The organism is Paenibacillus sp. E222, from assembly GCF_013401555.1.
Classification (GTDB): Bacteria; Bacillota; Bacilli; order Paenibacillales; family Paenibacillaceae; genus Paenibacillus.
Map to the genome: position 1 here is coordinate 749,727 of NZ_CP058552.1, position 115,343 is coordinate 865,069.

Consider the following 115,343-nt stretch of genomic DNA (forward strand, 5'->3'; position numbering starts at 1 on the left):
GTAATAATCAGGAACGCTGCGATCCAGCGAAGCACTTCCCTCCGTGCCCCGATATGCGATTACCGCCTGTTTGGTCTCGGGATTGTAGAAGGTCACCGCATCAAAGCCGGATTTTTTGTTTCCATGCGTGTCCTCAAGAACTTGCCATCCAGGAAGATTCTCAAACTCCATACCTGCTTTCAGATTCTCATATGCTAATTCAGACATCTTGTTGTATGTTTCGTCATCAATTTTAGGTGAGTTACTCACAGCCGTCGCACCTCCAAGAAAATCAATCCTGAATTATGATTTATTTGTTAAACGGATCATATCCCTTAGCTATAATGGCTTCCTTAATTGCTGGACTCATGCCAAAGTTTTTAATTTTTTTATCCTCATAGTCATACGAGATCGTAAATTCTTGCTCTTCATGTTCAACCACATGTCCTTCCATAGCAATAGAATCAAGCGCCATCTCAGGTAACAACTCTTTGTTCGTGATCACCACATCCAGTTCATATTTATTTTTCAAATATTTTACGGCTTCCGCTTCCGCTTCTTTAAAATAAGCCTGTTTTTCACTTTCCTTCATGTTCTGACACCCTCCCAAAATGAAAGTGGATAGTATGGTCAAAAAAAATACACACGCGAATTGCCGCTTCAACCTCATATCAATCACCTTTTCTTTTTCATTAAATATATTCGTATATCCACTCTTTTCTTCTGTTATGTGCATCATAGTACAAAATCAACATGATCACATCGGCTGTTGGCATCGTTTTTATGTAACTTTGTTCCTACATGATTCCAATCGGTCATTTGGGTGTACATTACCCCATTTTCTGGATTATGCATCAGTTCGCCATTTATAATTGCCCAGACGAAAAAGAGCCACTCCAGTGAGCGGCCCTAATCTTGCCATTATCAATGAGTTACTCCAATACCATCCGCAGGGCGGTCAACACAATCCCGATTATAAATCCGGTAACAGCCCCGTTAATCCGAATCCATTGCAAATCCTGTCCAACCTTATCCTCAATCAAGGAGATCAATGAGGCATTGTCCATTTTGTTGACATTTTCGCGCACGAGATTGCCGATCTTGGAATGGTTTTTCTCCAGCAGTGTCGTTACACCTTGCACAATCTTCGCATTCAACCCTGCCAATAAAGTATCGTCTGACCGCAAATCGGACAATACCCGCTCAATCGCAGGCAGAGCAAACGTATCCACATACTGACCATCTTCCATTGCAGTGAGCGCCTTATCCCTCAATTCAATGAGCTTGTTCAGTACGGTTTCCTCTGCGTTCCATCCATCCAGCATGTTGTTTTTCCAGCCGTTGACTCCATCCTGAACACTTTCACTCATCGCCAGCCGGATAGCCTGGGTTCGCAACAGATCGAGCACTTTGTAACGAAGAGCACTGCCCTCTCGCTTCATATCCTCCACCCGGTCAAACAGATACCCTTGCAAAATGCTGCCCAGACGCTCTTCATTCAGATAACCCATGAACGCATTCATCGCAAATTGCATTAATCCGTTCATCTGGATGCCACTGATCGCCTTTAAGCCACTTTCACCCAAAAACATAATGGTCTCCGGCTTCACCAGCCATTCCTCTGCCTGCTTCAGACCATAGTCCAGTGCTTTGGCATCATATCCACGCTCACTCATCTGGATCGAAGCCCGTTCCAGAATCGGACCCAGATCGAAGGCCCCCGCTTGTGATTTGATCTCGCCCGCAACCAATGGAGCAATCTGCTCGAGCGGCAGGCCTGCAAGGATTCGTTTGCAGAGCGTATCAATCATGGTTTTGACTCCATCGTTGTGAAGTTCCCGTGTCATCGTATCCAGAACGATTTCTGCCGCCTTGAAACCCGCAATTTTCTCGGTGATGCTATCCTTGTTCAGCAAGTTGTTTTCCACTGCGGAAACAAGGCCTTCGGTCAATTTGTCCCGATTCTTGGGCAGCAATGCCGTATGGGGAATCGGAATACCCAGTGGATGACGGAACAACGCTGTTACGGCAAACCAGTCCGCTAGTCCACCTACCAAGCCCGCTTCAAATGAACCTACCAGCAGTTTGCCTACTACGCCGCCCTGAAACGGCAATGATGCGGCAAATCCCGCTCCCATAACAACAAGAGACCAAGCTGCTGCTTTTTTGGTTTGTTTAGGTTTAGCCATTGTATTCTTACTCCTTTATCGTTAATCACACGGGTTCAATGACACCCAACTTTCCCGTGCTCCTCTGTTCTTCATGTGATCCCTTCCATAGGAAAGCTTCTGTTTCCATATTTCGTATACTTCATCTTATCACCCGCACGCGTCAAAACCAAACCTCTGGCTGGCGAAAAAGGATAAAAGAGGGGTTTTTCCTATCGAAATGCTCGTATTCTTTCCCATTACCAAAAAGGTTTTAGTATAATCAATACAGACAGTCATCCATTTACGATTGGCTGCCGATCATCAGGGTAATTACATAATGAAATAATGAATGAATCAGAGGAGGAATTTCGGACCATGAAACATGTGCAGGACACAACGACACTTTATAACGGAGTCAAAATGCCTTGGCTGGGTTTTGGCGTATTCAAAGTTAAAGATGGAGAAGAAGTGGTTGAAGCCGTCAAAACGGCTATCCAGGCTGGTTATCGCAGTATTGATACAGCAAAAGCGTATAACAACGAAACGGGTGTAGCTCAAGGTATTCGTGAATCCGGAATCGCCCGCGAGGATCTGTTCATTACGACCAAAGTGTGGAACGGGGATCAAGGTTACGAATCCACACTGGCCGCTTTTGAAGCAAGTATGGAACGACTCGAACTGGAATATCTGGATCTCTATCTGATCCACTGGCCTGTCAAGGGCAAGTATAAGGATACCTGGAGAGCGCTGGAGAAGCTGCATAAGGAAGGACGCATCCGCGCCATTGGGGTGAGTAACTTCCAGATTCACCATCTGGAGGACCTGATGACCGATGCAACCATTAAACCTGCTGTGAATCAGGTGGAACTGCATCCGCTGTTGATCCAAACGGAGCTAAGGGAGTATTGCAACAAACATCAGATCCAGATTGAAGCATGGTCTCCACTGGGTCAGGGACATCTGCTGGAGCATCCGCTACTTCTGGAGATCGCTGCCAAGTACAGCAAGTCACCGGCACAGGTCATTCTACGTTGGGATCTGCAAAATGGTATTGTGACCATACCTAAATCCGTTACACCACAGCGCATTCGCGATAATGCGGACCTGTATGATTTTGAGTTGACCACGGAAGAAATCGAACGCATTAACCAATTGAACGAGAATAAACGCTTTGGTTCCGATCCGGACAACTTTAACTTCTAATTTCAATATATAATCACAGCTAGAAAACATCAAAAAATCCCGATCCGGATGCACACGCACCTGAATCGGGATTTTGCTTGTTAATTTATGGTTATATTAGCCTTTGGAAACCAGTTTGAAATCATCAAAATGGAAACCTGGTGCTACAACGCACGTTACCAGTACAGGCTCATCACCCAGCGGGCGTGCGGTTTGCCATACTCCGGCTGGAACGAGTACCTGCGGCGATTGACCCGCAGCAATATCCATACCCAGTACGAGCACTTCTTCATTTTCCGGGTTTTCTCCGTTGCCGCCCAATTTCAATTCAATCGGACTGCCGCTATGCCATAACCAAAGCTCATCAGACAAAACAGTATGCCATTCCGAGACTTCGTGCGAGTGCAGCAGGAAGTATGTCGAACTTGCCGAGAATCGAGGGCCTGAGTATGTATCCGGCAGTACGGATTGTGGAATTTGATACGATGCCTTCCATTCTTCCTTATACCAACCGCCTTCAACGTGTGGCTGCATATTCAATGCAGCAACGAGTGGCGATAATTCATGCGTCGTCATATTCTGTTTCCTTCCTTCCAAATCGAATTGGAGACACCCCTATCCAGAGGTTAGCCTCACTCCCCCTACTGTAAAACATGAATAGACTTTTGTCACCTTTACAGCCTATATTAGCTTTCCGAAAATCATTCCGCCCACATTCTATTCATTACGTCTGGTCGGACCCTCATTTAAATGATAGCGTTTACAACAAACTGGATTTTCCGTTATGATATGGATATTAACCGTAAATCAGCTGGCGCAGAGGAGAGACGTGTTATGAGTGTTATAGAGAATCGGATTGGTCCCAAATATCGAATTGGCGAGAGTTCATTCACCATTGAACACATGAGCAGACACAACGGGAACGCCATGCCACAGCCTCACGCACACCCTTTTTACGAACTGTATTATCTGCTTGAAGGAGAACGTGTCTATTCCATGAATGGTCAGCTTCTTACCGCCCGCAAAGGTGATTTGATCCTGATCAATCCCCATGATGTACATACGACGTCCAAAGGAAGCATTCCCGGCTTTGAACGAATTCTGATCGGGTTCTCGCCTTCTTTTGCCACCGGGATGGAGTTTGGAATATGCGGTCTGCTTCCCTTCGATCGTTCAAGGCTGCTGCACTTTCCTGATGCGGAGCAGCCTGAGATCGAACGAATGCTGTGGCAGATGCTGAAAGAATGCAAGGAGCGCCGACCTCATTATGAAATCGTGGTGAGAAGCCTGCTCGCCCAGATCCTGATTCAGATCCACCGGGTGCAAGAGAATACTCGGCAAACCTCTCCGGCTCCGCATCATCCCATGCAGGATAAGATCAGTGAGATCGTCACTTATGTGAACAATCATTATAATGAGCCCCTTACATTGGAAGAGGCCGCAGCGAGATTTTATATCAGTCCATCTTATCTTAGCCGAATGTTCAGCCGTTTTACGGGATTTCGCTTCAGCGAATATTTGCGTGTTACCCGGGTTCGGGAGGCACAGAGACGTTTATTGTCCACCCAAGAACGGGTGCAGCTGATTGCGGAGAAGGTAGGATTTGAGCATACAGCCCATTTTAATAAAACGTTTAAACAGGTGACCGGGACTACGCCGCTTCGCTATCGCAAAGAACATCGATAGATCTTCAAAGCGACTGGCGAAGCCGGACGTCTGTCATACGACAATCTGCCATGACATCGCGCGCCAGGATATGCCCGCGGTGATAAGATAAACCTATGCAACGTCGAACCCTTCTTACCTGCGGATGATTACACCACTTCTTACTTCAGGACCAACGGAGATTTGGCGCCCCTCTGTATCTGCATCACTTTCCCGGCATACGATCCCTGCCGATTCATGTCCTGTCACCATTAGGAGCCGACCGTCTGCGCCCACACCCTCAATCGATTCCAGCTCCGCACCCTTACACTGATGCAAATGAATTAACGATCCTTCGGTAATATGTGCGTTCATTTCGGCGATTCGCAGGTGCTTCGCATGAGCGCATTGCACCCCGTTACGAGCCGTCACCGTATATCCCTGAATGACCAGACCGTCCAGCGGCATTTCCGGCAGTCCACTCACCAATAACGCGGTTTCCGCTCCTGCACAGACTACATCCGATATCCGAATATCCCGGAACACCGGAGTCTCCTCACTAATCTCCTGAGTCAAGTCGCTACCGCGAGCTGATCCCTCCTGATTGGCATAGAAAAAGGAAAACGAGATAGCTTCCATTATGATATCTTTCATATAGATTCGCTCCACCTGAATATCTTCAACGACCCCGCCGCGCCCACGCGCACTTTTGAAGCGAAGCCCAATATCTGTTCCAATAAACGTACAGTCCGAGACACGCACATGCCGCACGCCACCGGACATTTCACTGCCAATGACAAAACCGCCATGACCGTGATACACGGTGCAATTGCGGATCGTAATATATTCCGAGGGCAGACCGAGTTCACGACCTTCTGCATCCTTGCCGGATTTCAGGCAGATCGCATCATCACCAACATCGAATACACTCTGCTCCACAACGACATGACGGCAGGATTCGATGTCCAGCCCATCCCCATTCTGGGAAAACCATGGATTCCGCACACTCACTTTACGAATCGTGACATGCTCGGATGCCCAGGGGTGCAGGTTCCATGCCGGCGAATTCTGGAACGTTGGGCCGTCCAAAAGCACTCGTTTACATTGACGCAAGCTGACCATGTTAGGACGCAAAAAGTCTCTGACTTCCTCATAAGCAGCCACGTCACACACTTGCTCCAGATGCAGACGATTCGCAATCGCACCGCCTTCAAGGGCAGAAGTCGATGGCCACCAAATGGCTTCATCTCCGTCAGCCTGCTCCACCACACCGCCCGAAGAAACCAGTCGATTCCACTGCGATGCAGTCATTTTGGATCGTTTCACCGGACGCCATGCCTCTCCACCGCCATCCCAAATCCCCTCACCCGTGATCGCAATATCCTCCAGCTGCTCACCATCAATGGGCGACTGACACCGCACTGCCTGCCAACCCTCGAAGCTGGACGCAATCAGGGGATATTGATCGAAATTACGGCTGAACGTAACCAGAGCACCCGCCTGAACATGAAGCTCAATTCGACTGCGAAGCACAATCGGCCCCGTTAACCAAACACCCTCCGGAATGACAATTCGACCTCCGCCCGCTTCTGCACAAGCTGCTATAGCCAGCCGGAACATCTCGGTATTATCCGTCAAGCCATCCCCTACCGCACCATAATCCGTAATCTGAAAATCCCGTGCCGGGATGACAGGTAAACTCACTTCATAAGCCTTCGTATCAAATTCTGTACCTTCTCCTGTGTCCAGTGGGGAGTAATATGTATTCATCGTTCAGAACATCCTCTCTACCTATAATTGGATCGGACTGTTTATACTATTGCATCACTTACTGGAAAGCGCATTCTCGCTCCATCATATCAATGCCATAGGGCATAGGGTTGAGCTTTTTTGCCATGTACGATTCAGAATTTGATGTTATTTGTTTTTATGATCAGAGTCATAAAGTAAACACCTCTTCCAGTATACTCTATACATCTATTCCAATGGTTGTAAAACAACTAGGAGAATGGATGCATTTTTCTGTCAGGATTCGTCATAAATAGGTTAGTAATATAACAAATATATAACATAATTACTGGCTATAGCCCTATAAAACCCATTACTTATGTCATGTTTTATCACAAACCAATTGCCTTTAGCAGGATGAGTATGTATGATTAAATAACTAGTTTCAATTTATTCCTTATAATTCCTTTTACACACAGACGCTGCAGAAAGGATGGGGTCTCTTGATTGAATTTAGGGGTGTCCAGAAACATTTTGGCCATTTTCATGTCCTCAAAGATATTCATCTTCACATTGAAGAAGGAGAAGTCGTTGTCATTATCGGCCCTTCCGGCTCAGGCAAAAGTACATTGCTCCGCTGCATCAATCGTCTGGAGACGATTACCGAAGGTGAACTTGTCGTCAGTGGTGTCCCTTTACATCAGAAAAAGGTGGACATCAACCTCTTCCGCCGTGATATCGGCATGGTATTTCAACACTTCAATCTCTACCCTCACAAAAAAGTCATCGATAACATTACTCTTGCACCCATGAAGGTGCGTAAACAACCCAAAGCACAGGCAGCCTCTACGGCGATGAAGTATTTGACCCGGGTAGGCATTGCCGACAAGGCAGACAGTTATCCTTCCCAGTTGTCCGGTGGACAGCAGCAGCGTGTAGCCATTGCAAGAGGTCTTGCCATGGAGCCCAAAATCATGCTTTTTGACGAACCCACCTCTGCACTGGACCCCGAAATGATCGGGGAAGTTCTGGATGTTATGAGGTCTCTTGCCCACAACGGGATGACGATGGTTGTCGTTACCCATGAGATGGGATTTGCGCGCGAGGTCGCAGACCGAGTCATATTTATGGATGAAGGCCGAATTGTGGAAGAAGCCTCCGCCGCTGAATTTTTCGACAACCCGAGAGAAGAACGGGCCAAGCAATTCCTGAGTCGTCTGATTCACCACTGAGAATAATCCATTTTGAAAGGGGTCTTTACCAAATGAAAAATGTATTAAAGTGGCCGTCGTTTATGCTTGTTTTGATTCTATCCCTTGTATTGTCCGGTTGTAGCACTGGAGAGGAAAGCAGCAGCGGTTCTGGTGGGAGTACCGAAGCCAAAGGCACCATTGAACAGATTAAAGAGCGCGGCAAGCTCATTGCCGGCGTGAAATATGATACCAAATTGTTCGGTTTGAAAGACCCCGCAAGCGGCGAAGTCGAAGGATTCGATATTGATATCGCCAAAGCACTTGCCAAACAGATTCTTGGAGACGAAACGAAGGTAGAACTGAAGGAAGTAACGTCCAAAACGCGCATTCCGATGCTGCAAAACGGCGACATTGATATCATCATCGCCACGATGACGATTACGGATGAACGTAAGGAACAAGTGGATTTCAGTGATGTCTATTTTGAAGCCGGGCAATCCCTGCTTGTGAAAAACGACAGCCCGATTACCGGTCTCGAAAGTCTCGGCGGTGTGAAGGTACTTGCCGTCAAAGGCTCGACTTCTGCGCAAAATATTCGGGAAAAAGCCCCGGATGCCGAGGTCCTCGAATACGACAATTATCAGGATGCCTTCACAGCCCTCAAAGCGGGTAAAGGCGAAGCATTGACGACCGATAACATTATCCTGATCGGCATGCAGCAGACCGATAACAACTTCAAGCTGGTTGGTGGCAATTTCACGAGCGAACCTTACGGCATGGCGATTCGCAAAGGCGACACTGCCTTCGTTGAAGAAGTAAACAGCCTGCTCAAAAGCATGAAGGACAGCGGAGAATATGATACGTTGCACGAGAAATGGCTGGGCAGCAAGCCCGAGTAACCCCGATTAATGATGGTTAAGCGGCGACCTCGCCTATGCTGTGCCATGCATGGATAGGACGCAATCGCCGCTTCTACCTCTGGAGAACGGAGGCTTCGCCTACATGGGCAAATTGGACTTCAGTATACTGATTAAACACTCGGATCGATTCCTGGAAGGGTTCCTCAACACCATCCAGGTGAGCATCATGGCCTTGATTGGCAGCTTTATTCTTGGTGCAATTATGGCTATCTTTCGGATATCCCCCATTAAACCGCTCAACTGGATCGGCACGGCTTTTGTGGAGTTTATCCGCAACATCCCGCTGCTGCTCGTCGTATTTTTCTTCTACCTTGGCTTGCCGGCACTCGGCATTTCATTGGATGGCTTCATCTCGGGTACACTCGGTCTGACCATCTATACGGCCGCTTTCATTGCCGAAGCAATCCGGGCGGGCATTCAGACAGTCCCCCGCGGGCAGTTAGAGGCGGCGAGATCTTCCGGTCTGTCCTACGTACAGGCCATGAACCTGATCATTTTGCCACAAGCGATCAAGATTGTATTGCCGTCCATTGGCAACCAGTTTATCAATTTGGTCAAAAACTCATCCATCCTCGCGGTCGTAGCGGGTATGGATCTGATGTATTTTGCCGATCTGATCAACTCGGATACATTCCTACCACTGAGCGTCTACACCATTGTTGCGCTATTCTACCTGGTGTTGACTTTACCGCTCAGCTTCCTGGTTCACTATATGGAGCGCCGTTTCGGACAAAGCGATGCTGACGCCAGCCGAACCAAAGGCAAACCAAAAAAGAACAAACCAACGGGTCAGGTCACCATGTAAAATTCGAACGATATTCTCTCTGTGTTTAGTACACCAGTTTAAGGTGCAACTCTACTATCTACTATGCTATGCAGCTAATTTTTCCAAATTATTTCATTTTCTGTCCGCACACAGAAGGAGGCCGATGATCCATGGACTTTAGCGGGGCCTACGCCTGGCCCAACCTTCGTTTCCTGCTGCACGGATTCCTGATCACTCTGCAAGTGGCAGGTTTGTCGATTGTATTCAGCTTTGTACTCGGCACCGTGCTTGGTACCGTTCGATACACCCGAATTCCGGTCCTGTCACAGATTGTGGCCGTCATCGTGGATACGATTCGGAATCTGCCGCTGCTGCTGATCATTTTCTTCATTCATATCGTACTTCCCCAGCTCGGGATCAAAATGTCTGTCTTCTGGTCCACGGTTGTTGGACTAAGTCTGTTCGAAGGCGCCATGATCGCAGAGATTGTCCGCAGCGGACTCAAATCGATAGAACGTGGTCAGGTGGAAGCCGCCCGTTCCTCGGGACTGAGCTACATGCAGACACTTGGCGGCATCATTATGCCTCAGGCTTTGCGGCGCATGTCGCCACCGATGGTGAGCCAGTTCATCTCCTTGCTGAAGGACACTTCACTGGCGATCATCATCTCCCTGCCAGAACTGATGCACAATGTGCAGATCCTTGGTGGGCAGAGCTTCGATTACGTCATCCCTGCCTTGCTGCTCGCAGCCGTATTATACTTCGTCATCAACTACACGTTGTCCATTGTGGCACGGCGGCTTGAAGCACGAATGACTTGATGCATGGAAGGAATAAGGCAAGAAGGAATATGAAACATGAAGTAACATGAAGTAACTTGAAGTAACTTGAAGCAACCTAGGCTTCATGGTTGATTAGATACGATGGAAATAGATATGAAGGAAAGAACCGAATTTGATAAAAAGAAGGAAAGCGTCCCAAAGACTCTAAATCCACGTATGCAGTGGACTTAGAGTTTTTTTGGGACCTACAGTTATGCTCATAAATTCACTAGGACTTCCCACCAATTTCTAACGAACTGAGGGAAGCTTATTTAGCCATTTGTGAGACTGTTTCTAATCTAACGAATCGTAGACGCTCTATTCCTCTGATTCACCCGCTTTTACCCGCTATTTCAGTGTTTTGAGGTGAAATAACTTCACTGAGATTCGTTACATTTTTCATATCAGCTGATATCCCCAAATTAGACGTCTCAGGTTCGTTAAAATTTACGCCCCAGTGATTCAATTAAAACTCACTCCCACTATTAATTCGCCCACAACCAGCTCATCCCCTAGATCGCTGCTCCGTTACGGCGTAGTTCCTTTTGCAGCACCGCTACCGACAGCTCCAACGGATCTAGCTTCATCTGAACAGCTAAAGCGGCTGCTGTTCCCGCAGCCTGCCCCGTAGCCATACAGCTTGGAGTCAGCCTTGTCGTTGCGTGAGCCTCATGTGTGGTGGAGATACAGCGTCCTGCCGCCAGCAGATTGCGAATATTGCGGGAAATCAGAGAGCGGTACGGAATATCGTATGCTCCGTCTCCTTCTATAAAAGCGGCTACGACGCCTTGACCGGAAGGATCATGAATATCAATCGGATAGCCACTTCTGGCGATTACATCGTCAAACTTTCGCCCTGCAACCACATCGTCCTTGGTCAACGCATAATGCCCGATGATTCGTCTGGATTCACGGATACCGATCTGCGGTGCTACCGCTGAGATGGAAGCCCTTTCGAAGCCAGGCACGTCGCGCTGCAGAAACTCAGCGATCATCAGCACCTGCTTCCGACCTTCCTGTTCCGCAGAAGTCAGATCCTCTGCATCTGTAGCATCCAGCCCCTGCACCCGGGTGCAGTTAATCAATACTTCATCTTCAGCCGGTCCGGTAAAAAATAATACCTGATCCCGATTAATCGGCACACCTGCTTTTTTCCATTGGGAATAGAAGCCGCTCACCCCGGTTAACGGAATACTGTCCAGTTCGGAGAAAGGGGTCTTGGCATAGAAATCCTCCGGGTGCTCCTGCATGTATTGTTTTACTCGTCCAAGGTCCACACCACGCATTCGGAATTTCATGGTCATCGGCTGTGATTGGTGATCGCCGTCTCGCCCCTTTGCAACAGAAGCGCCCGCAAGATAAGCCGCATCCGCATCACCGCTGGCATCCACGAATACGTTCGCTCTTAGCTCCATTCGCCCAGATTTATTCGTCAGACGTACCGCCTCTACCCGATCATCCACCATAACCACTTCATCCACGAAGCTGTGCAATAACAACCGGACACCCGCCTCCTGCAGCATTTCTGCCGCTACCACCTGATAGATCGCCGGATGGTAAGGCGTAACCGTATGAACAAATCCAACCGTATCCCGAAGATGCCCCGGAGAGCCGCCACGTGCCTGCAGTCGGTCAACGATTTCCTGGGCGATGCCTCGAATCACCTGCTCACCACTCTCCGTATGGAAGGTCATCCAAGGGTAGACCATGGCGGCAGTCGACATTCCACCAACGAACCCGTACCGCTCCACCAGTACTACTCGAACACCTTGTCGTCCAGCAGCAATGGCTGCCGCTATACCCGCCGGACCCCCTCCCACAACAACCACATCCGCTTCTTCCCTTTTCAACCTCATCCTTATCCGTTCACTCAAGTTATCACTCCTTCCGTTCTATTGCATGGACTACTCTTTCAGTCCTGTCATGGCAACTCCCTCAATGAAGCGCCGTTGTGCCAGGAAAAAAACAATCAGCAGCGGCAGGGTCGCCATAACAGTGGCACTCATCAGATATTGCCAGGCTGTTCCCACTTCATCCGTGAACAAGGATAACCCAAGCGGCAGCGTCATCAGTTCTCGCGAGTTAATGAAAATCAACGGATCGAAAAACTCATTCCAGATCGTCACAAACGTAAAGATTGTCAGCGTAGCCATACCGGGCTTGGCAATCGGAAGCATAATACGTGCATAGATCTTGAATCGGTTGCAGCCGTCAATCATCGCCGCTTCCTCCAGCTCGGTGGGTACTGTAATGAAGAACTGCCGCATCACAAAGATGCCAAACACGCCGCCCGCCCCAAAGATCGGCAGTAAAATCAGCGGAAGATGTGTATCAATCCATCCCAGCTGCCGCATGAACAGAAACATGGGAATTGCCGTCACCTCATGGGGAATCATCATCGCACTCAGCAGGATGAGAAATACCACATTACGTCCCTTGAACGGAATTTTGGCAAATGCATACCCGGCGAGTGATGCAAAGAACACCGTACCCAACACAACCACAGCAGCAATATATACACTGTTAAAATAAAAACGATGAAACGGAATCAATCGAAAGACATCGATGTAGTTCTGAAATCGGAAGGTATCCGGTATCCACTGTGGTGGATAGGTAAATATGCTCTGGGGCTCCTTGAATGACGTCGATATCATCCAGATAAATGGAACAAGCATGATCAGCGAGATCAGAGTCAGCAGCAAATACGTCCCAAGGGCACTGCCTGTCTTGCGAATCGAAGAATTAGGCATCGCCTTCATTGAATACCCACCTCTTTCGAAGCTGCCATTGCAGCAGTGTCAAAATCAGCACGATAAAGAACAGCACATACGCAAGCGAAGAAGCGTAGCCGAACTGAAATAATTTGAATGCTTTTTCCCAGATATAATAGACCAATACCTTTGTGCTGTTGCTCGGCCCTCCCTGTGTCATGACGTAGATCTGTCCAAACACCTTGAGCGAGCCAATCACAGTCATGACCATGGTTAGAAACACCGTTGGCGTAATCATGGGCAGCGTGACGTTAAAGAAAGTTCCCCTTCTGCCCGCGCCATCCAGTGTTGCCGCTTCGTAAAGCGAACGCGGCACCTGCTGAATGGCTGCAATGAACAACACCATATTCAGACCCACATTTTTCAGTACACTCGTCACAATAACCGCAGGCATCGCCAGATCCTGATTGTAGAGCCAGGCCGGACCCTTGATGCCTATCATTAACAGAAGCTGATTGATCAGTCCCGACTCTGTGGCATACATCAGCTTCCATACGATGGACCATACAATCAGCGAGGTCATGACCGGAACGAAGATGGCTGTTCGAAAAATCCCGATGCCGCGCAAACTTCTGGATAGCAGCAATGCGAGCAGCAAAGCAAGCACAATGTTAAGCGGCACAAGCCCCGCAGTGAAATAAACCGTATTGGCGAGCACTTTCCAGAACATGGCGTCTGTCATCACATTCCGGTAATTCTCCAGTCCAATAAAATGATGATCCCCCAGCAGCGGCCAGTCGGTCAGGCTCATGTATAGCGCGAGACCCATGGGAAACAGCAGCAGCAGGGTAAACCCGAGCACCATCGGTGATACAAACAGCCATCCCGCGATCTGGGCCTCTCTGGCGAGCGGACCTCTTCCTGTACGCTTGCGTGAATGGGTCACAGTCAGGCCCTCCCCTTTATCAATTTTCTTCCTCTAGTCTGGACGGTTCAGATTGTCCACCGCATTACGGAAGGCGTTAACAGCCCTTCGCAGCTGCTCCTCTGCTCTGCCTGTTACGACCGCTCCAAGCATGATCGCCTTGACTCCGGTATCGTGCAGCACCCGAACATCCTCCGGCACCAGCTTACGCTGAGAAGGAACCAATACCGGAATTTGCGCCTGCAAGACCAGACGGCGATACTTGAGCACGTCCGCAAAGCTTAGCGGTGTACCATATTCATTTCCAGGCACAATAGATGCCTCCAGGGCGGTGAAGCCGTAATGGGCCGCAGACGTGACGAGAGAAGGTTCATATTCGTCGTTGATTGCAAACGTGGGTTCCAGCCCCAGATTATCCAGCATGAAGGAAGGCAAGTGATGTGCATAGATCGAATAGAAGTCAAAACCCAGCCCGGAAAGCCGCTCCACATCCTCTCGCCTTGCTCCATCAATACTGCCGGATGGCACGACCCCAAGCGGACCGTCAAACTCGCTACGAATCGCCTGAAAAACTTCGGCATAGTTGTCCAGTGGACCAAAATGATTCCCGCTGGCGCGATGACCGACATTATAATGCACCTTCAGTGCATCAGCGCCCTCTTCAATTGCTGCCCGGGCCAAAGATAGATCGTTCTCGGGGAGGCTGACCACAAGTGACAGCGATTTCCGATCAAGCAATTCCTTGAATTTGCCCATTATGCTCACCTCCTGTTTCTATAAAATGATTTATTGTTGCAGTACGCTTTGGATCTCTTCCTGCATTTGCTTCAGATTATCCTCGGGTGTCGCTGAACGAGCGAACAATCGATCAAATCCCTGCAATACCGCATTGTCGATATCCTGCCAACGGATATGACCGGGAATCAAGCGCGCTTTTGGCATTTCATTAATCACCGCCTGCACAATATGCTCCTTGCTCGGATTATTCGGCTGATTAATGAACGCATCGGAGTTCAGCACAGAGGTACGCGGAGGCACAAAATAGGTGGCCGTCGCCTGAATACCCTGCTCACTGGCAAAATACTTCAACAGCTTCTTGGTTTCCTCCGGATGCTTGCTGTCGTTGAACATGGCATATCCAGCCTGCCCCAGCATCGGTACGCTGCCCTGTGAGCCGGAAGGCATAGGAGCGATACTCCATTCAAAATCCGTAATCTCTCTTGCCTTGGAAACATAGCTGTAGTTATCGAAGAACATGCCCACATTGCCAGCATCGAAGCTGACCTGCTCGCCTGCTTTTGGATGCGATTCATCGGTGAACATCATGCGCTCCAGCAGTTCAAAGGTCTGTACGCCATAAGCATCGTTCCAGGTGAACTTCGTCATGCCTTCGTCGAACGGGCCGCTGCCATTGGACCAGGAATATGAGGAGAGCACAGCCCATGTCTTCCAATCGCGAAAAAAGTTGGCGCCATAGATCCGGTTGGTCGCCTCCTTGCTGGTAATCGCCTTGGCGGACTTCTCGAACTGTTCCCATGTCCATTGCCCTTGGCTGGCAAGTGTATTCGGGTCGGTCAGGCTGGCCTTGTCGAACAGCGTTTTATTGTAGAACATAACCACCGGAGGTGTGGAAAAAGGCAGCCCCAGCAGCTGATCGCCATCACGGAACAAATCCAGTGTACTTGGTATATAATCATCCAGTTTGAACTGGACATCATCCTTGAACTCGGATACATCAGCCAGGATGTGATTGGATTTGAATTGTGGCACCATCCGCTCTGATACCCATGCGATATCCGGGAGAGAGCCTCCAGCGGCAAGCACCGAAATTTTTTGCTGGTATTCTGCGAAAGGAACGGATTCCATCGTCACCTTGATGCCTGGATTTTCCTGCGTGAAGCCATCGATCAGCTTGTTGTATACATCCATATGTGCCTGATTGCCCCACATCATGAATTTCAGCTCAACCTCTCCATTCTCCCCGGCTGCTTGCCCAGGATCACTTCCGGAATTGGAGCTTGTGCACCCGATTGAAGCAACCATCATGAGTAAGAGTAGCAATATCAGTCCTGCTTTTTTCATGAAAATCCCCCTTATGGACGTAGTGGTATACATGTGCAACCAAAGTATAACGAAGGCATCGCCCGCTCATAAATCACGTCAATTACAGAAATGGTATGGTATTTCAAGAAATGCTGAATCGGTCACGATATTCCCCTGCTGTCCATCCCACCTGCTGCTTGAATACCAGCATGAAGTGCTTGGGACTCTGATGCCCGGATAACCTTGCAACATCATAGATTTTGAGCCCTGTGTTAACCAGCAGCCACTTGGCCCGTTCCATACGAGCCTCAGCAACGTATTCGGAGTAATTGGTTCCTGTTTCGTTCTTGAACAACTGGCTTAGATAGGTGGGGTTCAGATGAACCAGAGCTGCTATGGTCTGAAGTCGCAGGTCCCCATCGGGGTGCTGCTTGATGTGCTCCTTCACATCTCGGATAATCTTTCGCGCATCTCCGCCGGAGTGCTCTGCTTTCCCAGATGGCTCCGTGACTGGAAGGGTTGAAATGCCGTACCTGCGATCCAGCAGCAACTGAATTTTTTGGATGCATAACGCCAGTTCATGACGTTCAATCGGCTTCAGCAGATAGTTCAACACCCCGTACTCCATCGCCCTGCGTGCATATTCAAACTCCCCGTACCCGCTTATGATGATCATCAGCAGTTCAGGGTACATATCTCTTGCTTTGGATACCAGTGTCAATCCGTCCATTCCACGCATGCGAATATCCGTGATCAACACATCCGGTACTTCACATCTCAGAAAATCCAGTGCCTCGACTCCGCTAGAAGCTTCACCTGTTACCTCGAACTGAGGAGCCGCCTGTACAATCAGCTCTCTCAGTCCCTGACGGATGACCGTCTCATCCTCCACAAGCAATACTTTATACATGCGCTTCATTCCCCTTTCGGTTGAAGTTGAATGGATATCGTCACCGCCAGGCCCTGCCCGGGACTGCCATCGACGCTCAGGCTGCCGCCTTCTCCATACATGAGTCGGAGCCTTTGGGCGATATTGTTAAGTCCCAGCCTGTCCCCCGCATGACAGCGCAATGCCTCATTGGAGGGCTGCCGAGCAATGGATTCATTTAATTCATCAATCTCCGCCTGAGCCATGCCTTTGCCATTGTCACGTACAATAATCAGCAGCTCATCATCAAATTTCAATGCAGATACCCAGATCACCCCGCCATCCGCCTGCCCTTCAATGCCATGGTAGACCGCGTTCTCCACCAGCGGTTGCAATACCAGCTTGGGAATCAGACAATCTGTAGCAGCTTCATCGATGTCATAGATTACCTCCAGCTTGCCGTCATAACGTACTTGTTGAATGCGTACATAGGATTGCACAAAAGCCAATTCTTCCTGAAGTGGAACCCTCCGATCTACCTTATCAATCGTATAACGCAGCAGCTTGCCAAGTGCCGTCACCATATCAGACACCTCAGCGTGCTTCTGGCGGACCGCCATCATGTTGATGGACTCTAATGTGTTGTATATAAAATGAGGATTGATCTGGCTCTGCAATGCTGACAACTCCGCCTCTCGCTCTTGAATGCCCAACAGAAATACCTCGTTGAACAGTCGATGGATCTCTTCCATCATCCGGTTAAAACCCCTGCTAATCTGTCCGAACTCATCATTGCTAAAGTGCGCTACGCGCTGGCTAAAGTCTCCCTGCTCCACCCGAATCATATTGTGCTTCAATCGAATCAGCGGCCTCGTTATGCGGTAGGATAAGAGAACCGCGAGAACTGCTACCGCCGCCATACATAACACAGCGAATCCAAACGTAAACGTGAGCATCTCGCCTGATTCCTTCTGAATAACGGCAATAGGTGTCAGGCTGATCACCGAAAGTCCTGAATAGCTGGAATGGTGCTGTACGTAGAGATAGGGCTTCCCATCAAGGACAACCTTCTGGTTGCCTGCGTAGCCTTGAAGCTGGCCATGCGTTAACAGTTGGTCGTATGCGGACAAGCCTCCGGCTGAGGTGCGTTCGAATAGGAGCCGCTGCTTGCTGTCGACAATCATCAGGCTCGCATTTTGCTCAAAATTCAGATTGGACAAGAGCTGACCGAAAGCTTCCAGCCGGATGTCGATCAGGATGTAGCCCAGTCGCTGGAGTGTCCCCGGATCACGAATCTCACGGGCAACCGATATATACGGCTCTTCATGACTGCCCGTGTAATAGCTGGGCTCGTGCGGAGGAAGCAGACGCCATTCGCCTTCCGAGCCGTTAAGCTCAGCAAACCAGTCATCCTGCCTGCTGTCCCATACCGGATTCACTGCCAGTGAATCCAGATTGGAGAACAAAATGCCGCTGTTGCTAATCAGATGGATGCCACGAATTTCCGGTCGGTCATACGCCTGACCGGACGTGTAGAGCTTCATTTTCAGGTAATCATCGGACCTCGCCCATGTACCCGATCCCATCGGAGCATTGTATTTGCCCAGAATGCCGAGCACCATCTGATCGTAGAGCGGCAAGAGCGACAACCGCTCGAAGTCCTTGAGCAGCCGATTCAGATTGGTGTTAATCTGGCGAACAATATCAATGGTGAACTGCTCCGTCTTGCGATCAATCGTCTGCGAGAAATGCAGGTAATTCACTACTCCCTGCAAGCTTAGCGGCAGCAAGGTCAGCCCCAGGAACAACAGGAGCAGCTTGGTGCGCAGATTCATATTTCTTCCGAAATAACCTTGTACCTTGTCCATCATTTCCGTTCATCCCTCCCTCTCCCGATCATTGTATGATCCCTCTTCATAGATCAATCTGGATATAACTGGGGTCATCATATCCAGTTTTAATGATCGATGGCTATCCTGCCAACCATGGGATTGGTACGGAATTTCAAGATTGAAGCGCAGGCTTTCGGGGAAACGCAAAAAAGCCAACTGTATCGCTACAGTCGACTACTCTTCTATTGCATCAAAAAACCGACTGCATTATGCAATCGGCTGTCTTTTCATAAAGTGTTTTTTATATTTGAAGCGATTATATTCATTAATTAGTTCGTCCAATACCATCGATTGTTGAAGGACTTTGTAGTCTTGCATGCCATGATATTCCGCCAATCGACTTAACTCATGCCTGTTCTGTTCGATTTGGTCTCTAATCTGCTTCGGTTCTCTCACAGCATGCACCCCCTCTTTTTAAAACATTTTAGGATACATTGCCAAAAAATTCATATTTTATTCCTTTGCAAAATAAAATGTTTGCTTACATAATAATATTTTCATAACCAACATTTTGCATTAATTCGTGAAAATTGTCACAACTACCGCATATAGATATAGTTCACTTACGCCAAACTACATATCGTACGCATGGAAAAAATGGAGTCCCTTAACGTAAAAACTAAAGACAGAAACCCATTATAAATTATGTTCCAATCGTATGCTGTACTTTGCTCGTTCTGGAGCGGATTAGAATCCCTGCCACACGCACCAAAACCATAGCAGCCGTCATTAATATAAATGCAGGACCGATATTCTGAAGATCCAATTGATGCTCAATTGCATAGTGATATGCTTGCTGCGGATGATGCGTGATCCATTCCACCGGGATAATGCGTAGCAGGAATGCCGCCGCCCAAACGACCACACTACCTATCCCCACTCGGGTATACCACTTACCTGCCGTCGCATCGAATTCCATACGCGTTATTCCCAGCACAATCATTCCAAACATTGCTCCTACAATGACAGCCACCAACAAAAACAGCACATTATTGCCTGTAAAAGTCATGTATTTAAGAAATTTGGCTGCATAATAACCCATAATAACGAAAGGTAGCAATAACCGATAATAACGTACTGGCTTTCGTCCAATTGAAGTAAATACTAATACCGCAAACATGATGATCATCTGAATCCACATGCTCGTTGTCATATGTTGTTCCCCCTGTAATTTGCTTGATTTGATGCTTTAAGCATAGCAGGGAGAACATCGCTCTAGCGTCCACAAACGGGTGGATAACGTGGTCCACCTGTGGGTGGATCATAGTGGAGGATAAGAGCATTAACAAATTAGTATTTCTCTCTTAGTCGAATGTATTTATTAATCAGTTCATCCAGCACCATAGACTGCTTAAGAACCTTATCATCATGCATGCCATGTTTCTCCACCAACCGACGCAAATGTTGCCGATTCTGCTCGATTTGATCTTTGATCTGTTTGATTTCTCTCACAGCATGCACCCCTTTTTCAAACAATTTAGATTACAGCTTAAATCCTCCATTTTTTTCGTTTAAACCCTTCATAATGACAAAAACATATGATGTTTTGCAGAATTTTGTAAAAATGATTCTTTAGAAAACTTTTATATCCATTTGTCGACCGGATTATTAAACACAAAAATAGCCTACTGCAAAAACAGTTGGCTGTTTGAATATTTATTAATTTATGCAATATTGTTCAATTGTAATATCTATTGATATTTTACGTTTATTTCTTCATTAGCAAACTTATATATTTCCCTTACAGATTTACACATTTCATTAAGGCTACAGATACTTACAAACTCGCATTTGGGTGAAGCAAGCTGATTAATGTTTTGTATTGGTTCTCTAATTCTTTAGATACATGACTCTTAAAATCTCCATAAAGATCAATACACTTTAATGTTGCCGCATCATCTTTAACAAAAATGGATAACTCCAAACTTATAAGTAGCGACATCGATCCAGAATCGTACCTATGTCTTCTAAAGTAATAAACTGATAGCTCATAAAATAATATAACTCTTCGATAATACCAGCTTTGTTCTGTGTACCCCCCTCTTAAATAAGCATCACTGAATTGGATAGAAATCTCCTTTTCAAACTTGATCAATAAATCATCCACATCATATTGATGCCTGTTAGCAGATTGAAGAATTTTAACCAAAGCAGGAAGAATTTCTGCTTCATCTTTCTCGATACAATTAATGTAATCAGGTATAACTTCTCGTACGCCCATCATTACTTGATATAAATATTTATTAAGTTTAGCCATATATCTAATTTTTCGATCAATGAGCTTATCCTCAATTCCGTATGTCTCAATGATTTTCTCATAAATATCAGTATATCGAAGAGCTTCTTTATAATTTTCGGAGCAATCATGGTAATTCGCAATAAGCAAGTTAGAATAAGCTTTATATACATATAGTGGATACTGTGTTTTACTAGTAAGCTTTTTAGTTTGTCTCATAGCCACATCCGACTGCTTTTCTAATTGGCGGGCTAAGTCTCTCATTCTATCCCATTCATGTAATCCCCAGTATGCATTCGCTAGATCCTTAATTGCATCCAGCTGATAGTCTTCATCTAATCGTTCTATGAATGGTTCAAATTTGGAAACGAGTAGTCTGTTCACTTTCTGGTCATGACCAATATTAATAAGAAAAATACGGTACTGGCACAAGGCTAATCTTTCCGAATGCTGATATTTCTCACCTTCGGCTACACATTCATATAAAATAAGCGCCGCTTCATTCATTTCTTTGGAATATAGATTCTCTGCCATTTCAAATAGTTCTGAAATATAGGATCGATCATCTGTAACCTGATAAACCACTTTTTTAATACAGTCTAGCTTGTTAAGTTCAGCGCAGCGATACAGGAACGGCTCCAAACGCCTCCAATGAGGTGCCGTTTCCACAAAACATTCCACACTGTACATTTCGTAGAAGTATCCCTTCTCCAGCCCCATACCAGAAGTGATTTGATCCAACTGATTCATAGCTAGAGGTCTGCTGCCCTTGAGGATGGCACTTAATGTACCAACGTTGACACCCGTGACATCTGAGAATTGCTGTAGTTTATATCCTCGTTCTCTTATGTGATTCTCTATATATGTGCGTATCGTAGGTGCAAGTTTCAATTCTCCCACCCCCATCAACCAAGCTACTTAATGATTTATAATAAATGTAATTTTAATCCGGTATTTTACATCGGTCAATCTATGAAAACACAAAAAAGGCTTACTTCCGCATTCGGAAATAAACCAATAAAGTATCCATAGATAATATCTCTTATACCTTATCTTACAATACTCCAGCACCATGTCCTGATGGTGTGTATATCTGATTTTGCACATCAGACTGATTTATAGGGTAATTACTAATAATCACAACACTAAACAAGAGTATAGCCATGATTTTTTTTATTTTCATAATAGCCGTAAACCTCCTCCATTAGTTTGCGATAGTTATTTTCCACTTCTTTAGATGCAAAAGACCTATACCTCTCAAAGAGAGCAACACATTGTATTATGTCATTAGAATTATTAATTCTAATAGCTGAACTCAGACAAGTGACAAGCTTTTCCATTCCTTCTGGGTACCGCCCTCTGTTAAAAAGATACATTGCCAGTTCAAATAAAAGTTTAGAGTATTGATCATTCTTCATTTGCTCATTGTACCCTTCAGTTAAGGTTTTATCACTCAGCATTAAATTAAAGGAATTATCAAATTTCAGTAAAATATAATCTATATCCATTTCAAATTTATTTGCTGCTTCAATAATTTTAACAAGAGCAGTAAGAGTTTCTCCTTCATTTTGTTCAACCCAAGCTAGATATACCGGAAGAACCTCTTTCTTCCCCATCATCAGATTATATAAGTAGGTGTTGGCCTCAGTCCATCTATTAAACATATCGATATAAACTTTATCTTCGTCGCTAGAATTCAAAACACTAGCTAATTCAGCATTTTTTCTTGTATAAAACAGTGCCTCAGTATACTCACCTTTCCACTCGCACGCAGTGGCTTTAAGCAAGTTTGAATATGCCTGGTACACAAATAAAGGATAGGCTGTTACCCTATTCTCTTTGCTTATTTTTTTCTTAGTATAGGATTGGATAATTTCCGCTTTCCGTCCCAGATCATCAGCAAGTGAAAATGACTTGTCCCAATATCTCAAAGCCAAGTATGTATTCGCCAGGTCCTTGATCGCATCCAGTTGCCGCTCTTCATCCAGCCTATTAATATATGGCTCGAAGTGCACGGCCGCCCTGAGATTTTCATGCTGATCCTGACCCAGAGATAGTGTGAAAATACGATATTGGCATAATGCGAGACGTTCCGAGTGTTGGTACTTCTCACACTCCGCGACACATTCATATAACATGCGGGCCGCTTTCTTTTGTCCGCGTTCAAGCATGCCTTCTGCCATTTCAAACAATTCGGAGATATAGGAGCGGTCATCCGTCACTTGCTGGATTATCCGCTGAATACACTCGAGCTTGTCCAACTCGGCGCAACGTTGCAGAAAAGGCTCCAGTCTTCTCCAGTGCGGTGCAGATTCCACAAAACACTCAGCGCCATAAATTTCGTAGAAATGACCTTCTTCCAGCTTCATGCCCTGAGTAATCAGATCCAGTTGAGCCATGGCAATTGGCCGCGTTCCTTTGATGATCGCACTTAACGTTCCAGCGTTCACACCCGATATATCGGCAAAGTATTGCAGGGTATAGCCCTGTTTCCTGATGTAGTCCTCAATAAAGGAGCGTATCGTAGTTGTAGGTTCCATGTCTCCCACCTCCACAATGAAAATCCATAAATTTGAATTTATATGATATGCACAATTTTAATCCTAAATTTTACAGCGGTCAATAAAAATCGTGGCAATTTCCTGCCCATTTGTCCAGGTTTGAGCAGCTTTAATCCGCCTTATAGAAAAAATCCATTAGAAGAATGCAGGGCAACATGGTAAAGTTAGTTCTATCTTGAATATCCTACTATTTCCATAGGATTAGACAACCCAGGTGCTTTTCCAATCCAATCCGAGGAGATGGTTAGATGAAATTTGCCTTATTTAGTCTCATGATGAATCTTCCAAATGCCGTAACTGGTGAATCATTAACGACACAACAGAAGTTCCACAATATTCTGGAACAAGCCAAGCTGGCCGAACGGCTGGGGTTCGATGCATATGGGATCGGTGAGCGGCATGGCGCACCTTTTCTGTCTTCCTCACCTCCCGTCGTGCTGACCGCCGTCGCTGCTGCGACTTCACGTATCCGGTTGCTAACAACAGTCACTGTTCTTAGTATACTTGATCCGGTACGGGTTGCCGAGGATTATGCCACGCTGGATCAATTATCGGGTGGACGGCTGGAGATGATCATCGGCAAAGGCAATGATCCTCGGCACTATCCCCTGTTTGGCATTAGCGAAGAGGAACAATGGGATTCGCTCGGTGAACGCTACGAACTGCTGAAACGGCTGTGGACTGAAGAGAACGTAACCTGGCAGGGAACGTATCGCCCTCCCCTTCAAGAGGTTACCACTCAGCCGAGACCGCTCCAGCAGTCCATTCCGATCTGGCATGGCAGCGCATCGAGCACCCGCTCTACCGAGCTTGCTGCGAAGTATGGCGAACCGATATTTAGCTCGAATTCCTTCCACCCGCAGGCAAAATATAAAGCGTTAATTGATCATTACCGGGAGCGTCTCGATTATTATGGTCATGATGCGAACCGAGCGGTGGTCGGCTCCGGGGCAGGCAGCCTGTACCTCGCGAATACACGCGAAGAGGCGATCCGTCGTTATACGCCTTATTATGAGGCCTTTCATGCTACGGCCGCTGCGCAGCACAACCAGTCACCCTTTAAGGACCTGGAAGATAACATTGCACATGGCCCTGTACTGATTGGTAGTCCAGAGCAGGTCATTGAGAAGATCCTCAATTACCATGCCGCATATGGACATCAGGTACTGAGCATCAGCGTGGATGGACTCAGCCATGCGGAGCAGCTGGAGCAGGTAGAACGCTTCGCCCAGGATGTAGCACCCGTGTTACGACGCGAAATACCCAGTTTCATATGGAACGAGCCCCCGATCCTGAACCAGTCTCTTCCCTCTTCCACTTCGCCTTCTCCCGATTCATGGCCCCCAGCCATCTCACCGATCTTCCAGGTGTAGTTCTCAATTCTCCACACATTCCCCATTCATCCACAAGCCTTTATGTATCCAGGGTGATTCTTGCGAATCGCCCTATCCCTCCCCCAAGATGTCTTTCTCTATGATCCAGATTTAATCCCTTCAAATAAGGAAATCAACGAACGCTGCACGAATTCAGTATCTATCGCTTCGCCAGTCACCAGCATGCGATAGAACATCGCTCCATAGACGAGGTCTATGCACAGTCCGATGTCACAATCCTTTTTCAACTCTCCCCGTTCTACACCTTTTTCGAAAATTCCCCACGCTTCGCGCCGACGAGGCTGAATGTATCTGGTTCGGTATTCTTCTGCAAGCCCTGGATCAGACTGTCCCTCTCCGACAATCTGTGTGATCACTTTTCCTTCCCGGCTGCTCAAAAAAACAACCAGATTGCTCGCATGAATGCGCACATCCTCAAATACCGATCCTGTATCCGGTACAGGTAATCTTGCCGTTGCCGCAGACATGTACCCATCCATAATGACAGCACCTTTATTGGGCCACCATTTATATATCGTTGCTTTGCTCACCTTAGCACGTTCAGCAATTTTTTCGATCGTAACCGCTCCGAAGCCGTGTTCCAGTAATAATTCATAGGAAGCTGCAAGAATCGCATTCTGGGTTTCCACATTGCGGGGACGCCCTCTTTTGGCTGTCATCATAAGCCCTCCTTGGTGCAACAAATGCATCTGTGATTCATAAAAACTGTACGTTCATTATACTAAAACACCGATACATTAAACAATTTCGTTCTTACCTTAATTCCGACATGCAAAAAAATCCCCACACCTATTTACAATACTAAACGTTTAGTTTATTATATGTTTGTAATTAGTAAACGCACCGTTTAGTAATTTAAAATTTGCAATACTAATTTACTTGAATAAAAAATAATTTAAGAACATGTGGAGGGTGATACTCATGGATATACAACCTGATGTGAAGTCACATTCAGTTCCAAGCTGGTTGATTTTGCTTTTGGCTGCGGCGTGCGGGCTGATTGCGGCAAACCTGTATTATGCTCAGACCGTTATAGGACCAATCGGCGTGACAACAGGGCTTTCCTCTGCTGCTGCTGGACTGATTGTGACATTAACACAGATCGGATATGTTATTGGCCTGCTGTTTATCGTTCCGCTCAGTGACGTTCTGGAGAATAAGCGACTGGTCACTTTTTTCCTCATCATTCTGGTCGTTGCATTGATTGCCGCTGCCTTCTCTTCCCATGCCGTTTTATTTCTGACTGCTTCCCTCGTCATCGGGATTAGTTCAGTCGTTGCGCAAATTCTAGTTCCCTATGCCACCTACCTCACTTCTGAGGTGCAACGCGGACGGGTTGTCGGCAATGTGATGAGTGGTCTGCTGCTGGGCATCATGCTGGCTCGGCCAGTCGCCAGTTTTATTACAAGCCTGCTCGGTTGGCAAGCGGTCTTTGTCTTCTCGGCAATCATTATCGGATTGCTTACATTGCTCCTGTCACGTGCACTTCCTGCACGTCAGCCACAACCTGCGATGAAGTACGGACAATTAATTTTGTCATTAGGTTCCCTGCTCAAAACATTTCCCATGCTTCGCCGCCGAGCTCTCTATCAGGCCAGTCTGTTTGGCGCCTTCAGCTTGTTCTGGACTACAGTTCCCTTGCAGCTCGCCAACGAATATGGCATGTCCCAGCAGGGAATTGCCTGGTTTGCACTGGCTGGTGTTGGGGGTGCCATCGCAGCACCTATTGCCGGAAGATGGGCGGATAAAGGTTTAACCCGCATCTTAACCGGACTCGCCATGGTCATCGCGGTTGCATCTTTTGGGCTTGCCTATCTGTTCCAGGGTCACTCTACCGCTACCCTTATTTTGCTTGTGGTCGTTGCCATCACACTGGATATGGCGGTCTCGGGCAATCTGGTGCTGGGACAACGCATCATTTATTCGTTAAGCGAAGCAAGAGGACGGGTAAACGGGATATTTATGTCGATCTTTTTTGTAGGGGGCGCAATTGGATCATCTCTTGGCAGCTGGTCCTACGCACATGGAGGTTGGAGTCTCACCACATTGATTGGTCTGGTGATGCCTCTGCTGGCGCTTGTATACTACTTAACGGAAAAGAAAGTCACCGTTGTCAGTAACCCGTAACCATCCTTCCATACGTAAACAAAGGGCAGAGTGATCCACAGGATCAGCTTCTGCCCTTTGTCCATCATCATTTCATGACACTAAACTTCTTGGTTGTGGCCCTAACCTTGTCATCCTCTCCCCACACAATGACACCTACAACTTTGGTAACTTCCATTTCCATCGAAGCGATCTCATCTGCATATTGTTCGAATGCATTATTGAGTGATTGACCCTTCTGTGAAAACACAACATAGCTCACTTCGTCGTTGTCAGCTGAACAGGATTTAGCCAACTGGATCAATTGATTCTCCCCAGCCTTCAAAATAACCGTGCTATACCGGATGCCTGCATGCTGAACGCCGCTAAGATCCAGTACAGGTGTATCAGAATATAAATCCGGCTCTTTAAGGGCTGCTTGTCCCATCAATAAGGCAGCTACATTCGCTGCGGCGCCAATCTCCAAATTTTTATCCAATATAATAGCTATTCTCTTCATACGAGTGCATTCATCCTCTGTACATTTTTTGTAAAACATACCCACGGCATATTGATTCCCTCACGCAATACCTTGTAGGTCACGAGCCCGTAATGATCGGCACAAAGCTGATTCGTGACCGCAATGGACCTTTCAGTGTGATGCATGACCTTCCTGCAGGCTTCGGGGTTGGACGATACGGTGCTGCTCTCTCTATAGATTATACTGAGTTCAGATAACAAGTATGTAGTTGCCGGATGATGAAAAATAACGTCGATCTGATCAGGACATTCCGCATGGAATCCGGATAGAACCAGCGCAGGAATCTTCTCTACAAAGCTCTCAGACACCACTAATTCGGAATCCATGATGAAACTGTTGAGCTTGGGATAAGCCCCGGGGACCAATAGGCAGGAAATTTCCCCTGATTTCAAGTCTTCCGCGGCCGCTTCAAATTCGGGGTACGGTTTGATTATATCAGAGTTGTTGAGTTTCTTAGCGATATGCATGCTGCAAGTCAGGAATCCTTCATCGTCTCCCAATGTTCCCAGTATGGCATATTTGCTTTCAGTAATCTCCATTTTTTTCTATTTCCTCCCTTTTATTCAAATCCGGTACGATCGTATACCAAAAAAATCCTGTTGTCAATTAACACTTTAACGTAACAAAAATTTTACAAAAACCGTATTGAAAATGGAATATTTTTATATATAATGTTATGAAATGGTCTTTTTCTAATTTTTGTTCTTCATTGAAGGAGGATTTATGAAAACAATTGTATACATATCTGATTTCAGGCTTCCATCAGGCTTAAACTTCGTAAAACATTTGAAAAAATTTGCTGATTACAAAAAAATTCTGATTATTGAACGTCACAATCTGCTTCATGATGATTTGCTTGAGGACTTCTTCGATGAGATTAGATACGTGGATCACTTGGAATCCGTGGATGACATCAGGGAACACATTATAGAAATCCGACGTTCCCACTCCATCGTAGCGTTGTTAACTCCGGGTGAGAATGCGATTGAGATCGGCGGCCAGATTCGATCCGAATTTGGTATCCCCGGCATGCAGCGCAACCAGGCTGAAGCCGTCCGCAATAAATGGATTATGAAACAGATGCTCCATCAACGAGGAATTCGGACGTCTGACATTGCAATCGCTCTTCATGAACAGGATTACATTCGTTTCACTGATATACACGGGTTCCCGATTATTGTGAAGCCACTCAGCGGATATGGAAGTATAAATACGTTCAAATTGTCCAGCATGGAAGAACTGATCCATTATCTTCACCATACTAGACAAGCGCAGCAACGGGACTTGCTGGAGGAGTTCATCAACGGTACAGAGTTTCACTGTGATTCCATTGTCTCCAAGGGGAAAGTTCTATTTTCATCCGTTTCCCAATACCTGTATAACTGTTTGGATATTGCTACTAAGCAGAAGCCACCTGCCAGCATTACGTTTCCTGAAGGCACTGAGGCTGACTTTATTCACCACATCAAGGAAGTCAATGAACAGGTCATTGCTGCACTGGGAATTAATCATTCCGTAACACATGCCGAGCTTTTTCTAACTTCGGAGGGAGAAGTGGTATTTGGAGAGATCGGTGCAAGAATCGGGGGTTCACATGTTATGCCTCCTTGTATCAAGAACACACATGGTGTTGATTTATTCGAGGCAGTCAGCGATCTGGAAGTTGGAATATATGAGTTCAACAAACAACAGACGAATAATAAATATACGGGTATGATCTGCTTCCCTTCTCGCGCAGGAATGATTCAAAGCATATCAGGGATAGAAGATTATGAAGATATCTCCGGCATCATTGATTTCAATGTATCCTATCAAGTGGGACAACGTGCCGGGGACGTGAGCGATACGATGACCAGATCGGGTTTTGCCATTGTGGAAGGGAATTCATTCGAAGAATTGCGTCAAACACTGCTGAATATGTACGATCGCTTCAAGATTGAAGTTACTGTTACCGAACCCGTATAAAACGCGGGATGGACCATAAAGGCTTGTTTTTGAATTGACAGTGGTATGGGGGAGGGCTGGAATTATTGTCTTTATTTAAATCATACGCGGGTTTGAGCCGTGAAATATATTACCTCTGTTTAGCCAGAACGATTAACAGCGCAGGAGATTTTGTGTTTTCCCTTATTACCTTAGTCCTGACTTTACAGATGGGGATGAATGTTGTCAGTGCAGGTATCTTTGTATCACTGGCAGCCTTGATTAGTGGACCAGGTGTCCTTCTTGGCGGTTATTTAAGTGATCTTATGGGCAAAAAAACAATTATCGTTACCGGGCAATTGCTGTCCGCCACAATGATAATATGCTGTTCGTTCTGGTCGGGCACTATTACGGTTGGCTATTTACTGATCGCTGTCATGTTCTTCATCAGCATTACCCGCCCTGCGTATAACGCATTAATCATTCAACTGTGCACGGAGGAGAAAGAGCGAAAGTCGGCCTTCTCTCTTATGTATTTGGGAGCCAATTTGGGGATAGCCATCGGACCATTGGTAGCCGGTTTTTTCATCAAGGATCATGTCCATATCGTCTTTATCAGTATCAGCACTGTATTTCTGATATCCACCTTCATTATCATCAACCAGGTAAAGATCGGTACAAGCAAGGTAATGGCGTCTACGGGCAGCAAGAATTCTGCACATCTACAATCGAGCCAACCTCCCACTCCTTTATTCACACTTCTTATGAGAAATCCGCTCGTCGCCTTGTTCATCTTGGTATCATTTCTCAACTATTTTATTTATATGCAATCCTCGTTTAGCCTTCCGCTACAAATGAATGATTCGTTCGGAGAAGACGGGGCAGCCTATTACGGCTCTGTCATGACCATTAATGCTATCAGCGTCATTATCCTGACCACCTTGATCCTATCCGTTACACGTAAGTTAACTGCGCTAAACTCCATTGCCACAGGTGCGCTCTTCTATGGCATTGGATTTGGTGCATTGAGCCTGATGGGTTATTTTCCCCATTTCGCCATCGTCGCCGTCTCTACGGTACTATGGACCGTCGGAGAGATTCTGGTGCAAACCAATATCAATCTATATATCGCTTCACGAGTGCCGGATACACATCAGGGGCGGTTTAACGGCTTGCTGCTGTTCGTAGGCTGTCTGGGTTATACACTTAGCCCATACTTGACAGGTATTTTCATCAAAAACATGGACATGGGGAGCTTATGGATCATTATTCTGGCCTTCAGCTTGGTCTATGCGTTGTGCATGATCATCCTGTGGTATATCGAAAAAAGCTCAACCAGAAAAAGTGAAATTGAACCGCTGGATTTATCACAAAGTGTTTGAGCAATCTGACCCAACCCTCCGCAAGTTGCTACAGCATGGAAGACATTTAATCATAGTTAGCATCAAAAACAGAAACAACGGGCAGAGTGATCCACAGGATCAGCTTCTGCCCTTTTCTTGCTACATTCACACCAACATAGTCAGATGTGCATTGGCATCGTACTCGACCCACTGCTGCCCCGTACGCAATTTTTGCACCAGATCGGGATTGGCGATAAACGGTCTGCCGAACGCTGCCAAATCAATGCTCCGATTCTGCACAGCCTGCTCTGCTATTTTTGCCTCAAGGTCCCCTACGCCAATGATGATACCGTCCCACTGCTCGCGAATTGCCTCATGGAAATTCTGTTCCCCAGTCCAGACTGTGGTGTATCGATCTGTTGATGGGTGCAAGATTGTAATGCCTGTCTCGCGGAACAGATTCAGATAGGCGTTCAGCACTCCAGCCTTGTCTGCCCAGACATAGGAAGGATCATCATCTTTTTTCTCGGAAAATCGTACCGATATGCGATCCACGCTGATTTCTTTTTGAACTGCAATAATGATCTCCTTCAGAAAACGCAATCGACCCTGGATATCGCCTCCGTATTCGTCTGTTCTGTGGTTCGTCTTCTCATTGATAAACTGGTCGATCAGATAACCATGTGCTGCATGCAGCTCAATTCCGTCGAATCCAGCCAGTACCGCATTGCGGGCAGCCGTTTGAAACTGTTGAATGCTATCCCGGATATCTTGCACACTCATAGCTTGAGGTATCTGATATGGCTTATGCAATTTATGGACTCTTCCTTGAGCCGGAATGCTTGAAGGTGCCAGTGGCGGGGTACCGATCAGATCGGAGTGAGACAGTCTGCCCACATGCCACAACTGAGCGATGATGGTTCCTCCGTGTTTATGGACGGCATTCGTTACCTTTTTCCATGAAGCGGTCTGTTCAGCTGTATATAATCCGGGGATACCATAGGTTCCTTTGCCAGTCAGCGAGGGATTAATCCCCTCTGTAATGATCAACCCTACACCATCCCGAGCACGTCGCTCGTAATACGCCACCATCTCTTCCGTCGCAGTCCCATCCTGATCATTGGCAAACCCTCGGGTAAGAGGCGCCATCACTATTCTGTTTCTCAAATGCCATTCGTTGATCGTCACCGGGCTCAGTAATGTAGACATATTCTTCATCACTACTCCTTCTCCATTGTCATTGTCAGCATTTTTGCATATTCCATTGTTCTAAAAATGCGCTGTTGATAACGATATTGTAAGCCGGCATATATATATCGTAAAATGATTGAAATATATAGATGTATCTCTCATAGAGATACCTAACTAAACAATCTGGAGATAACAGCGATCGGAAGGTTGTTCTGTCATCGGAGTGCCCGTGTAAATATTCATTAGTGAAACTTATATATAGTTAAAAGTAAGCAGGAGGCCAGAGCTATGGAACTCTCGGATATCGATATTATTCTCGCGGTGGCACGGTCCGGCAAAATCTCACAGGCCGCCAAAGAATTGAATTACGCACAATCCAACGTCACCACACGCATCAAAAAACTGGAACAGGAATATCAAGTGCAGTTGTTCAACCGTTTTCCCAAAGGGGTAGTGCTGACTTCCAAAGGAGAACAGTTTGTCCAGTATGCAACACGCATCCGTGACCTGCTAAACGATCTGGAGCAGGACATGACTGATCCCGGTGAGCCTTCAGGCACGTTAAAAATCGGGATTGTGGAGACGGCTGCATCCAGCCGATTCATGGAAATTCTCAATGAATACCAAGTGACCTATCCCGAGGTTTCCATCTCACTTGTGAATGCCACTTCACCCAAAGTGCTGCGCAAGAAAATACAGGAATATGAGATCGATGGTGCCTTTATTAGTGGTGCGTGTGTAAAAGAGGGTCTGAAAGTGGAATATGAAATGCAGGACACGGTGCATATCATCTCGAAACGGATGGACGTCCCCCCCGAAAGCCTGTGTCAGGTTTCGTGGGTCGTTTTCCCAAAAGGCTGCCCTTACCGTGAAATTACGGAGGAATATTTGCAGGAAGAAGGTTTGTCTGCTCGCAATATGATTGAAGTCAGCACGATGGATAACCTGCTTAGCTGTGTGGAGTCAGGAATTGCTTTTACCATTATGCCTTGCAGCGTAATTCACAAGAAACCGGATGAGTTCTCGGTATACGATCTGGCTGAACGATTCACACATACCACAACGACCTTTGTCCGTGGCGAAGATCGATACGTCAGCAGCGCGCTGGATCGATTTGTGAAGCTGCTGAATCAGAAGTGTATTACCTTTTGAAATATCATTTCGATTTTCCCCATATCTGCTCAATGCTTATCTGGGCAGAGAACATAAGAAGAGAGATGCGATCTTTCGCATCTCTCTTCTGGTATAGTAATGCATCAGCTCTCAGAATGTTACGGCGCTAACTTAATGTTTGCACATTATTAGGTAGGATTACCCGGGAATGCACAGGCTAATGATCCACAAAGACGTTATTCCAGTAGAAACCTACGGAAATACATACAGAGTGAAGCAATAACTCGCGTCTACGTTTCGTTAGCAATTTTCTTCCCCCGCATCCTTATTCTCGTACTTACTTATACACCAGATTCTGAAGCTCCTTAATATTGTAAGTATCATCCTGTATGAGCCACTGATTATTCTCCTGGAGGAACGTAATGTCTCCTTCGAGTGGAATGTTTCGAGATTCCTGGCCGTTCTTATCGGTGAGAATCAAGTTTAACGTGTAAGTGATCAGGAGCGAGTCTCCTCTATTTTCCTTCACACTGAAACTCATATCTTCCGGGTGCAGCGTAACGCTCTCCTTGTTCGCAACCTGAAGCGGCAGTGCAATATTACGATCAGCCATCTTTGCAACATAATATCTTGAAGTCAGGAACGGCTTCAGAATCTCTCCTTTGGCCTCCAATGCCTCTCGAGTCATTGTGTGCTCTTCATCATATTTGTCCACTGTGAATTCAGCCTTTTTGTATAGATCAGCGGTTGTAAGCATTGCTTTCTCATCACTCTCCGAAGCAGGTGGGACCTCCTTTGTTCCCTCACTCGTGCTTCCTCCTCCATTGCCGGATGAATCTTCCTGCCCGGATGGTATAGTCACGCCCGGTTCAGTCGTCCCTTCATCCGCAGTAGAATTACTACAGCCTGTAATCAATATGAATGAGAGTACCATCGCACCTGCTAACCATGAATATCTACGCATCATACTCCTCCTTTTAATTAAATCAAAATTCCATACATTCACCTTACCACTTATGGTTTAATAATCCAATTAATGAAATGGTAATATTTTTATGTACGTTATTAGCTATAAAAGCTTTTTCCCACTTTTCACTAAGATGAACAGCAAGGATAGAAAAAATAAACACTCTGACATGTTGACCAACAGTCTCATGCCTTCCCCTAAATCCTTCAATCCAAATAGAATATGGATCAGCGAAATCATTCCCGTAATTACAGCGACCATCCCAGCCAAAACCAGCATGTATTTATTCCCCTCAAAATTTATTTTAAATTTTATTACTACCACACTATTCCTTTTAATTACAAATAATGATAGATTAAGAGAGAAAATATGGATATACATTCCAAAGGAGGGTATTAATAATGAGTAAATCTATTGTTCTACGTTGCGTCTTAACCTGTCTGTTCTTCCTTAGTTCGTTATCTTTGCTGTCCATCCCTGCCGGTGCGGAGCAAGCAGCGGCTGCCAATGGGCGCAATCCCATTGTACTTGTACACGGTATTGGAGGCGCGGGATTTAACTTTGCCAGCATCGAAAGAGCACTAATAAACGAAGGCTATTCCCGAAGTGACCTGTACGCCATCGATTTCCTGGACAAGTCAGGAAACAATATCACCAATTCACGCCAGTTATCCTCCTATATTGATGATGTCCTGCGTAAGACCGGCGCCAGCAAGGTCGATATTATTGCCCATAGCATGGGCGGGGCCAACACCCTGTATTATATCAACAACCTCGGTGGTGGCAAAAATATAGGCAAGGTTATTACACTCGGCTCTCCCAACCGGCTTGTAGCCCGATCGGCACCAACCGGCATTGCATATACTTCCATCTACAGTACGTCGGACTTAATTGTAAACAATACGTTATCCCCACTGAACGGGGCGAACAATATTCGCATTTTCGGGGTGACCCATATCGGCCTGTTGATTGATCGTGGTGTTCAAAACCACATCATGAACGCCTTGAAGTAAAACAATTGATAAAGAAGGCGGGCATCCACACGGACACCCGCCTTTATTTGTATTTTTATTTTACCTGTACTTTTCTCGGAGCATTCGAGCAGGAGGCTCAGAAAGGCTTCGCCTGCTCTTTTCCAAGGAACCTAGAACGTCTTATTTGGCTCTCAAGCCCTCTTTTTCAATCGTAAGGAACACCAGACGCGTTATTGCTTAAAATCTCGCTAAAAAGACGCTAAAAACGGCCTCAAATTTTGATATAACGTGTCTCAGGTTCCTTATCCTTCTGTAGACGCTTCAAACCCCTGAATAACACGTCTCAGATTCGTTAGCGCTCCGGCCATACTCCGTCGTAAGCGAAACGAAAGATACGACTCAGGATAGCGTCTGAAAAAGGGCACGTGGAGAAAACACGCGTTCTGGCGAGTTTTGCGCCGCGAACTCGACCCACTCTTCAGCTCTCAGACTGAGGTTTCATGACACACTACACTCTTATCCATTTCAATGCAATCCTTAAATTTACCCGCGCAGTCTGCGGGAACTCAGCGCGTGATGACCATTTTGCAGGAATGTGCTGCGTGTATTCTTCATCAGTTCAATCCGGCGTTCAGCCAAACGATCCGCAGCAATATACGTTGCGATGCCTTCGGTGCGCGACGTGTCGAAGATTTTCTCCAGAGTATTGTAGATCTCTCCAACCTTGCTCCACGCACGATCGGCGTTATAACCGTTCAGCTCATCCGCAATATTAATTACGCCACCTGCATTGATCACGTAGTCTGGGGCGTATACAATTCCCATTTCATGCAGCTTGTCACCATGACGCGGCTCCAGCAGCTGGTTGTTGGCACAGCCTGCCACCACCCTGGCTTTGAGCTGTTTCAACGTATCGTCGTTAATGGTACCGCCCAGTGCACATGGAGCATAAATATCACAATCCACTCCAGTGATGTCGGCAGGGTCTACCGCCTTAGCACCGAATTGATCCACAGCCTGCTTCACGGAATCCTTATGGATATCGGTAACGATTAGATGCGCACTTTCTTCATACAAATATTTGCACAGACGCATCGCCACGTTGCCCACGCCCTGTACAGCCACGGTTTTGCCTTCCAGCAGATCCGTGCCGAATGCTTGCTTCGCCGCAGCCTTCATACCCCGATATACACCCCAGGCTGTTGCCGGGGAGGGGTTACCGGAGGAGCCGTAGCTTGGGGATATGCCTGTAACATAGTCGGTCTCCTGATAGATCAGATTCATATCTTCTTCTGTGGTTCCCACATCCTCTGCGGTGACATACCGTCCGTTCAGTCCCTGAATGTATCGGCCAAAGGCCCGGAACATCGCTTCATTTTTGTCACGGCGCGGATCTCCGATAATTACGGCTTTGCCTCCGCCCAGATTCAGTCCGGATACCGCATGTTTATATGTCATTCCCCGCGCAAGGCGCAAGGCATCTTCAATGGCCGCTTCCTCAGAAGCATAAGTCCACATCCGTGTGCCTCCCAGCGCAGGACCGAGTGTTGTATCGTGAATAGCAATAATTGCTTTTAAACCAGAGGCTCTATCCTGGCACAGTACCAGTTCCTCATAATCGTGATGTTCCATTGCTTCAAACCAGCTCATGTGTAACCGTCTCCTCCAACCATTTTTGCGATCCAATCGCCTTCATCCATTTCGTCTTCCACCCTCTATTGTACCCATGATGATCTAGTATGTGCAAAATCACATTACGATGTAACAAAAAGACCTTTCTCTCTTCACAGGGAAAAAGGTTCGTTATTCCAGCATGGAATCGGTAAAAAAATTTAGCGACGAGTGATCATGGCAAGGTTTCAACCACGTTGATGGGATGCAGATCCCCACCCACGGCGAATGAAGCTTGACCAGTCTCCTCCGAGACAACAAGCACAACCGCATCCGTCAGTTCACTCAATCCGAGAGCAGCCCTATGCCGTGTGCCAATCTTCCGTTCACGCGTAATGGCCTGTGATAGAGGCAGGACATTACCCGCAGATACAATCTGATTGCCTCGAATCAGTACAGCCCCATCATGCAGAGGTGCACCCGGTATAAACAGCGATTCCAGCAATGCATGAGTGACTCTCGCATCGACTGCAACCCCTGAGTGGATAATCGGTTCAAGCGGCACTTCCCGTTCAATTACAATGAGAGCACCATATCGGCGATCCGACAAATGCTGTACACTGGCAGTCAATTCTGCAAATTTCTCCGTGAAGGGAGACAGATAACAATCCAGATAAAAGGAAGAGGCCAGCACCTCAATATGCTTGATCTCAGCCCGAATCTCCGCAAATTGGCCCAGCAGACACACACTGTCATGATCAAAGGTGGATAACGTCTGGTTCATTCGTTCTGCCACACGATGAAGGTCTGCTTTGAGTTTCTGTCTCATGGTCGAGCTGTCACAGTCTGCTTGCCGATTCATCATGGTCCTCCCCCTCACCTTTGGCATCTCGCTCATCATTCATAATTACCCATACGTTTCCCTCTACTCCGGGCATTTATGCAAAATAAAGCCTGTCCGCAATCGCTGCGGACAGGCCGATTCTCCGTATAGCTACCTTCCTGCTTGTCTTACTGCGCTTTGCCGTACGAACCAGCTTTAAACGTTGTAGGATCGTACCATTTATAGCCTGCAGCCGGTGTAGCCCATGGCTCGGTTTGCGGCTCAGTCGATGAAGCCGGAGCTTCAATCGCAAGCAGACTTGTCGGCGTATCCAATATCAGTCCAGACACCTGAGACAGACTGGTATAGCTTTCTTTCACTGCAAGCCATTTCACGGTATTCACAAGGAATACACCATCATTCACTTCTTTGAAGCCATCATACGTTGTTTTGGCAGCGCCTGTTTCTTCACGTAGATATTTTGGAGTGGCATCCTCCACAGGTGAGGAGTCACCGATAAATGCTGCTTTACCTGCACCGACCTTGGCAATCGCTGCGTAAGCTCCTTCAGCCCGTCCGCCGCCATTGTATACGCCCTGATCTACCGCGTTGCCCCATTTAGATACACCGCTCGGAACATACACCAGACCTTTGGCTTTGTTCGGATCAATAATGGCAAGTGTGGAACCTGCATGCATGGCTACTGCGCTCACACCAGTGGTAATGCCGAACGACTGCGAAGGTGCGACAATATCTGTTGCATTAACATCACCCAGTGCGTTGTAGCGGAAACGAATACCGAAGTTGGATGCCAACCAGTCGGAACTGGTCACGCCTTGCATCGCTGGAGATTCAGCTTCTGCTGACGACATGCCTTTGGCTGGATTCAAGAATGCACCCCGGCGATAGCCGTTGAATACTTCAGAGGAATCCCAGCGGTTTTTGTTCCGGTCTGCGTTATAGTGGTCGGCAATGAAGAAGACACTGCCACCATTCTGTACATATTGCAGCAGCGCAGCCTGCTCTGTCGCTTTGAAAGGCACGTTCGCTTCGCCGATAACGAAGACATCATAGTCTTTCAATTTATTAAAGGTGATGGCTTGCTCACCGAAGGTATACGGGATGCTGCGATTCAGCTGATCCACGGTAAAGCCTGCGTTTCGCAAACCATTCGCAAAGTCTGAAAATGCCCCATCAATAACCCAGTCCGCAGCCCCGGCTGTCTGAGCATGCGAGTTGTCGAACAATACTTTTTTTCCAGTACCATCCGGCAGCGTTGTGCCTGGATCAGGATCAGGATTGGTTGTTCCAGAGGAGAGTGCGATGGAGGTAGGATTCTTCACTCCGGCATAACTGTTGTATGCACCTAGCGTTCCGGTTACGATAACCTTCTGCCCTACAAGATTCGGGTTGGTAGCCAGTCCATATTGCGAGCGGTACGACGCTGGAATCTGCACATCCAGCAGTTTCGCATTGGTCTTCTCTGTCGCTGAATCGGCAATCAGGAAGTTGAAATCATTGGCATAAGGAGATGTAAATTTGGCTGTAAGCGAACCCGTGGCATGTCCAACAATATATCCTTCTACCGTTGCCGTGCCTCCACCACTCTGGGCTGCGATGGCCTGAGATACCGTAAGGGGCGCTGCAGCTTGTACCGGACTTAATGAACCCGGCCCCAGCAACGCCGTTGCCATCATGATGAAGACCAGGAATGCTCCGGTCCAATGCTGCCATATCGCTTTCTTCATACTTGCCTTCTCCTCCTCATAATTACCTGATAATGGGTTATCCACCTTTAATTTAATCGTTCATATGCTGAATTCCTCTTTCTTTTTGTAAAATGTTTGCAAAAACTTTTGGAAGTTACACCAATTGCCCATACTGGTTAACAAAAGTATCCCAAAGGAGACCTGTACGATGAAGTTTCTATTTCTTCTGCTCCTGCTGATTGTTCCACTGATTATGGTTTTTGTTGCACTTCGCTCCCGGATGGTGACCCGTGTTTTCCATGTCCTTGCCCTGCTCTGCTTCTATAGTGCGGCGACGGTCATTGCAGGCGATGTGTACGCTACGAATGCCCATATGACGACGTTCACCACCGAAATTCACCATTTCCTGTTGAATGGATGGTTCCTTTATCCGTCTGCATATCTGGGTGTGTACATTCCCTATCTGCTGTGGACGAGCCTATTTACGAAAAAAAGTTAAGTTTATTCGAGCCTTGGCATTGCATTTTGCCATCGTTCATTGCATAATAAATATATAGATATGATAATGATTATCATTCTTGAGCTTGTCTCAAGTCTTCTGTCTACTTTACATGACTTAACGATTTTATAGATAAAGGGGAACGAACATCGAATGAATACAACTCTGCAAAAGGCTGATCTGCAGCTTGACGATTATTTGGATCTTCTGAACCTGGCAACCAACCTGGGTGATACGAGATGGCAAAAGGAAATTATCCGCAAGCTGGCTTATACTTATCCCGCAGTTGAATGTAAACAACCACAATAGCATGCCTTATACTTACATAGCTCGTAACCCATTCTTTACACGAATCGGTTATTGGGCTATTTTTGTTTTATATAGGAGGGAATAGCGATGCAATTGGAAACCGAACGACTCATCATCCGGGATATTCTGGAGACAGACTGGGAAAGTATACATAGCTACACATCCATGACAGAAGTTACTCAGCACACGGCATGGGGACCGAATACGGAGGAAGATACGCGGGCTTATGTGGAATTTGTAATGAATTTACAGCAAACACAACCACGAGAGGGCTTCGAACTGGCGATATGCTTGAAAAAGGAGGGCATCTTGATCGGCGGTGTTGGCCTCCACATCGAAAAGACGAACGCTGAGATCGGTTATGTGCTCAATCCCGTTTATCAGGGAAAAGGGTATGCTGCCGAAGCAGCCCGAGCCATGCTTGGCTTTGGCTTCAATACACTTGGCGTACACCGGATATATGCGAAATGCCGCCCGAACAACGTGGCCTCAGAGAAGGTTATGCTGAAGATTGGCATGCAGCGTGAAGGTCTGATGCGAGAACATTGGTTTTACAAAGGGAAATATCATGATTCGTGTCTATATTCGATTCTTGCAAAGGAGTATATAGGTGCAAACGTTGGACGCTAATCGTGCCTACAACAAAAAAAACATATAACCACGCCAAAAAGCTGACCCCGAGTACATCGGACATCAGCTTTTTTTGATTTCTCCGTAACGACCCCAATCGCCATCGAAGGTACAACCCTATTCAACTTGCTTTCATTACAATCGACACAGCTCTACCGGACAGCTTGGAAATGTAGGACATCCGCACATGCAGCGCAAGGCTGCCAGGTCACGAATCATCAGCTTTCCATCCACGGTGTCCAGCGTCCCCTGTTCTTTCCAGGCTCCCAACATACGCGTTACACTCTCCCGCGTGGCACCAATCATTTCCGACAACTCGGTATGATTCAGCTTCATGTCGAGCACGATGCCATCCGGCGTAATTCTGCCATACGAGTTGCTGGCACGAATCAGCGTCGATGCGAGCGCACCTGCCTTGCCATAGAGCAAGAGATCACGGAAACGCGACTGGGTGATACGCTGGGCGAGCGCCATCCATTGCAGGAATTTCAAGGCAAGATCACCATGTTTGCTGAGCACACTTTCCAAGTCGCTGAGCGAGATAATCCCCAGCTCCCCTTTGCCTGCCATCTCTGCACTGTAGCTGTGAGTCAATCCGCCTATACCGCCAAACTCTCCAATCAGATCGCCGGTTTGCTGAATCGATAAAATGATTTCTTTCCCATCCTCAGTCGACTTGGTCAGCTTCACTCTTCCCGAGCGAATGTAGTACAGGTATCCGGCTTCATCGCCTTCCAGAAAGAGACTGTACCCCGACTTTACCCGTTTTGGCTGCATCTTCGCCTCGATCAAGCCCCATTGTTCAGCTGTCACGAACGAAAGGATTCCACCTGTCTCCCGTGTCATCTTGCTCGCCTCCGTCTGTTCTTGTTGTGTCGCCTGGGTTGTTCTTTCTGTAAATACCGTACCCATTACCATCGTCCCCCTCGGTGTTTCCTTATGTATCCATCATACCGCGAATATAGCGTGGGGGTTATCGGGGGATTACCTGAACCTCACGGGGAAACTCCCTGAATTTGCTGTGAGATAAATCACACTTATGAGGACCCTTTACGACTCCGTAATCAAAAAAAGCCTTGCCGTTCCTGGCCTGATTGCCTGTCCATACACAGGGTCAGCAAATTGCAGAACGGAAATAGGGGTTTTCCCTGAATTACAATCCGGAAGAAAGGGGCTACAATAGAAACAACAGCGAAATACCCTTATTTTAAGATGTTCCCTGACCACAGGTTAACGATATTGATATTGATATTGATTACACCGTAACGTACGGTATGATTCCAAAAAAGGAAGTGTCCTCTCATGCATGATGAACTGCCATCTGGCATTCAGGAGATGATCGACGGCCTGCGCATGAATACCTCCAGCGATTTTTGCGGACTGGCCTGTCTGTCCGGCACGATGCTGCGCTGGAAGTATACATCCGGCGCCAGCAACGAACGAGTGAAGCGCATGGAGATGCGCCCTGGACAAGATCTGGTTGGCACAGCGCTTCGGACTGGACGCACCGCTCTATCTGATGCACAATCCACCGGGGAGCATACACCCGGCCGTTGCCCGTTAATGCTTGCGGAGCGGTTGGTATGTGCCATAGCCGTGCCTGTGTTCCAGCAAGGAAGTGTTCCTGGCGCCGTGTTGCTCCTTGGCAGCAGGTTACCCTGCACGTTCTCACCGGAGATGGTCCGTCAGACTGAACAGGTCGCTATACAGCTGCAGCCAAAAGTGTACGGATAAAGACATCTGTCTGTAATACGCTAAGAAGTCTTGTTATTTCCTTATGGAAGTAACACGCACTTACAGAGAATCGAAGCCATTCAGAGATTAACCTCTGAATGGCTTTCTTTTTTGGTATGATAAAGAAAGAACTGTGGAACCGGACAGGAGGAAAATGATGTGATTCAATTATTAGTTGTCGACGATCATGTAGTTGTACGCTCCGGGCTGATCGCCCTGCTCGACGGAAAGAATGATATACATATTGTTGGAGACGCGGCCGATGGGGATGAAGCTATTGCCAAGGCACAAGAACTGAAGCCGGATGTGGTCTTAATGGATTTCAGCATGCCGCCAGGCAAAGACGGTCTGACCGCTACCGCTGAATTGAAGAAATTGATGCCGGATGTCTCCATATTGATCCTGACCATGCATGACGATGAAGAATATCTGTTCCGCGCCATCCACGCGGGAGCATCCGGATATATTCTCAAAAGCGCGCCACATGAAGAATTGCTCGCCGCGATTCGTTGCGTAGCAGAGGGTAGCGCCTATCTGTACCCAAGTGCGACCAAGCGGCTGATGAGTGAATACCTGGACAAAGCGAAGCAGGAGAACGCCGGACCGTATGACACGTTATCCGAGCGGGAGAAAGAGATATTGTCCTGGATTGCCAAGGGTTACGCCAACAAGGAAATCGCTGAACATCTGGTGATCAGTGTCAAAACGGTCGAATCCCACAAAAGCAATCTGATGGAGAAGCTCGGCCTTCGAACCAGACCGGAACTGGTGAAGTTTGCGATGAAAAAGGGGTTGCTGAACTTTGAGTAGCGCACGCAAAAACAGACTTAGCGGATTTGCCGATCAACCTGTGCGTCAGTTATTAGAGGAAATCGACAGTCACATTACAGATACTGAATTCCGCAGCAGACTGAAAGGTTCCCTGCATCAGCTCAGTGATCTGAAGTTTGCCCTGGATGAGTCGTCCATTGTAGCCCTCACGGACCGCAAAGGAAAGATCCAGTATGTAAACGATAAATTTTGCGAAATCTCACAATATAATCGGGAAGAATTGATTGGTCAGGATCATCGGATCATTAATTCCGGTTATCACGGGAAGAACTTTATGAAGAACCTGTGGGAAACTATCTCTTCCGGACGAGTGTGGAACGGAGAGATCCGTAACCGTGCGAGGGATGGCAGCCATTATTGGGTGAATACAACGATTGTGCCTTTTCTCGATAACGATGGTGAGCCCTATCAGTATTTGGCTGTTCGTAGTGAGGTAACCAAGTTGAAGCAGGTTGAAGCTGAGTTACAGACGATGATGACCCAGGTCATGAACATTCAGGAAGAGGAGCGGCGTCGCATCTCCCGTGAGCTGCATGACGGCATTGGACAGAGTCTCTTCTCTCTTGTCATTCAGATGGATCGTCTGTTGGCGGACCAACCTCAATCTGGTGTGGAAGCACTGCGAAAACAAGTTACGGGCATTATGGAGGATGTACGCGGCATGGCATGGGAGCTGAGACCCTCCGTACTGGATGACCTTGGTGTCGTTCCGGCCATTCGCACGTATATCGAGAACTATACCCGGCACTACGGGATTGAAGTGGAGCTGGAATGTAATCTGCGAAAACGACTGGAGATGAACCGGGAGATCGCCATGTATCGCATTATCCAAGAGGCGTTAACCAATGTGGCCAAGTACGCCGATGTGTCAGAAGCACATGTGACGGTGGAAGATTCGGAAGAGGCAACCGTTGTGAAGATCATGGACCAAGGCGCAGGGTTCAACAGTACGACGGCTGGTAACGGCGTTGGTCTGTTTAGCATGGAGGAGCGAGCCCGCGGAGCCGGAGGTACACTCGTAGTGTGTTCGGAGCCTGGGGAAGGAACGGTCGTGACCTTTTGTCTACCCAAAACTGTTCATTAAGTCGCTTCAACCCGTACTTTATATAGAAGACTGTTTACGGATGTGCTCCGTGAACAGTCTCTTTTTCGATTCATGCTTGCCTCCTGCTCGTGCTCCTATTCATCATCTCTGATTGGTGAAAATGACAAAATGAAAGCTCTGAATCGTATAAATTTAACATTCACAATAAATATATTGACTCCATTTACGATTCGTCATTAAAATATGAATGCTGCATACAAATTGTACGTAGATCCTATCATAATTTTTTATTCTATATAGTTAAAAAAAAGGATGGTCAATCATGTCAGAGAAACGCTCCTCCAAAGGGGGAGAAATTCCGCAAATGCACAATCTGGATACAATCGATCGTAAAATCATTGCCGCCCTTCACCAAAATAGCCGGATATCTTACACCGATCTGGGTGCACAGATCGGTTTGTCCCGTGTGGCCGTTCAGGCTCGCATTAATGCCTTATCCGAAAAGGGAATCATTGAACGCTTCACTGTGGTTCTCAATCCGGGCAAAGTTGGACTCCAGGTCTCTGCCTTTTTCAATGTCGATGTAGAACCGCTATTTCTGGATGAAGTGGCCGCGAAACTGGACGAAGAACCCGCAGTAACCAGCCTCTATCATATGACAGGCCCGAGTACCCTGCACATGCATGGTATTTTTGCAGATATGGAAGAGATGGAGCAGTTCCTGCTGGAGAAGCTCTACAAGATGCCCGGCATCGTCAAGGTAGAGTCACAGCTGTTGTTAAAACGATATAAAAGCCGAATGGGCATGAGACTCTAGGAGGATATCAGCATGAGTTGGAAAGATTACAACGGTCTCGTCATTGGGATGGTACGAACCGGAATTTTGGGATATGGCGGCGGACCTTCGGTTATTCCGCTTATCCGTTATGAAGCCGTTACCCGCTATAAGTGGGTCAGCGATGATGAGTTTGGCGAGATTTTGGCCATTGCCAACGCCCTGCCTGGTCCTATTGCCACCAAGATGGCTGCGTATCTGGGGTATAAAACCAAAGGCGTGCTGGGCGCTATTGTGTCCGTTTTGGCCCACATTTTGCCGACGAGCATCGCCATCATTGCGCTGCTTGGCTCCATGTACGCGCTCCGCGAATCGAAAATCGTAGCAGGCATGGTGGCCGCTGTTCGCCCGGTTATTTTTGTCATGCTCGGCATGATGGCATACGAATTCGCCAAGAAAGCATGGAAGGGACTCGGTACAACCTTTGCCGCCCTGTTCGGTGTCCTTGCATTTGTGCTGCTGCAGCTGCTAGATATTCACCCCGGTATTGTGATTGCCGTCTTCCTTGGATATGGCGTCTTCCATCTGGATGTGGTCCAGCGTTTCAAATCCAAAGGCAATTCCGACAAGGGGGTGTCCTAAGCGATGCTTCAGACATGGTGGGAATTGTTTTGGGGATTTTTTGTAGCCAATATCTTGGGATACGGGGGCGGCCCCGCCTCCATTCCGTTAATGCAGGAAGAAGTGGTCAACCACTACAAGTGGATGACCACCGAGCAATTCGGTGATGTACTCGCCATCGGTAATGCACTTCCCGGTCCAATCGCGACCAAAATTGCCGCATTTGTCGGTTATCAGGTAGCTGGCTGGTTTGGCGCCTTCATCGCCAGTTTTGCCACCGTTGTACCTTCGGCTGTCGCGTTAATTCTGCTGCTTCGTTTACTGAACAAGCATCGTACTTCACCAAAGGTGAAAGGGATGACGCTGCTCGTACAACCGGTTATTGCTGTACTTATGATCTTACTTACATGGGAATTCGGTCAGGTATCCACCAATTCCATCGGCATTTGGCAGACATTGATCATTGCAGGGATCTCGCTCTGGGTCATGACCAAGACCAAGCTGCATCCAGCCATACTCATCGTCATTGCTTTTGCATACGGAGCGTTGGTTCTGTCTCATACGATGTAATTCATTGATTATTTAGATTCGGGGAACGTCTTGGAACAATGTGTTTTTATATCCAAAGTGGATATATGCACATGTTTCAGGGCGTTTCTTTTTTTGTATTGTTAGTTTTTTATTTCCAATCTCCACTATAAAAAAACGGTGACGCCAGCATTTAAGCTGTCATCACCGTACATAGAATTGCTTGTTTTATCTTCGTACTTGAAAATATTATTTCGCTTCAACGACTACAGTTACTTTGGTTTTCACACCTGCATAAGTCACGGTAATGGTTGCTTTACCCTTACCATTGGCCTGAATGATGCCATCTTTCACCGATGCTGTCGCAATACGGGAAGATTTCCAAAGTGCCGGCTTGGATACGTTCGCTTCGCTGCCATCGAGATACGTTGCTGTAGCAACCAGGGTTGCCTTGTCACCAGGCTTCATGGTCAGGGTTACTTTATCGGTTTGCAAATATTTCAGTGTATCTACATCGACTGCAATGGTTACCGTTTTGCTGCCGTACTTCGCTGTAATTTTTGCTTTACCTGAACCTGTCGCTTTTACTTTACCTTTAGTTACCTGAGCTACTTTGTAGCTGTTGGTTTTCCATTCCGCTTTGTCCGTGACATCACGCTCACTGCCATCGCTCAGATAAGCAGTAACTGTAAGATCAGCGGAATCACCGGTTTTCAGGGAAAGAGCCGGTTCGGATGCTTCAATGCGTGAAATAACGTCCACTTCAACCGCAATCGTCACTTTTTGGGAGCCATATTCAGCCGTGATATTGGTTTTACCGCTGCTGTTGGCAGTGATAACCCCTTTCTTCACATCAGCCACGCGGGAGTTGCTTGATTTCCATGTTGCATCGGATGAAACATCCTTGGTCAAGCCATCTTCATCCGTAGCTGTGAGTACGATTTGTTGTGTTTCCTTGGAGGACAACACCACAAAGTTCACATCTGCCTCCAGCCCACTAGCCATGCCTACTTCAACAGGCAGAGTTAACGTTTTACCTTCAATTTTGGCTGTGATGGTTACTTTACCTGTTGCAATACCTGTCACGACACCTTTGCTGTCCACTTCAGCGAGTTTCTCACTGCTGCTGCTCCAATTCGCATCTTCGGACACGTCTTTGGATGTATCACCATATACGGCCAATACTTTCACAGACAATGTACCACCAACGGCTACAGAACCTTTTTTCTTGTCCATTTCATACTTGTCCGGAACATCTACATTCACTGTGAATTTAACGGTTTTGCCGCCGTATGCCGCAGTGATGGTTGCTGTACCCGATTTATAAGCGATCAGCTCGCCGCCAGATACATATACAACATCCGCATTGCTGGATGTCCAAGTTGCTTTGGAAGTTACGTTTTCTGTACTTGCATCAATATATTCTGCATTGGCTACCAGTTTCTTGGTTTTGTTATCACCTGTAACGCTCATAGCCAGTTTATCTTCGACACCTGCAATATCCAGATATCTTGCCGTATCAACGTCAACCGTGATTTCTACAGTTTTGCCGCTATACGTTGCTTTGATTGTCGTAGAACCCGCACCAATCGCTGTAACTTGTCCCTTGAATACCGTCGCTACCTGCTCGTTGCTGGATGTCCATGTCGCTTGATCCGTTACATTCACATCAGCGCTATTTGGATAAGAGGCAGTCAATACTACATTTGCCGTTTTATTGGACTCGCTCAGACGGAAGAAAATGCTCTGTTTCTCCACACTCAGTTTGCTTGTCAGATCCACATCTACATCTACCGATACGGATTTCGTTCCGTATTTGGCTGTGATCTTAGTAGAACCTGCCGAGTATCCTGTGATTTCACCTTTTAATACATCTGCTACTTTTTCATTACTTGACGTCCACTCTGCCAAATCCGTTACATCTTTGGTTGTGCCATCTGGATAGGTGGCTGTCAATTTTACAGTTTCGCTTTTGTTCAAGAGCAGATTGACCTGCTTCTTGTCCACATCCACACGTTTAACAACCTCAACGTTAACATCGACAGTCACACTTTGGCTGCCCACTTTACCTGTGATGACAGCTGTTCCGGCGCTTTGCCCAGTAACTTTACCATTCACAACCGTTGCGACTTTCTCGTCATCAGAGGACCACTCGGCAACTTTGGATGCATCTGCATTCGTCGTATTATCACTGTAAGTTGCCGTCAAAATAATGTCTTTGCTATCTCCTGTGCGCAAGTCCAGCGACTGCACATTCTTGGAAAGGGCTTTGACTTTTTTGGTTACATTCACCTGAACCGTCTGACTCTGAGTCAGATACGACGTTGTAATGGTTGCCGTACCTTCCTTTTTGGCAGTAATGGCACCATTATATACAGTCGCTATCGAAGTATCACTGCTGCTCCAGGAAGAACTGATGGTTACGTTAGCCGATGTATTATCGGTATATACTCCTGTCACCGTAACCGAACTGGAATCACCCACTTCGAGCGACAGCTCATTTTTGGAAACTACAATTTTGGACAGTTCTTTATCTGCCGCAGCGGCCAAGCCTACGTTGGAAATACTCAGCACCAATACCAGCATCATCACCATGTACTTGGTCAATCTTGGCTTTAACATCATTTCCCCCCGATTCTTTTCATTTTGTTCCTTAGTTTAATGTCGGCAAGTTCTTTCCAGATGTTTAGACTTTCAGGGAATTTTCAGGGGATTTCGTGGAAATTCATTCATACGATCTATCGATTTCCAAATGGTTCATACCTGCAAATATTACGCATAACCTATGTATAGTCACTATTTTGAATTCATTTATATGATCGGGGGAGACACATGAATCAGCCTTTTGATTACAAAGGATATTGGGAACAGACCTATAGCAATGGCAGGACATCCGGAAGAGGATCTTACGGGGCTTTGGCTGAATTCAAGGCAGAGGTAGTAAATGGACTGATTCAGCGTGTGGGTATTTCCAGCGTCATTGAATTTGGATGCGGTGATGGCAATCAACTGCAATATATGAACTATAATACGTATCTAGGTGTCGATGTAGCTGCCTCGTCGGTGCGTCTATGCGCCTCCAAATTTGCTAACGATACGTCCAAAAGTTTCATGTTATATACACCCGGTCTATGGATTAACCGTGGTTTCCTGCAAGCTGATCTCACCGTCTGTCTGGATGTACTCTATCATATTACGGATGAAACGGATTTTCGCAATACACTCTACGACATTCTGCACTCTACGTCAGAGTGGGTTGTGTTGTACACTCGTTTGAAAGAAAACGGTAATCCAGGGGTTAGCACCATTCAGGACCGGAATATTTTTGACTATCTGTTTGACTATCCCGAATTCAAGGTACATGAAATTATTCCTCAGCGATATCCCGATCAGTCCTCGGCCGATTTTGTCATTTTAAGACGCACACCCGACATCGAAAATAAATCGGTCTGAGACCAAGGGTGTGCTCCGCCTCCTAGACAGGAATACCCTGTCCCGCTAGGAGGCAGGCACACTCGCACGGCTGTATGAGTAGGAAGCATACTCATGCACCTCCTCACTCATACTCGCCGCTCGACGTGTGATGTTCCTGATACTCGTTTCTCTAAAATAAACCTGGACGTCCACGCAGCTTCGCCAGCGCCTCCATATAGAAATAATCGCCGTATATAATCGGCACATTCAAGCCACGACCCTCTGGATAATGCACCGTGCCCTGCATGATTAGACCTTCTTCCGCTGCCGTCTCACCGGAGCTGTAGTTCTCATGCAGCCCGCGAAGGATTCGCTCTGCCGCGGCCGCATATTGCTCGCCGCGCGGCGACAGCTTCGCCAGCTCCAACAGTCCGCTTGCGGCAATTGCCGAAGCGGACGAGTCCCACGCCACCTGATGCTCGGCAGGTGCGCGGAAATCCCACACCGGCACGATCTCTTCGCCAAGCATGGCGAGGAAGAAATCGGCCGCCCGCTCCGCTGTCTCCAGATAGCGTGCTTCGCCCGTATACCGGAAAGACAGCGCAAACCCGTGCAACGCCCAGGCGGTACCCCGCGCCCAGGCGGAACCTGGAGCATGGCCCTGCCCGCCATGCTCCTGCAGCTTCTGCCCCGTGAGTGGATCGAACTCCACCACGTGGCAGATGGACCCGTCAGCGCGGACGAATTCGCGCGCCACGGTGTCCGCATGCGCTTGCGCCAGGCAGCGGAAGCGCGGGTCGCCGCTCTGCTCGGATGCCCAGTAGAGCAGCGGCAGGTTCATCATGCTGTCAATGATGGCTACGCCGCGCGTATCCATGGTTGACGAGCTGAAGTTCCAGGCGCGGATGAATTCACCGCGCACGTTAAAGCGGGCAGCGAGCAGATTGGCGGCGAGCATGCCCCGCCGCCGACCATCTGCGCTGCCGGTCTGGCGGTAGTTGGCTACGCCACTAAGCAGCCAGATGAACCCAAGATCGTGATCCACCGATTCGGGATCACGCAGACAACCTTCCAATTGCCGTTCACAACTTTCGGCAATGCGGGTTAACGGAGCGACAGCTTGGTTTTCCGGTGACTCGCCATAGACAAGCCATAACAGCCCCGGCCAGAAGCCGGCGGTCCACCATTCGGGATCATTCCGGTCATATATGCCCTGCGGGGCGGTGTGCGGAAATGTATCCTTGATGCGCTTCGCGTTGCGAATCGTTTTGGCTGCTCCTTGCCGCCATGCTTCCTCCAGCCATTTCACAGATGTTGATGTATTCATTAACTTACCCCTCCTCTAATCAATGCACGATACCCAATCTGATCGTAAACGTTATACTTCGTCCACCGCTCACTTCCATCCGTGCTTCCTTCAGCAGCCCATTGCGGGATGCCACCGGCTGTTGCTTAAGATGAATGATGGCTCCTTCATCCAGCACGGTGGATTCCACATAAGCTCCCCGGTACTCGCTGCGCACAGCCTGCTTGGAATGAGTGATGTCAGCCTGCTCGCGTCCATCATTGAACATCAATGGAATGAGTGCCCCCACCGCCTCAAGCTCACCGTCGAATTCATAGGTCACAGTAAGCAACTCCGCCCGCTGTACATAACGGGTTCGCAGTGAATTGAGCCCGGGTAGTGGGCCGAGCCATGTCACTGTAAATGCATTGGTCTGATCCAGATGCTTCCCGTCATCTCCCCCTGTAGAGGCAGAAACATCTTCGACCTCTTGATCTAGCGTTTCAAGCAAAATCGAACCTCCGCCGTCGGCAGGATTAATCCCTGCATCCCTGTCATAGTCAGCACCTGACGGAATGCCCCCGGCAAGACTGTGCCAGTTCCCATCTGCCGTCTTCCAGACAGGACAATAGCTCAACGGACCAACTTCCCCTTCCGCAAACTCCGTGAATCCGGATTGCACATGTCCAGCTGCCGATGGACCGATCAGCCCCGGCAATCCCGCCTGTTGTATACGCACGAGACCGGGAACCGTGTATGGATCATTCATGGCCGTATGCAGAATCATTTGTTGACCTGGTACAGAGGCGATAATCGTTTCAAACCATCCATCGGCCTGCAACACTCGGTTGCCTATCTCAGAAGGAAGGTATATTTCCGTTACATCTTCACCAGGATCGCTAAGGCAGGCATGGGCCAGCGCTGCTGCCGTCCACAGATTATAACCCGTATGATTCGTATAGATTTCGTAGCCATGACGCGCCTCAGGGGGATACTCGTTGCGAACTATTTTCAGACGCCCATCATCCATCTTCCAACGCTCCACCGCTTCGAAACACCAATTGGCCGCACGAGCGAACGCCCCAGCCATCACCCGATCTCCAGCCTGTAATGCCTGTGCTGCATGGGCAGAACATACGTAGGCTGCTGCCGCTTCATTCCATTGATGTTGGGAGCTGCGTCCCCGCGGCGGAATCTCCCCCAGCGGTGAAAGTGTAAGCAGCGTACTGAATGCACCATGACGTAATTGTTCCTTCAACTCACCAGCACACGCCCCGTCATATCCCGCTTCAATCATGACATCCAGATGATAGCGTGTTGCAATATCATAGGAAAATGGACAATTCGGTCGGTCCAGCGGCCCGTCCTGATATAGTCCAAGCGGCGTAAATCGTGGCAGATGATACAGATTCAGATACCGATCCATCCAATCCGTACCCTCACTGGCAAGCTGCTCCCTCAAGCGCAGATATTCTCCGGAGATCATGATGGCGTTCCAGTTGATCATGCGATTGGAATTGTTCATTTTGCTCATTGTAAAAACATAATCTTGTTCAGGCTGTATCTTCTTGAGGGCCTCTGCCCAGACCTTTGCTTGCTCAGGCAAATGCGGCTTCAACAGGATGTAAGCTCTCATCATCAACACAGGAAAAAAGTCCGGATGATGATCCGGTGCACAACCCTCCACAACAACATCGATGCTGTGTGACAGGGCCGAGGCGGCCGAAGCAAGCAGATCCATATGTCCCGCTTGAACAAGAACTGATGCAGCCATTGCATAAGCTGGTGTGGAATAATATCGCTCCGCCTCCGAGAACGGATCAATAATGGCGCCACTACTGTCCTGGTATGGTGTATAAGCCCGAACAACACTCTCCACAAGGGCCAATTTGCGAGCCTGATTCCAACCATCTGACGAGGCAGGCCCCGCCTCTTCCGCCAGTTTACGGTAATTCTCGAGTACATCTTTCCATGGATAAGTTGATGCGGCTTTATACTCACTCACGTATGCTCACCTCCATCTTTCACTTTGGTTCAATCGTGAACTTCAGCTCACACACCGTCTCCGATAGATCAATTTCCTCACTTCCTGCAAAGGAGTTATCCAACTGCTCTCGCCATTCAAGTGATGTCCGATAGAATGTAACTGGCACATTGTCATGATCAACCGTATGAATGACCTCTATATCCGCCTGCCACTGATTTGCATCGTACGTCATACATACCGTTGCTCTCTCGCCATGCCATTGAATCTGCCCCTCATGTACCTTCTCAGGTACCTTTCTGCTCATAAACCGCTCCGTCACACTCGGCCGGTGCAATTCTCCCACCGAATGTAACGTGCCTGATGAAGACGCCGCTCTGTTTTTCCATTGAAATCGATCCTTCAGACGAAGTTCTGCCACGCTCCCGACATCATTAGCAGAACTGCTCCAATGCAGCTGGCGTGTATAACAAGCGAGCAAAGTTGCTTCAGGATAAGCTGCTGTCAGTTCCAAACGGGCTTCCAGTGTACGGTCATCGTCCGAAACCTTCGCCTCAAGGATCTGTGCTTGCGCCTCACGCCCCGAGCTCTGCTCCTTCCCCTCAATCCGGGGCACGCTATGCCCGGACGAGCTAATGTGGAACAACTGCTCTCTGCCCGGAGCAAAATAGGCTTGTGTATACAGCCCTGCTCCCGGATCACAAAGAATATTTTCGCCACCACAATGGATCATAAATTGCCCAAGATCATTATGGTTATGGGGTTCCTCGTTATGCCCGGCCTTGATGGAAAAGGCAATAGCGAGAGGTTCATCTCTGGTAAGATCTGCGCTTGGAGAATCAAGTGCTCCCTTCGCAATCATCCAGCCCAAATCTTCCAAAATGATCCCTCGTTCCGCCGGAACAGCCCCCACTTCTTGAAGGTACATTGCCGGACTGCTCCACATCACGTTACGCAGCAGGTGAGCCCAACGATGACAGGGATCATTGATAAACAAAGGGATATGAAACGGAAGATCCACCTGTATACCGAAACGAGATGCCAGAAGTGAGAGCAAGCCCGAAGGAATCTCTTGCTGCTCCGCACTATCCGAATAATTCACGAAGGTTCCTCCTGACAGATGTACCCGCAGTGGAAAGGCTGCTATCGCCGCTATTTTCGAACCACTCAGCAGATCCAACTTACCTTCACTGTATTCACGCAGCATGTCGGCATAATAGACGAAATAGCCGAACCCATACACCCAGTAACCAATGCCTTCTGCACAGCCGCCATCCATGCCATATCCACTCAGAAATGCCTGCATGGAACGAATCGTCTGACCAACCGATTCCGTCAGAATCGCTTCTTCCTCCAGCAGTAATAATCCAGCCATGCCACAGCATCCGCTGCACACAGCAGACCAGTTATGCTCTGCATCTTGCCAGTGATAGGTACGTTGTTCCCGATAGAGCGGTGTGAAGATGCGCCGCTCGGCCTCAGACCTAATCCGCTGGATGATACGTGGATCCAGTCGATCCGCGTGAATTGTTACGATTTCGGCCAGCATATGTACCGTCTCCGCGGCAAACAGATCGATATTACCGTTGACCTGTTCCACTCCCCCCGAACCCAAATGTGCAGGCAAACACCATGTATACTCACCACATACATCCCACAACATATTTTCCAATGTCTCTATCCATCTCGGCGCATTCAAATCCACAGCGAGCAGCGCTATTGCCGCAAGACGTCCCCTGCGTTCAAAATACGCATCCTCATACAACTTTCGTTCCCCTATATCCCCAAACTTCCGATAAAGACCGAATGACAGCGAAGGCAAGCTTTCGTTCAGGGCACGTTCCCCATAGCTGCTCAGATCTGTGTAAAAAGAAGCTAGCTCTGGTTGCAATAATGCCTTTCCAATGGCATCGATAGAGCAGATTGAGGGTGCTGCTGAAGCAAGCAGAACCTGCTGGCTCCTCTTTCTGTCTTGTACCATCCGATGTACTGCCTGTTGAATGACTGCAGGATCCGGCATGGTGAAGGAATTGGCTTTACTTTGATTGGTGTTTTCCATTGAATTCACCCTAATCTATATGGAATACGAAGACTTCATTATATGTAACCGATTTCATTTTACCGGATAATGCCGTACTTTTGAAGAGTTATCCATCATATTCAACCAAATTAACCACTCAATCCCTGCCCCAAATATAAAAAAACGAAGAACCCCCCGGGTTCCTCGTTACATTCAGCTTTGCAGCGCAGATTTGATATATCCAATGTCTATTAACCAATCGCAAGTGGAGAATTCTGTACAACAGACAGCCACTGACGTGCAATCAGCTCATGACCCGCTGCAGTTGGATGCACACCATCCCATAACCAGTAGGCAGCGTCAGCTTGTTCGAGAGCATCGTTGAACGTTTGCTGCAAAGGTACCCAGACGGCCCCGAACTCACTTGCGAGTTCACGGACCAGATTTTGATACTGCCCGATACGCTCCTGCCATGTGTCCCAAAGCTCCACTGTAGCTCCGGTTTTAAGAATGAACGGCTCCATTAAAACCAACCCAGTATTCGGCATCACTTCGCGTGTCTCCTCCAGCAAATGACGATATGCACGTCCAAGACGATCCGTCACACCACTAGGTTCGCCATTCATGGTACGCCATGCATCATTAACACCAATTAGAATACTGATCAGATCCGGCTTCAAACTAAAGGTATCCTCGTTCCAACGTGCATACAGATCGGAAGCGCGGTCCCCGCTAATTCCTCTGTTGTAGAACGTTGGCTGCTTGGCTGCCAGTTCCACACCCAGTTTGCTTGAGATCAGATACGCATAGCCATGCCCGAGAAAATGATTCGGATCATCATTGCGCGATCTTCCCCCATCTGTAATGGAGTCTCCCTGAAAAAGTATAACGGATGAATGTGTACTCATAATCAAAACCGTTCCTTCCTGTATGTAAAATGAAAACCTCAACCTTTCAGTCTCCATTTTATCCCTTTCGGACGCAATAGAAAATAGCGTTTTCAGGTCTTTAATATTTCAGGATTTCGGGTCCTTCGCGACATATCCTCCGCCCTGATATTCCGTCTCATCCTGCTTATCCGGCGCTCCCTTGCGTTTCGCTTCGTCCCACAACACTGCCGCGTCGTCCTTGGGGCGGTACCCAATCTTCTGTTCCAGATATCCAATATCATAATAATTGTCCGTATTCGCTGAAGTTCCATATAGATTAACGTATTTCATGCTTGAATCCGCCTCAATGCAGCACTCGGCAAGCTGTACCATATCTCTGGGAGAGATCCAAATATGTGCGGAACGCTCAGAGTGTGGATGTGCATCACCCGAGAAGTTGCCTATTCGAATATTGAATGACGACAGGTCATATTTATCCACGTAATATCGCCCAAGCAGCTCGATATAACATTTGCTGAGCCCGTAGAAACTGTCTGGCCGATATGGATCATCCACTTCGATATCCTCTCCTGTTGGATAAAACCCTGTCGCATGATTTGAACTCGCAAAAATAACCCGCTGTACACCATTCAACCGAGCAGCTTCATACACATGGTAGGCCCCTGTTACGTTGATCGGTAGGACTTTGCCCAGAAAATCTTCTTCATCCTTGGCCCATGCAATATGCAGCACCGTGTGAACACCCTGCATCAGCTCTTTCAATCGTTCTTCGTCGGTCACATCCATCGTTACAATGCCTGCTTGAGGATCTTCATGAAGATCGGCAGCTACGATGTCATACTTGCCCTTTTCCCTCAGCCCCTCCAGCAGACTGCGACCAATGACTCCCGCCGCTCCCGTAATCAATATTCTGTGCTTTGAGTCGCTCATGGATTTAGCTCCCTTCGCTCTATTACGATCTTATAGAACATTATTAACCGTTAGAGCGAAGGATTTACCTGATCCCATAAAGGCCCCATATATTAACCCATCAAGTACCGCAAAATCATCATCGCAACAATACCGACTAGTACGGTTCCGAGCAGACTTCGTGTCCAGATGGCTACTGCAATCGTAGGCAGTGCTGCCCACAGGGCTGGATTATGTGTAATCGGCACCCACTGGTTATCCGCCATGAACAGTTCCTGACCGATCAGTGCCGCCATGACCGCAACGGGTACATACTCAAGCCAGCGTAACAGCCACATCGGAATCTGTATTTTACTGAACAGCATGAGCGGCAATACGCGCGGGATGAACGTTAACAAAGCCGAACCCATAATAATCCAGAATACATCCCATCTTACTTCCATCGTTCCATCACTACTCCCATCGTTGCCGCAATGACCGCAGCCACAATGACACTCATGCTGCCAAGTGAAGCCATGCTGGCGAAGATTACACAGACAACAGCGATAATCGCCACATTGATGTGGTTTTTTTTATTTTTGCGCTGCATCAGTTGAAGCACTACCAGACCAATAAACATTGCAGGCAGGGCAAAATCAAGTCCAAACCGCTCGGGATTGGTTATCCAGCGCCCAAAGTAAGCCCCCGCCATATTCGCCACAAACCAATTCAGATATGCTGTAATGTTCAGACCGTGCATCCAGCGCTCACTCAACGTTTTCCGTCCAATCGCTCGCGTCATCGCCACGCCAAAGGACTCGTCGGTAAGCAGCGAGCCGATCCACATATTTTTAAGCGGCGTCAGATGACGAAAGTAAGGTGATACGGCTGCACTCAGCAGCAGATGGCGAAGATTCACGAAAAATATGGTGAAAATGATAGCAGTCGCTGAACCACTCGAGGCAAGCATGCCCGCGGCAATAAACTGGGCCGATCCAGCGTATACAATCAGACTAAGCAGTGCCGTTTCCGCCAAACTTAGGCCTGCCGTCATTTCAATGACACCCGCTGCAAAACCAATACTTAAATATCCAAGCAGGGTTGGGATACAGTCCTTAACCCCTTGCATAAATGTAGCATCATCCAGCACCTCTTCGGTATTTGCGGGCCCGGATGTCAGTGGTATCGATTTATCCAAATCCGGTTCATCCCCTCTCCATCTCATCCACATCTTGCGGATTACTTTTAATTTAGAAATATACCACAAGATGAGACATTCAGGGAGAGACAGATTCATTTTTACAGAACATAACAGATCAGAACAGATCCATTCCGCGCCTTCATACACCGTTGAATAACGAAGGACATCAATAAGAAAAAGACTGCAGGGTTACAACCCCACAGTCTCTTTTAGAATGGATATTGAACTATAACTTGAATTTCTCAATCAGGCTTTGCAGATCTTCAGCCATACGGGACAATGCCGCAGAAGAAGCTGCAACCTCTTCCATTGTAGCGAGCTGCTCCTGCGCAGCAGCTGAACCATCCTCGGTTCCTGAGGCAATCTGATTGGATAATTCAATGGTGTCATTCACTTCCTTGGACACATAACTCATGCCTCCATCGATCTGACGGGAAGCTGCCGACACTTCTCCAGCTTGTGCAGCAACCAACTGCACCGCACTACGGATATTTTTGAAGGCCTCTCCCGCCTCCGTGATCATTTGCGTACTTTTAATCATACCTTCTCCTGTATGGGCAAAGGTGGACTGTACCGCATTCGTTTTCTCTTGCATCTCACGCATAAGTTCATTAATACGTTCGGCAGCACTGCCTGAATTGTTAGCTAGAGACTTCACTTCGTTGGCAACGACAGCAAAGCCTCGACCCTGTTCACCTGCTCTTGAAGCTTCAATAGATGCATTCAAGGCCAGGATATTGGTCTGTTTGGCGATGTTGGTGATCTCGGCCACAATCTCAACAATCTCTTCATTTTTCGCACGAAGATCCTGTATGACAACAGCCATGGCCTCACTCTCATCATTCACCTTCTGAATATGAGCAACCGCATCTTCCACCGTAACCATACCCGCTTCGGACTTGGAAGATGCTTCTACAGCTATACGAGCAGTGTCTTCAGCACTCGATGAGATTCCTTTGACCCCAATAGACATTTCACTGACGAGTTGACCCGTTGCAGCAAGACTGGCGTTTTGTTTGTTCGTTCCTGACGCTGCATCCTGCATCAATTCAGCAACCTGTTCCGTTGCTCTGGATGTCTGTTCAGAACTCGCCATCAGCTCCTCAGAGGATGCCGCTAGCTGGCTTGATGTATCATGCACTTCGCCAAGAACGTTACGCAGCGAAGATGTCATGGTATCGAAGCTTTCCCCGAGTTGTCCGAACTCGTCACGGCGCTGCAAGCCTACTCGAACCGTCAGATCACCCGCGCTTACTTTGGATGCTGCCTGGGTCAATTGCAACAATGGACGGTGAATGCTGCGAATAATGAATACGAGCAGAATAATACCAATAATCAATGAAGCCCCTACCAGAGTGTAGGCACGGATCAAGATCGGTCTTACCGCATCTGCTGCTTCAGAAGGAACCATCTCACCGACAATTTTCCAGCCTGTTTCGGGATTCGTATAGAATACGGCCTCCAATTCTTGTCCATCATACGTGTACTTTACAGTTCCTTGATTTTTTTTATACATCTCATTAATGTAGCTCTCATTGGACTGCACACCGGATTCAATCTTGTAGTGGAAAAGAAACTTCCCGCCGTTATCCAGCATATACAGTTTTCCTTGTTCACCTATATGTATCTTATCAACAGATTCTTTCAAATGATTGAGACTTACATTGGCACCAAATACCCCTTTCCCATCGGCCAGCTTGGCAGCTGCGGTGACAACCCATTCTCCCGTGGTTACCGACTGGAACGTATCTGAGATAATTGGTTCATCTGATGACATCGCCATCGTGTACCAGCTGCGCTCCCGTGGATCATAGATCTGCTGCCCGGGGTCAGGGGATTTCATCCAGCTGCCATCTTCAGCGCCGGCAGTTAATACGCCCAGTTCTTTATGAGCCTTGGACATACGGTCCATTTGTCTTTGTAGGGCTGGTGATTTATTGATAATATCTGTTGAAGTAATACCGGCGGCGAATTGCGCTGCATTATCCTTCTCCATATCCAGCATCTGACTAATCTGCAGACTGAGCATTTCCGTTTTGGCCTGAGCGGAATGAATAATTTCTACGTTGACCTGATCTGCTGCTTTTAAATAAGACAACCATCCCACACTAATGCTCGGTACAATCAGGAACAGGAGCAACGAAGCGATCAGACGTTTCTTAACCGTTAATGTAAACCAATTGCGAATCCTTTTCTTCATTTAAATATCCCCCATCATCATCTTCACCCTTTTTTATCGGACAAACGTAGTAAAAATATTATGTATGGATACTAAAATGAATCGAAATTACATTATTTTTGTTAGGATAATAGAAAATGATGCTCATTCCCCGTTTTGACCCCCTCTTCGTGATCGTTTACAATATCTCATAAGCTGGTTATCCATGAAACGACTGGAAGGAGAGGATTCGAATCTTACGCAAGTCGCATGTGCAACAACCTGTTACCAGATTATTTTCATCTATGTTACGTATTCTGTTAGCCCTCATCCTTTGTGCAGGCCCCATTATGGGACAAGCCAGTTTCACGGCATCCGCGGCACAAGAGACGCAAACAGTTCACATTGAAGTGAATGGTCAAGAGCAATCGTGGAAAAATGCACCCCTTGTATACAAAGGCACAACATATGTTCCATTGCGAGATGTTGTTACCTCTGTAAATGGCACCTTGAAGTGGGAAGCTCGTACCAAAACGGCTACGATTACCGTTGGTCGAGACAAGCTGGTTCACCAGGCTGGCAGTGATTTCATACAGGTTAATCAGATTCGTCTGTCCTCCGGTGTGCAGTCCCGCACCATTAACGGCACACTGATGTTACCTGTCCGCGCGCTTGCCAATGCACTCAAAGCGGATATTAAAGTACAACGTACAGCCTCAGGGCAGATGAGTGTTAATATCGAGACGGACAAAGTAAGCCTATTAAATAGTCAAGTCGCCAGTGTAGACAGCTATTTGCGCGAAATTGATTTTCCCGGTATGGCTCTGATTGCCCGCAATGGAAAAGTCCTGCTTCGCCAAGGCTACGGACTAGCGGATGAACAAACGTTGAATCGTCCGGATCAGAAGACTAGAATCGCCTCTCTGAGCAAGTCCTTCACCGCAGCCTCCATTCTGAGCTTGGTTGAAAAAGGAAAGCTCGATGTGCAAGATCCAATATCCAAATACATCTCCGGTATACCGAAGGGAGATCAGATCACGCTCCATATGCTGTTATCCCAGACTTCAGGTCTCCCGTCCGCCTTTGGCCGGGGTGAAGGCACTTCATTGGAAGAAACGGTAGAGGAAATCCGGTACAAAACATTGAAATTCGAACCAGGTAGTGCCTATTTATACAGTAACAGTGGTTATGTTCTGCTGGCCTATGTTATTGAACAGGTTTCTGGCATGAGTTATGCCGATTATGTACAACAGACCATTTTGAAGCCGCTCGGCATGAAGGACTCCGGAGAAGCTTCCCGCAAGATCCATACGAATAGTGGATTTGTTGCGGAGAATAAGCAGTGGGTACCTGCCCCTTATTATGTTTCACAATCAGGTTCAGGGACGATCTACTCCACTGTGGACGATTTGCTGAAGTGGGATCGGGCACTGTACACGGACAAAATTCTGAGCCAGGATACGATTGAACAGATGTATGAGCCATATTCGGATAAAAATTATGGCTACGCCTGGATTCTCAAGGAAAACGATCAGAATCGTACCGTCTTCCATAACGGTAGCGGCGGTGGTTTTGCCACAGCGTTCTCACGCAATTTAACAGACGATGTTACCATTATTCTGCTTGGTAATCATGCGGGTATGGATATGACTTCGCTCATGGATGAAGTCGAGGCTAAGACAGCTAAGGCACTGAATCTGCAATAATTTTGCAATTATTCATTAGATATAGCAGAAGGGACGGTCCATTACAGGATCGTCCCTTCTGCTATATTGGTCTTCATAATCCGGATCATAATTTCGCTTCGTTCGTCATTTAACGCCTGTCTGCTTTATGGATACAGGAAGCTTTCCAGCAAAAGGAATATGCCCCATCAGCGCCCGAGCAGCGCTATCCATGGCAAGCGGCCTGCTCTCGTACGCTGTCACATAGACCTTTATCTCCGGGATCGCAAGCAGGTCATAGGGACTGCGGAGCGCCACAACAGCGAGCGGCTTGCCCAATTGCTGCAGCCAACCGATCAACCTGCACTGCGGATCACCGGCGGCACTGCCTGCATTATAAGTCCCCACTACAATCTGGCGAATGTCATCCTCTTCCGCAGCTTGAAGCAGACGAGCAGAACGGATGGCAACTTCCTCTGGCGAGACTGTTACATCGACCACATCCAGACCGCAATGCGACAAAGCCGAGCCTAGGGTAACCGCCTGCGTCAGCTGTTCGTCGGCAATCGTTGTGACAGATGTAGCAACCGTTATGACCAGTGTACGTTCCGGCTTCAAAGGAAGCATGTTCAGTTGGTCACGCACCAGCGTGATGCTGTTCTCACTGATTCGTCGAGCCACCTCTTGATGTGACGGTTGGTTACGCTCTTGGCGCTCGAATGAAGCTGGATGAATTGATGCCTCAGCGGAGATTGCAGTCGACACCGCTCCGTGCACTCCATCATCACCTGTGCCCGCTCCATTCTCGAGCCGTTTGGCCTTGTATTTCAGCAACCGAGTTACAGATTCATCAATGCGCGCCTCGCTGATTCGCCCACTCTGCACGGCTGCCAGCAGCGCTTCAAATGCCCCTGCCTGAAGATGAGCTGTGTGGCTGATCAACACCAGATCTGCACCGGCCTCTACCGCCATTACAGCTGCATCGACAGTCCCATAGTTGGCGGCAATCGCGTCCATCTCCATACAATCCGTTACTATCATGCCGTCATACCCCAGCTCCTGACGAAGCAATCCACTTAACACGGCTCGCGATAGTGTCACAGGCAGACGCTCCGGTTCCAGAGCCGGAAAATAAATATGTGCCGACATCATCGCATCAACACCTGCCGTTATGGCAGCCCGGAACGGAATCAGCTCGACATGCTCTACCCGTTCCCGATCATGGGTGATGACCGGGAGATCCAGATGCGAATCGGTATCCGTATCCCCGTGACCTGGGAAATGTTTGGCTGTCGCAGAAATGCCAGCATCTTGTACTCCCGCAATGCTTCTGACCCCATACGCTGCCACGGACTGCGGTGATTCCCCAAATGAACGCACACCGATTACCGGATTGGCAGCGTTGTTGTTTACATCCAGGACCGGAGCAAAGTTCATGTTAATTCCCATGGATCTCAGCTCCACCCCACTGATATAGGCTGCCTGGTATGCATCCTCGATGGAACCTGCTGCCGCAATCGCCATTTGTCCCGGCATCAGGGCGATCCCTTCGGTAATCCGGGCCACCATGCCGCCCTCCTGATCAATGGATATCCAAAGCGGTACATTACCGCTATCGACAGCAATCCGTTGCAGCCCCGACGATAACCGCTCTACCTGCTCCGGCGACTCGACGTTGCGCGCAAAATAGATTACGCCGCCAATGGGATACTTTCGCAGAAAAGCGTCCACCTCTCCGGTAGCCTCGGTGCCATGAAAGCCGCAAAGCAGCATTTGTCCAATTTTCTCACGCAAGGTCATCTGTTTCAGCTTCAACGCGTATATCTCTTTTGGCTCACTCATTCCATGCCTCCTCCCCAGGACAAACATCATCCGTACATTACGCGACATTCTATTGATGAATTTCACTCTTTATGGGTATAGCAAAAACGGCTTCCGCCGTTCCTTCCATTCCTCTGCCTCTGCGTTCCAATCTTCCATCAAGCGTACTAATTCTTCACGGTCATGAATGACATCCCTGACTTTCCTGCCTCCGGTCAACAGATCAATAAAATAACGGGAGCCCGGCTGTGGCGGCTCCAACCAGCGAAATTGCTCCGGATAGAGCGACGCCAGTTCATGTAAAAGCACCAGACCTGTATCTACCGCCCGGAATGCCCTGCTGTCTGTCACGAAAATCCTCACACCTCCACACAGCTCACCTGCATGTTTGGAGAAGGTTGGCGACATGTACACCGGATGCACATGAACACCCTCCAGTTTGTGTTCCCGAAAGCGTTCCGCCAGTCGTTCACCCTCAATCCAAGGTGCTCCAATCCACTCAAATGGGCGGGTCGTGCCCCTGCCTTCCGATACATTGGTGCCTTCGAACAGGCAAGTACCCGCATACACCCGCACACTGTCCATTGTAGGCATATTGGGAGAGGGCAGCATCCAGGGAAGCTCACAATCCGTAAACTCCATGGAGCGCCGCCATCCTTGCATTACGATCACATCCAGATCGCAGGGCACCTCCATCTCACTGTTGACCAACAGGGCCAATTCACCTACCGTCAGTCCGGTGCGGACAGGAACACGCCAAGCGCCAACGAGTGATTCATACCCCGCGCTTAGTAGGCTGCCTTCTACCGTATCCCCGCCCAGCGGATTGGGACGGTCCAGCACCAGCAGGCGTTTGCCTGCTTCGGCACAGGCCTCCATCATGTGGAACAAGGTTGATGCATACGTGTAATAACGGACACCCACATCCTGGATGTCAAACAGCACCGTATCCACCTCAGCCAGCATCGCAGGGGTAGGCTTCTTGTGTTCCCCATAAAGGCTGAGCACAGGGATGCCCAGACGTGGATGCACTGTATTCCCGAATCGGACACCAGCTTGAAGTTCACCTTCCAGCCCGTGCTCACACGCATAAAGCGCTGTAAGCTTGGCCTCTGCCAAGCTGGCACAAACATCCACTGTAGAGACAAAATTTGCCGTAATACCCGTAGGGTTTGTCATCAATCCAATACGCGCATCCGTTAACCATGGGTGGGAGAATCCTCCCGACAGAAGATCAACTCCAGTTTTTACACCCATCACACATTCCCTTGGCTGATCCACCCCGTATGCTGGTGGTCATTGCCGCCAGATGTGACAGGTTCCTCTTCCGGTTCCAGCACATTAAGGGACACCTTATGCTGATAGATGGCAAACATGCCCGCGAACAGCGCTCCGAAGCCAACAACCGTCAGCATTAGCAGAGCCGTCAGACACAGCGCCTGAAAACAGGCTCCCATCGTGTACCCCGGATGACGGAAGAATAGCTTCACACTTTCCCCCATCGCCTGAATGATGCCCATGTTCTTTTGCAGAACAAGCTGCCAGGTATAGAACTGCGACATGAGCGCCATGAGGACGAAGAACGTTTGGAACATGCTCACCGCTGTACCTGTAATTCCGCCCTGTCCGCCGTAATACCACCAGGTTGACCAGAGAATGAAGCCAAGCACGGCGAAAAGCACACCTACTGCCCCTCCCGGGATGAATCCCTTCATCGTTCCGTTCCAGATATCCTTAAGCCCATTGCGGCGTTTCTTGCGTTCCAGCCTGTGATGCACGGCATAACTGACACCGAACAGGATTGGCATATAAATCACGGCCAAAAGCAGCACCGCGATTGGCAGCGGAGCAAACATCAGAATGGGCACCAGCACGATGGAGCTGACAACACTGTACAGGGCCACCGGAATGATATCCCGATAGATTTCCGCCCCCGACTTGACCAAGACTTCACTCAGCTTACGCATTTTCATTCTCCCCTCTATATAAGTTGACCCACACATTTACACGATAACGGAGAAGACAGAACTAAAATGGAAAAGAAAGTGTTGTCCCATAAGGACTGTCTCAAAAGGTCTCCCCATTTCGATTGGCTTGGCCGCACCGCTGGTCAGTATGTTGCAACCAAACTTGCAATGTGCCCCAAACTTCCAATGTGCTAACGAATCTACCGCACCTTAAACGAAGGATTTTCGAGGCATACAAATTTTAACGAACTTCAGTGCCGTTATTTCAGTACAAACAAGGCGTCAGAGCCTAATAAACAACGTCATCGAGTATATAACGTCTCTGTGATTCGTTACATTTCAAACCGGTGCAAATGGGTGCGAATAACGTGTGTAAGGTTCGTTAAAAATTCACGCTCTTTGCTTATAGGACAGCGCCGCTTACTCCCGTCCAATCGCCAACTCCGTCTCCGGGTCAAAAAAGTGCGCCTTACGCAGGTCCAGTACAAAGTTTTTGTCCATGCCTACATAAGCATGTGTTTCCGGGTGAACCTTGGCCGTAACGGTACGGGCACCCGAATGGAAATACACCAGATTCTCGGAGCCCAGATGCTCTACTACCTGGACCCGCGCCTGCAGCATATGATCTGTCGGGATATTCGGAGCGACATCGTCACCAAAAATATGCTCTGGACGCAGCCCCATAATTACCGGCTTGCCTTGATGGCTCTGAAGACGAGCGAGTACATCTTCTGGCAAGGTGAATGATGCACCGTCCACGACAACCTGTGTGCCTTCAATCCGGGCATCAATGAAATTCATCGCCGGGGAACCGATAAATCCGGCAACAAACATATTACGGGGACTCGCATACAATTCTTTCGGCGAAGCCACTTGCTGAATATCTCCATGATTCATGACCACGATGCGCTCCCCAAGTGTCATCGCCTCCACCTGATCATGCGTGACGTATACAATTGTGGCACCGAGCCGCTTATGCAGCTCGCCCAATTCCACTCGCATCTGTACCCGCAGCTTCGCATCCAGATTGGAGAGCGGCTCGTCGAACAGAAACACCTGCGGATCACGGACGATCGCACGCCCTACCGCCACACGCTGGCGCTGACCACCGGACAGCTCGCGCGGTTTGCGCTCCAGCATCGCCTCCAGCCCCAGAATGGAGGCCGCATTCTGTACCTGTTCATCGATATATGATTTTGGCTTCTTGAGATTTTTCAGCCCAAAGGACAGATTTTCACGTATCGTCATATGCGGATAAAGCGCATAATCCTGAAATACCATCGCGATATCGCGATCCTTCGGATGCAGATCATTCACGACCCGTTCCCCGATGACAATATCACCACTCGTCTGTTTTTCCAGACCCGCAATCATCCGCAGTGACGTTGTCTTGCCACAGCCCGAAGGACCCACAAAAACCACGAATTCCTTATCTTCTATAACAAAGTCCGAGCCGGCCACAGCCGTGAACGTTCCTTTATGATCGTCTTTGAATTCTTTGCGCACTTGGCGAAACTCCACGCGTGCCATAGGTAGATCCCCCTTTACGTTGTCGCTTGTCCTGAACTATATAAGCTCCACTAACGAATATTTACACGGGCACTCCGATGACAGAACAACCTTCCGATCGCTGTTATCCCCAGATTTCTTTGATTCCTTTATAAAAAGGGGAAATCCGGTGATAGCGTATGCTTCCGATGTAGCTTTCTTTTAGAAAGCTTTTAGGCGAACGCTTTCGCTTCTTCAGGTTATTTCTGTCCTCTCCGTTATGGTGTAAATGTTTAGTTGAACATATATAGGAATTAACCTTTTACCGCACCGATCGTAATGCCCTGTAGGAAATAACGTTGCAGCGAGAAAAACAGAATGATCATCGGCAGTGCACCGATCGTTGCCCCTGCCATCATGGCGCCGAAGTCCGTTGATTCGGCAAATACGAACGAAGCCAGACCCACCTGAACGGTGCGCATCTCGTTGGAATTAGTGATCAGGAATGGCCAGAAAAATTCATTCCATGAAGCTACAAACGTGAAAATCGCCAGCACCGCGATCCCTGGCTTCGCCATCGGCAGAATCACTTTCCAGAAGATGCCGAACTCGCTGCACGCATCAATACGTGCCGCATGAATCAGCGATGTGGGCAGCGTTGACATGAACTGTTTCATCAAGAAAATGTTGCCCACACTGACCGCAGCAGGCAGAATAATGGCCGTATACGTATCTCCCAGGTCAAACACGTTGACCATCAGAATGTACAAGGGAATCAGCGTCACCTGTGCTGGAATCATCATCGTGCCCAGCAAGGTCCAGAATACCGCCTGACTTCCCGGAAATTTCAGTTTGGCGAACGCATATCCCGCCAAGGAGGCGAAGAACACATTCGTCACGGTCAGAATGACCGAGATGAGCAGCGAGTTGTACAGCCAGCGCCAGGCATCCGTTTTGGCAAAAAAGCGCTCATATGGTGATAACGACAGCTGCTCCGGGATCATCTGCGGTTTGAAGGAAGCCGACATCGCACTATCCTGCACCGAACCGACCAGCATCCAGTACATCGGAATGACCGTCACCAGTGCCCAGACCACCAGCAGAATGGATGCAACGACAAGCAGTGTCTTTTTCTGTGTTGATTTCATGGATTTCATTCACCCCCGGATGCTTAATGCAACGTGCTCTAATCGTACGTGTTTTGAACTACCTCTAATACTCAATATCGCTGGAGAAATATTTGAACTGAATGACGGAGATGACAATGATGATAATCGCCAGTACGAACGACTGTGCTGAAGCCAATCCGAACTCATAGAACTTGAATGCCGTCTCGTAGATCAGATAAGCGATCGTTGTTGTCGCAAAGTTCGGTCCACCCTGTGTCATTAGATACACCGAGATGAACACCTGGAAAGACGTGATCACACCTGTCACGAGCAGATACAGCGTCGTTGGTTTGAGCAGCGGCCATGTAATCTTGCTGAACTGGGTCCAGCCGCTGGCATGATCAATATCTGCCGCTTCGTACAGCGATTTCGGAATACCGCCCATGGCTGCCAGATACAGAATAATGCCCGCGCCGTGCGATCCGAGCCAGTTCATCAGAATGAGTGAAAAGAGTGCCGTTCCCGATTGGCCCAGCCAGATCACCGGATCAAGGCCTAACAGGCCGAGGAAGCGGTTCAGCAGTCCCGAATCCGTCGGGTCAAAGATCGCCAGCCATACGATGGAGATGGTTACCCCGGATGCTACCGCAGGCAGGTACAATGTTGCTTTGAAGAACGTCTGCCACTTGCTTTTCATCTGGAAGATGAAGTAGGACAGTACAAATGTAATGAGAATATTGACCGGTACCGTACCCACAGTAAAGATGAGTGTATTTTTAATCGACTTCCAGAACGTCTCATCTTTCACCAGTCGCTCGTAGTTATCCAATCCAACCCACGTCGAATTCATAATGTTGTATTTCTGGAAGCTCATCACGAGAGCCGTCAGAACGGGATATAGTGTGAAAATGAGAAACAGCAGGACAGGCGCCAAAATAAACAAATACGCCCACCCGTAGTCTCGCCAAAACCGGGCAACCCGGGTAGTCCGGGGCACAGACGGTTTTGGCGCAAGGGCGGTCTGCATGGCGAATCCTCCTCTCCTAATCAGTGTGGTTTTGCGTTATGTTCTATGGTCCGAGTTATTGTCCAAACATCTGCTGGCCTTTGTTCTTGAAGTCTTCTGCGATCTGCTCCGGTGTCTTCTCACCCGAGAACAGCGCCTGAATGTTAGGCTTCACAACTTGTTCCTTGAATTGTTTTTGCTGTGATGCTTTGTCGATATCCAGTTCCAGTACAACCGGCATCGCGATATTCACTGCCATGACTTTTGCAGCAGCCAGATTATCCGGTTGACCAAGTTCTTTTCCTTTAAACAGATCCACCTGGGACTGTCTTACAAATGGAAGCGCCAGTTCATTGGCCGAGTTCCCTGCTTTGGCACCACTGAGTGCCTCCATGACCAGGAACGTATTTTTGGCATGCTGTTCGCCTTTGTCCTTCTTCTGTTTGAAGGCTACATACCCTTCGCCGCCCATCGTTGTTGCCGCAGGTTGATCGTCATTATGCGGTACAGGCAGCAGGACAAAATCAATTTTCTCTCCTTGTACCTTGCCATCATCGATGTCCTTGTTGCGGTTCTGAATCATCACATCATAATAAGGAATCGCTTTGGAGATGATCGCCGTTTCCCCCGCGTAGAACATATCCGTCCGTTTTGCTGGAGCAAGAGCCGCCGTTTCCTTCGGCATATAACCTTGATCCATCAGATTTTTGATAAAAGAGAGAGTATCCAGAATGCGGCCATCATTCCATTGGAACGTGCCAGCTTTGTCGAGAACGTCAATCATGCCGTTGTTTCGAGACAGCATTTCAATGAAATCAAGCGAGGTTCCGTCGGTAACCAGTGCATATTGTTTAGCCCCACCATCCAGCGTTTTGGTCAGCTTGGCTGCGGCAGCGTTGAATTCGGACCAGGTCCAGCCATTTTGCTGAATGGATTTCCAGTCCATGCCCGCTTCCTCGAGAATGCGTTTGTTGCCACCCCATGCCCATTGGAATTGATACAACGGCAGTCCGTACTGTTTCCCTTGGATCTGACCTAATTCAAGCGTACCTGGCAGATAGTCATCCTTGATCTCAGGTGTCAGGTAGCTGTCCAGCTCAAGTGCCAATCCCGTATTCACATATGTCCCGTCTACACTATGAAAGTAAAGATCCGGCGGGTTGCCCGCGTTCAGAGCGACATCGAATTTTTTGGGCCCTTCCGCCCAGGAGAGCATTTCCGTCTTCACGGTAATATTCGGGTGTTCTTTATTGAAATCAACAATCAGATCCTTCAGTTCATCTTCATATGTCCCATGTACTGGATAAGTCCATACGGTCACCGTATCTTCCGCATTAGGATCATCTGAAGCAGCGCCCCCGCTATTCCCGCAGGCAGTAACCCAGACCATCATCAACAACATTGCCCATACCAGACCCTTCTTTTTCATCCCTTCATCTCCTTCGCGTGTCGTCTCCCGATAATTGCATTGCCTAACCATGCTACCCCTTTTGAAATCATCCATCCTTAAACGACTTAACAGATTATTGAGCGTGGCAGTAAGGAAAAAGCACCTCCCTTATGGATTAGACCTGAACGTACGCAGGATTAATCTCTTAAATGCAATATTAACGTCAACTTAGTTGACATTAACAGTATTAATTCCTTCCAAAATTGTAGATTGAGTTCATTATATGAGCTATGAAATAAAAATTCAACATTATTTTTTATTATAAAATTTAATTTTACTTTTTCATTTTATGCCTCTATACTATGTAAAAAGAAAACTCAAGCAATCGAGGTGAGCCACTTTGCGAGTATATGTAGGCGTAGATGGAGGCGGTACCAATACTGATGCAGCAATCATTTCTGAATCTGGCGAAATTGTCGCCCGGCTCAGCGGCGGTCCCACGAATCCTCACAGCGTACCACTGGAACAGGCCCTTTCCGAACTGCAACGAGTGCTGGAACAGCTATTTAATCTAAAAAGTGATTTATCGACAAATTGTGAAGGTATATGCCTCGGCATGTCAGGTGTAGATACGATTCAAGAACGGCAACTTATAGCCGACACAGTAAATAATTATATGAAGAGCCGCAATCAACGGGGATCAGAGGGCTGTCCAGTCTGGGTTGTATCCGAAGGAGAAATTGCTCTGATGGCCACTCTCGGACATACTCACGGTGTATTATGCATCTCTGGAACAGGGTCCATCGTGTACGGATTTACGCTGGAAGGCGAGCGATATCGTGCAGGAGGCTGGGGTCATCTGCTCGGAGATGAGGGGAGCGGCTATCGTATTGGGCAGCGTGCACTTCAAGTGGTTATGCAGAGCTATGACGGTGTTCTTCCTCCCACCCGTTTAACCCCGCTTCTTCTAAAGAAACTGAAACTTCGGGATATCTCGGAGCTAAAGACACGGGTGTATCAGATGGATTGGGGCAAAACCGAGACCGCATCCATCGCCCGTCTGGCTATAGAAGCAGCTGAATCCGGGGATAAGGCCGCCCGGGCACTGATCATCGATGAAGCCTCACAACTGGCGGATACCGCCAAGGCGCTGATTGCCCGTCATCCCGAATTTGCATCTACTCAGGTTGTCCTGTCCGGATCATTGTTTCGATATGCTGCACTTTTCCGAAATACATTTATCCAGAAGTTATCGGGATATTATGGAAAGTTGGATTTTGTATATCGTGAAGATGCCCCCGATCCAGTGGTTGGCGCAGCACAACTGGCAAGAAGACGCTGTTCCCTGAATGAATCATTTTAAAAGAGAGAAGGAGGCCATACGGATGAATCACATGCTAAACTCACTACTAACGGAACAACCCAATCCATTAACAGATCATATAGATGAACTACCTTCGGCAGAAATTATGGAGCTAATTAATAAAGAGGATCAACGGATTGCGGAGCTCATTCAGCCCTTGATTCCGGTCATTGCCCAAGCGGCGGACCTGATCTTGGAGGCCTTTCAGTCTGGCGGCAGGCTGTTCTATGTAGGCGCAGGTACCAGTGGACGATTGGGAATACTTGACGCTTCGGAATGCCCGCCTACCTACGGAACCCCGCCCTCCATGGTGCAGGGTATTATTGCAGGAGGATTCCGGGCAGTGAAGGACCCGGTGGAAGGTGCTGAAGATAGTGAGGAATTGGGAGCTGCGGACCTTGATGAACACGGCTTAGACGAAAACGATGTCGTGGTTGGCATTGCAGCCAGTGGGCGAACGCCGTATGTGCTGGGTGCGATGAGACACGCCAAGGAGATCGGAGCTACGGTGATCAGCCTGAGTAACAACGCAGGTACACCGATGACCCTTCTGGCTGATGTGAGCATCGAGGCTGTTGTTGGCCCGGAGGTTGTCATGGGATCAACACGCATGAAGGCCGGCAGCGCCCAGAAAATGATTCTGAACATGCTCACCACTACCGCCATGATTCGTCTAGGCAAGGTTTACCGTAATTTCATGGTCGATCTGAACCCTTCGAACGAGAAGCTTGTCCATCGGGCCAAACGCATGATCCATCTGGCAACCGGAGCGAATGAAGCGGACATTGAACAGGCTTTTGCCGGTGCAGACGGTCATGTAAAAACGGCAATCGTCATGCTGATGGCAGGCGTGGACGCGGTGGAAGCTCAGCGAAGACTGGATCTGGCTGACGGATTTGTCCGCAGCGCCATTGTGGGGCCTTCCTGAGCCGTACAGGGGTATTTCTAGAGGTTGAAAGAGAGGAGCCCGACATAAGTCTGGGCTTTTTTTATAATTTTTTTATTCTAAAAGCGGATATAATCCGTCAAAAAACCAAAAAAATCCCCTCCTGTATAAACAGAAAGGGATTCATAGGTTCTACTTCATTTATGCTCCAGAATAGCCTGCCGGCTCTTCTCCAAATATTCCACCGACTGGTTGTAGTCGCGGCTGGCAATCGCCAGATACAAAATGTCGATTACGTTCAGCTGTGCAATTCGTGATGAAGTTGCTCCGCTTCGGATATCGCTTTCGGTGGAAGTAATCATCAGGGGCACATCCGCTAGACTGCTGAGCGTATTGCTCCCCCACTTGGTAATGCTAATCGTTGCAGCGCCGCCTTCACGAGCATGCTTCAGGCAGGAAATCACGTTCGAAGTCTCCCCTGAATATGAGATACATACCACCGCATCATCTTCGCGAAGCGTCGTTGCGGACGAAATCTGCATATGCGGATCGGCGAACGAAAAGCTTGTGCGATTGATTCGCATGAACTTGTAGTGTGCATCCAGCGCAATCAGGTTGGAGGCCCCCACCCCGTAGAAAAAGACCCGGTTCGCCCGATGGAGCACGTCCACTGCCTGTTCCACCAGACGCGGGTCCAAAATATGAACGGTATCCTTCACCGATTGAATATTATTTGCGGACACATGCTGAATAATGCTCTCCATGGAGTCCTGGGGACGAATCTCCGTATATTGGTATTGTTCACCTGTCTGCAAATCTCCGGCAATCTTCAGCTTCAGCTCCTGAAAACCCGTTACACCCAGTGATTTGCAGAGACGGATAATGGCAGCCGGGCTGCCACCGCTCCGTTCAGACAGCTGTGCCACCGAGGACTGAACCGTCTCTTGAGGATGATCGAGAATGTAAGCTCCGATCTTCCGTTCTGACGGAGTCAAGTCATCCATTAATGCGCGTAAACGTACAAGTCCACCTTTCATGCCTTCCATCCGCTCCTCCTTTCCGTACTGCCTTCATGTACAAGCATTTTATCCTATAATTCCAATAGAGTCTAATTGATTACACGCCCTTGCATATGCAACTCATTCAAAAGCCTTGCTGCACTACAGTGTCAGGTGGCCCGATATTACGGCGTGTTTCGCGCCGGTTACTGCCGGGAGTGTATTGGTTCTGCCCATGAGTGCCTCATGGCCAAGGAGGGCAAATCCAATCGCTTCGCGGGCATCATCCGGTATACCATAGTCCGCTGTTCGCTCCAAACGGATGTCTTCCGGGAGTCTCTGACGGATCATCTCCATTAACGTGGCATTGGAAGTGCCACCACCGCAGGCGAGCATGGCCGAGATGTGCACCTTGGGCAGGATAAAATCCTTCACTGCTCGCACGATCGTCTCCGCGGTCAGACAGGTGGCAGTAGCCAGCGTATCTTCAAGGGATAAGGAACGCGCTGCGGCCATCTCCATCAAGCGTGCTGCATATGCCGCACCGTACACTTCACGTCCGGTGCTCTTGGGAGGCAGCCTTTTGAAATAGGTATCGTCCAAACACAGATCTACCAGATCCTGATTGAACTTTCCTTGTGCGGCGATGCTTCCATTCGGATCATAGTGCTGCCGCCCTCCCGTCGCCTGGCGTACGATCGCGTCCATCACCATATTGCCAGGTCCCGTATCAAAAGCCGAGATACCTTCATTAGAAGACGCTGATGGCAGCACCGTAACGTTGCCAATACCTCCGATATTTTGCACCAGTCGCCCTTCCTCCGGACTGCGGAACATCAACGCATCGGCATAAGGGGTAAGTGGCGCGCCCTCTCCGCCAGCCGCCATATCCCGTGCCCGCAAATTGCCGATCACTGGCAGGCCCGTTCGTTCACGTACAACGGCGCATTCGCCAATCTGCAGCGTGGACACCACTGGAAGACTCTCGCCTACTGGCCCTGGAAAAGCCGAAGCTACAGGTGCGTGCCATACGGTCTGTCCGTGCATGCTGATTGCATCCACCTGCCCGGATCGGATTCCTGAGGATCGAATAAGCTCACTGACACTGTGAGCATACCACTCCGATACGCCAAAATGTGCAGCCGTCAGCTCATCCACACGTGCCGTCTCCGGTGAACATAGTCGAATCAGCACTTCTCTCAATTCATTGGAGTACGGTACGCAGACGAAGTCAACCAGAGTGATCTTTTGCAATGCCCCGCTGTCATCTGTCAGAATACGCACCAATGCCGCATCCGTCCCGTCGAGGGACGTGCCTGACATCAGTCCAATGATGTAATGCTCCCGTTTCAAGCGATATTGCTCCCACATCGGATAGCTGCCTGTATCCATCCATTCACAACCTCCCGCCAGCCCCGATGAACACGTCATCTTGCCATAATTTCACCCAGTATATGATATAAAATTTCACAAGTCAAATATTTTATGAAATTTAATTACACTCTTCCAACCATAGCGACTCTTTGTCCGAACTGGCATGCTCACAAGAGGTTTTCTATGAATCAAAACAGATAAATAACGATCAAAAAAGAAACATTTTTACAATTTTACCGTTTATATAACGAAGGTATATTTTGGAATCGACATGTTGAGGGTTATAAACTGTCACCAGCGGAAGGAGATACCCAGATGAACAACGCTGCTATTTGGTTTTCAACTGTTTTATTACTAGGGGGACTGACGACTACATCGTCATCCGTTGTGGGTGCCAAACCAGCTGCACCAGAACAAATTTCACAACGTTCCGTTAATGCGCCTTCTGTAACTCCTTCCATTTATTCAAGCATCAAACCGTTTAAAAGGAACAACAGTACCAACAAAATTATCTGGAAAGGAGGAAATATTACTCTAACCGCTACTACATTGAAGTTGGAAGGTAAGCCTGCTTTTGAACAAAACGTCATCCACTCCATTGTCGTCTCCAAGGGGAGCCAGAAACATACGATTGAAACGAGTAATCTGGAGGACAATTGGCTCGATATCACAAGTGTTGTTGCCTCCAACTCCAATACATGGCTTGCTATACACGCAAAACGTAGCTCAGGAAACACGCTGATGCTTCTTAACCTTCAAACAGGTGACAAGACGGAATTAAATGAACGATTGAAACAAGCAGGTAAGAAAAACATAGAAACCATTGCCACCTATAACTGGGCACCCAACGAAGATCAGATAGCCTTCTCTTACGGAGATCCCTCCAAGAGCTCATTAGCCATCTACAATGTTCAGAAAGAGGGCTTTGTATTCCTGCCAAGAGCAACCAATTATATTAGTACCAATCTGATTTTGTGGCAAAAAAACGGAAAAATACTAGATTACATCAGTGAGTACCCATCTGATCAAATGATACTTTATAGGTATAGCATAGAGACTAACAAGGTGAAGCCTGTTAAGAAAATTAGCCGTAATGAGTTTGCAGAATGGTTCAAGCTGGATAAGTATCCCACACAGTAACGATAAATAGTAGAGGTGCAAATAATGAAGAAAACGATTTTACTCCTGTTTTTAAGTCTGTTCTTGCTGGTTGTACTCCCTCATCAGGGAAATGCGGCTGCAAGCACGTCGAAAATCTTCTTGGACGGCGAGGAATTAATCCTACCAAGTGACGTTCAGGTGACCATCGTGAATAAGAATGTTATGATTCCAATTCGTGTTGTTGCCGAAAATTTGAAATTCAAAGTCGATTGGAATCAAAATACACGTAATGTAAAGATCCAGCAAAATGACAAAACGATTTCTTTAACCGTTGATCAAAAGCAAGCCATGGTTGCTGACAAGCAAGTTACCTTGAACACAGCCCCACTCATTTTAAATAACACCACGGTGGTACCCATTCGATTTGTCAGTGAACAAATGGGACTCAACGTGAAATGGAACAACAAAGAGAAGATTGTATACTTAGTCAACACCGACACCAGTAAAGAGCCCACTGTTGAGCCCGGCAACGGTTCAGGAAACGGCAGCCCAACATCAATAACACATGTTACCGATATCCAATTTGCCAACAATCAGCTCGTCGTGTCTATGGATGGCGAATCCAAACCCGTGATGACGACTTTGAAGAATCCCGATCGTCTGGTCGTGGATCTGCCCGGAGCAGTGTTTGGTGATCTATCGCAACCGTTGAATCAAAACATGAATGGCAAATTGGATGTGGACGCATACCCCAATGTAACGGAAGTTAGATATTCTCTTTTTAAACAAGACCCTGGTCAAGTTCGAATTGTCGTTGAATTGAATCAGGTGAAGGATGTACAGTACAGCCAGAACATCATCGCCGATAAACTGATTATCGATCTGAATGTTTCGGGAGATAACGTCACACCCGTTCCTGTAAATCCTGTAGGCGACTCGGGACGCAAGGTCGTTGTCATCGACCCAGGCCATGGGGGTAAGGATCCAGGTTCGACCAGCATCACCAACAAACCCGAGAAGGAATACAATCTGGCATTGGCTCTTAAAGTACAAGCACTGCTTCTCAATGAACCGGATATCGAATTGGTGATGACTCGTGACGGTGATACTTATCCCACTCGCCCGGAGCGTGTTCGGCTCGCCAATCAATTAAACGCGGATGTATTTGTATCTATCCATGGCAATAATGTGGAGTCCTCACCCCAGGCAACAGGTACGGAGACGTTCTACTATCAACGCAGCAGCAGCAAGGAATTAGCCAATATTATTCACGAACGTTTGGTTAAAGCCATGGGGCTCAAAGACCGTGGTGTGAAAAATGGCAACTTGGAAGTGATCAGAGATACGACCATGGCTGCAGTACTTTTGGAAGTGGGATTCCTGAGTAATGTTATGGATGAAGAACTGATGTCTTCCGATGTTGTTCAGATGAAAGCCGCTCAAGCGATAGCAGATGGGATTAAGGAATATCTGGGTATAAATTAAATGATAAAAAATGATGTAAATATGCTGGAGGATGTGATCCATTGAAAACGAAATTGGGATGTGCACTCGTCTTATCCTTCTTAATGATAGTTGGCATTGGTTGTGCTCAGAAGCCAGTCAGTGAATCCGGATCGGCCGAACCTGCTGTTCAGGGGGGACAGTCACCAAACCCATCCGAAACAAAGGTGGATCTGGGCACAATGAACATACAAGCGGTTGATGTGTATTTCGCAGACGCCCAGGTACTGGAACTTGAGAAAAAAGAGCAGGAAATTGAATACAAAGACGATTCCGAGAAATACAAAAAAACATTTGAAGCTTTACAAAACAATACCGATTCGGAGCTCGTATCCCTCTGGGAAAAAGTCGAATTGCTCTCCTTACAGTACGGCGAGGGCAAAGTTACTTTGGATGTTCATATTCCGGATGAAGCCAAATTGGGAACCAGTGGCGAGCTGCTTGCATTGGATGCGCTGACCCAGACGATGTTTCAATACGATGAAGTAGAAAGTATCGATATTCTGGTGGACGGTGAAGCCCTCGATAGCTTGATGGGCCATTCAGAACTGGAGCATCCTATTCAGCGGGAGCCTTAATCTAATTTCAAAAGCCATTGGATGATATCCTCATGATTCTCCCCTTGAATCATCTCTCATGCATGATGAGAAGCATAACTTCTCATCATGCATTTTTTATATAAAAATCCACATTCAAAAAGACGTCCCCAGGGACGCCCTACATAGATCCAATCTTTATGAAATTCAAATTAGAGATGCAGCTCATCTCCAGGAGATAGCGAATGCAAAATCCCTTTCCCCGAGACCGATTTTTCGCTGAGTAAGCCTTCTCTCAGTTTATCCGTCTCTGCCCGTTCCGCATGTACAAGTACCGTATGCCTCGCAGGAACCTGATGCAGCATTCTCTCGACATCCTTCCAACCCTGATGCACCTTATAACGAATTTTCCGTACCTCGCACGCTCCGTGTTTTGCAGGATTCTGCAACAGCCTGTAAGCATAGGTGCCGGCAGAGACATGCCCAGTGAGCAGTACCAGATTATGCTCATCGTCCGCAAACTGGCTATAGTACCAGCGAGCAAGAGAGGACTGCATCATCCCGTCCGGAATGAACCACAAAGAGGCAGCATGTTGATGCAGTAGCCGCTCTCGATCTTCCTTTGTTACAGGCATTTCCCAACCATAACCCCTCAAAAAACGCTCAATTGCTTCCTTTACAGAGCCCGATATGTGTTCTTCCTCTTCTTTTAGCCAATATGGAGCACGTAAAAGCTGCTTCAGACCGTCCACCAGCCCTTGTTCCACGACAATTGGAACGTCCGGTAACTGCTGCTGTGCCCACAGCATGATTTCCTGACCACGACCCACTGAGGGCATAGGCATTAGCACCTTTCCACCCCGGGCAATGGTCTCATGAATGGCCTGCTCCAGCTGTTCCAGCTTGTTGGCCTGCGTATCGCAATCTGTTCCATAGGCAGCATCCATAATCGCCAAATCCAGAAGACCGGATGAAGATGCATGGATCACTTCTACTCCCTTGGATACGGCATAGGCATCCCCTTGCTCCACAGGTCTACCTGCTGATACGTGGGATCGTAACACCCCTTCGGATGCAGCAAAGGGGAGAGTCTGCGACGCGGATGGCTTTCCTGCCAAGGCATGCCCACCATTCACGACGGTTCGTATATCCGATTTCCAATGTTGACTAACTGGAGCATCAAGCCCCCGCCTGTTACGTGGTACCCTTGCCTGCCAGAATACGTCCGCTGGACAATCTTCCTGCAAAAGCATGGATTCGGAGGTGTAATCACCGGAATAAAATATACGCTTATCCTCCATTTCCAGCCCGAACCATACCGATCCTGCCAGGTGTCCACTGCGCCCCCACACCACCGAGACGCCAGGAACCATTTCAAACCAGGTTCCACCCTCGGCTTCGTCCTCCAAAAATCGGTAGCGAATCAATTGTTCATCGCCTTCTTCGTATGGGAGGGTGTGTCCTGTCCTCTCCATATTTCTTCGCCAAGCTCTGAAGTAGGTGTCCAATTGCTCTCTGGTTTCACGCGTCGTCCATACTTCACCCTGATAACCCATCTTATAAAGCAATGGAATAGCGACGGAATGATCCTCATGGGCGTGAGACAACAAAACCACATCTAACTCTTTAACGATTTCCGGTTCAATCAACGGATACTCGCCGGCTCCTTCTTTTTTCACGCCACAATCCAGCAAAAGTTGAACCCGGCTCCCTCTCAGGAGATAGGCAGAGCGCCCGTGTTCCCCGGCGCCGCCCCATACCTTCAGTTTGATCATGATGCATTCCACTTTCTCTTCGAATTCAGAACTTCGATGCCGAGCAGCATCAGTACTGTCATACCGACAGTAACCACGGCCATCGCCATTCCCAATGACACCTGACCTTGTTCAAATTGAGCAAAAATATACGTAGCCGATGTCTGCATCGATGGAGGCAAAATCAACAGTGAACCTACCAGCTCCCGCGTGGCAATGGTGAATGTCATCATCCAACCGGCCAACATACCGGGGATAATCAGAGGCAGAAGAATGCGCCGCAGAATATATAACGGTCTTCCGCCAAAGACCTGACCCGCCTGGAACAACGTTCCGTCGATCTGGGTGAAGCTTGATTTGACATACTGCACCGTGTACGGCAAGAAAAGTACCACATACGTCAGAACAACCATTCCGTACGAGTTGTACAGGGTGAACGGCATCCATGGTGAATTCCAGAACAGGATGAGACCCACCACCATGACAATGCCAGGTACCGTATTCGGCAGCAGACTGAACAGGTCAATGACACGCTGCATAAAGGAAGACGATTTACCAATGGCCAGTGCCAAACCTGTACCGATAATAACCGCAACCGTCGAAGCTGCCAGTGACAGCCCCAGGCTGTTCCCTATTGCTTTCATACTGACCGATCCCCAGGACAGCAATTCCCGGTAGTGATCCAGCGTCAGATTGTCGAAGGACAATCCCGCACCGCGAAGCTTCATGGTCGATGCAGCAATAATGGAGAAATACGGAATGCCCACCGACAGAATCAGCAGCAACGCGAGATACAACCCGCACAACCAACCCGCTCCGCCACGTAGGGAGTATCGTTTGGAACGCTGCCCCTTGCCCCCTACCAGACGGTACGTGAACTTTCGACTCATGGCAGACTGCATGTACCACATCACCAGACAGACCGACAGCAGCACCGATGCAAGCGAGGTAGCCTTGCCAAAATCAATCGGCCAACTGGAGATATACTTGTGGATCTCAGAGGTCATGACATAATAACCGATACGGCGCCCGAAGGTGGCCGGTGTTCCGAATTCCGCAATCGTTTTGACAAAGACGAGCATGATCCCCATGCCATAGGAAGACAACAGCAGTGGCAAAATAATGCGTCTGAATCGGTATCCTGCACGTCCCCCGTGCACCGCCCCCGCTTCTTCCAAATTGCCTCCAATGCGAATGATGGCATCCCGAAGCAACAGATACAGGAAAGGGAACAGATGCAGGCTCATAATGAGCACCATGCCCCAGAAGCTGAAGAACAACTCACTCCAGCTCGCAGCGGAGGGCACCCATTGCTGCAGGTATCCCCCTTTTTGCATAAACAGAATCCATCCCATGGAGCCGATATACGGCGGGGTCATGAACGGAATCATCAGGATCACGTCCACCCAGCGATGCTGACCCATGCGGGTCTTGGCCATCATCCACGCCAATGGCAATGCCAGCAGCGTTGTTACAGCGACCACGCAGATCCCCAGCCAGACGGAATTCAGCAGCACCCCGGATAAATGCTGACCGGTAATGGTTCGAATCGGAGCCATCCAATCCCATTGCCCATCCGGATACACACTTTGCCAGAAAATCAGCAAGAGCGGTACACCAATGCTTATCGTTAGCAGAAAGAGGGCCAGAATCACGCCCACTCTCCGAAAAATGCGGTTGTTGTCTACTACAACAGGTTTCACTACGATTTCACCTCACATGACTTCCACAAGACAATCGTCTCTTCACTCTAGTTGCTCTAGTTACTCAATCGTTAGGTCGTAACACTATTCTTATTTAAAAGTCTCGGAGAACCGTGCCGCTGTCTCATCTCCGTGTTCACTCATCCAGTTCCAATCCACTTTAAGCTGCGGGATATCTTTCAGATTCGCCCGGTTAGTCGCTTCGATGTCTTCACGACCCGGAATCAGGTAAGCATCTGCAACAAGCTTTTGTGCCTCATCAGACAACAGGTAATCGATAAATGCCTTGGCATTCTCCACATTCTGACTCGATTTCAGAATCGCTGCCGGTCTTGGACTGATTACAGTTCCTTCCTCTGGATATACGATGTCCAGCGGTTCACCTTTGGCCTTGGAGGAATACGCCATGTAGTCCACACCAGCTGCTACGATGCTTTTCGCTCCGGTAATGACCGGGTCAAGTGCTTCCTGATTCGCTCCTGCCATCGCTACACCATTGGCTTTGTAGCTGTCCAGCAAGTCCCAGCCTTTATCTCCATTTACACTCAGGTAACCCGTAATGAAGTCCAGCGCGGAACCGGACAGCGTAGGATCAGGAATGTTCACAACATCTTTCCAGGCAGGTGTTGCCAGCTCAGCCCAACTGGTTGGTGGCGTAGACACCAGCTTCGTATTGTAGACAATTCCGAGTGCGGAAGCACTGGAGCTAAAATAGTTGCCGTCGGCATCCGACCAGTCCTTGTTCAGCTTGTCTGCATTCTCCGCATCAGGATATGGGAGTGTCAGTCCATCTGCTTTCAGTGCTTGTGCCGAAGGCAGGGAGGCTAGAATAACCACGTCCGCTACCGGGTTGGATTTTTCAGCTTCCATGCGAGCCAGAATTTTGCCTGTCGTGCCCTGGAACATCTCCACTTCAATGCCCGTCTTGGCTGTAAATCCGCTGATGATGTTATCCGCCAGCTTCTGAGGTCCTGCACTGTACAAAACCAGCTTACCACCGGCTGGTTTTGTTGTTTCCGCCGATGCAGTAGCCGTACTGCCTTCCCCAGCAGCTTGACCCGCATTCCCGGTAGTTGAATTACCTGTGCTGCATCCGAACAAACTGATACTCATTACCGCTGATAATAACAGCATTGCGCTTCTTTTCCGTGTTTTCATACCCAACATTTCATTCCATCTCCCTTGGTTTCTGATTATATTTGTACTCACATTTCTGCAAACTCAAGCTGTATGCTCATCATGATCAGTTGGCTGCTGCGATGAACTCTCTCGACTTCACAATCGGAGTGTCTTGTCCGTTCATTCGGCAGATCCGCTCCGGGGCTACATAGAGCTGAACCTTCTCCCCTACGCGTACTCTTCGATCCAGATAGGCTGTCCATACACCCAGTCCCTCCATCTGCACCCGAATTTCATAACGCTCTCCTACATAACTGACGCTGAGCACTACCGCCTGATAACACAGATCGTCATGACCTGTTTTGCTCCAGGAGACATGTTCCGGTCTCACCATGGACTGATTAGGCGTAAGCCAGTTGGACTTTCCGATAAACGAAGCAACAAAAGGATCGCTTGGCGATGCGTAGATCGTTTCCGGGGTTCCTTTTTGCAATATGCGCCCCTTCTCCATCACTACAATCTCATCGGACATCGACATCGCCTCAACCTGATCATGGGTGACGTACAGCGCTGTCAGTCCCATGTCCCGTACCAATGACATCATCTCAATTCGCATCTCTTCCCGCAGCACGGCATCCAGTGCACTTAGCGGCTCATCGAACAGAATAATCCCCGGTCTTACTGCTACCGCTCTGGCAAAAGCAACCCGTTGCTGCTGTCCTCCCGACAGCTGATGAGGATAACGATCCTCCATGCCTTGCAGGCGAACCATGCCAAGTGCTTCGGTCACCTTTTGGCGCAGATCCGATTTTTGCTTTCCGGCTTTCAAGCCGAACGCCACATTTTCGTATACTGTCATATGCGGCCATAATGCAAAATCCTGAAACACCATGCCCAGATTACGCTTATGGGTCGGTACATCTATTCGCTTCGTCGCCGAGTAGAAACTCTTGCCATCCGCGACGATTTCTCCCGCATCCGGTTGCTCCAGCCCCGCCAGCATCCGCAGCAACGTCGTTTTGCCGCAGCCGGATGGGCCGAGCAGCGTCGTGAACTGTCCATGCTGTAGCGTTAAATCCGTGGGCAGCAGCGCGGGAGTGCGATTGAATGATTTTTGAATTCCCCTAATTTCCATTTTCATAAGCATCCCTGCCTGTCTTCTTGTACTGTTCTCAGTCTAACGTCCGCTTTCGCGAGTTGTATGTTAGAAATGTAAAATTGGAATTAACTTTTTAGATGAATTCTGTTGATCTTCATAGATTAAATCTATATAAGGTGATTAAAATGAATTTTTCATTTTGCTACTCCGATTACAGCACCATCTTCCGATCGCTGTTATCCCCAGATTTCCTTGATCCCCTTTACAAAGGGAGAAACCAGGGGATAAAGGCGAAGCATATGCTTCCGAAGTAGCTTTCTTTCAGAAAGCTTTTAGCTCCGCTTCTTCAGATTGGTCCTGTACTCTCCGTCTTTATGAAAAAAAGCATTAATTCATCTTATATTATGGAGGCCCTGTATAAGTGAGAGGAGTGTTGAGTTCGTTGAACCTGATTAAACTGCAAATTGTTGAACTCATTGATAAGCATCATTATATGACCAGCGTGGCCGAGCTTCTCGGCATCAAGCAGCCTACCGTTACCTTCCATATGAAGTCTCTGGAGGAAGAGATGGGGGTGCGATTATTCGAATCGCGTAGTGGAAAGACATTTCTCACCGAGGCTGGACAAGCCCTTTTACACTATTCCGTCAAAATCAATGCCCTCACTCAGGAGGCGCGCCGGGTAGTACAGGAATATGACAGCCTCTATCGGGGCACCCTGCACATTGGAGCGAGCTATGTACCTGCAACGTATTTACTGCCACCTATTTTGAATACATTTTCTCAGGAATTTCCCGGTATTCGAATGATGTTATCAGTCAAACCTTCACCCGTCATCCGCGAAATGTTGATCCGTCACCAGATTGATCTGGGTGTAATCTCTTCCGAACCGTTTGTAGGGCCGGTGCTGCAAGCAGAGACGTTGTGTGAAGACGATCTGGTATTAATCTGCTCTCCAGAGCATGCCTTGGCTCAGAGGAATGTGCTGAAACCTGAGCATATGGCACAGGTTCCTTTTGCACTGCATGGGGATGAATCCAGCACTCGACGTTTAACGAACCAATGGCTGGAGCAACATGATATTCGTTTGCGAAGCACCGTTGAGATGGACTCTTTGGAAGCGATCAAGCAGTTGGTTCTACTCGGTGGTCATATCTCGTTCATGTCACGAATGGCCGTACAGTGGGAAGAGCAGCATGGACTGATCAAGGTCCTCCCCATTCCGGGGGAGCAGGCTCCGCGACATATTTATACCGTCCACAACAAGGATCGTCATCCTTCCGTCCAGGTCAACCGCTTCAAGGAAGTATTGCGGGACATGAGCCACAGCCTCTCTCTTTTTCATTCATGATCCCGCTAACCCATATAAACTATCGCTTGGCATTCATCAAATCTATGCAGGGTTAACGCAACGCCCCCTTCCATTTAATCGCTTTCATATACTTCGACGATAAAGTGGGTCTGTACGTTAATCCAGCCTAGGGAGTGATTCGTTTTGAAAAAATGGAAAAAGGTAACCGCCTCATTCATGCTGAGCATCGTGACATTGGGAAGTGGACTGACGTTTCTGGAAGCACCACAGGCTTCCGCAGCAGCCAATGCCGTTCCTGCTTATGAAGTGAAGTTCCTGGCTAAGCCGGAGCTGGTATTGAACACGGATGGGACACCACGCAATGAAGTCATTCAGACGCTGGGCTTGAGCTCCTCAGCAAGAAACATTAGTGCAGAGTATTTCGACACCAACGCACTTAATCTGAATCAAGCAGGGTGGGATGTCCGTTTTCGGAAGAAGGATGACAAGAACAATTATGAACTGACTTATAAAAAGCGCTATCCTGTTATCAATGGTGATGTTAATGCGGCGTTGACTCTGGCTAACCAAGAGGGATTTGATGCGTCAGATGATAACTACGAGGCTGAAATTGACTGGGGATATGGCAAACAAACATTAAGCTTCTCCAACACGAAAAAGGTGGACACCAAAGCTACAGGCGTACAACTTCCATCACAGCAGGAAGCTTTGAGCATGTTATTGGACAAACTGCCTGGCAAATTAAAAAACTGGTCCTCCTCCAACTGGGGTAAACAACAACTCACGGCCTCCCGTGCGTACGGCCCGGTAACGTTCCAACGTTATGAAGGCTCATGGAATGGACAAGAACTCACCCTTGAAGTATGGCCTATTCGCAACGCAGCAGGCACAGGTGTAGAGAATATCGTGGAGATCTCGTTCAAAACAGCAGATTCTACAGCTGTTTCGGGACTGCGTACCCAACTGATGCAAGTGCTGGAAAACAAAAACTGGCTCATTCCTGCCGATGGCCTGAAAACTCAGCTCATCTTGGAAAGATACTAATTGGTTGTTGCTGTCTATATCGTATGAGTCTAAGTATGGTATCTAGCGGTTTATGGGACAACGGGGAAAATGGGCATGTCTATGTTCTTATGAAACGAAAAGGATCAGGGTCTTTCCCCTTCCCTTCCCGTATCGATTAAACATACAACGATATGTTTGGTTTATCTGCCATCAAGCTGAAATCCCATTTCATCCAAAACAAAAGGAGATCAACAGGAACTTTCTGTCGATCTCCTTTATTTAATATTCCTTACAGTTAGTATATTTTAAAGGTTTGGGCTGTTTCGATCCCAAGGGCACTCTGGATAAACGTATTGGCGACACGCTCCACCGGCACCGGATTAAATCCGATAAACACACCCTTATATTTCTCTGCGGATTCAACAAACAGGTTAGGACTAACCGAATTCAGACGTATACCTCGCGGTAACTCATACGCTGCTGCTTTGGCAAACGAATCGATTGCACCGTTAACCATAGCACTGGACGCGCCTTTCAGAATGGGGTGGTCCTGTATAATGCCACTGACCAGCGTAAAACTTCCCTTATCGTTGATGTAGTGCTGCCCAATCAAGACAATGTTTACTTGACCGAGTAATTTCCCCTGCACACTAATCATATTGTTCTCAGGGGTCAGTTCCTCCAGCTTCGCATAATGGGTCTGACCTGCTGCAACAATCACATAGTCTATATTAGTCACCGTTTCAAAGAGGGATGTAATACTCTCTGTGGATGTCATATCCACCTGGTAATCTCCGGATTGCCTGCCGGCTGTAATGACCTCAACGGAATATTCCTGAAGCTTTGCTACAACAGCCTTGCCTAATGTTCCATTTCCTCCAATAACGAGAGCCCTTTTCATAATACGCCTCCTTTTTATCAGTGAAAGCATGCTATTGTACATTCATTGATCTCTCCATTTAAACAAAGATCACTCGCATAATCAAACCTACTTCACAATTAAGCCTAATAATCCAACAAAAGAGGCGGCCTGAGCATCTGAGATGATGCATCCGTCCAGATCCTCAATATCCACGAGCAACCTTTCAAAGCTACAGTCGCTGAGGTCCATTCCTTTAAGCTTAACACCCGACAAAAGAGCTTGATCTATATTGCATTCAGAAAACTCCAGTTTTTGAGCTGTAGCTTGAAAGAAATCGCCACTCACCAGAGAACATTCCGTGTACTTCACCTGTTTAAACTTGGAGAATCGAAATAAAGAAAGGTCAGCTACACAGCCCTGAAAGCTTATATTTTGGAGCCTGCTATTTGAAAAATTAGTACCAAGCAATTTACAATTTCTAAATTCTGTTCGGTGAAGGAAAGAACCGTTAAAGTCCATATTGGACAAATCACATTTATCAAAAATCACATCAGTAAGCTCGACTTCGGGGAGAGAGGACTGGCTAAAGATCACGTTCTCAAAGACCACTTTATCGAATGAAACCCTGCTGGCGCTCTGATTCTCCACAGAGATATTGGTAAATCGTCCATGTTTAATTTCTTCTTTAATCTCCCATGTTTCTAAAGTTAACGATAAGTCTTCGAGTTCCAGGGGAATCTTTGGCGTTTCTATTTTATTTTTCATAAGTCCTCCCACTATTTTCTGATATGAGCTTACTATATCAAAAAGAGCCCTTGCAATAAGCAAGAGCTCTCTTTGTTGTTACCATGAAGCGGGTGATGGGAATCGAACCCACGCTATTAGCTTGGAAGGCTAAAGTTCTACCATTGAACTACACCCGCAAATAAAAATCGGGATGACACGATTTGAACATGCGACCCCCTGGTCCCAAACCAGGTGCTCTACCAAGCTGAGCTACATCCCGATACTTATGAAAATAATGGCGCGCCCTGAGAGATTCGAACTCCCGGCCTTTTGATTCGTAGTCAAACGCTCTATCCAGCTGAGCTAAGGGCGCAAATATTGGAGCGGAAGACGGGAATCGAACCCGCGACCCTCGCCTTGGCAAGGCGATGCTCTACCGCTGAGCCACTTCCGCAAAATATATGGTGCGGTCGAGAGGACTCGAACCTCCACGGGGGTTAGCCCACACGGACCTGAACCGTGCGCGTCTGCCAATTCCGCCACGACCGCAAAATATAATGGTGAGTCATGAAGGGCTCGAACCTTCGACACCCTGATTAAAAGTCAGGTGCTCTACCAACTGAGCTAATGACTCAAACTAAAAACTAAAATGGCTGGGGATATAGGATTTGAACCTATGCATGACGGAGTCAAAGTCCGTTGCCTTACCGCTTGGCTAATCCCCATTAAGAAAACATGGGGCGATCGAGGGGAATTGAACCCCCGAATGCCGGATCCACAAACCGGTGCGTTAACCACTTCGCCACGATCGCCATAAGCTATCCCTTACATTCGCTGAGAGTATCTCAGTATTCCCATCTGAAACTACAATATACATTCTATTATAAATTCAGAGGTAAATGCAATAAATGGTGCCGGCGAGAGGACTTGAACCCCCAACCTACTGATTACAAGTCAGTTGCTCTACCAGTTGAGCTACACCGGCACGGTGTAAAATGTTACTTGAGTAAAAATGGCGGAACCGACGGGATTCGAACCCGCGATCTCCTGCGTGACAGGCAGGCATGTTAGGCCAACTACACCACGGTTCCAGATCACTTTCTTAATAGAAAGGTTAATTGCGGGGGCAGGATTTGAACCTGCGGCCTTCGGGTTATGAGCCCGACGAGCTACCGGGCTGCTCCACCCCGCGTCGTTATTATAAGTTATATGGTGGAGGCTGAGGGGATCGAACCCCCGACCCTCTGCTTGTAAGGCAGATGCTCTCCCAGCTGAGCTAAGCCTCCATATATATGACCCGTAGGGGATTCGAACCCCTGTTACCTCCGTGAAAGGGAGGTGTCTTAACCCCTTGACCAACGGGCCACAGTAACAAAATTCTATCTGGCGGAGAGAGAGGGATTCGAACCCTCGAGACGCTTTTGGCGCCTACACGATTTCCAATCGTGCTCCTTCGACCAACTCGGACACCTCTCCTGAATGGCTCCCCGAACAGGGCTCGAACCTGTGACAACTCGATTAACAGTCGAGTGCTCTACCAACTGAGCTATCAGGGAATGGTGGAGCCAAGCGGGATCGAACCGCTGACCTCCTGCTTGCAAGGCAGGCGCTCTCCCAGCTGAGCTATGGCCCCATACACTGTGGTTTAAAACTTATATGGTGGGCCCTGGTGGACTCGAACCACCGGCCTCACCCTTATCAGAGGTGCGCTCTAACCAACTGAGCTAAGGGCCCCAATATATTTCCCTTTTCCTTACGAGGGGGGCAAAAAAAATACCCCAAAGGGAATTCGCTTGGCGGCGTCCTACTCTCCCAGGACCCTGCGGTCCAAGTACCATCGGCGCTAGAGGGCTTAACGGTCGTGTTCGGGATGGGTACGTGTGGAACCCCTCCGCCATCGCCACCAAACGCGATTTGTCGAAGCATAGCTTCTTGAAATCCAATATGGAACTGAAAATCATACGCACATTCTGTGATGTACCGATTTTCATTTCAGAGATTATTCTCTGAAAACTAGATCCGAAACGAAATTTGCGAGTTATAACCTGCATATTGGATAAGCCCTCGACCGATTAGTACTGGTCAGCTCCATGCATTGCTGCACTTCCACCCCCAGCCTATCTACCTCGTCGTCTTCAAGGGGTCTTACATACTGGGAAATCTCATCTTGAGGGGGGCTTCACGCTTAGATGCTTTCAGCGCTTATCCCTTCCGTACATAGCTACCCAGCGGTGCTCCTGGCGGAACAACTGGTACACCAGCGGTACGTCCATCCCGGTCCTCTCGTACTAAGGACAGCTCCTCTCAAATTTCCTACGCCCACGACAGATAGGGACCGAACTGTCTCACGACGTTCTGAACCCAGCTCGCGTACCGCTTTAATGGGCGAACAGCCCAACCCTTGGGACCTACTTCAGCCCCAGGATGCGATGAGCCGACATCGAGGTGCCAAACCTCCCCGTCGATGTGGACTCTTGGGGGAGATAAGCCTGTTATCCCCAGGGTAGCTTTTATCCGTTGAGCGATGGCCCTTCCATGCGGTACCACCGGATCACTAAGCCCGACTTTCGTCCCTGCTCGACTTGTAGGTCTCGCAGTCAAGCTCCCTTATGCCTTTGCACTCTTCGAATGATTTCCAACCATTCTGAGGGAACCTTTGGGCGCCTCCGTTACTCTTTAGGAGGCGACCGCCCCAGTCAAACTGCCCACCTGACACTGTCCCCGCACCGGATTACGGTACCAGGTTAGAACCTAGATACGATCAGGGTGGTATCCCAACGGTGCCTCCACACAAGCTGGCGCTCATGCTTCAAAGGCTCCCACCTATCCTGTACAGATCGTACCCAAATTCAATATCAAGCTGCAGTAAAGCTCCATGGGGTCTTTCCGTCTTGTCGCGGGTAACCTGCATCTTCACAGGTATTAAAATTTCACCGGATCTCTCGTTGAGACAGCGCCCAAGTCGTTACGCCATTCGTGCGGGTCAGAATTTACCTGACAAGGAATTTCGCTACCTTAGGACCGTTATAGTTACGGCCGCCGTTTACTGGGGCTTCGGTTCACAGCTTCGGATTGCTCCTAACCGCTCCCCTTAACCTTCCAGCACCGGGCAGGCGTCAGCCCGTATACTTCGCCTTACGGCTTCGCACAGACCTGTGTTTTTGCTAAACAGTCGCTTGGGCCTTTTCACTGCGGCCCCCTCGTGCTATTCACACTACCGGGGCACCCCTTCTCCCGAAGTTACGGGGTCATTTTGCCGAGTTCCTTAACGAGAGTTCTTCCGCGCGCCTTAGAATTCTCTTCTCGCCTACCTGTGTCGGTTTGCGGTACGGGCACCATCACCTGGCTAGAGGCTTTTCTTGGCAGTGTGAGATCATGACCTTCGCTACTATAATTTTCGCTCCCCATTACAGCCCAGCCTTACGATGTGCGGATTTGCCTACACATCAGCCTCACTGCTTAGACGGACATCCATCAGTCCGCGTCACTACCCTGCTGCGTCCCCCCATTGCTCATAACGGCTTACGGTGGTACAGGAATTTCGACCTGTTGTCCTTCGACTACGCCTTTCGGCCTCGCCTTAGGTCCCGACTTACCCTGAGCGGACGAGCCTTCCTCAGGAACCCTTAGGCTTTCGGCGGATCAGATTCTCACTGATCTTTTCGTTACTCATACCGGCATTCTCACTTGTATAATGTCCAGCGCTCCTTACGGTACACCTTCAACCCTTATACAACGCTCCCCTACCCCTGATGCAAGCATCAAGCCATAGCTTCGGTGGTGTGTTTAGCCCCGTTACATTTTCGGCGCAGAGTCACTCGACCAGTGAGCTATTACGCACTCTTTCAATGGTGGCTGCTTCTAAGCCAACATCCTGGTTGTCTGTGCAACTCCACATCCTTTCCCACTTAACACACACTTGGGGACCTTAGCTGATGGTCTGGGCTGTTTCCCTTTTGACAATGGATCTTAGCACTCACTGTCTGACTCCCGGAAGTAAGTCTATGGCATTCGGAGTTTGACTGAGCTTGGTAACCCTTGCGGGCCCCGCACCCAATCAGTGCTCTACCTCCACGACTCTGTTTTCCGAGGCTAGCCCTAAAGCTATTTCGGGGAGAACCAGCTATCTCCGAGTTCGATTGGAATTTCTCCGCTACCCCCACCTCATCCCCGCACTTTTCAACGTGCGTGGGTTCGGGCCTCCAGTGCGTGTTACCGCACCTTCACCCTGGACAGGGGTAGATCACCCGGTTTCGGGTCTACGTCCACGTACTACATCGCCCTATTCAGACTCGCTTTCGCTGCGGCTCCGGCTCTTCACCTTAACCTTGCACGGGAACGTAACTCGCCGGTTCATTCTACAAAAGGCACGCCATCACCCCTAAAACGGGCTCTGACTTTTTGTAAGCACACGGTTTCAGGTTCTATTTCACTCCCCTTCCGGGGTGCTTTTCACCTTTCCCTCACGGTACTGCTTCACTATCGGTCGCTAGGAAGTATTTAGCCTTGGCAGATGGTCCTGCCGGATTCATACGGGGTTTCACGTGCCCCGCACTACTCGGGATACATCTCGGAGAGAGCAGACTTTCAACTACAGGGCTTTTACCTTCTTTGGCGGGCCTTTCCAGACCTCTTCGTTTAACCGGCTCCTTTGTAACTCCATGTGAGATGTCCCACAACCCCAGAGAGCAAGCTCTCTGGTTTGGGCTTCTCCGCGTTCGCTCGCCGCTACTGACGGAATCACTATTGTTTTCTCTTCCTCAGGGTACTTAGATGTTTCAGTTCCCCTGGTATGCCTCTACATAACCTATGTATTCAGTTATGAGTAACTGGAAATTACCCCAGCTGGGTTTCCCCATTCGGACACCCCCGGATCAAAGCTTGCTTACAGCTCCCCGAGGCAGTTTCGTTGTTCGCCACGTCCTTCATCGGCTCCTAGCGCCTAGGCATCCTCCGTGTGCTCTTAGTAGCTTAACCATAATTGCTCCGGTTTCGACTGCTCGCTTCCCTTGTTTTGCTTACGCAAAGCCAAAAGTCACTCCCATTCGATACCATCGCAATGCAGTTTTCACTATTTATTGAAACTTGTTTTAACACAAGTTCAGCTTAAAAAGGAATGTTCTAAATCGCAAAATTTCGTTTCGATATCTAGTTTTCAAAGAACAAGCTCCATGCAAAAGCAAGCTGTTTGAGAGTTTGAGCTCTCAAAACTGAGCAACGAGTGAGTAGTTTTTGCAGCTAAGCTGCGTATTTGAATGTTTCCGTTACAGGAAACGATTCTCCATAGAAAGGAGGTGATCCAGCCGCACCTTCCGATACGGCTACCTTGTTACGACTTCACCCCAATCATCTATCCCACCTTCGGCGGCTGGCTCCTTGCGGTTACCCCACCGACTTCGGGTGTTATAAACTCTCGTGGTGTGACGGGCGGTGTGTACAAGACCCGGGAACGTATTCACCGCGGCATGCTGATCCGCGATTACTAGCAATTCCGACTTCATGCAGGCGAGTTGCAGCCTGCAATCCGAACTGAGACCGGCTTTTTAGGATTCGTTCCACCTCGCGGCTTCACAGCCCGTTGTACCGGCCATTGTAGTACGTGTGTAGCCCAGGTCATAAGGGGCATGATGATTTGACGTCATCCCCACCTTCCTCCGGTTTGTCACCGGCAGTCACCTTAGAGTGCCCATCCGAAATGCTGGCAACTAAGATCAAGGGTTGCGCTCGTTGCGGGACTTAACCCAACATCTCACGACACGAGCTGACGACAACCATGCACCACCTGTCTCCTCTGTCCCGAAGGAAAGGCACATCTCTGTACCGGTCAGAGGGATGTCAAGACCTGGTAAGGTTCTTCGCGTTGCTTCGAATTAAACCACATACTCCACTGCTTGTGCGGGTCCCCGTCAATTCCTTTGAGTTTCAGTCTTGCGACCGTACTCCCCAGGCGGAGTGCTTAATGTGTTAACTTCGGCACCAAGGGTATCGAAACCCCTAACACCTAGCACTCATCGTTTACGGCGTGGACTACCAGGGTATCTAATCCTGTTTGCTCCCCACGCTTTCGCGCCTCAGCGTCAGTTACAGCCCAGAGAGTCGCCTTCGCCACTGGTGTTCCTCCACATATCTACGCATTTCACCGCTACACGTGGAATTCCACTCTCCTCTTCTGCACTCAAGTCACCCAGTTTCCAGTGCGATCCGGGGTTGAGCCCCGGGATTAAACACCAGACTTAAATGACCGCCTGCGCGCGCTTTACGCCCAATAATTCCGGACAACGCTTGCCCCCTACGTATTACCGCGGCTGCTGGCACGTAGTTAGCCGGGGCTTTCTTCTCAGGTACCGTCACCTTGAGAGCAGTTACTCTCCCAAGCGTTCTTCCCTGGCAACAGAGCTTTACGATCCGAAAACCTTCATCACTCACGCGGCATTGCTCCGTCAGGCTTTCGCCCATTGCGGAAGATTCCCTACTGCTGCCTCCCGTAGGAGTCTGGGCCGTGTCTCAGTCCCAGTGTGGCCGATCACCCTCTCAGGTCGGCTACGCATCGTCGCCTTGGTGAGCCATTACCCCACCAACTAGCTAATGCGCCGCAGGCCCATCCCCAAGTGACAGATTGCTCCGTCTTTCCAGTTTTCTTCAGGAGAAGAAAACAACTATTCGGTATTAGCTACCGTTTCCGGTAGTTGTCCCAAGCTTGAGGGCAGGTTGCCTACGTGTTACTCACCCGTCCGCCGCTAACCATCAGAGAAGCAAGCTTCTCATCAAGTCCGCTCGACTTGCATGTATTAGGCATGCCGCCAGCGTTCGTCCTGAGCCAGGATCAAACTCTCCAATAAAGTATTGAAAAGAGCGATAAGCTCATTTTGAAACTGACGAGATTAAAAATCTCATTTTATGCTCCAGTCGATCCAAGCCAAGGCTTGTCTCAAACTTTCGCGTTCACTCTGCAAGCAGAATGTTTACTCACTCGTTGTTCAGTTTTCAAAGATCAAACTTGTTTCATTGCCGTGTGTTGTTCACCTCAGCAACTTTTATATCTTATCACATCCGAACCAACTTTGCAAGCTCTTTTTTTAAGTTTCTTTCGAAGCTTATTTCATTCGCTTGCCGCACCATGTTTCTCGTGTTTTCTTGGCCGGAATTAGAATATACCATGTACAGTTTTCGAATGCAAGCTTTATTTTCAAAAAAACTTTAGAAGCACATTCTCTATCAGATAATCTACAATCTCTTTCTTCTATAGTAGAGACCCTCGTATATATACCCAACACTCCTTAAGGTACCAGAAAGCAACGTTTACCCAGGCATTCTTACTCTATAAAACCAACTTCACCCTCCATCCGTTCAAGAGTCTAGAGGTGCATCCAACATCTATAGCCAGGGAAGTCATTCATACCTATCTTCATTCAGTCGAAGATCATATGGATGAGTCAGACCCTGGCTCTTATATAACATTACATTATATGATTCGACATCACCTTCTATATAAGCATGAATTCATCCCCACACGAAATAGCTATCCGATCGTTATAAGATCCGTTTACCCAGCAATGAAGCAATCAGCTCTACTCCAAGGCGGGCCGTATGCCTGTTCTGATCAAACAGCGGGTTAACCTCCACCAGATCCATAGACGTGACTTGGTTGGTGGAAGCGAGCAGCTCCAGTGCAAAATGAGCTTCACGGTAATTCAGCCCCCCTGGTACCGGCGTACCCACACCCGGAGCCTCACGCGGATCAAGACAATCCATATCAAAGCTAATATGAATACCATCTGTTCCTTCTCCGACTACAGCCAGCGTCTGTTCAACAACCTGTTGTATACCCATCCGGTCAATATCATGCATTGTAAAGCTCTTGATGCCAAGTGCTCGGATCTGTTCCTTCTCATATACATCCAAATCACGCAAGCCAATATAGACCAGGTTGGAAGGATTAAGGAACGGCCCCGCGCCCGGAATATGTGACAAGTTAAATGCAGAATGCCCCAAAGCGGCAGCAACACTCATCCCATGCATATTTCCAGACAGACTACGCTCTTCTGTATTCAAATCCGCATGAGCATCAAACCAGATCACACCCAGATTGGAATAATGCGCAGACAACCCGGCAAGAGAACCTATAGCTACACTGTGATCCCCACCCAGAACAAGTGGAAAAGCTCCTTCCGCTATCGCGCCAGACACTTCATTGCACACTCGCTCGCTCACCTGTCTAACCTCGGATAAATATTTCACACGATTGCGTTCAATTGGAGCTACAGACTCTGAGGGACAATCTACACGGATCTCTTTTGATACTTTCAACCCAAGGCTAGCAATTTCACGTTTCAATCCTGCGGTAATGAGTTCATCCGGACCTAACTCAGCACCACCTCGGGCCCCGCCTAATCCAAAAGGCACCTTAATAACGGCAACGTCATGATGACGCAAATGTAATTGGCTCGTTTCATTAGAAGCACTCAGCGTTCCTGCAGATTCCATATCATTGTTTCCCATGTAGGCCAGCTCCTTCGCTGCTTATATGAAGTAATCAAAGAATCAAAGGTTTATCAGTCACCCAGCACCTGAGCAATTCGCTCCAACGCCCAGTCGATCTCAGTCTCCGTAATGGTCAGTGGCGGTGCAAAACGGATCGTTGTTTCATGGGTTTCTTTACAGAGCAGTCCAACAGACATTAACTTCTCACAATATGGGCGTGCAGGTACATGCAGATCAACACCGATGAACAACCCTCTGCCTCGAACCTCACGCACAGCTGAACTGCGAATTCCCTGAAGCTGTTTCATAAAATAATTCCCCAGACGCTCCGAGCGCCCTGCAAGCTTCTCATTTTCCAGAACTTCCAGTGCCGCAACAGCCACTGCGCAGGCAAGTGGGTTCCCCCCGAAAGTGGAGCCATGAGAACCCGGTTCAAACAAATCCAGTATTTCTGCATTTGCAGCAATAGCCGAGATGGGTATCACTCCCCCACCTAGCGCTTTACCCATAATCCAGATATCAGGCTCAACCCCCTCCCAGTCAGAGGCAAAACGGCGTCCCGTTCGTCCGAATCCGGTCTGAATTTCATCCGCCACAGTCAACACCCGGTGCTGTTTGCACAGCGTAAAGGCTTCAGCAAGATATCCTTCTGGCGGAATGACAATACCGGCCTCCCCCTGAATGGGTTCCACAAGAAAAGCGGCCGTATGCGGTGTAATCGCAAGTTTAAGCGCTTCAATGTCACCATAAGGAATGATTTTGAATCCGGGTGTAAACGGACCAAAGTCTTTTTTGTACTCTTCTGAAGATGAGAAAGAGGTGACCGTCAGTGTTCTTCCATGAAAATTGCCGGAGCATACGATAATTTCAGCTTGATTTTCCGGTACACCCTTGCAGCGATATGCCCATCTTCGTACTGCTTTCACGGCCGTTTCAACCGCTTCAGCTCCCGTGTTCATGGCCAGAATTTTGGGTTTGCCTGTAAATTGCGAGAGCTTCTGATAAAAAAGTGATGCCGCACTGCTGTGAAATGCCCGTGATGTTAATGTTACCCGATCTGCCTGATCTTTCAGCGCCTGAATGATTACCGGATGTCTGTGCCCATGATTTAATGCCGAATATGCACTTAACATATCCATATAACGGCGACCTTCGGGATCTTCGACCCATACTCCCTCTGCCTGCTCAATGACGATCGGGAGCGGATGATAATTAGGTGCAGCATAACGTTCCGACCAATCCATTAACATTTTCGAATCTGACATATACTCCCAGCACCCCTCTTTGATTATATTGTATACAAAATACAATATCAATGTATGCTTCGCCACGACCATTTACGACTCCTGCTCACTTTTTCCGCGATCACCTAATTTCACTTCATTCGCAGACTTTCCGTATTCCGTTATCGGGATACGGAAAGTCTGCGTTCCAGCCAGGTGAGCAGGTTGGCCAACGTAAATGTAATTACAAAATAGAGGGCAGCAGCAACAAGGAGCGGGGCAAGCGGCTGGAAGGTAACCCCCTGAATGGCTCTAGCCGTATATATAATCTCAGCAATCCCGATCATGGAAACAAGCGAGGAATCTTTAATGATAATAATGAATTCATTACCGATCGCCGGAAGCATGTTTCGAAAGGCCTGCGGCAGTATAATGTAGCGAAGCGTCATGCTATGGGACATCCCAAGAGAACGCGAAACTTCAGTCTGTCCTTTATCAATTGCCTGAATCCCCGCCCTGAACACCTCTGCCATGTATGCCGAGCTGTTCATGGTCAATGCGACCACCCCCGACATAAATGCGGTTAGGTTCACACCAATTACGGTCAGACCATAATGAATAATGAGAATTTGCACCAACATCGGCGTACCGCGAATGAGTTCGATATACGCGGATGCTGCGAACTTGATAGGCCACACTCGTGATATACGCAGCAGTGCCACCATAACCCCCAGCAAAGTACCAAATAACACCCCAAAGAAGGAAAGCTCCAACGTCACCCACGCGCTACGCGCATAATCCTGCCAATGTTCGGATAGAAAGGAGAAATCTAAATTCACGGTATATCCCTCACTCGCCCGGTTTATTCGCCTAACATCTCATTCGCTTCAACAACGAAGCGTTCGATATCTCCGTCCGTTTTGAGCTTCTCCAGCGTACTGTTGATCTGATCAACGAGCTCCTTGTTGCCTTTTTTCACGGCGATTGCCGATCCTCCTTCATCCTCTGCCTGTTCAATCTTCACATTTGCAACAACCAGTCCCTCCTGGTTCTTTACATACTGCTGCGCAACCGGCTTCTCCAGAATAAGCGCATCTACCCGCCCGGTCTGCAATTCAAGAATCAATTCGGGAATTTTGGCAAGAGAAGTAAGTTTGGCTCCTTGAATATCCTGAGCAATGCCTTCCTGAATGGAGCTTTTCTGCACACCTACCTGCTTACCCGACAAATCATCCAGTGAGGTTATCGAGTCGCCTTCGTCAGCTCTAACGAGCACAGCCTGTTCTGCATAATAGTAGATATCCGTAAAATCAACGTTCTTCTTTCGCTCTACTGTAGGTGTTAAGCCCGATATAACAAAATCGACCTTGTCCGTGCTCAGCGCCATAAGCAAGCCATCAAAATCCATATCCTCAATCTTCAGCTCAGCTCCCATGTCCGCAGCAATCGCCTTGGCAATCTCAATATCAAAACCAACAATAGTGTCCTTGCCATTAATGCTTTTGTGAAATTCATAAGGTGCGTAGTCTGCACTGGTGCCAAGTACGATAACTTTCTTCTCTGCGCTACCACTCTCAGAGGATGGAGAAGGTTCCGACCCGGCCCCCGTCGTTTGTTCCTGCCCACAAGCTGACATGATTACCACCATTAACAACAGCATCATTGGCAAAAGCACTCTTTTCACTCAACATACCCCTGTTCTGTTTTGGAATGATAAAGACATATAACTTGTATACAATATACACAAGGCAATATATGGACTTTGATGTAAGCAATACTAACAAATAATCTATTTCATGGCAATGAATTTAACACATTTATACACTTTAATTCCATAATACGTAATTTATTTAACATAAAACTTACATTGATTTAGATCATTAAGATTGCTTGCCCAACTCCCCCCTCGGTGTTAAGATGATAAAAACTTGAAACTCCCGAACGGCGCACCATTACAGGGCTCACACCCTCACACATCCAATCATCACTATATACAGAAGGGGGGATTCGGTATGGAGGCACCCAAATACCGGTCCTTGAAAGATCACGTTTACGATTATATCGCACAGAAAATTCAGGACGGGACATTGCTCCCCAATCAGAAGATTAATGAAGCGGAGATTTGCAAAAAGTTGGACATCAGCCGTACACCTACTCGGGAAGCCTTATTTCAGCTCACTTCTGACAATCTTCTGCAATATATCCCACGCAGGGGATTTATCGTGGCTCCATTTGATGCTGGCAAAAAACTCGAGTTCTCGCAGGCCATCGGTGCGCTTGAAGCACTTGCTGCTACACTCGCAGCGGACCAGCTCAAACCGTCTGAGCTCCTGGAGATGGAGGCCCTTATTGCACGGATGGATGAAGATATCACCCAGCTCGATCTGGCTGCTTACAGCAAGAATCAATATCAATTTCATAACCTGTACATCCAGCGCTGCGGCAACGCCACTGTCATCGAGATGTTAAACACGTTAAAAAATAGCTTTATTCGCCAATCATATGTCAGCGACAACAAGCCGAAGCTGTCCAGTGTACTTAATGAGGTAAATGAAGAACATCGCCAAATCGTAAGCGCTTTTCGAGCCAAGGATAAACCGCAACTGGAAGCTCTGCTGAAGCATCACTGGCGCATTATCGACAACGATATGCTGTAACGCCTTCAGCCAAAATCTGGCGAGGACTATTTTGATCACTCACTGGCTTGAGTTTAGAGTCCGAGAGTAAAGAAAAAGCAATCCACTTTGGGTGGGTTGCTTTTTTAGATGCCAAATCAGCATCAGCCTAATTTTTTTACATTCGTTAGGGGACTACCCTCTCCGCCAACAAGTCATCCTACACTTTCTGTTTATTATCACTATCCATGGATGACTTTGCTTCAAAAACCGCATAACCCAATTTTTTTCCGTATCTCGCAAGCAAACGATCATTGGTGCGACCCATACGCTGCACTTGCTCATCCTCAAACAAGCTCATATCCATCTCTCGATGAGGATCATGATCCACGCCCCATTTTCCCATAGAACGAGAATGTTCCTTGACCAAGACCTCAGTAAATCCACACTGTCTGAGACGTTTCTTCCATGTAGTCATGGTTGCCAGGGTCCTTATTCCATAAAATTGTTTCAACCTACGGCTCATCACTTCTGTCTTCCTGCCGGATAACACCATCTCCCGATCAATGAATAGACCACCTGGCTTCAATACTCGCTTATATTCCGCAAGGGTACTTCGCCACTGGGTAAAGATGGTGACGGACTCTACAAATACCACATCAAAATAATGATCCGGAAAAGGTAAGGATTTTACATCCGCCTGAATAAAACGAATATCCAAGCGCTCCCGTCTTGCGCGTCGCACCGCTTTCTCCAACATCTGCCGATTCAGATCAACCGCGGTTACCCGATAGCCCTTTCGGGCGAGGTAACAAGCCGTCCTCCCTGTACCACATCCCACCTCAAGCACCTTGCTATGCGCAGGCAGAGACAGCGTATCCAACAGTTGCATCGTTGCTGTAAATCCTCCCGGATGGGCACTCCCTTCTCCAAGCCGGGCCAGCAAATCATGATAATCCATGAGATCCCCTCCCTTTTACTCCCTCCAGTGTATGGAGCAGATATAAAAACGGCTCCTCCCCATCTAATTTCCGGGTACTCGTCCATACCAATCGGTCTTCTTTTTACTATGATATACAAACCGTTGAATTCAAGCGGCAACCGCACCTAATGAGGAGGATTTGCATGTACAGAATTAATCCGGTATGCGAAGAAACGGTTTCTCCGCACGTTGGACGTTCCGTTTGTCTCGTTATGAACGACGGTAAGCATATGTATGGTACGCTTGGTCAATGTCGTGATGGTAAAATTTATTTGAACGGATGTTTCGAAGGACCACGGCTGTGTTCAGTCAAATCCAAACAGCAGCTTGTAAAAAGCAGCAAGAAAAACACTGTTGCAACAAAGAAAGTTAAATCTTCGGCCTACGGTCCATATGGAGGATACGGCGGAGGTTACGGGCGTTACGGCTATGGAGCTGGAGCAGGGATCGAACTGGCTCTGGTAGCAACCCTGTTTCTGCTGCCATTCCTGTTCATCTAAAATCTCTAAACAAACAAAGAACCTTCTTGCATGAAGCAAGAAGGTTCTTTGTTTGTCATTTATCGTTAATTCAAACCCTAGATCCAAGTAAAAACATTGTTGTAAATCGGATGTATTAATTGAAAAAAAAGATATAAAAAAAGGCATTCGCCAAAACGAATGCCGGGAACTTCTTATTTAAGACCCTTACCTTTGTACAAGATGTCAGGTTCAACTTAAAAAAAAACACCTCGTTAGAGGCGGGTAAGCTATGTTAAATCCGATTTCCTTTAGGCATCGTTTTCAGATTACTATTCGAATTTTCAAGCAATGGCAGCATCCTGGTCGTGCTAACCATCTCAGAAGCACATATCGGACAAGTAGGCACGCTATCAAACGCAAAATTGTCCCGCATCCATCCTTTGCACGTATCACTCGTACATTCCCAGATTGCCGCATCCGCTTGTGGAATCTCTTCCAACGGTTTTTTGCGATTATACATGACTTCTACCCCCTTTGTTATGGAAAAACATCTGATCCGACGTTATTTCACAGAAGCCACTACTTAGCGGAAGTTTTGTCCCGTCCGGACTTCTGTCTCGACAACTATTGGGCCGACTTTCATTATAACTGCTCAAAAAAAAGAAGCTGCCTTTACCATTATAACATGTTAAAGGCAGCTATGCTTTAATTACAGTTTTACAACTTCTTCTGCTTGAGGACCACGGTTTCCTTGTACAATTTTAAATTGCACGCGTTGACCTTCGTCCAGCGTTTTGAAGCCTTCGCCTGTAATAGCGCTGAAGTGTACGAATACATCTTCTCCGCCTTCAACTTCGATGAAACCGAAGCCTTTATCAGCGTTGAACCATTTTACTGTTCCGTTTTGCATGTGAATTACACCTCCAAATAAAGATTAACATGTTCCTTTGTTCTTTGCAGCAAGCAAATAAAAATTCACACATTGAAAAAGGTACCAGTCATAACCTATAAGTGATCGCCCTTTACAATATGTGAATTAGGTTTTCCACTCTCTACAACTTGTTTTTATTATAACTCCGTTTTCACCAAAAAGCAAATCTTTGTATTTTCTTTTCAAACAGCTTTGGAAATACATGTTATTCGCACGCACAGGAACAGGGTTTGTCGCTTGCCCTTCCGCTCATTGCGGTCTTATGAAAGGATATGCAGATCCGAACCAACTTATACATTTTCTAAAAAAAATTTTGACATGCATATCCAACACATCCATGAAAGCTCAATCAATCACAGGATAACACTCTAGGTCCATGCCCACATAAAGGCATCCCTATCCCATGCAATCTGCCCACGATGCAGCTTGCGGAACGCTTTCTTCACTTCTTTTGATAACGAAGTATTTCCATTCTCATTCACAAATACAAATTCTTCTCCAAAATTGGACCTTACATATTCAATTGCAGCTTCCTGATGAAGTGTACCGGTGAATTTAATCTCCTGTACCATCCATTCCGCCACTGCCTGTGCTGTCTTTTCCACAATATCACCTATTTATCTACCCATTGTACGGTTGGACGGACTTCCGATTGATTATGAACAAGCCTGCCATACCGCCAGATTGAAGTATACCACGTTCCAATGGCTGGCGGTTAACAGAGTTAGGCCGCAACTTATCACGCCCGTTTAACGAACCACTGAACTCCCCTGTGTAGTACTCTCTGAAGAAGATAATTTCGTTCGAACGTTAAACGTCAACCATACGCAATAAGCAACCAACACAACCAATATGAAGATATCGTAGGCAAGTGTCCCGGTGTCTTGCCGGTCGTTCCCAAGAAATTGAATTAAATTATGTATGAAATGAAAGAGGATCAGCGGCACGATATTCCCGTTTTTCAACATTAACAGCGCGAGCGCCGCTCCAAGCAGCAATGCATAGATTAGTTGCAGAATGGTGTCTGCCATACTCTGACCGGATAATGCATTCATGATATGGGTGATGGAAAATAAAACACTAGAAGTGACAACTGCCGCAACCGCACTCTTACGAAGCAACGTTTTGAAGATCAGTCCACGATAAATGGTTTCCTCCACAAAGGCGACAAGCAAGGTGAAAAATATAAAAAAGGCGACCTTGGAGAAGGCTAACTCTGTAAATCCTTTCAGCGCAAGAGTACCCAGTACAAGGAGTAGCGGAATATAATACTTTGCATGACTTGCCGGGATAGTTCTTATGGAGCGAAATCCGATCTCTCTCCATTTGCGTCGCAGGGTGAGATAAATAATGAGCACGAGGGCCATTGGAGTAAACGACATCAATACTGGTGATGTGTAGTCCAGTTGCTTCACGGTAGCTACCGCCCCTGCCGCGAAAACCGCGAGCAAAAGGAGCAGTTCAATAATGACTACCGTCAGCACGGGCCTGCGCGTGGAAAAGGATTGGTTTTGCTTGGATTGCGGGATGTTCATAGATTGTAATAGCCTCATTTCATTTTTATTGGTTGTCATATGAACTTATATGACAATTTAGTTTTATCATATCTATTCGATATTCTGCTATCCTTTTCTGGATAAAACTATAAAAGTAACAAAAAAGAGAATTTCTCTTACAGCTTTTACCTTACAATCAGGTATGGCTCAAGTGCTAAAATGTCTATTATAGTATTAAAAGAATGAATCGGTGCAGGGTTACGACATTTCTGCAACGTCATATATATGGAGAGTTAAGATGAGAGCTGTGAAATGAAGAACGAAGAACGAACTCAGGGGGATACTATGAAAGCATTATTTCTGCGCTGGGGACATTTGCTGGCAATCTTATGTATACCGCTTCAAGGTTCCATTTATGTTTTGTTAGGCAGTAACACCGGAAGTGATGTCTTCTACAATTATGCCTGGATTGATACACAGATTCCTTTTATCAAAGAATTTATTTATCCTTATGTCAGTTGGATGCCGATTCTGTATCTTGGATTTCTCTATTTGGGTCTAACAAACAAATCGCTATTCTGGCGTATGATAATTACCTATAACGTAGGAGTAATCGCAGCCAACATCGTTTTTGCGGTCTTCCCTACTTACGTGCCTCGACCGGAAGCTATCGGAACAGGTTTAAGCAGCACGCTCGTACAGTTTATCTATACCAATGATGCTCCATACAACTGTTTTCCAAGCATCCACTGTCTCACAAGTTATCTGCTCTTCATCATCATCAATCGACACTTAAACTTCAAACCAATGGCGCGGATCTCATGGTCGATATGGTTGTGGCTAATTATTGCTTCGACGGTGTTTGTAAAGCAGCATTCGCTGCTGGATGTAGCTGGCGGCATTCTGTTCGGCGAAGCAGCGTACTGGGCTGTGCATGTAGTTGCAGTTCGCGCTGGACTGGCAAGCAAAAAAACAAAGCAACCACTTACAGCTACAAATACAAGCAGCAACCGCTTAGTATAAGATCTATATTGCATCGGCAGGAGTAATTCAACTGTCATGAAACCAGAAAGAGGGCCTCGGCCCTCTTTTTTTGCGTGATTGCAAGTTGATGTTTAGTTAATACTTAAATGAAAGAACTTTTCAAGACGCAACCATGAGGACCCTGTCCTTCATACAATGGGTGGACGTTCATGGAGCAGATCAGATGGAGGGCTTCCCATTAAACGCTTGAATATCCGGTAAAAATAAGACAGATCTCGGTATCCGAGAAATTCTGCAATTTCCTGAATGGAGAGCTGTGACTCGGTAAGCAAATACACTGCCCTTTTCATCCGTTGATCATGAACATATTGGCTGATCGTCTGATTTGTCATGCTTTTAAATAACGCGGCTGCGTAATTAGGAGTTTTACCGATCTCATCCCCGAGCTCTTCTTTCGTAACTTTCTCTCGGTAATGCCGCTCAATGTATCGCTTCATCCGCTCCGCATGAAGATGTCTCTCCGGTGGAATAACACCGCGGTCCAGCTCCCTGTTTATATAAATAAGCACTTCCATCAATAAGGCTTGGCTCATCATGACATAATAAGACGGACGTTCCTGCCATTGTTGTTGGATAGCTTTCATACGTTCATGGATCAGTTCATAACATCCGGGCTTATGTCGCAAGGCCTCACTCCGTTCCAGCGCAGGCAAACCTTGTGCATGATCCCCCTGTAATTGAACAACAATTTGCGTGTGAGTTACGGTAGGAATACTTTTGCCGTAATACGGAATGCCGGCGGGAATTAGCAGCAGCTCACCTTTCTCCATGATCTGCTTCTCTCCGTTCACCCAATATACACATTTTCCATAAGTAACCAGGCTTAACCGCCAAGTGGCCTGTGACTGCACCGCTTCTTCGTACCAACCGACACCATTAATGTGTCGTACTTCTAATGGAGTGACCATAACACACCTCATTATTGGACTATATTCTAATCATTGTACTATAGTTCATACCCTGATTCGACAGAAAACGCTACAATACACATATAAGCAAACATATGAGGAGGAAAACAGCATGTTGAAAACAAAAATTATTTGTACTATGGGACCTGCTTGTGACTCAATCGAATTGTTAAAAGTAATGATCCAGGAAGGGATGACGGTTGCCCGTCTGAATATGGCTCATGGTGAGCTGGAAGATCACGTGGCACGGATTAACAATATCCGCAAAGCAGCTTCCGAATTGAATACGTATGTACCGATTATGATGGATATCAAGGGACCGGAAGTTCGTATTGGCAAACTGAAAGAAGCATCCTGCCATCTGCAAGCAGGTAAAGAGCTTATCCTGACTACCGAAGAAATTCTTGGTGACGCTGAGCGTATTTCGGTAAACTATCCGGAATTGAACCTTGTTGTAAAACCTGGCGATCGCATCCTCATTGATGATGGTTTAGTGGATCTGACTGTACTGTCCGTGGAGGGATCAGATATTCACTGTAAAATCATCAGCGGCGGCATTCTGAAACCACGTAAAGGGGTTAACTTGCCAGGAATCAAAACGACTTTGCCAGGTGTAACGGAACGTGACGTTATGCACATCGGATTCGGAATCGAAAACGGTATCGAAATCATCGCTGCTTCCTTTGTTCGTAAAGGCGACGACATTCGTGAAATTCGCAGCATCCTGAAAGAACGCGGTGTAGATCATGTACAAATCATCTCCAAAATCGAAAACCAGGAAGGTATGACCAACCTGGACGATATCATTGAAGCATCTGACGGTATCATGGTAGCTCGTGGAGATCTCGGGGTTGAAGTACCAATCGAAGACGTTCCTATGATGCAAAAAGAAATGATCGATAAATGTAACCGCGCAGGTAAACCGGTTATCGTCGCAACGCACATGTTGGAATCGATGCAAGTGAATCCGCGTCCAACTCGTTCGGAAGTTAGTGACGTTGCTAACGCTGTTCTTCAAGGCGCAGACGTTGTGATGTTGTCTGGTGAATCGGCAGCAGGTAAATACCCAGTACAATCCGTGCGCACAATGGCAGCTGTTGCTCGCCGTGCTGAAACGATGATTGATTACAAAGAACAATTCAACCAAAAATCCGCTCAACAAGTAGCTGACATTACCGAAGTTATCAGTCAGGGAGCAGTTAGTTCCTCCCTTGTCCTGAATGCCAAAGCGATCATCACATCTACCGAGAGTGGATTTACGGCGCGCATGATCTCCAAATATCGTCCAAAAGCACCGATCATTGCGGTTACACAGCATGAAGAAGTACTTGCGAAAATCTGTCTGCTCTCCGGTGTCATTCCGGTTATGGGCGACAAAGTAACGACAACCGATGAAATGTTTGAGTCCGCTACACGCAATGCAATTAAAACCGGTTATATTGAAAAAGGCGACATCATCGTATTGTCCGCTGGCGTACCGATTGGTCAATCCGGTAACACCAACTTGATCAAAGTTCAACAAGTATAATTCAAGAGATAGATTTGCATATATCGTGTGTTGAGAATACAAAAAAACAACCGAGAGCAGAAATTGCGTCTCGGTTGTTTTTTCTTGTGTAATTCATTTTATCATCCAACAATCAACAAGGTTAAACCGTATCCCATCTTACAAATTTCGTGAGTAGTTCACCAAATCCTGCGACATCATATTAATCTCATCCATCGAGGCGTTTACCTGCTGTGTCAGGGCAGCCTGATTCTGTGTCAGTGTGGACATGTTGCCAATGTGCTCCAGAATCTGGTCAATGAAGGTCTTCATTGCCTGCATGCTATCTTCAATATTGACGGTAGCCTGCGAGCTATGGTCAGCCAACTTCCGAACTTCTCCGGCCACAACTCCAAAACCAAGACCCAATTCTCCCGCTCTGGCTGCTTCGATCGCAGCATTCAGACCCAGTAAATTCGTTTGGCTGGCAATTTCCCGAATAAACGCTGTAATGTTTTTGGTATCATCTGCACTGCTCTTTACCTGAATGGCCGCGTCCGCGGATAACTCTTGTGCAGTAACCAGTTCCTGAGCCTGATCAGTAATCGAGTTAATTCCACGTACCATCTCACCGATGGATTCGGATAAAAGCTTCGTCTTCTGATTCATCGCTTCGACGATCTGTTCCTTGTTCTTCTCATGTGTCACGTCACGAATGGTTCCCGCTACACGGAGCGGTACTCCGTTACTGTCCCGAACCGTCTCACCACCTGCATGATACCAGCGATATTCCCCGTTCTTACGTTGCAGACGGTAATCCAGATCGTAAGGTGTCCGTCCACTGTAGTCATTCATGTGCTTGGCAAATTCATTGATCGTGCGGTCATGATCGTCCGGGTGAAGCCGGCTGCTCCAACTGCTGAACACATTCGGGAAATCCTGCTCATCGGTAAATCCAAGCTCTCGGCGAAACTGTGGTGACCACCAAAATTCATTATTCGGGTTAACCACATCTCCAGCCACAACGGTCATATCCCACGGCGCTTCCACTAATGCGCGATTTACCAGGTCATAACGGGTAACGAGTGCTTCTAACTCATCGGATTTACTCTTCTCATCATGAATATCAAACATGATTCCCAGAAGTTTAACCGGAACGCCTTGATCATTTCTAACAACTTGTCCAAGACACCGGAACCAGCGCACTTCTCCACTCTTTGTTATCATTCGGCTCGTTACATTGTATGCGGCCTTCTCAGAAGTTGTATTAACGTTTTTCGTAATCTCCTGAACCAGCTGGGGTCTGTCATCAGGATGGACGGATTTGGCCCAACTTGCAAAAGCATCGGGAAAATCCTTCGTATTGCTAAAGCCTAACATTTGACGAAATTCATTGGAAAAAGCAACGATATTATTGCTATCCAGAGGATCTCCTGCTACAATCTCGGATTCCCAGAGTCCGATATTCAATGCCTGATTTAGCATTCTGAGGCGCATATCCGCTGCTTCATTTTGCTTCTTCAGCATATGTACCGCTTTATTGATATTATGTGCAATTTCAACAATTTCCTGAGAATCATTGATTAATTCCAGCTCACTGGTATATATCCCTTGCTCTGCGTCTTTAACCAGTTTACGACTGTATTCCAATAAGTGTTGAAGCGAACCCGCAGGGGCTTGCTTGATCATTTGGGTACGTTTACCAAACATATCGATTTCTCCTCTAAAGTCATTTATATATATTTCGACATCATTAGACATTAAATGTAGAGGGTTTTCATCCATTTGCGAAAAACAACATAAAAAAAAACGCCTTATCAGCGCTTTTCTCACATTGTTATGATGTTATATTCATATATTTTCTCGCGATCGGACCTTTACCAGCCAAAATTCAGCGTTTCGCCTGTCTCTACCCATGTCTTGATACTGCTCAATATCATCCACCAGCTACTCTGTGCGTTCGCAAAGGATGGATGGTTGTCCGTAAATTGGTCGTTGATCAGGGTTAATTTCGTACATTCCCCCACCTTCTCCAGCTGAAACACTACTCTGGATTGAAGCTCAGCGTGATTAGCGTGGTAGGAAGGTCCAGGATGCTCAAGGTAACTTAACAAAGATAGAGGTTCGAATTCCAGAATATCGCCGTATACATGAACCGTCTCTGCACCGTCATTCCCAGGCCCTACATAGGCAAACGGCTGACCTGGTTGGAAATTAGAACGAAGTTCGCTGCCAAAAAAGCTGCTCCGTGTACCATCCGGCGAGATCAGGGCATTCCACACCTCTTCCTGTCCGGCATTAATATAGAACTCATATTTTAATTCCATGAACTCACTCCCTATATGTATTGTATTGAAGGTACAACTCAACTGACATGCTTGCAATACTATCCTATCGTTTACCCCAATCGGCGTATTGTAAAAACGCGACAACAGTGAAAACAAATGATAACCCAATATGCTCATTTATAAATAAAGTCAAACTATCTTTTGTATGAGCAGGAAGCATTCAACAAAAATAATATTGTGAGAAATTTTTTTTCGTATTATGATTAACAGGACTTTAGATGTATTATTTAATCATTTATGAGTAAATAGTCTTATTTTTAAGGAGGATTTTCATTGATTTATCCCAAAAAATTTGGTATTGCTGCTGCTGCAACGATTGCACTCACATTAAGCAGTTCAAGTGCTTTTGCAGAATCCAGTACCACCTCATTCAAAGACCTGAGTAAGGCATCCTCATGGGCTCAATCCTTTATTCAAGAAGCACAAGAAAAAGGATTGCTTAGCGGAGATCGGCAGGGTATGTTTTATCCACTTCAAGAAGTTTCAAGACAAGAAATTGCAATGGCCATCACTAAATTAATGCAACTACCTGTACAGGAATTTAGCTCCACAACGTTCTCTGATGTTCCAAATGAAACATGGAGTGCACAAGCTATTGATGCAGTACATAATCATGGTTGGATGCTGGGAGATAACAATGGTTACTTCCGTCCAAAGAACTCTGTGACAAGGGAAGAATTAGCAACTATTTTAACCCGTATTACTCAAAATAAAGATATAGATCCTAAAGAAGAAGAGCGCCAACTAAGTAATCTAAAAGACGAAAAAAACATCTCTACATGGGCTAAACAATCAGTTAATTCTGTTGTATCTTCCGGCTTAATGACAGGTAGTAATGGTAGCTTCTATCCTAAACAGTATGTGCTTCGTCAAGAATTAGCAGCTATTTTAATTCGACTCGATTCACAAAACAGTGTGAGTAATCTTCAGTTCATACAGAAAATTAATGATGAAAATGTGATTATTGGAGATAAGACCTATCAAGTAGCAGATAATTTGAAGGCATTATTCACATCCAAGAATGAACCTGTTCTACAAAACGCAGGCATTCAATTTAAAGCTGAAAATGGCGTTATTACACAAGTACTTGAATTGAAGCTTGTAACTCCAGGTAAGGCTGCAGTCTCAGGAAAACCTGAATTTTCAGGAAACCTTGTACTCGACGGGGGTAAAATATCTGTTGAAAAAGACCTGACTGTTGCTGCAGATTATATAACAATTAAGAATATCTCTATAAAAGGCAACTTGGAAATATCATCTGAAGTGAATAACGATTTTTACGCGGAACAAATATCTGTATTAGGGACTACATATGTAAATGGTGGAGACGATAACACCGTTGTCTTTGACCAATCGAATCTTCAAAATATGAGAATTGCCAAAGAAGATGTCCGTGTTGAGTCTTTAAACAAGACAGTAGTTAAAGAAGTACAGATCGAATCCAAGCTCTCAGGGTTATGGGGAGATAACTCCATAACCTATGAAACTGTGAGTATAGGTCAAGGAGTACAGAACGCTTCTTTATATGCACATATTCGTAATCTTGAGGTTAACGCCGGTGATAAAGAAATAACAATATCCGGGACAGGTCATATTGATTCTATGACCATCCAAGGTTCCGGAGCGATCAACGTTCAAAACGCCAAAGTGATTGGTACGGTCACCGTTAACGAACGTTCAGCAAAAGTATCTCTTCCAGCGAATGTAATTGTCCAAAAAATTGTACTTCCAGAAGGTGTCTCACCAGAACAAGTGATTTTGAATTACGATAAAGTTAAATCACAAATTGCAACAATTAACGGGACACCGAATCCAAGCTATACACCACCGGTCACCGGGGGAGGAGGTTCCTCTAATAGTGGAGCAAATGGAGGCAGTTCAGGGGGGACAAGCCCGTCTAACCCTGGAACAAATCCAACAACGCCTACACCTTCAACAGGATATCCTTTTATTGAAGGAACTAGTTATCAGAACCGAATGGAAACATCCGCTGATGGCCTAGTCACCGTAAACCAAACGGGGACGATCTATTATATGGCCGTTCGGTTAGATGATAATGTACGCCCTACTGCAGAGCAAATAAAGAATGGAACACTTACTGAAGATGTACCATTTGCAAACGGCGTTGTACAAGCAACAGCTAACCAATTAACAACCTTTAAAATTGAAGGCTTAGAGCAATCAAAAGCATATGGTATTTGGGCCGTTTTCAAAAATAGCGATACAGGTGAAGAAACTAAACCTAGCTATATCATGTCGGTAAGCAATTACTTGCCTAATAGTGAGGATATCTTGCCATTTAAAAAGAAAAACCTTGAACAAATTAGGATTCAGTTCACTGGTGTGCTTACACCACCAATTACTAGTGTGACCGATCCATCTGCTATTGTAGAAGGCGGGCATCTCAGAAACTATGGTTATGGTTTTATTGAAATTAATTCGATAGAGTGGGATTTAACTATTCCGGATATGCCTATCCTTAATTTAAACTTTGACCCAGTCACACTGGGAGATGGAACTTCCTATAGATTAGACTGGACCTATGTAAAAAATGCTCTGTCTATTAAATTTACAAGCTCTAACGGTACACCTACTGCTCATGGGTTTGGTGGGTTTGGGACTTATACAGGTCCGGAAGTCGTGAATCTTATTACCAAACAGCTCGCTATCGAAATAGGAAGCATTGTTGATCCAACCCAGGCTGAAGAGGTTATGCACCTTCTTGAAGCATACCCTTCTCCGTTAAAACAAGAATTAGGCTTGATTGAGTTTAATGCTCAGCATTATCAGAAGGCTCTCGCAGAACAAGCCGGGAAGTACACAACCTACAGCGATGTTAAAGAAATTGTAGAAGCCGTTAATCAACAATATCCTGCACCAAGCACCAATGAAGCCACTGCTATTCGTTCCCTGAATAGTGCGCAAAGTGCTTCCTTAATGGAGTCATATATCAAGCGTTATGCATCAGCATTAAATATTGATTTAACTGCATTCAATAATTTAAACGCAGCTTCTAGAATTGAGATTGGCAAAATCATTTTAGAATACAGAGAACAATTGCCACAAGGGGAGTTTACTGGCATTGCTCAAATTCGCAGCTATTACGATCTAGCATACGAAGTTGTATCCTCTGCTCCAACTACACTGAATTTTTCAGATACTGACACAAGAGTAGGACTTATTGGAGGAGACGTAGTTTGGACACCTGGTGTAAATGAGGACAAAGTGAGTTCATATGAAATTATCTGGGGAAGTCAAGGTAGAGAGATTGCTTCCATTAATCGAGTGGATAAGGATGGATCCAACCGATATACGATTGCTGAAGGAACATCGATTCCTGAAGGGGCAACCCAACTGTTAGTCCGTGCCTTACTTCAAGATGGTACAGAAACTGCCCCAATTTATATCACATTAAAAGATACATTGCCAGCTGCGCCTGAACAACCGTCCATCGATAATGATGACGCAAAAAATATATTAATTGGAGCAGATTCAACTATGGAGTTCTCTGTGGATGGAGGAACAAACTGGCATAACTATGATGAAGAGAATCCTCCCATCTTCCCAGGTCGCGTTTTTGTACAGGTACGCGTTCAGGCTGATCCAGTAAATCAAGTGCCTGCAGGTAAAGCAAAGACTGTCTCTTTTGTAGATAATGTTGTGATGTATGCCGGCATAAATGATATAAGTAATACTTTTGATACAAATTACATTTCATCAGCCATGGAATACTCATCAGATAATGGAGAGACGTGGACAACATATGATGAAAACAACCCTCCTCAGTTTCCAGGGGATCTGACCATTCTGCTTCGTGAAAAAGGAGGACAATACCTCCCAGCAGCCCCAGCCAAAAGTTTCACTTTTAAATCTAAAGTGAACATTTTTAAAGGAGGGAATACCCTTTCTGCTTCAACGTCAGCTATTGAGTACTCGAAGAATGGTGAAGAATGGATCAAATTCGTTCCACAACAAGTAGTTACATTTCAACCTGGAGATAGCGTAGACGTTCGGGAAGCTGCATATGGTTCATTCCCTGCAGGAGCTATTGAAACAATCACCTTCGATTAAATATGTAGGAGTAAAGATTTTGTTCCTTTTAAGCCGCTATATTTCTAGCGGCTTTTGTTTTTTTAAAGGGAGATCCTCATGCCTCATTACAGTTTAACTGGAAGCATAACCGTATGCCGAGAGTACTAACGGGCAGGGTAGTTGTAATATATGTAAGAAAAGGTTAATAAAACAGATACGCTCTAGTGTTTATTCCGATAATCTTCATCTATTTATTTGTTTCTAGCAAGTATAGACAACGAAAACATTCTATAGTGCAATGCCAGGAGATCAGATATACTCAAATGGAATGAAATAACAGGAAATAGACACCGGTAGGAACGAATAGATCGAGCTCGAAAGGAACAAATATATGAACCAAACAACAAATATTATGGGAATTCCTTTTCCCAATATAACTATGGATCAGACGGTTACGATTCTTGGTGATGTAGTCGATCAGAGACAATCCGAACTGTTCCATGTCATCACAGGCAATCCGGAAATCGTCATGTCCTGCCAGAAGGATCAGGCGCTTCGTTCGGTCGTGGATCAGGCAGGGCTTATTACCGCTGACGGCGCGGGCATTGTTATGGTATCCCGCTTTCGGGGTGGACAATTGACCGAACGGGTAACAGGTTGTGACCTGCTTTTTCGTTTGTTGGAGGAAGGACGCAGGAAGAATTGGTCCTTTTATATGCTCGGGGCAGAAGAAAGTGTCAGTAAGCGGGCTGTAGAAGTTATTACGCAAAACTATCCGGGCGTCATTGTTCATGGCAGACATCATGGATTTTTCACAACGGGCGAGGAGCAAAACATTGTAGAAGAGATTCACGAGGCACAACCTGATTTTCTTATCGTGGCCCTGGGAGCACCCCATGCTGAACACTGGATCAACAAATATCGCCATCAACTCAATGCTCGTGTAGCCATCGGAGTCGGGGGAAGCCTGGATATTCTGGCCGGCAAAACCAAACGAGCACCTGCCATATGGCAGAAGCTTAACTTGGAATGGCTTTATCGACTGCTCAGCCAGCCTTCCAGATGGCGCAGACAACTTATTTTGCCACGTTTCGCTGTTCGTGCGTTGCTGTTCAGGGAGCAAAGGTAAATAACAAAGGGGACTGGTTACGGAATGATCGGTGAACAATCCATGATCAAACTCAGGCCAAACAAAATACATATTATCGGCTCAGTCGGTAGCGGCAAGTCTACACTGGCCCGCCATTTATCCGCGAGGTTAGACCTTCCTTATTATGAGCTCGACAACATAGTGTGGCACCGTGTACCTCAAGGACAGGATATTCGCAATAGTCCGGAGACACGGGACACCCTTCTGCAAAAAGCTGTGGATTCCAATCAGTGGATTATTGAAGGTGTGCACTATAAATGGGTAGCAAGCAGTTTTGAGCAGGCTGATCTTATCG

99 protein-coding genes, 17 tRNA genes and 3 rRNA genes (2 of these 119 cut by a window edge) are annotated in these 115,343 nt (G+C 47.4%); 37 read left to right on the plus strand and 82 right to left on the minus strand.

Going from position 1 to position 115,343, the window contains the following annotated elements; translation table 11 throughout:
• The 3 genes from HW560_RS03245 to HW560_RS03255 form a co-directional block, all read right to left on the minus strand.
• On the minus strand, window positions 1-207 hold the start of the coding sequence (locus HW560_RS03245) for a Tle-like phospholipase domain-containing protein (protein WP_179265728.1). 1,044 nt of this gene lie to the left of the window's left edge; the window shows 207 of its 1,251 coding nt (coding positions 1-207); the start codon lies at window positions 205-207; its stop codon lies beyond the left edge, outside the window.
• A gap of 82 nt (window positions 208-289) precedes the next feature.
• Window positions 290-571 carry a hypothetical protein gene (locus HW560_RS03250; protein ID WP_063566264.1) on the minus strand — a complete coding sequence of 94 codons (282 nt, stop codon included), beginning with the start codon at window positions 569-571 and terminating at the stop codon, window positions 290-292.
• Between the two features lie 340 nt (window positions 572-911).
• Window positions 912-2,168, minus strand: coding sequence for a DUF445 domain-containing protein (locus HW560_RS03255; protein WP_179262021.1), 1,257 nt, complete (start codon window positions 2,166-2,168; stop codon window positions 912-914).
• A 336-nt stretch (window positions 2,169-2,504) separates the two neighbouring features.
• On the opposite strand from HW560_RS03255, the gene HW560_RS03260 reads away from it, so the two are divergent.
• The gene (locus tag HW560_RS03260) at window positions 2,505-3,332 is read left to right on the plus strand and encodes an aldo/keto reductase (protein WP_179262023.1); all 828 of its coding nucleotides are present in this window, start codon (window positions 2,505-2,507) and stop codon (window positions 3,330-3,332) included.
• A gap of 96 nt (window positions 3,333-3,428) precedes the next feature.
• On the opposite strand, the gene HW560_RS03265 is transcribed toward HW560_RS03260, so the two are convergent.
• Entirely contained in the window at window positions 3,429-3,887 is a 459-nt protein-coding gene (locus tag HW560_RS03265) for a cupin domain-containing protein (protein WP_024632300.1), read from the minus strand.
• Window positions 3,888-4,145: 258 nt separating this feature from the next.
• Between HW560_RS03265 and HW560_RS03270 the strand changes: the two genes are divergently transcribed.
• The gene (locus HW560_RS03270; RefSeq protein ID WP_090904091.1) at window positions 4,146-4,997 is read left to right on the plus strand and encodes a helix-turn-helix transcriptional regulator; all 852 of its coding nucleotides are present in this window, start codon (window positions 4,146-4,148) and stop codon (window positions 4,995-4,997) included.
• Between the two features lie 114 nt (window positions 4,998-5,111).
• Here HW560_RS03270 and HW560_RS03275 read toward each other — a convergent pair whose 3' ends face one another.
• Window positions 5,112-6,725, minus strand: a complete 1,614-nt coding sequence (locus tag HW560_RS03275; RefSeq protein WP_179262025.1) for a glycoside hydrolase family 28 protein — start codon at window positions 6,723-6,725, stop codon at window positions 5,112-5,114.
• Between the two features lie 461 nt (window positions 6,726-7,186).
• Here HW560_RS03275 and HW560_RS03280 point away from each other — a divergent pair, with 461 nt between their 5' ends.
• The 4 genes from HW560_RS03280 to HW560_RS03295 all read left to right on the plus strand — a co-directional run bounded on the left by HW560_RS03280 (window position 7,187) and on the right by HW560_RS03295 (window position 10,383).
• Entirely contained in the window at window positions 7,187-7,915 is a 729-nt protein-coding gene (locus HW560_RS03280; protein ID WP_076290684.1) for an amino acid ABC transporter ATP-binding protein, read from the plus strand.
• Between the two features lie 32 nt (window positions 7,916-7,947).
• Window positions 7,948-8,775 carry a transporter substrate-binding domain-containing protein gene (locus tag HW560_RS03285; RefSeq protein WP_179262027.1) on the plus strand — a complete coding sequence of 276 codons (828 nt, stop codon included), beginning with the start codon at window positions 7,948-7,950 and terminating at the stop codon, window positions 8,773-8,775.
• Window positions 8,776-8,878: 103 nt separating this feature from the next.
• On the plus strand, window positions 8,879-9,601 hold the full coding sequence (locus HW560_RS03290; RefSeq protein ID WP_090904088.1) for an amino acid ABC transporter permease: 723 nt from the start codon (window positions 8,879-8,881) through the stop codon (window positions 9,599-9,601).
• 131 nt (window positions 9,602-9,732) lie between these two features.
• A complete protein-coding gene (locus HW560_RS03295; protein WP_063566273.1) occupies window positions 9,733-10,383 on the plus strand; it encodes an amino acid ABC transporter permease in 651 nt (216 codons plus the stop codon).
• 512 nt (window positions 10,384-10,895) lie between these two features.
• Here the strand turns inward: HW560_RS03295 and HW560_RS03300 are convergent.
• From HW560_RS03300 to HW560_RS03355, 12 genes are all read right to left on the minus strand, one after another.
• Window positions 10,896-12,239, minus strand: a complete 1,344-nt coding sequence (locus HW560_RS03300; protein WP_090904086.1) for an FAD-dependent oxidoreductase — start codon at window positions 12,237-12,239, stop codon at window positions 10,896-10,898.
• A gap of 48 nt (window positions 12,240-12,287) precedes the next feature.
• Window positions 12,288-13,142 (minus strand): carbohydrate ABC transporter permease, encoded by an 855-nt coding sequence (locus HW560_RS03305; protein WP_179262029.1) that lies wholly within the window; start codon window positions 13,140-13,142, stop codon window positions 12,288-12,290.
• On the minus strand, window positions 13,126-14,040 hold the full coding sequence (locus HW560_RS03310; RefSeq protein ID WP_179262030.1) for a carbohydrate ABC transporter permease: 915 nt from the start codon (window positions 14,038-14,040) through the stop codon (window positions 13,126-13,128). Before HW560_RS03310 ends, HW560_RS03305 begins: the two co-directional genes overlap by 17 nt.
• 33 nt (window positions 14,041-14,073) lie before the next feature.
• Window positions 14,074-14,775, minus strand: a complete 702-nt coding sequence (locus HW560_RS03315; RefSeq protein ID WP_179262032.1) for a beta/alpha barrel domain-containing protein — start codon at window positions 14,773-14,775, stop codon at window positions 14,074-14,076.
• Between the two features lie 30 nt (window positions 14,776-14,805).
• Complete coding sequence (locus HW560_RS03320; RefSeq protein WP_179262034.1) at window positions 14,806-16,101, minus strand: ABC transporter substrate-binding protein; 1,296 nt, start codon at window positions 16,099-16,101, stop codon at window positions 14,806-14,808.
• Between the two features lie 103 nt (window positions 16,102-16,204).
• Window positions 16,205-16,972: a response regulator transcription factor gene (locus HW560_RS03325; protein WP_090904082.1), complete on the minus strand. Its 768-nt coding sequence runs from the start codon at window positions 16,970-16,972 to the stop codon at window positions 16,205-16,207.
• Between the two features lie 5 nt (window positions 16,973-16,977).
• Window positions 16,978-18,801, minus strand: a complete 1,824-nt coding sequence (locus HW560_RS03330) for a cache domain-containing sensor histidine kinase (protein WP_179262036.1) — start codon at window positions 18,799-18,801, stop codon at window positions 16,978-16,980.
• Between the two features lie 228 nt (window positions 18,802-19,029).
• Window positions 19,030-19,218, minus strand: a complete 189-nt coding sequence (locus HW560_RS03335) for an aspartyl-phosphate phosphatase Spo0E family protein (protein WP_064642743.1) — start codon at window positions 19,216-19,218, stop codon at window positions 19,030-19,032.
• Between the two features lie 247 nt (window positions 19,219-19,465).
• Window positions 19,466-19,975 (minus strand): DUF1453 family protein, encoded by a 510-nt coding sequence (locus HW560_RS03340; protein ID WP_179262038.1) that lies wholly within the window; start codon window positions 19,973-19,975, stop codon window positions 19,466-19,468.
• 137 nt (window positions 19,976-20,112) lie between these two features.
• Complete coding sequence (locus HW560_RS03345; protein ID WP_111620111.1) at window positions 20,113-20,274, minus strand: aspartyl-phosphate phosphatase Spo0E family protein; 162 nt, start codon at window positions 20,272-20,274, stop codon at window positions 20,113-20,115.
• A 325-nt stretch (window positions 20,275-20,599) separates the two neighbouring features.
• Window positions 20,600-21,949 (minus strand): transcriptional regulator, encoded by a 1,350-nt coding sequence (locus tag HW560_RS03350; RefSeq protein WP_179262040.1) that lies wholly within the window; start codon window positions 21,947-21,949, stop codon window positions 20,600-20,602.
• 254 nt (window positions 21,950-22,203) lie between these two features.
• The gene (locus HW560_RS03355) at window positions 22,204-23,598 is read right to left on the minus strand and encodes a transcriptional regulator (RefSeq protein WP_179262042.1); all 1,395 of its coding nucleotides are present in this window, start codon (window positions 23,596-23,598) and stop codon (window positions 22,204-22,206) included.
• A 269-nt stretch (window positions 23,599-23,867) separates the two neighbouring features.
• Between HW560_RS03355 and HW560_RS03360 the strand changes: the two genes are divergently transcribed.
• The gene (locus tag HW560_RS03360) at window positions 23,868-24,992 is read left to right on the plus strand and encodes an LLM class flavin-dependent oxidoreductase (RefSeq protein ID WP_090904076.1); all 1,125 of its coding nucleotides are present in this window, start codon (window positions 23,868-23,870) and stop codon (window positions 24,990-24,992) included.
• A 98-nt stretch (window positions 24,993-25,090) separates the two neighbouring features.
• On the opposite strand, the gene HW560_RS03365 is transcribed toward HW560_RS03360, so the two are convergent.
• Window positions 25,091-25,672: a TetR/AcrR family transcriptional regulator gene (locus tag HW560_RS03365; protein ID WP_109999324.1), complete on the minus strand. Its 582-nt coding sequence runs from the start codon at window positions 25,670-25,672 to the stop codon at window positions 25,091-25,093.
• A gap of 262 nt (window positions 25,673-25,934) precedes the next feature.
• On the opposite strand from HW560_RS03365, the gene HW560_RS03370 reads away from it, so the two are divergent.
• Window positions 25,935-27,140: an MFS transporter gene (locus HW560_RS03370; protein WP_179262044.1), complete on the plus strand. Its 1,206-nt coding sequence runs from the start codon at window positions 25,935-25,937 to the stop codon at window positions 27,138-27,140.
• A 67-nt stretch (window positions 27,141-27,207) separates the two neighbouring features.
• On the opposite strand, the gene HW560_RS03375 is transcribed toward HW560_RS03370, so the two are convergent.
• Window positions 27,208-27,618 (minus strand): DUF2000 family protein, encoded by a 411-nt coding sequence (locus HW560_RS03375; protein ID WP_090904073.1) that lies wholly within the window; start codon window positions 27,616-27,618, stop codon window positions 27,208-27,210.
• The gene (locus HW560_RS03380) at window positions 27,615-28,178 is read right to left on the minus strand and encodes a type 2 periplasmic-binding domain-containing protein (protein WP_090904072.1); all 564 of its coding nucleotides are present in this window, start codon (window positions 28,176-28,178) and stop codon (window positions 27,615-27,617) included. The genes HW560_RS03375 and HW560_RS03380 overlap by 4 nt, the downstream gene beginning before the upstream one ends.
• 184 nt (window positions 28,179-28,362) lie before the next feature.
• Here HW560_RS03380 and HW560_RS03385 point away from each other — a divergent pair, with 184 nt between their 5' ends.
• Window positions 28,363-29,604 (plus strand): ATP-grasp domain-containing protein, encoded by a 1,242-nt coding sequence (locus tag HW560_RS03385; RefSeq protein ID WP_179262046.1) that lies wholly within the window; start codon window positions 28,363-28,365, stop codon window positions 29,602-29,604.
• A 65-nt stretch (window positions 29,605-29,669) separates the two neighbouring features.
• Complete coding sequence (locus HW560_RS03390; protein ID WP_179262048.1) at window positions 29,670-30,944, plus strand: MFS transporter; 1,275 nt, start codon at window positions 29,670-29,672, stop codon at window positions 30,942-30,944.
• Window positions 30,945-31,070: 126 nt separating this feature from the next.
• Here HW560_RS03390 and HW560_RS03395 read toward each other — a convergent pair whose 3' ends face one another.
• On the minus strand, window positions 31,071-32,114 hold the full coding sequence (locus HW560_RS03395) for an alkene reductase (RefSeq protein ID WP_257031659.1): 1,044 nt from the start codon (window positions 32,112-32,114) through the stop codon (window positions 31,071-31,073).
• Between the two features lie 270 nt (window positions 32,115-32,384).
• Between HW560_RS03395 and HW560_RS03400 the strand changes: the two genes are divergently transcribed.
• A complete protein-coding gene (locus tag HW560_RS03400; RefSeq protein WP_064642768.1) occupies window positions 32,385-33,248 on the plus strand; it encodes a LysR family transcriptional regulator in 864 nt (287 codons plus the stop codon).
• A 298-nt stretch (window positions 33,249-33,546) separates the two neighbouring features.
• On the opposite strand, the gene HW560_RS03405 is transcribed toward HW560_RS03400, so the two are convergent.
• The gene (locus HW560_RS03405) at window positions 33,547-34,176 is read right to left on the minus strand and encodes a hypothetical protein (RefSeq protein ID WP_179262050.1); all 630 of its coding nucleotides are present in this window, start codon (window positions 34,174-34,176) and stop codon (window positions 33,547-33,549) included.
• A 401-nt stretch (window positions 34,177-34,577) separates the two neighbouring features.
• Between HW560_RS03405 and HW560_RS03410 the strand changes: the two genes are divergently transcribed.
• On the plus strand, window positions 34,578-35,189 hold the full coding sequence (locus HW560_RS03410; protein ID WP_179262052.1) for an esterase/lipase family protein: 612 nt from the start codon (window positions 34,578-34,580) through the stop codon (window positions 35,187-35,189).
• 504 nt (window positions 35,190-35,693) lie between these two features.
• Here HW560_RS03410 and HW560_RS03415 read toward each other — a convergent pair.
• From HW560_RS03415 to HW560_RS03425, 3 genes are all read right to left on the minus strand, one after another.
• Entirely contained in the window at window positions 35,694-36,800 is a 1,107-nt protein-coding gene (locus HW560_RS03415) for a Leu/Phe/Val dehydrogenase (protein ID WP_179262054.1), read from the minus strand.
• 196 nt (window positions 36,801-36,996) lie between these two features.
• Window positions 36,997-37,626: a sporulation-specific diadenylate cyclase CdaS gene (cdaS, locus tag HW560_RS03420; protein WP_179262056.1), complete on the minus strand. Its 630-nt coding sequence runs from the start codon at window positions 37,624-37,626 to the stop codon at window positions 36,997-36,999.
• Window positions 37,627-37,772: 146 nt separating this feature from the next.
• Entirely contained in the window at window positions 37,773-39,332 is a 1,560-nt protein-coding gene (locus tag HW560_RS03425) for a DUF6359 domain-containing protein (protein WP_179262058.1), read from the minus strand.
• A gap of 169 nt (window positions 39,333-39,501) precedes the next feature.
• Between HW560_RS03425 and HW560_RS03430 the strand changes: the two genes are divergently transcribed.
• The 3 genes from HW560_RS03430 (at window position 39,502) to HW560_RS03440 (ending at window position 40,731) form a co-directional block, all read left to right on the plus strand.
• Window positions 39,502-39,792, plus strand: a complete 291-nt coding sequence (locus tag HW560_RS03430; RefSeq protein ID WP_090904062.1) for a hypothetical protein — start codon at window positions 39,502-39,504, stop codon at window positions 39,790-39,792.
• Window positions 39,793-39,945: 153 nt separating this feature from the next.
• Entirely contained in the window at window positions 39,946-40,101 is a 156-nt protein-coding gene (locus HW560_RS03435; RefSeq protein ID WP_177185868.1) for a hypothetical protein, read from the plus strand.
• Window positions 40,102-40,188: 87 nt separating this feature from the next.
• Window positions 40,189-40,731 carry a GNAT family N-acetyltransferase gene (locus HW560_RS03440; protein WP_179262060.1) on the plus strand — a complete coding sequence of 181 codons (543 nt, stop codon included), beginning with the start codon at window positions 40,189-40,191 and terminating at the stop codon, window positions 40,729-40,731.
• Between the two features lie 135 nt (window positions 40,732-40,866).
• Here the strand turns inward: HW560_RS03440 and HW560_RS03445 are convergent, their stop codons facing one another.
• Entirely contained in the window at window positions 40,867-41,643 is a 777-nt protein-coding gene (locus tag HW560_RS03445; protein WP_256222398.1) for a Crp/Fnr family transcriptional regulator, read from the minus strand.
• Between the two features lie 390 nt (window positions 41,644-42,033).
• Between HW560_RS03445 and HW560_RS03450 the strand changes: the two genes are divergently transcribed.
• The 6 genes from HW560_RS03450 to HW560_RS03475 all read left to right on the plus strand — a co-directional run bounded on the left by HW560_RS03450 (window position 42,034) and on the right by HW560_RS03475 (window position 46,307).
• Complete coding sequence (locus tag HW560_RS03450; RefSeq protein WP_179262062.1) at window positions 42,034-42,465, plus strand: GAF domain-containing protein; 432 nt, start codon at window positions 42,034-42,036, stop codon at window positions 42,463-42,465.
• 159 nt (window positions 42,466-42,624) lie between these two features.
• Window positions 42,625-43,275, plus strand: coding sequence for a response regulator (locus HW560_RS03455; RefSeq protein WP_179262064.1), 651 nt, complete (start codon window positions 42,625-42,627; stop codon window positions 43,273-43,275).
• Entirely contained in the window at window positions 43,268-44,380 is a 1,113-nt protein-coding gene (locus tag HW560_RS03460) for a PAS domain-containing sensor histidine kinase (protein WP_179262066.1), read from the plus strand. Before HW560_RS03455 ends, HW560_RS03460 begins: the two co-directional genes overlap by 8 nt.
• A 283-nt stretch (window positions 44,381-44,663) precedes the next feature.
• On the plus strand, window positions 44,664-45,158 hold the full coding sequence (locus HW560_RS03465) for a chromate efflux transcriptional regulator ChrS (protein WP_090904058.1): 495 nt from the start codon (window positions 44,664-44,666) through the stop codon (window positions 45,156-45,158).
• Window positions 45,159-45,170: 12 nt separating this feature from the next.
• On the plus strand, window positions 45,171-45,758 hold the full coding sequence (locus HW560_RS03470) for a chromate efflux transporter ChrB (protein WP_090904057.1): 588 nt from the start codon (window positions 45,171-45,173) through the stop codon (window positions 45,756-45,758).
• A 3-nt stretch (window positions 45,759-45,761) separates the two neighbouring features.
• Window positions 45,762-46,307 carry a chromate efflux transporter ChrA gene (locus HW560_RS03475; RefSeq protein ID WP_053780063.1) on the plus strand — a complete coding sequence of 182 codons (546 nt, stop codon included), beginning with the start codon at window positions 45,762-45,764 and terminating at the stop codon, window positions 46,305-46,307.
• A gap of 207 nt (window positions 46,308-46,514) precedes the next feature.
• Here HW560_RS03475 and HW560_RS03480 read toward each other — a convergent pair whose 3' ends face one another.
• Complete coding sequence (locus HW560_RS03480; RefSeq protein ID WP_090904056.1) at window positions 46,515-48,887, minus strand: Ig-like domain-containing protein; 2,373 nt, start codon at window positions 48,885-48,887, stop codon at window positions 46,515-46,517.
• A gap of 210 nt (window positions 48,888-49,097) precedes the next feature.
• On the opposite strand from HW560_RS03480, the gene HW560_RS03485 reads away from it, so the two are divergent.
• Entirely contained in the window at window positions 49,098-49,718 is a 621-nt protein-coding gene (locus HW560_RS03485) for a class I SAM-dependent methyltransferase (RefSeq protein ID WP_179262068.1), read from the plus strand.
• A 151-nt stretch (window positions 49,719-49,869) separates the two neighbouring features.
• Here HW560_RS03485 and HW560_RS03490 read toward each other — a convergent pair whose 3' ends face one another.
• The 8 genes from HW560_RS03490 to HW560_RS03525 form a co-directional block, all read right to left on the minus strand.
• Entirely contained in the window at window positions 49,870-51,006 is a 1,137-nt protein-coding gene (locus tag HW560_RS03490) for a glycoside hydrolase family 88 protein (RefSeq protein WP_090904054.1), read from the minus strand.
• A gap of 19 nt (window positions 51,007-51,025) precedes the next feature.
• Window positions 51,026-52,969, minus strand: a complete 1,944-nt coding sequence (locus HW560_RS03495; protein WP_090904053.1) for a glycosyl hydrolase — start codon at window positions 52,967-52,969, stop codon at window positions 51,026-51,028.
• Window positions 52,970-52,988: 19 nt separating this feature from the next.
• Window positions 52,989-55,007: a heparinase II/III domain-containing protein gene (locus tag HW560_RS03500; protein WP_090904052.1), complete on the minus strand. Its 2,019-nt coding sequence runs from the start codon at window positions 55,005-55,007 to the stop codon at window positions 52,989-52,991.
• A 212-nt stretch (window positions 55,008-55,219) separates the two neighbouring features.
• A complete protein-coding gene (locus HW560_RS03505) occupies window positions 55,220-55,876 on the minus strand; it encodes an SGNH/GDSL hydrolase family protein (protein WP_090904344.1) in 657 nt (218 codons plus the stop codon).
• A gap of 108 nt (window positions 55,877-55,984) precedes the next feature.
• Complete coding sequence (locus tag HW560_RS03510) at window positions 55,985-56,788, minus strand: NAD-dependent epimerase/dehydratase family protein (RefSeq protein ID WP_090904051.1); 804 nt, start codon at window positions 56,786-56,788, stop codon at window positions 55,985-55,987.
• Between the two features lie 92 nt (window positions 56,789-56,880).
• A complete protein-coding gene (locus HW560_RS03515; RefSeq protein ID WP_090904050.1) occupies window positions 56,881-57,210 on the minus strand; it encodes an AzlD domain-containing protein in 330 nt (109 codons plus the stop codon).
• Entirely contained in the window at window positions 57,201-57,875 is a 675-nt protein-coding gene (locus HW560_RS03520; RefSeq protein ID WP_090904343.1) for an AzlC family ABC transporter permease, read from the minus strand. The genes HW560_RS03515 and HW560_RS03520 overlap by 10 nt, the downstream gene beginning before the upstream one ends.
• A 298-nt stretch (window positions 57,876-58,173) precedes the next feature.
• Window positions 58,174-60,147, minus strand: a complete 1,974-nt coding sequence (locus tag HW560_RS03525) for a methyl-accepting chemotaxis protein (RefSeq protein ID WP_179262070.1) — start codon at window positions 60,145-60,147, stop codon at window positions 58,174-58,176.
• 308 nt (window positions 60,148-60,455) lie between these two features.
• Between HW560_RS03525 and HW560_RS03530 the strand changes: the two genes are divergently transcribed.
• Window positions 60,456-61,811 carry a serine hydrolase domain-containing protein gene (locus HW560_RS03530; RefSeq protein WP_179262072.1) on the plus strand — a complete coding sequence of 452 codons (1,356 nt, stop codon included), beginning with the start codon at window positions 60,456-60,458 and terminating at the stop codon, window positions 61,809-61,811.
• A gap of 105 nt (window positions 61,812-61,916) precedes the next feature.
• Here HW560_RS03530 and nagZ read toward each other — a convergent pair whose 3' ends face one another.
• The 7 genes from nagZ to HW560_RS03565 all read right to left on the minus strand — a co-directional run bounded on the left by nagZ (window position 61,917) and on the right by HW560_RS03565 (window position 70,589).
• The gene (nagZ, locus tag HW560_RS03535) at window positions 61,917-63,611 is read right to left on the minus strand and encodes a beta-N-acetylhexosaminidase (protein WP_179262074.1); all 1,695 of its coding nucleotides are present in this window, start codon (window positions 63,609-63,611) and stop codon (window positions 61,917-61,919) included.
• 69 nt (window positions 63,612-63,680) lie between these two features.
• Window positions 63,681-64,847, minus strand: coding sequence for an exo-beta-N-acetylmuramidase NamZ family protein (locus tag HW560_RS03540; RefSeq protein ID WP_179262076.1), 1,167 nt, complete (start codon window positions 64,845-64,847; stop codon window positions 63,681-63,683).
• Window positions 64,847-65,557 carry a hypothetical protein gene (locus HW560_RS03545; RefSeq protein WP_179262078.1) on the minus strand — a complete coding sequence of 237 codons (711 nt, stop codon included), beginning with the start codon at window positions 65,555-65,557 and terminating at the stop codon, window positions 64,847-64,849. The genes HW560_RS03540 and HW560_RS03545 overlap by 1 nt, the downstream gene beginning before the upstream one ends.
• Window positions 65,558-65,977: 420 nt before the next feature.
• Window positions 65,978-67,087, minus strand: a complete 1,110-nt coding sequence (locus tag HW560_RS03550) for an ABC transporter ATP-binding protein (RefSeq protein ID WP_090904044.1) — start codon at window positions 67,085-67,087, stop codon at window positions 65,978-65,980.
• Window positions 67,088-67,359: 272 nt separating this feature from the next.
• Window positions 67,360-68,193, minus strand: coding sequence for a carbohydrate ABC transporter permease (locus tag HW560_RS03555; protein ID WP_062322342.1), 834 nt, complete (start codon window positions 68,191-68,193; stop codon window positions 67,360-67,362).
• Between the two features lie 64 nt (window positions 68,194-68,257).
• Window positions 68,258-69,181 (minus strand): carbohydrate ABC transporter permease, encoded by a 924-nt coding sequence (locus HW560_RS03560; RefSeq protein ID WP_090904043.1) that lies wholly within the window; start codon window positions 69,179-69,181, stop codon window positions 68,258-68,260.
• Window positions 69,182-69,236: 55 nt separating this feature from the next.
• Complete coding sequence (locus HW560_RS03565) at window positions 69,237-70,589, minus strand: ABC transporter substrate-binding protein (RefSeq protein ID WP_090904042.1); 1,353 nt, start codon at window positions 70,587-70,589, stop codon at window positions 69,237-69,239.
• Between the two features lie 361 nt (window positions 70,590-70,950).
• On the opposite strand from HW560_RS03565, the gene HW560_RS03570 reads away from it, so the two are divergent.
• Together HW560_RS03570 and murQ are read left to right on the plus strand one after the other, a co-directional pair.
• Complete coding sequence (locus HW560_RS03570) at window positions 70,951-71,913, plus strand: N-acetylglucosamine kinase (protein WP_090904041.1); 963 nt, start codon at window positions 70,951-70,953, stop codon at window positions 71,911-71,913.
• Between the two features lie 22 nt (window positions 71,914-71,935).
• Window positions 71,936-72,841, plus strand: a complete 906-nt coding sequence (gene murQ, locus HW560_RS03575) for an N-acetylmuramic acid 6-phosphate etherase (RefSeq protein WP_090904040.1) — start codon at window positions 71,936-71,938, stop codon at window positions 72,839-72,841.
• 155 nt (window positions 72,842-72,996) lie between these two features.
• On the opposite strand, the gene HW560_RS03580 is transcribed toward murQ, so the two are convergent.
• Window positions 72,997-73,836, minus strand: a complete 840-nt coding sequence (locus tag HW560_RS03580) for a MurR/RpiR family transcriptional regulator (RefSeq protein ID WP_090904342.1) — start codon at window positions 73,834-73,836, stop codon at window positions 72,997-72,999.
• A 123-nt stretch (window positions 73,837-73,959) separates the two neighbouring features.
• The gene (locus HW560_RS03585) at window positions 73,960-75,189 is read right to left on the minus strand and encodes an anhydro-N-acetylmuramic acid kinase (protein WP_090904039.1); all 1,230 of its coding nucleotides are present in this window, start codon (window positions 75,187-75,189) and stop codon (window positions 73,960-73,962) included.
• Window positions 75,190-75,486: 297 nt separating this feature from the next.
• Here HW560_RS03585 and HW560_RS03590 point away from each other — a divergent pair, with 297 nt between their 5' ends.
• Genes HW560_RS03590 through HW560_RS03600 form a run of 3 tightly spaced genes read left to right on the plus strand, consistent with a single transcriptional unit; the run spans window position 75,487 to window position 78,353 of the window.
• Window positions 75,487-76,311, plus strand: coding sequence for a hypothetical protein (locus HW560_RS03590; protein ID WP_179262080.1), 825 nt, complete (start codon window positions 75,487-75,489; stop codon window positions 76,309-76,311).
• Window positions 76,312-76,335: 24 nt separating this feature from the next.
• Window positions 76,336-77,757: an N-acetylmuramoyl-L-alanine amidase family protein gene (locus tag HW560_RS03595; protein ID WP_090904037.1), complete on the plus strand. Its 1,422-nt coding sequence runs from the start codon at window positions 76,336-76,338 to the stop codon at window positions 77,755-77,757.
• A gap of 41 nt (window positions 77,758-77,798) precedes the next feature.
• Complete coding sequence (locus HW560_RS03600) at window positions 77,799-78,353, plus strand: GerMN domain-containing protein (protein ID WP_090904036.1); 555 nt, start codon at window positions 77,799-77,801, stop codon at window positions 78,351-78,353.
• Between the two features lie 170 nt (window positions 78,354-78,523).
• Here the strand turns inward: HW560_RS03600 and HW560_RS03605 are convergent, their stop codons facing one another.
• The 4 genes from HW560_RS03605 to HW560_RS03625 all read right to left on the minus strand — a co-directional run bounded on the left by HW560_RS03605 (window position 78,524) and on the right by HW560_RS03625 (window position 84,028).
• Window positions 78,524-80,086: an MBL fold metallo-hydrolase gene (locus HW560_RS03605; RefSeq protein ID WP_257031666.1), complete on the minus strand. Its 1,563-nt coding sequence runs from the start codon at window positions 80,084-80,086 to the stop codon at window positions 78,524-78,526.
• Window positions 80,083-81,768, minus strand: a complete 1,686-nt coding sequence (locus tag HW560_RS03615; protein WP_090904035.1) for an ABC transporter permease — start codon at window positions 81,766-81,768, stop codon at window positions 80,083-80,085. The genes HW560_RS03605 and HW560_RS03615 overlap by 4 nt, the downstream gene beginning before the upstream one ends.
• A gap of 90 nt (window positions 81,769-81,858) precedes the next feature.
• On the minus strand, window positions 81,859-82,935 hold the full coding sequence (locus HW560_RS03620) for an ABC transporter substrate-binding protein (RefSeq protein WP_090904034.1): 1,077 nt from the start codon (window positions 82,933-82,935) through the stop codon (window positions 81,859-81,861).
• 76 nt (window positions 82,936-83,011) lie between these two features.
• The gene (locus HW560_RS03625; RefSeq protein ID WP_090904340.1) at window positions 83,012-84,028 is read right to left on the minus strand and encodes an ABC transporter ATP-binding protein; all 1,017 of its coding nucleotides are present in this window, start codon (window positions 84,026-84,028) and stop codon (window positions 83,012-83,014) included.
• A 400-nt stretch (window positions 84,029-84,428) separates the two neighbouring features.
• On the opposite strand from HW560_RS03625, the gene HW560_RS03630 reads away from it, so the two are divergent.
• Together HW560_RS03630 and HW560_RS03635 are read left to right on the plus strand one after the other, a co-directional pair.
• Complete coding sequence (locus HW560_RS03630; protein ID WP_179265731.1) at window positions 84,429-85,337, plus strand: LysR family transcriptional regulator; 909 nt, start codon at window positions 84,429-84,431, stop codon at window positions 85,335-85,337.
• 144 nt (window positions 85,338-85,481) lie between these two features.
• Entirely contained in the window at window positions 85,482-86,342 is an 861-nt protein-coding gene (locus tag HW560_RS03635) for a CYTH domain-containing protein (RefSeq protein ID WP_179262082.1), read from the plus strand.
• Window positions 86,343-86,598: 256 nt separating this feature from the next.
• On the opposite strand, the gene HW560_RS03640 is transcribed toward HW560_RS03635, so the two are convergent.
• The 26 genes from HW560_RS03640 to HW560_RS03765 form a co-directional block, all read right to left on the minus strand.
• Window positions 86,599-87,204, minus strand: a complete 606-nt coding sequence (locus HW560_RS03640) for a short chain dehydrogenase (RefSeq protein WP_053780037.1) — start codon at window positions 87,202-87,204, stop codon at window positions 86,599-86,601.
• An 87-nt stretch (window positions 87,205-87,291) separates the two neighbouring features.
• On the minus strand, window positions 87,292-87,930 hold the full coding sequence (locus HW560_RS03645) for a pentapeptide repeat-containing protein (RefSeq protein WP_179262084.1): 639 nt from the start codon (window positions 87,928-87,930) through the stop codon (window positions 87,292-87,294).
• 87 nt (window positions 87,931-88,017) lie between these two features.
• Window positions 88,018-88,088, minus strand: a tRNA-Gly gene (locus tag HW560_RS03650).
• 9 nt (window positions 88,089-88,097) lie between these two features.
• Window positions 88,098-88,171: transfer RNA gene (locus HW560_RS03655), tRNA-Pro, on the minus strand.
• 16 nt (window positions 88,172-88,187) lie between these two features.
• Window positions 88,188-88,264 (minus strand) — tRNA-Arg (locus HW560_RS03660).
• Window positions 88,265-88,270: 6 nt separating this feature from the next.
• Window positions 88,271-88,345, minus strand: a tRNA-Gly gene (locus HW560_RS03665).
• A gap of 8 nt (window positions 88,346-88,353) precedes the next feature.
• Window positions 88,354-88,440: transfer RNA gene (locus tag HW560_RS03670), tRNA-Leu, on the minus strand.
• A gap of 9 nt (window positions 88,441-88,449) precedes the next feature.
• Window positions 88,450-88,525: transfer RNA gene (locus tag HW560_RS03675), tRNA-Lys, on the minus strand.
• Window positions 88,526-88,541: 16 nt separating this feature from the next.
• Window positions 88,542-88,616, minus strand: a tRNA-Gln gene (locus HW560_RS03680).
• Between the two features lie 11 nt (window positions 88,617-88,627).
• A tRNA-His gene (locus HW560_RS03685) sits at window positions 88,628-88,703 on the minus strand.
• A gap of 97 nt (window positions 88,704-88,800) precedes the next feature.
• Window positions 88,801-88,876, minus strand: a tRNA-Thr gene (locus tag HW560_RS03690).
• A gap of 28 nt (window positions 88,877-88,904) precedes the next feature.
• A tRNA-Asp gene (locus HW560_RS03695) sits at window positions 88,905-88,982 on the minus strand.
• 27 nt (window positions 88,983-89,009) lie between these two features.
• A tRNA-Met gene (locus tag HW560_RS03700) sits at window positions 89,010-89,083 on the minus strand.
• An 18-nt stretch (window positions 89,084-89,101) separates the two neighbouring features.
• Window positions 89,102-89,177, minus strand: a tRNA-Val gene (locus HW560_RS03705).
• Window positions 89,178-89,184: 7 nt separating this feature from the next.
• Window positions 89,185-89,256, minus strand: a tRNA-Glu gene (locus HW560_RS03710).
• Window positions 89,257-89,275: 19 nt separating this feature from the next.
• Window positions 89,276-89,367: transfer RNA gene (locus HW560_RS03715), tRNA-Ser, on the minus strand.
• Window positions 89,368-89,371: 4 nt separating this feature from the next.
• Window positions 89,372-89,447, minus strand: a tRNA-Asn gene (locus tag HW560_RS03720).
• Between the two features lies 1 nt (window position 89,448).
• Window positions 89,449-89,524: transfer RNA gene (locus tag HW560_RS03725), tRNA-Ala, on the minus strand.
• Window positions 89,525-89,548: 24 nt separating this feature from the next.
• Window positions 89,549-89,625 (minus strand) — tRNA-Ile (locus HW560_RS03730).
• Window positions 89,626-89,682: 57 nt separating this feature from the next.
• Window positions 89,683-89,799: ribosomal RNA gene (rrf, locus tag HW560_RS03735) — 5S ribosomal RNA — on the minus strand.
• A gap of 144 nt (window positions 89,800-89,943) precedes the next feature.
• Window positions 89,944-92,868, minus strand: a 23S ribosomal RNA gene (locus HW560_RS03740).
• A 310-nt stretch (window positions 92,869-93,178) separates the two neighbouring features.
• A 16S ribosomal RNA gene (locus HW560_RS03745) occupies window positions 93,179-94,730 on the minus strand.
• The 16S, 23S and 5S rRNA genes sit together here with 17 tRNA genes alongside, the layout of an rRNA operon.
• A 691-nt stretch (window positions 94,731-95,421) precedes the next feature.
• Window positions 95,422-96,390 (minus strand): arginase, encoded by a 969-nt coding sequence (gene rocF, locus HW560_RS03750; protein ID WP_257031670.1) that lies wholly within the window; start codon window positions 96,388-96,390, stop codon window positions 95,422-95,424.
• 53 nt (window positions 96,391-96,443) lie between these two features.
• Window positions 96,444-97,637: an ornithine--oxo-acid transaminase gene (locus HW560_RS03755; RefSeq protein ID WP_179262086.1), complete on the minus strand. Its 1,194-nt coding sequence runs from the start codon at window positions 97,635-97,637 to the stop codon at window positions 96,444-96,446.
• Between the two features lie 140 nt (window positions 97,638-97,777).
• Window positions 97,778-98,434 (minus strand): amino acid ABC transporter permease, encoded by a 657-nt coding sequence (locus tag HW560_RS03760; RefSeq protein ID WP_090905378.1) that lies wholly within the window; start codon window positions 98,432-98,434, stop codon window positions 97,778-97,780.
• Window positions 98,435-98,457: 23 nt separating this feature from the next.
• Window positions 98,458-99,279, minus strand: coding sequence for an ABC transporter substrate-binding protein (locus HW560_RS03765; protein WP_090905380.1), 822 nt, complete (start codon window positions 99,277-99,279; stop codon window positions 98,458-98,460).
• A gap of 328 nt (window positions 99,280-99,607) precedes the next feature.
• On the opposite strand from HW560_RS03765, the gene HW560_RS03770 reads away from it, so the two are divergent.
• Complete coding sequence (locus HW560_RS03770; RefSeq protein WP_090905382.1) at window positions 99,608-100,252, plus strand: GntR family transcriptional regulator; 645 nt, start codon at window positions 99,608-99,610, stop codon at window positions 100,250-100,252.
• 178 nt (window positions 100,253-100,430) lie between these two features.
• On the opposite strand, the gene HW560_RS03775 is transcribed toward HW560_RS03770, so the two are convergent.
• On the minus strand, window positions 100,431-101,171 hold the full coding sequence (locus HW560_RS03775) for a class I SAM-dependent methyltransferase (protein WP_179262088.1): 741 nt from the start codon (window positions 101,169-101,171) through the stop codon (window positions 100,431-100,433).
• Window positions 101,172-101,335: 164 nt separating this feature from the next.
• Here HW560_RS03775 and HW560_RS03780 point away from each other — a divergent pair, with 164 nt between their 5' ends.
• Window positions 101,336-101,692 (plus strand): hypothetical protein, encoded by a 357-nt coding sequence (locus HW560_RS03780; protein WP_090905386.1) that lies wholly within the window; start codon window positions 101,336-101,338, stop codon window positions 101,690-101,692.
• Between the two features lie 253 nt (window positions 101,693-101,945).
• Here the strand turns inward: HW560_RS03780 and HW560_RS03785 are convergent, their stop codons facing one another.
• The 4 genes from HW560_RS03785 to HW560_RS03800 form a co-directional block, all read right to left on the minus strand.
• Window positions 101,946-102,173: a cold-shock protein gene (locus tag HW560_RS03785; RefSeq protein WP_024633773.1), complete on the minus strand. Its 228-nt coding sequence runs from the start codon at window positions 102,171-102,173 to the stop codon at window positions 101,946-101,948.
• Window positions 102,174-102,362: 189 nt separating this feature from the next.
• On the minus strand, window positions 102,363-102,563 hold the full coding sequence (locus tag HW560_RS03790) for a cold-shock protein (RefSeq protein WP_024633772.1): 201 nt from the start codon (window positions 102,561-102,563) through the stop codon (window positions 102,363-102,365).
• 389 nt (window positions 102,564-102,952) lie between these two features.
• Complete coding sequence (locus HW560_RS03795; RefSeq protein WP_090905388.1) at window positions 102,953-103,189, minus strand: DUF6953 family protein; 237 nt, start codon at window positions 103,187-103,189, stop codon at window positions 102,953-102,955.
• A 144-nt stretch (window positions 103,190-103,333) separates the two neighbouring features.
• Complete coding sequence (locus tag HW560_RS03800) at window positions 103,334-104,119, minus strand: CPBP family intramembrane glutamic endopeptidase (protein ID WP_090905390.1); 786 nt, start codon at window positions 104,117-104,119, stop codon at window positions 103,334-103,336.
• Between the two features lie 306 nt (window positions 104,120-104,425).
• Between HW560_RS03800 and HW560_RS03805 the strand changes: the two genes are divergently transcribed.
• Window positions 104,426-105,103, plus strand: coding sequence for a phosphatase PAP2 family protein (locus tag HW560_RS03805; protein ID WP_179262090.1), 678 nt, complete (start codon window positions 104,426-104,428; stop codon window positions 105,101-105,103).
• A 149-nt stretch (window positions 105,104-105,252) separates the two neighbouring features.
• Here the strand turns inward: HW560_RS03805 and HW560_RS03810 are convergent, their stop codons facing one another.
• Window positions 105,253-106,032, minus strand: a complete 780-nt coding sequence (locus HW560_RS03810) for an AraC family transcriptional regulator (RefSeq protein ID WP_090905394.1) — start codon at window positions 106,030-106,032, stop codon at window positions 105,253-105,255.
• A gap of 112 nt (window positions 106,033-106,144) precedes the next feature.
• Between HW560_RS03810 and pyk the strand changes: the two genes are divergently transcribed.
• Window positions 106,145-107,560, plus strand: a complete 1,416-nt coding sequence (pyk, locus tag HW560_RS03815; RefSeq protein ID WP_076292255.1) for a pyruvate kinase — start codon at window positions 106,145-106,147, stop codon at window positions 107,558-107,560.
• A gap of 138 nt (window positions 107,561-107,698) precedes the next feature.
• On the opposite strand, the gene HW560_RS03820 is transcribed toward pyk, so the two are convergent.
• Window positions 107,699-109,228 carry a methyl-accepting chemotaxis protein gene (locus HW560_RS03820; RefSeq protein WP_090905396.1) on the minus strand — a complete coding sequence of 510 codons (1,530 nt, stop codon included), beginning with the start codon at window positions 109,226-109,228 and terminating at the stop codon, window positions 107,699-107,701.
• A gap of 167 nt (window positions 109,229-109,395) precedes the next feature.
• Window positions 109,396-109,845: an SRPBCC family protein gene (locus HW560_RS03825; RefSeq protein ID WP_179262092.1), complete on the minus strand. Its 450-nt coding sequence runs from the start codon at window positions 109,843-109,845 to the stop codon at window positions 109,396-109,398.
• A gap of 294 nt (window positions 109,846-110,139) precedes the next feature.
• Here HW560_RS03825 and HW560_RS03830 point away from each other — a divergent pair, with 294 nt between their 5' ends.
• The 3 genes from HW560_RS03830 to HW560_RS03840 all read left to right on the plus strand — a co-directional run.
• A complete protein-coding gene (locus tag HW560_RS03830; protein ID WP_179262094.1) occupies window positions 110,140-113,937 on the plus strand; it encodes a DUF4073 domain-containing protein in 3,798 nt (1,265 codons plus the stop codon).
• A 352-nt stretch (window positions 113,938-114,289) separates the two neighbouring features.
• Window positions 114,290-115,027, plus strand: a complete 738-nt coding sequence (locus HW560_RS03835) for a WecB/TagA/CpsF family glycosyltransferase (RefSeq protein ID WP_090905401.1) — start codon at window positions 114,290-114,292, stop codon at window positions 115,025-115,027.
• 24 nt (window positions 115,028-115,051) lie between these two features.
• Window positions 115,052-115,343, plus strand: the 5' portion of a protein-coding gene (locus HW560_RS03840) for an AAA family ATPase (protein ID WP_257031677.1). 254 nt of this gene lie beyond the right edge of the window; 292 of the gene's 546 nt are visible here — the first part of the coding sequence; it begins with the start codon at window positions 115,052-115,054; its stop codon lies off the right edge, out of view.

Bases quoted from the DNA above. Each gene is read 5' to 3' on its own strand.
- HW560_RS03250 (WP_063566264.1), bottom strand. From the start codon at position 571: ATGAAGGAAAGTGAAAAACAGGCTTATTTTAAAGAAGCGGAAGCGGAA.
- HW560_RS03255 (WP_179262021.1), bottom strand. From the start codon at position 2,168: ATGGCTAAACCTAAACAAACCAAAAAAGCAGCAGCTTGGTCTCTTGTT.
- HW560_RS03260 (WP_179262023.1), top strand. From the start codon at position 2,505: ATGAAACATGTGCAGGACACAACGACACTTTATAACGGAGTCAAAATG.
- HW560_RS03265 (WP_024632300.1), bottom strand. From the start codon at position 3,887: ATGACGACGCATGAATTATCGCCACTCGTTGCTGCATTGAATATGCAG.
- HW560_RS03270 (WP_090904091.1), top strand. From the start codon at position 4,146: ATGAGTGTTATAGAGAATCGGATTGGTCCCAAATATCGAATTGGCGAG.
- HW560_RS03275 (WP_179262025.1), bottom strand. From the start codon at position 6,725: ATGAATACATATTACTCCCCACTGGACACAGGAGAAGGTACAGAATTT.
- HW560_RS03285 (WP_179262027.1), top strand. From the start codon at position 7,948: ATGAAAAATGTATTAAAGTGGCCGTCGTTTATGCTTGTTTTGATTCTA.
- HW560_RS03290 (WP_090904088.1), top strand. From the start codon at position 8,879: ATGGGCAAATTGGACTTCAGTATACTGATTAAACACTCGGATCGATTC.
- HW560_RS03295 (WP_063566273.1), top strand. From the start codon at position 9,733: ATGGACTTTAGCGGGGCCTACGCCTGGCCCAACCTTCGTTTCCTGCTG.
- HW560_RS03300 (WP_090904086.1), bottom strand. From the start codon at position 12,239: ATGAGGTTGAAAAGGGAAGAAGCGGATGTGGTTGTTGTGGGAGGGGGT.
- HW560_RS03305 (WP_179262029.1), bottom strand. From the start codon at position 13,142: ATGAAGGCGATGCCTAATTCTTCGATTCGCAAGACAGGCAGTGCCCTT.
- HW560_RS03315 (WP_179262032.1), bottom strand. From the start codon at position 14,775: ATGGGCAAATTCAAGGAATTGCTTGATCGGAAATCGCTGTCACTTGTG.
- HW560_RS03320 (WP_179262034.1), bottom strand. From the start codon at position 16,101: ATGAAAAAAGCAGGACTGATATTGCTACTCTTACTCATGATGGTTGCT.
- HW560_RS03325 (WP_090904082.1), bottom strand. From the start codon at position 16,972: ATGTATAAAGTATTGCTTGTGGAGGATGAGACGGTCATCCGTCAGGGA.
- HW560_RS03330 (WP_179262036.1), bottom strand. From the start codon at position 18,801: ATGATGGACAAGGTACAAGGTTATTTCGGAAGAAATATGAATCTGCGC.
- HW560_RS03340 (WP_179262038.1), bottom strand. From the start codon at position 19,975: ATGACAACGAGCATGTGGATTCAGATGATCATCATGTTTGCGGTATTA.
- HW560_RS03355 (WP_179262042.1), bottom strand. From the start codon at position 23,598: ATGGAACCTACAACTACGATACGCTCCTTTATTGAGGACTACATCAGG.
- HW560_RS03360 (WP_090904076.1), top strand. From the start codon at position 23,868: ATGAAATTTGCCTTATTTAGTCTCATGATGAATCTTCCAAATGCCGTA.
- HW560_RS03365 (WP_109999324.1), bottom strand. From the start codon at position 25,672: ATGACAGCCAAAAGAGGGCGTCCCCGCAATGTGGAAACCCAGAATGCG.
- HW560_RS03370 (WP_179262044.1), top strand. From the start codon at position 25,935: ATGGATATACAACCTGATGTGAAGTCACATTCAGTTCCAAGCTGGTTG.
- HW560_RS03375 (WP_090904073.1), bottom strand. From the start codon at position 27,618: ATGAAGAGAATAGCTATTATATTGGATAAAAATTTGGAGATTGGCGCC.
- HW560_RS03380 (WP_090904072.1), bottom strand. From the start codon at position 28,178: ATGGAGATTACTGAAAGCAAATATGCCATACTGGGAACATTGGGAGAC.
- HW560_RS03385 (WP_179262046.1), top strand. From the start codon at position 28,363: ATGAAAACAATTGTATACATATCTGATTTCAGGCTTCCATCAGGCTTA.
- HW560_RS03395 (WP_257031659.1), bottom strand. From the start codon at position 32,114: ATGTCTACATTACTGAGCCCGGTGACGATCAACGAATGGCATTTGAGA.
- HW560_RS03400 (WP_064642768.1), top strand. From the start codon at position 32,385: ATGGAACTCTCGGATATCGATATTATTCTCGCGGTGGCACGGTCCGGC.
- HW560_RS03405 (WP_179262050.1), bottom strand. From the start codon at position 34,176: ATGATGCGTAGATATTCATGGTTAGCAGGTGCGATGGTACTCTCATTC.
- HW560_RS03410 (WP_179262052.1), top strand. From the start codon at position 34,578: ATGAGTAAATCTATTGTTCTACGTTGCGTCTTAACCTGTCTGTTCTTC.
- HW560_RS03415 (WP_179262054.1), bottom strand. From the start codon at position 36,800: ATGAGCTGGTTTGAAGCAATGGAACATCACGATTATGAGGAACTGGTA.
- cdaS (WP_179262056.1), bottom strand. From the start codon at position 37,626: ATGATGAATCGGCAAGCAGACTGTGACAGCTCGACCATGAGACAGAAA.
- HW560_RS03425 (WP_179262058.1), bottom strand. From the start codon at position 39,332: ATGAAGAAAGCGATATGGCAGCATTGGACCGGAGCATTCCTGGTCTTC.
- HW560_RS03430 (WP_090904062.1), top strand. From the start codon at position 39,502: ATGAAGTTTCTATTTCTTCTGCTCCTGCTGATTGTTCCACTGATTATG.
- HW560_RS03435 (WP_177185868.1), top strand. From the start codon at position 39,946: ATGAATACAACTCTGCAAAAGGCTGATCTGCAGCTTGACGATTATTTG.
- HW560_RS03440 (WP_179262060.1), top strand. From the start codon at position 40,189: ATGCAATTGGAAACCGAACGACTCATCATCCGGGATATTCTGGAGACA.
- HW560_RS03445 (WP_256222398.1), bottom strand. From the start codon at position 41,643: ATGGGTACGGTATTTACAGAAAGAACAACCCAGGCGACACAACAAGAA.
- HW560_RS03450 (WP_179262062.1), top strand. From the start codon at position 42,034: ATGCATGATGAACTGCCATCTGGCATTCAGGAGATGATCGACGGCCTG.
- HW560_RS03465 (WP_090904058.1), top strand. From the start codon at position 44,664: ATGTCAGAGAAACGCTCCTCCAAAGGGGGAGAAATTCCGCAAATGCAC.
- HW560_RS03470 (WP_090904057.1), top strand. From the start codon at position 45,171: ATGAGTTGGAAAGATTACAACGGTCTCGTCATTGGGATGGTACGAACC.
- HW560_RS03475 (WP_053780063.1), top strand. From the start codon at position 45,762: ATGCTTCAGACATGGTGGGAATTGTTTTGGGGATTTTTTGTAGCCAAT.
- HW560_RS03480 (WP_090904056.1), bottom strand. From the start codon at position 48,887: ATGTTAAAGCCAAGATTGACCAAGTACATGGTGATGATGCTGGTATTG.
- HW560_RS03485 (WP_179262068.1), top strand. From the start codon at position 49,098: ATGAATCAGCCTTTTGATTACAAAGGATATTGGGAACAGACCTATAGC.
- HW560_RS03490 (WP_090904054.1), bottom strand. From the start codon at position 51,006: ATGAATACATCAACATCTGTGAAATGGCTGGAGGAAGCATGGCGGCAA.
- HW560_RS03500 (WP_090904052.1), bottom strand. From the start codon at position 55,007: ATGGAAAACACCAATCAAAGTAAAGCCAATTCCTTCACCATGCCGGAT.
- HW560_RS03505 (WP_090904344.1), bottom strand. From the start codon at position 55,876: ATGAGTACACATTCATCCGTTATACTTTTTCAGGGAGACTCCATTACA.
- HW560_RS03510 (WP_090904051.1), bottom strand. From the start codon at position 56,788: ATGAGCGACTCAAAGCACAGAATATTGATTACGGGAGCGGCGGGAGTC.
- HW560_RS03515 (WP_090904050.1), bottom strand. From the start codon at position 57,210: ATGGAAGTAAGATGGGATGTATTCTGGATTATTATGGGTTCGGCTTTG.
- HW560_RS03520 (WP_090904343.1), bottom strand. From the start codon at position 57,875: ATGCAAGGGGTTAAGGACTGTATCCCAACCCTGCTTGGATATTTAAGT.
- HW560_RS03525 (WP_179262070.1), bottom strand. From the start codon at position 60,147: ATGAAGAAAAGGATTCGCAATTGGTTTACATTAACGGTTAAGAAACGT.
- HW560_RS03530 (WP_179262072.1), top strand. From the start codon at position 60,456: ATGGGACAAGCCAGTTTCACGGCATCCGCGGCACAAGAGACGCAAACA.
- nagZ (WP_179262074.1), bottom strand. From the start codon at position 63,611: ATGAGTGAGCCAAAAGAGATATACGCGTTGAAGCTGAAACAGATGACC.
- HW560_RS03540 (WP_179262076.1), bottom strand. From the start codon at position 64,847: ATGGGTGTAAAAACTGGAGTTGATCTTCTGTCGGGAGGATTCTCCCAC.
- HW560_RS03545 (WP_179262078.1), bottom strand. From the start codon at position 65,557: ATGCGTAAGCTGAGTGAAGTCTTGGTCAAGTCGGGGGCGGAAATCTAT.
- HW560_RS03550 (WP_090904044.1), bottom strand. From the start codon at position 67,087: ATGGCACGCGTGGAGTTTCGCCAAGTGCGCAAAGAATTCAAAGACGAT.
- HW560_RS03555 (WP_062322342.1), bottom strand. From the start codon at position 68,193: ATGAAATCAACACAGAAAAAGACACTGCTTGTCGTTGCATCCATTCTG.
- HW560_RS03560 (WP_090904043.1), bottom strand. From the start codon at position 69,181: ATGCAGACCGCCCTTGCGCCAAAACCGTCTGTGCCCCGGACTACCCGG.
- HW560_RS03565 (WP_090904042.1), bottom strand. From the start codon at position 70,589: ATGAAAAAGAAGGGTCTGGTATGGGCAATGTTGTTGATGATGGTCTGG.
- murQ (WP_090904040.1), top strand. From the start codon at position 71,936: ATGAATCACATGCTAAACTCACTACTAACGGAACAACCCAATCCATTA.
- HW560_RS03580 (WP_090904342.1), bottom strand. From the start codon at position 73,836: ATGAAAGGTGGACTTGTACGTTTACGCGCATTAATGGATGACTTGACT.
- HW560_RS03585 (WP_090904039.1), bottom strand. From the start codon at position 75,189: ATGGATACAGGCAGCTATCCGATGTGGGAGCAATATCGCTTGAAACGG.
- HW560_RS03590 (WP_179262080.1), top strand. From the start codon at position 75,487: ATGAACAACGCTGCTATTTGGTTTTCAACTGTTTTATTACTAGGGGGA.
- HW560_RS03595 (WP_090904037.1), top strand. From the start codon at position 76,336: ATGAAGAAAACGATTTTACTCCTGTTTTTAAGTCTGTTCTTGCTGGTT.
- HW560_RS03605 (WP_257031666.1), bottom strand. From the start codon at position 80,086: ATGATCAAACTGAAGGTATGGGGCGGCGCCGGGGAACACGGGCGCTCT.
- HW560_RS03620 (WP_090904034.1), bottom strand. From the start codon at position 82,935: ATGTTGGGTATGAAAACACGGAAAAGAAGCGCAATGCTGTTATTATCA.
- HW560_RS03625 (WP_090904340.1), bottom strand. From the start codon at position 84,028: ATGAAAATGGAAATTAGGGGAATTCAAAAATCATTCAATCGCACTCCC.
- HW560_RS03640 (WP_053780037.1), bottom strand. From the start codon at position 87,204: ATGAAAAGGGCTCTCGTTATTGGAGGAAATGGAACATTAGGCAAGGCT.
- HW560_RS03645 (WP_179262084.1), bottom strand. From the start codon at position 87,930: ATGAAAAATAAAATAGAAACGCCAAAGATTCCCCTGGAACTCGAAGAC.
- rocF (WP_257031670.1), bottom strand. From the start codon at position 96,390: ATGGGAAACAATGATATGGAATCTGCAGGAACGCTGAGTGCTTCTAAT.
- HW560_RS03755 (WP_179262086.1), bottom strand. From the start codon at position 97,637: ATGTCAGATTCGAAAATGTTAATGGATTGGTCGGAACGTTATGCTGCA.
- HW560_RS03770 (WP_090905382.1), top strand. From the start codon at position 99,608: ATGGAGGCACCCAAATACCGGTCCTTGAAAGATCACGTTTACGATTAT.
- HW560_RS03775 (WP_179262088.1), bottom strand. From the start codon at position 101,171: ATGGATTATCATGATTTGCTGGCCCGGCTTGGAGAAGGGAGTGCCCAT.
- HW560_RS03780 (WP_090905386.1), top strand. From the start codon at position 101,336: ATGTACAGAATTAATCCGGTATGCGAAGAAACGGTTTCTCCGCACGTT.
- HW560_RS03785 (WP_024633773.1), bottom strand. From the start codon at position 102,173: ATGTATAATCGCAAAAAACCGTTGGAAGAGATTCCACAAGCGGATGCG.
- HW560_RS03790 (WP_024633772.1), bottom strand. From the start codon at position 102,563: ATGCAAAACGGAACAGTAAAATGGTTCAACGCTGATAAAGGCTTCGGT.
- HW560_RS03800 (WP_090905390.1), bottom strand. From the start codon at position 104,119: ATGAACATCCCGCAATCCAAGCAAAACCAATCCTTTTCCACGCGCAGG.
- HW560_RS03805 (WP_179262090.1), top strand. From the start codon at position 104,426: ATGAAAGCATTATTTCTGCGCTGGGGACATTTGCTGGCAATCTTATGT.
- HW560_RS03810 (WP_090905394.1), bottom strand. From the start codon at position 106,032: ATGGTCACTCCATTAGAAGTACGACACATTAATGGTGTCGGTTGGTAC.
- pyk (WP_076292255.1), top strand. From the start codon at position 106,145: ATGTTGAAAACAAAAATTATTTGTACTATGGGACCTGCTTGTGACTCA.
- HW560_RS03820 (WP_090905396.1), bottom strand. From the start codon at position 109,228: ATGTTTGGTAAACGTACCCAAATGATCAAGCAAGCCCCTGCGGGTTCG.
- HW560_RS03825 (WP_179262092.1), bottom strand. From the start codon at position 109,845: ATGGAATTAAAATATGAGTTCTATATTAATGCCGGACAGGAAGAGGTG.
- HW560_RS03835 (WP_090905401.1), top strand. From the start codon at position 114,290: ATGAACCAAACAACAAATATTATGGGAATTCCTTTTCCCAATATAACT.